Here is an 83,985-nt window from a genome sequence, read left to right on the forward strand (position 1 = left end):
GATGCATTGCAGGGGCCTGCTGCGCAGGCCAGCGGGAGCAAGCTCCCTCGCCACAGGGGGCTGTTTAGGCTTGGGTATTGGGTTGTTTGGGCCGCCGCCATCGCGAGCAAGCTTTGCTCCCACAGGTCAGTGAAGCTCCCACAGGTCAGTGAGTGATGTTCCTGGCGCCTCAGTGACTCATCGAGCTCATGCTCGCCTGACCCAGCAGCTTCTGGTCGATGTCTTCCAGGCGCAGCACCCGGCCGCCGGTGTCGGTGGCCAGTTTCTGCGCGGCCTGGGCGTCGGAGAATGAGGCCAGGACGACGCCCATGGCGCCCTTGAGGCCGGTACCGATGACGAAGTACGCGGTGCGGGCGTCGATCAGGTGCGCATCGTCCGGTTTTTCCCACTGGCCGCGCCCCATGTCATGGACATACAGCTTGACGTCATCGCGATGGTTCTCCGGCTGCAGCCACCACCCGATCATTTCCGCCGGCGAGCAGAATTTCTTCACGCCGCCAGCGGCAACCGCTGCGCCCTTGGGTCCCGGAAAGTCGGTGATCACCATGCCGCACACATGGCATTCGTCACTGGGGTGAAACGCCAGCGTCGCCTCGCTGGGTGGCGTTGACCCGGCCTTGTCGCAGGCCGCCAGCGCCAGGCAGATCAACACACCGGCCAGCGCCCGGCCAGCCTTGGAATAAACCCTGTTCATCGTTGCATGCTCCCTTCATCAAGATCAGAAACTTCATGGGCACCGGCGATTGAACAACCGGTAGGCCAGCCACAACGGCACGACCATCCAGGCCACCAGGCACAGCCACAGCCAGGGCCCCGCTACCGGCAAGTCACTGCCCAGCGTCAGCACTGCGGCGCCGCTTGCGGCAGAATCGAACCCGGATAGGTTGATCAATCGATACACGTCGGTGGGGTTGAACAACAGCAGCCACGGCAACAGATCCGGGCTGAACCGCCCTTCACTGAGCACCAGCAGCGCCAGCAGCGCCAGGTCGAACACCAGCACGAAGAAGAACCACACCCCCAGCGCCAGGCCGGCCGCCGTGGACTTTTCCGCCGACAGGCAGCTCAGCACATAGGCCAGCCCGAGGAACACCCAGCCCAGCAGCGTGCTGGAGACCATGAAGCGACCGAAGGCCCAGAGCAGCAGGCTCAATTGCACATCGTCCACCAGGATGGCGATGGCCAGCATCGCGCAGCCGAAGCCGATCAACGTCGCCAGGCTCAGGATCAGGCCGTGGCCGACGAACTTGCCCAGCAGCAATTGGCCGCGTCCCAACGGATAAGTCAGCAGGAGCAGCAAGGTGCCGCTTTCGTCTTCACCGACAATCGCGTCATAGGCCAGCAACAAGGCGATCAAGGGCATCAGGAAAGTCGCCAGGCTGGACAGGCTCGCCACGGTGGCTGGCACCGAGGTGAAACCCAGCTGACCGGACGCCGCGGCGCCCAGCCAGGCAATGCCAATGGCCAATACCGCAAACAACAGGCTGATCGCCAACAACCAGCGGTTGCGCAGGCCGTCGCTCAGTTCCTTGCGGGCCATGTTCCATATCGGGTTCATGAACGGGTCTCCTCGGCGGCCGCGCGGACCATGTAATGGCGGTACAGGTCCTCCAGGGACGGCGGTTTGATCTCGACGTCCGAGGGGTCGTCCTGGGCCAGCAACTGGCGCAACAGCACGAGCTTGCTGCCGTCCGGCGCAGACACCTGCAAACCTTCATTGCCCCAGCCCTGGGTCGCATGCCCTTCGCTGCGCCAGTGCTGTTGCAGGTGCCCGGCGCGACTCAGGCCCGAAGCGCGGATCAGCGTCGGCAGCCCGGCGTCCTTGCGCAGCCGGTCCAGGCTGCCCAGGGCCAACAGGCGCCCACGGGTCAGGATCGCGGCGCGGTTGATGTGCGCCTCAACGCCCGGCAACACATGGGAGCACAGGATGATGCTGGTGCCCTGCCAACGCAGGCGATCGAGCAACTGGTAGAGGTCCTGGGTGGCGATGGGGTCCAGGCCCACGGTCGGTTCGTCCAGCAGCAACAGCCGTGGCTGGCCGAGCAAGGCCTGGGCCAGCCCCAAGCGTTGGCGCATGCCCTTGGAATAGGTGCGCACCCGCCGCTGTGCGGCCTGGGCAAGTCCCACTTCCTCCAGCAAACGCTCGACCTGTTCCGGGGCGGCGCCTTTGAGCCGGGCGAAGTGTTGCAGGGTTTCCCGCCCGCTCAACTGCGGATAGAACATGACGTTTTCCGGCAAGTAGCCCAGCATTCGTCGCACGCTGGGGTCACTGGGCTGGCGGCCAAACACGCGCACCTCGCCTTCGCTGGCGCGCAGCAGGCCGAGTATCAGCTTCATGGTGGTGGTCTTGCCCGCACCGTTGTGCCCGAACAGGCCGAGCACTTCGCCCTGGGCCAGGTTCAGGTTCAGCTCGCGCAGCACGGCGACATCGCCGTAGCGCTGGCTGACACCTTCGATCTCGACGACGTTCACGACGCGTCCTCCTGAGCACTGTTGCGTAAGGGGGCAAGGACCGGCGCCTCCATCAAGGGATGGCTGTCCATGACCCCGGGGGATTTCATCACCGGGAAGGCACGCTGCACCCAACGCAGCATTTCGATGCCCGGGCTGTTCATCAGCAGGCGGACTTGGGGGTACAGCCACAGCAGGCGGTCGACGTTGTCATTGGGCTCATAGGCCACGTCGCCCAGGCCGTCGCCGTTACGGTCCCAGCCCAGGTAGTCGCTCCAGTAATTGCCGCGACCGTCCGCCGACCATTCCTGCAAGCGCGTGGCGACGTATTTGACCTGGCGCTGGTTATGCACGAAGGCGTTGGCGGCAATGCGGTTGTCTTCCGAGCCGGCCGTCAGGTGGATGCCCACGGCGCTGCGCTCGAAATGATTGCCTTCGATGCGGTTGAACAATGAGTTGTAGATGAACAGGGCCTTGCCCTCGGCGCCGGCGATCATGGTGTCGCCGGTGGTCCCGTCGCGCACATCGGTGACGAAGTTGTCGCGCAGGGTGGAATAGGTGATGTAGTTCATCAGGATCCCGTAGTTCTGATCCTGTTCGGAGCGATTGCCGATCACCGTCAACTGGCGGCTCTGCATCAAGGCATAGCCCGTGCGGGTACGTCGGGTGATGTTGCCCAGCAGGCGGTTATCGTTGGCGAACATGTAGTGCACGCCGTAGCGAAGATCTTCCAGGGTATTGCCTTGCAGCAGGTTGCCGCTGGAAGTGTCGATGTAGATGCCGTCGCGGGTTTCGTGCACCTGGTTGCCGATGACACGCGCGCCATGCACCGCATACAGATGGATACCGTTGCCACGGTCCTGGGAGCGCAGGCCGGGATCGCCCTGGATGTGGTTGTCGATCAGGCTCACGTCCCGCGTGCCATCGACCCAGATGCCGAAGCCCTGGCCCTGCATCCGGTTCGAACGAATCTGCGCGCGCTGCGCGATGGGCTGGATGAACACCGCAGCGTTCATGGCCGTCAGGTCGTGCCCCCAGTCCAGGAAGGTGCAGCCCTGGACCTGGACGTCCGGCGCCCGGATGATCAGCCCGTTGCCCTCGCCCTGCGCCTGGAATACCGCCCCAGGCTCGCAGGTGAGGGTCATCGGTTGATCGATGCTGAACGAGCCCTGGTATTGCCCGGCGGGCAGGCGCCATTGCTGTTCGCCTGCGGCCTGCAAAGGCAGGTCGGTGATCGGTTGCGGTGCGGCCAGCGTGCTGCTCGACAATCCGAGCAGCATCAGCGCAATGGCCGGTTTACGGGCGCGACCCGCAGATCGTTGCGTGTTCCCGGCCATTGGACCTTTCTCCTCGATCCGCCGACTCAGGCCCGCTCGACCAGCATGCGTCCGACCATTTCCATGTGCAGCGCGTGGCAGAACCAGCTGCAGTAATACCAATGCAGGCCTGGCTTGTCGGCCATGAACGTAATGGACGAGGTCTGTTGCGGACTGATCTCCATGCTGGCGCCATGGTTGGTCATGACAAAGCCGTGGGTAACGTCCTCGATCTGGTCGATGTTGGTGATCGTCACCGTCACTTCGTTGCCCTGCTTGACGGTGAACTCCGTCAGGCCATAGGCCGGCGCCATGGACGTCATGTAGACGCGCACCTTGTTGCCGTCGCGAATGACCTTGTTGTCGGTCTCCAGGTTGATACCGTCCTTCTTGGCCAGGGCCACGGTTTCGGCGAAGAACGGGTCGTTGCGGTTCCAGATTTTCTGGGTCTTGATCTGGTCGCGCCGCGCCAGGATGCAGTCATGGGGCTCGGCGAACGTCGGGCCATCGTGCACCAGCTTCATTTCGTCGCCGGAGATGTCGATCAGCTGGTCGTTTTCCGGGTGCAGCGGGCCGGTCGGCAGGAAGCGGTCCTTGGAGAACTTGCACAGCACCACCAGCCACTTGCCGTCCGCCTCGCTGGTTTCGGTCAGCGAAGCGTGGTTGTGACCGGGTTGGTACTGCACATCGAGTTTCTGCTTGATGTAGTTGACCTTCTCGCCCTTGTAGGCACGGATGGCCTCGTCCATGTTCCACTTCACCACCTGGCTGTCGATGAACAGCGTGGTGTAGGCGTTGCCGCGTCCGTCGAACGTGGTGTGCAGCGGGCCCAGGCCCAGCTCCGGCTCGGCGACGATCACGTCCCGTGGGTCTTTGTAGCGGTCGTTGAACAGGTCGTCCAGGCGGTCGATGGCGATCATCGAGACGGTGGGCGACAGCTTGCCATTGGCGATGAAGTATTTGCCGTCGGACGAGGTGTTGCAGCCGTGGGGGTTCTTCGGCACCGGAATGTAGCGGGTGAACTCGGAGTCCTTGCCGTCGGTTTTACGACCGTCGACCACCGGCACCTTGGAGCCGTCCAGGGTGATGAACTTGCCCGCCTTGACCGCCGCCTCGATGCGCGGAATGTTGAACACCACCACCCAGTCGCGCTCGTTGCGCATCATGCCGCCCAGGTCATAGGCCTTCTCGGAGTTGTAGCAGGTGCTGGCGGCGTACTTACCGGTGTAGTCGGCGTCGGAGTTGTCCAGGTTGCCGTCGACGATGACCTGGAAGGCCATTTCCATTTTCTCGGCGTCGATGACGTTGAACATGGTGAAGCTGTTCTTGTCCTGCAGGTCGAACGTGCGCCCGTCATTGGGATGCGGGATCACGAACTCGCCGTTGGCGAACACGTATTTGGTGTACGGCACCTTTTGCAGGCGCAGGCCATGGATCGCCTGCACGTTGGGCACCGTGAGGATCTTGTCGCACTTCATGATGTCCAGGCGAATGCGCGCGACCCGGGAGTTGGCCTTGTCGTTGATGAACAGGTATTTACCGTCGTACTTGCCGTCGGTCATGGAGATGTGCGGGTGGTGGCAGTCGCCGTTCTGGTACTTGGCGCTCTCCCCCAGGATGCGCTTGCTCTCGTTGGTCAGGCCCCAGCCGGTGGCCGAGTCGACGTTGAACACCGGGATGCGCATCAGCTCGCGCATCGACGGCACACCCAGTACCCGCACTTCGCCCTGGTGGCCACCGCTCCAGAAACCGTAGTACTCGTCCAGTTCGCCAGGCGCGACGTGGATCTTGGACTTGGCCTCCTTGGCCGCTGCGGCCCAGGTTTCACGGGTGAACGTGCCGGCACCCAGCGCCGTCGCGCCGGCCAGGACGGCGCCCGTTACCGCACCGGTGCCCAGGAAACTGCGGCGGCTGACACCCCTGGGTTCTTCCACCGCGCCAGGGGTTTGGTTTTTTTTGTCGCTCATGCTGTGTGCTCCATGAAGAATGAAACGGTCAAGGGACAGGCCATTTGGGTGTGCCTCAAGGCGCCGGGGTCACCTGCACCACGGGAATCAGTTGCGGATCGCTCGCGGTCGCCTTGCCGCGCTTCTTGCGCTTGTTGATCAGCGGCGGGCATTTGTTTTCGTTGTGCCAGGTCATCTGGCAGTCGAGGCAGTAATGGCATTCGTTGGCATTGATCCGGCCATCGGGATGGATCGCCTGGATCTCGCATTCCTTGGCGCACAACTGGCAAGGGTTGCCGCATTCCTTGCGCCGCTTGAGCCAGTCGAACAGCCGCATCCGGGTCGGCATCGCCAGGGCGGCGCCCAGTGGGCAGATGTAGCGGCAATAGACTTTGCGGGTGAACAGGTTGATCACCAACAAACCCGCCGCGTACGCGACGAACCACCACTGGCGGTCGAACTTGAGGGTGATGGCGGTCTTGAAGGGTTCAATTTCGGCCAGGCGTTCGGCGGTGGCCATCGATTCCAGGGACACGCCGAACAGCACCAGCAGGATGATGTACTTGATGGCCCACAGCCGCTCATGCACGGCGAACGGCAGCTCGTACTGAGGCACCTTGAACTTGCGCGCCAGCTCGTTGATCAGCTCCTGCAACGCGCCGAACGGACACAGCCAGCCGCAGAATACCCCGCGGCCCCACAGCAGGATGCTGGCGGCGGTGAAGACCCAGAGGATGAAGATCAGCGGATCGGTGAGGAACAGCTCCCAGCGGAAACCTTCGAACAACGCATGGACGAAGGTCAGCACATTGACCACCGACAGCTGCGCCAACGCGTAGCCACCCAGGAACACCACGGTGAACACCAGATAACCCCGGCGTACCCAATGCAGCAGTTTCGGCCGTCGGGCCAGCGCGTCCTGGAGGAACAGGATGGTCGTCAGCACCAGCAGGGCCGCACCCAGCACGCTGATCTCGACGCTCTTCTGGTACCACAGCGTCAGCCACATCGGCCGGCTGGCTTCTTCGGCCGCCGCCAGTTGTTCGGGGGTGGGCAGTGGTCGTTCCAGGTAGGGCTCGGGCAGTTGATAAGCCAGCTCGAAGTTGCTGAAGATCCCGCTGACCGGGCCGGTCTGGCGGCGCACCAGCAGTTCCAGGCTCCAGGGCGAACCCGGGTCGAAACGGTGCGAGGCGCGAATGATGAAAATGGCCATTTCATCGAAGTCCGGCATGTCGTCGGCGGCCACGTCGTCCAGGCGTTGGAAGTCCATGTCACGGAAGCTGATGGTGTCGCCGAACTGGCGCAGCACCACCCGATCGAAAATGCCGCCGCGCACGTAACCCGAGCCTTTGAAGGAGTAGCGTCCGCTGCCCATCACGGCGATGGCCTGTTCGCCCGGCTTGAGCGTTTTCATCAGCTCGCGGTATTGCGTCTCGCCCAGCAGGTTACGGCCGATGGTCGGCGGGTTGAGGTGCGTGACGTACAAGTCGATGAAGGTGTCGTCGGCCTGTTCGGCGCTGGCGACTTCAACTTGTTCGGCGTCGGTCCCCTTGAAGGAAGCGTCCACCTGACCCCGTGTCAGATGCAGGCGACGCACCGCACCGTTACCGGTCAGGGTGTTCCAGTCCGCCGGGGTGTAAAGATCCTCACGCACACGCGCCGGGGCCACGGCCAACCCTGCATCGCCCTTGACCAGGCCCAGGGACACCGCGACATCGTGGGCGGCGCGCATGATGACTTCGTTGACCACCATCGCCGTGACGGTGGCGCCGGCAATCGCATCCACGGTCACCGCGTTCGGGTCGCTGGAGTGCCCCACCACCACCCGTTGATTGACCTTGATGCCGCTGTAGCGCGCACTGAATGCGTGGAGTTTTTCCTCGGCGATACCGATCAGCAGGATCGGTTCGTGGTGCTCCAGCACATAGGCGTCGAGGATCACACCGGCGGGATCGAGGATCACCTGGACATTGATCGGCTTGCCTGAATAAGCAGGAATGTCCACCGCGTCCAGGCTCTGGAACACGTAGCCGATGACCTTGCCGGCGGCGGACAACGTGCGCACCTTGAACCGCCCTTCAGGCGCGGAGATCGAATCGGTCTGGTTAAGGACATGATGGATGCGCTGTTGCTCGATGTCGCCATAGTCCTTGGCGTGGGCCAGGCCCGCGACCAGCATCAGGAAAACGAACAACCCACGGAGCCAGAAACGCAAAGGGTGAAGCATCAGTGAGGAAGGGATCATGGACGCCAAGGCTTAAAGACAGGATCTTGGCGGTCATGGTAGGACTCCCCCCCTCCCCCGGCCCTTGATTGAAATCAACTCGCAAAGACTTATGTGGAACAAGGTTATGTGGGAGCAAGGCTTGCCCGCGACAGCGATCTTACTTTCACCCCAACACCCAAACCTTGAACAGTCCTGTGGCGAGGGAGCTTGCTCCCGCTGGGCTGCGAAGCAGCCCCAAAGAAGCCGGCCGCGATCGACCTGAAGCACCGCGACAGCAGGTTTGGGGGCTGCTGTGCAGCCCAGCGGGGGCAAGCTCCCTCGCCACAGGTTTTGAGTTGTTTGGGCTGGTGTCAGCGCAAACCATAGGAATAAATGCCGCCGTCATTATTGTCGTACCAATTGCCCTTGGCCCAGATCACCCGATCCTGCGCCGGCAAGAAACCGACAATGCCCAGGTAACCCTCGATGGCGAGGCGTTGCCAGGAGCGGCCCCAATCCTTGGAATAGAACACCCCATCGGCGGAAATGCTCGCGTCCGACCACCCGTAGAGCCAACGCGGAGGACGGTGTTCGCTGGAAGTATTGATCAGCAGGGTGTCCTGCCCCACCCAGAAATGGCCCTCGCGCAACTGGCTGTCCGAGGCCAATGGCGAGAACACACTGGGCAGCTCACTCAACGCATGCCAGGTCAATGCGGTCGTGTCCAGTTCGGCCACAACCTCCCGACCGCGGTCGCCCTGGTCGATCAGGCCGATCGCCCGCCCCGCAGCGTTCTGCACCAGCTTGCCGATGAACAGGTTGTCCTCGCGCAGGACATCCACCACCTGCCACTGCCCGGCCTTGGCCTGCAACCGGGCTCGCGTCGTGACGTTGAACGCGACGTTGTCGCCGACACCGTCCGGATTGCTGCCCCAGAAGCGTTGGGAGACCCAGATATAGGCCCGCTGTGCATCCAACTGCAGGACATGGCTGCGGATCTCCCCGTGCTCGCCGTCCGTTGTGTGCCAATCGGTGATCTCGGGGCGCTTGTCGCGCAGGTATTCAGTGGACACCAACAACGATTCGGGCGCCGTTATCGGGGTGCTGCTCGCGCCGCGATCGGCCGAGTAGGACACGCCCGTGGACACGACACCTGGCGTCGCTTCACCGCTGCCGTCGTCCGCAGCGCCCGGCCGGCCCAAGGCCCACACCTCGTTCGCGCCATGGAAATAGAGGTTCAGGTTCCAAGCCAATTGATCGGCCTCGGCAAACCAACCTTTGCTCAACCAGGTCCAGCGCCGGCCCTGATCGTCACTGCGCAGCACCACGGTCTGGCGCAGCTCATCGGTGCTCGCCGTTTCAGGCCGGTCAAGGCCCGTGAGCAGGAACACGCTGGCCCCGTCGGCAGTGGCGACCAGGCAGGCAGCGCCGCTGACATGCGCCACCAGCTGGAATTGTCCCTGGGCGTCCAGGCGGGAAATGAACGAGGTTTCGTTGTCGTTGCGCGAGAGCAAACGGGCAAAGGCACCCGGTTCTTCCGACGCCTTGTTCTCCTCCGGCTTGCCATAGACCACCGCATCCAAGTCCACGACGTCGGCCGACGGCTCCAACTCCCGGGCCTCGCTCTCCAGGCGCGCCACCAGCCAGGTGCCCTGCGCAGTCACGGTCACGCCCGTGCAGTACTGGGTCATCGCGCGCAAGCGGGTGTCCTTCACGGTGCCCAGTAACTGCTGATCAGGACTGCTCCCGCCCCATTGCAGCTTGGCACTGGCAATCATCCACACGTACCACAGCGCCGCACCGGCCAGCAGTGCGACAAACAGTGTAGTGAGCAGTTTTGAACGAGGCATGGGGAGGTCCGTATCCGTGAGAAAACTGCATAGCTTTTCTCATCTCTTCTGCACGGAGTAAATTTTTATTGCACGAGAGCGGACGAACCTGGCTGCCTGACGATCAACGTTGTGACCCAGGTTACATTCTCTGGAGGAGTGGCATGGACCATCGATATGGACTTGGGGTTCGACACCGCTCTAGCTAACTAAACAAATCATCTGTGGCGAGGGGATTTACCCCCTCGCCACAGATGTGCGGGTCAAACTGTACGCGAATACTGAACCTGCTGGTCCGCGCCCAGGTACGCATCGAACGCCATCGCCACGTTGCGCATCATCAATTGCCCCTGGGGCAACAGCACCAGCTCTGCGTCGCGAATCTCCAACAGGCCGTCGCCCACCAGTTCCTGGAGTCGCGCCAGCGCATCGGCAAAGTACTCGGTGAACCGAATGCCGTGTTCGGCTTCGATCCGAGCGAAATCGATGCGCCCATGGCACATCAATTCGCTGATGACTTCGCGCCGCAAGCGATCATCGTCACTCAGTCGATAGCCCCGCTGCACGGGCAACATGCCTTGGTTCAGGCGAGCGTAATACTGGGAAAGCTCCTTGACGTTCTGGTTGTAGCTGTCGCCGACCTTGCCGATCGACGACACGCCCAGGCCAATCAAGTCACAGTCGGCATGGGTGGAATAGCCCTGGAAATTGCGCTGCAAGGTGCCCTGGGCGCGAGCGCGCACCAGTTCGTCGTCCGGCAAGGCAAAATGGTCCATGCCGATGTAGACGTAGCCGGCCTCGGTGAGGCGGTTGATGGTCAGTTCGAGCAATTCCATCTTGCGTTCCGGTGGCGGCATGTCTTCGGGGCGGATCATTCGTTGCGCCCGCACCCGTTGCGGCAGGTGCGCGTAACTGTAGGCCGCGATCCGGTCCGGCCGCAGGGCAATGATCTTGCTCAGGGTGACATCGAAACTGGCAATGGTTTGCAGCGGCAGGCCATAGATCAGATCCACGCTGACCGACTTGAAGCGAGCCTCGCGGGCCGCCTCCACCAAGGCACCGACCTGGGCTTCGCTTTGCACCCGATTGACGGCAGCTTGCACCTGGGGATCGAAATCCTGGATGCCGAAGCTCAGCCGATTGAACCCCAGCTCACGCAACCCACGGAGCTGTTCGGCGCCGATCGTGCGCGGGTCGACCTCGATGGAGAATTCGTGGGCGTCACTGTCGTCCATGTCGAAGGCTTCATGCAGGCACGCCATCAGCTCGGCCAGTTGCGCCTGGGTCAGGTAGGTCGGAGTTCCGCCGCCCAGGTGCAGCTGGGTCAGTTTGCGCGAGCGGTCGAACAGACTCGCCTGCAGGGCGATTTCTCGCTTGAGATACGTCAGGTACTCCACCGCACGGTGGGTCTTGCGGGTGATGATCTTGTTGCAGGCGCAGTAGTAGCAAAGGCTCTGGCAGAACGGGATATGGATGTACACCGACAGCGGCTTGGGCACCGCGGCCTCATTGCTGCGCTGGGCCGCCTGGCGGTACTCGTCCATGGCGAAGGCCTGGTGAAACTGCGGCGCCGTGGGATAAGAGGTGTAGCGCGGCCCTGGACGGTCGTATTTTTCCACCAAGGCACGATTGAAACCGGATGCAGCTTTCATGAGGCGTTCAACTTTTCAAAGGAGTAAGGGCCCGCATCATCCGGACCGGGGTCGAACAGGTTGCAGATCGCATCCACATTCAGGCGTCCCGCCGGCAGAATGCCGATGAAGCGGTGCGACAATTCGATCAGTCCCTTGTCTTGCAGAGCCTCCAGCAGCGGCCAGATGGAGGCGAAATGCTCATGGAACACCAGGCCGAAACGCGCTTCGATAGCCGGAATGTCCAGTTCCAGGTCGCAGGACAGCTGCTCGGTCACGGCCGCCCTGACCTGATCCTGCTGCTCACAGCGCCAGCCGCGAGACACTGGCAATTGCCCGGCGTCCAGCTGTTGACAATATTGAAGCAGGTCCTCGGTGTTCTGCACGTACAAGTGCTCGATCTGGGTGATGGCCGCCAGGCCGAAGCCCACATGGTCGCAGCAGCCATGACGGGTGAACCCCTGGCAATTACGGTGCAGGCGCCCGTGTTCCTGGGCGACCGCCAGGTCGTCGTCGGCCCGTACAAACTGCCCCAGGCCAATGTAATGATACCCCGCGCCGATCAACTGTTCGCAGCAGATCCTGCGCATGGCGTCCTTGTCGGCCTGGCTGCAAAACGCGCCGGCCACGCCAGCGTTTTTCGAACGATAACGATAAGGCGCCCGCGAGTAATCGAAAACGTGCAACCGATCCGGCTCCAGCTCGATCAACGTCGCCAGTTTCAAGGCGAAACTCTGGGGCGTCTGCCAGGCATGGCCATAGCCCAGGTCGATGTTGATGGAGCGGAAACCGAAAGTGCGCGCCGCGTCGATCAGCGAATGAATCGGCGCCGGGTTCTGGTAGCAGTCTACGGACAGGTCGCTGTCCACGCCAATGTCGGGAACACCGATGCTGACATGGGTAAAGCCCTGGTCGCGGATCAGCCCCATGGTGGACCAGTCCGTGTGGTGCAAGTCCACCTCGATGCTGTGGTCACCGCTGTCGTATTCACAAAAATCGAAGCGTTTGCGCAGATCACCCATCAGCCGTTGCAAATGCGCGATCACCGGCGTGCCACCGGTCAGGCAAAACTGCTCGACCCGCCGCCCGGTGCCGAGGTGGCAACCGACCAGCCCCATTTCATAGGTCAGGCGTTGCAGGTAGCCCTCGATCTCGCCGCACTGGCAGACGCTGGCAAGGGGTGAACAGGAGGCCAGTCGCAACCGCGACGGCAGGTGCACTGCCAGTGACAGCGGCCGGCGTTTCTGACGGCTGTTGCGCAAGCCCCGCAGCAGGTCGAGCGAACCGACGCCGCCGTGGAACTTGCCCGTGCCGACCGGACAGTCCAGGTCCGTCACCACGGGAGCTCGTCCGCAGGGACGCTCACCGAGGGTATGAAACAGGTCGAACATGACGATCTCCGAGTAGCTGCACGCGGACATTGTCCAATGTAACCGGAACAGCCACCTTGACCTGTATCAAGCGCCTTGAAGCCCGCGGCCTGCGCCTACCAGGCGACGTAGAACATGGCCTTGGCCAGCAACACGATCGCCACCATGTGCAGGAACACACTGGTGTGGATGATATGGACGTAACGGGCGTTCATGCGCCCACTGCGAAACAGCCACATGGCCCAGAGGAAATGCCCCAGGACACTGCATGCCAGCAGGATCTTCAACCCCAGCAGCAAGCCGAACGAGGACTGCCACGGCGCCACCAACAGCGGCCAGTACCGCAGCCAGACCATCCCGGCCCCGGCACCGAACAGTGCCAGCAAGACCCAAGGCATCAACTGCCGGGCACGCCGGCTGATGCCCTGCTCCAGCAGCACCATGACCTTGGCGGGCAGTTGTTTGCGGATGCTTTCGAGAAACAGGACCTCGAAGAAAACCGTGCCGATGAACACCAGCGCGGCGAACAGGTGCAGGGTCAGAAACAGCGGATAGATCATGGGGTGCCTCGACCACCTGAACGTTTATTGGAGGCTACCGCGCGGGCCTCGGGTTGGGGTTGATGCCAATCAAGTAAAGCCCATGTCCGCTCCACCTGCCCCCCACCCCGTGGCGAGGGAGCTTGCTCCCGCTCGGCTGCGCAGCAGTCGCAAGAGCGGGCAATGTGATTTACCTGAAATATGCAGGGGCCTGCTGTACAGGCCAGCGGGAGCAAGCTCCCTCGCCACGGGTTTTGCGGGTTGGCGGAAAGCGTCAATGAACCGTTACTTTTTTGAAACACCTCACAACCGTTGATCCGTAAGTCCGATTTTTTGACACCGGTGCCGATATGCGGTCAAAACTTTTGCGCTCCGTTGGGTCATAACACCGTGGCCGCCGATGGAATATTGGCAAGCACCGAGGTTTCCAGCCTGATACGGAGATAAGCTCATGATTTTCAACGTACAAGATTTTGGCGCCAAAGGGGACGGCATCACTGACGACACGGCAGCGATCCAAAGTGCGATTGATGCAGCGGCGGCCGCAGGTGGGGGCCAGGTGTACATGCCCGGGGGGACGTACATCGTTTCTGGTGGCGCGGAGCCATCCGACGGCTGCCTGATGCTCAAGAGCAATGTGCACCTGTACGGCGACGGCATGGGCGCCACCACGGTCAAGGTGGCTGATGGGTCCGATACCAAGATCACCGGCGTCATCCGCTCGGCATACGGCGAGGAAACCCATGATTTCGGCATCAGCAACCTGACCATCGACGGCAACCGCGACCACACCACCGGCAAGATCGATGGCTGGTTCAATGGCTACATTCCAGGCCAGGAAGGCTACGACTCCAACGTCACTATCGACAGCGTCGAGATCAAGGACTGCTCCGGGTACGGCTTCGACCCCCACGAGCAGACCGTCAACATGGTCATCAAGAACAGCGTCTCCCACGGCAACGGCCTGGACGGTTTCGTCGCCGACTTCCTCAGCGACAGCACCTTTGAAAACAACGTCGCCTACGACAACGATCGCCACGGCTTCAACATCGTCACCAGCACTCACGACTTCACCATGACCAATAACGTTGCCTACGACAACGGCGGCAACGGCATCGTCGTGCAGCGTGGCAGCGAGAACATCCCATCGCCCACCCAGATCACCATCACCGGCGGCGAGGTGTACGGCAACGGCGCCGAAGGGGTGCTGGTCAAGCTCTCCAGCGAGGTCACCGTCAGCGGCATCGACATTCACGACAACGCCAGCGCCGGGATTCGCATCTACGGCAGCAACCACGTCGAGATCATCGACAACACCCTCAACAACAACGCCCTGGGCGGCGCCGTACCGGAAATCATCATCCAGTCCTACGACGACACCCTGGGCGTGTCCGGCAAGTACTTCAACGGCAGCGACAACACCATCCAGGGCAACATCATCAGCGGCAGCGACCTGTCGACCTACGGCGTCGCCGAGCGCAACGAAGACGGCACCGACCGCAACGCCATCCTCGCCAACACCATCAGCCACACCAGCAAGGGCGCCACGCTGGTCTATGGCGATGGCAGCTACGTCAGCGCCACGGTGCCGATGACCACGGTGCAGGGCACGGCGGGCAACGACACCCTGCTGGGCACCAGCGCCAGCGAGATTTTCTACGGCGGCGCGGGCAATGACACCATCAACGGCGCCGCCGGGGCCGATGTCCTGGTGGGCGGCGCCGGCATCGACAAGCTCACCGGCGGCACGGGCGCCGACACGTTCCGCTTCGCCGTCCAGAGCGACAGCTACCGCAACGCAACAGCCAGCTTCGATGACACCATTACCGACTTCGACGTCACCCAGGACAAGATCGACCTCGCCGGCCTCGGCTTCACCGGCCTGGGCAATGGCCGTGGCGGCACCTTGCAGGTCAGCTACAGCGCCAGCAGCGACCGCACCTACATCAAGGACTACGATGCCGATGCCAGCGGCAACCGCTTCGAGCTGATCCTGGCGGGCAACCTGGCCAGCACCCTGACCGCCAACAACTTCATCTTCAACCGCGTGATCACCGGCACCAGCGGCAGTGACTCGTTGCTGGGCAGCGACGCGGCCGACACCCTGCTCGGCCTGGCCGGCAACGACAGCATCGGCGGCGGTGCCGGCGACGACAAGCTCGACGGTGGCGCCGGCATGGACACCCTCACCGGCGGCGCCGGGGCGGACACCTTTGTGTTTTCCAACCGCCTGGACAGCTACCGCAACTACAACACCGGCGGGGCCAACCTGGGCGACCTGATCACCGACTTCGACATCAGCGCCGACAAGATCGATCTGTCCGCCCTGGGCTTCACCGGCCTGGGTGACGGCAAGAACAACACCGTGTACCTGGTGCTCAACAGTGCCGGCACCAAGACCTACATCAAATCCCTGGAGGCCGACGCCGCCGGCAACCGCTTCGAAGTGGCGCTGGACGGCAACTACCTCAATACCTTGACCAGCGCCAACTTCGTCTTCGCCACGTCCTCGCCGACCAACCAGGCACCGGTATTGGCCACGCCCTTGCCGGACCAGAACGCGACCGAAAACACCCCGTTCAGCTACGTGGTGCCGGCCACCAGCTTCACCGATCCGGACAACGACAGCCTGAGCTACACCGCCAAGTTGGCCAATGGCAGCGCCCTGCCCACCTGGCTGACGTTCGACGCCGCCACCCGCACCTTCAGCGGCACGCCGCCCGACACCGCGTCGGGCACCTACGCCATCCAGGTCATCGCGACCGACGGCCACAACGCCAGCGTCAGCGACAGCTTCAACCTCGCCGTGCAGGACGTGCCCGCCCCCATCGTGATCAACGGCACGCCGAACAACGACACCTTGACCGGCACCGCAGCCAACGAGCAACTGTTCGGCGGCGCGGGTAACGACACCCTCAACGGTGGCGCCGGCAATGACATCCTGGTCGGCGGCACGGGCGTGGACAAGCTCACCGGTGGCGCCGGAGCGGATGTGTTCCGCTACACCTCCAAGCTCGACAGCTACCGCACCGGCTCCACCAGCGCCAGTGACCAGATCCTCGACTTCGACGTGGCCGCCGACAAGATCGATGTCTCGGCGCTCGGCTACACCGGCCTGGGCAATGGCCTCGACGGCACGCTGCAAGTGACCTACAGCGCGACAAGCAACCGTACCTACCTCAAGGACCTCACCGTCGACGCCAATGGCAATCGCTTCGAAGTGTCCCTGGCGGGCAACCTGGTCAGCAGCCTGACGGCCAGCCATTTTGTCTTCGCTGATCAGAACACCCCCACCAACGTGGCGCCCGTCGTGGCGATCCCGCTCCTGGACCAGAACGCCAGCGAAAGCACGCCGTTCACCTACACCGTGAACCACGCCAGCTTCACCGACGCCAACCAGGATGTGCTGACCTACACCGCGACCCTCGCCAACGGCAGCGCCCTGCCCGCCTGGCTGAGTTTCAACGCCACCAGCCTGACCTTCAGCGGTACGCCCACCAGCACGGCGGCGGGCAACTATGACGTGCTGGTCAAGGCTACGGACCCCTCCGGCGCATCGGTCAGTGACAGTTTCGCGCTGGCGGTGGCCGATGCGCCCGCCAACACCATCACCGGTACCAGCAACGCCGAAACCCTCAATGGCACGACGGGCGCGGACCTGATCCTCGGCCTCGGCGGCAACGACACGATCAAGGCCGGCAGTGGTGCGGACATCGTCGACGGCGGCACCGGACGCGACTCACTGTACGGCGGCGACGGTGCCGACAGTTTCCGCTACAGCAACGTGCTCGACAGCTACCGCGACTACGACACTGGCGGCGTCACGGCCACCGACACGATCTACGATTTCACCGCGGGCGTGGACAAGATCGACGTCTCGGGGCTGGGCTTTACCGGCCTCGGCGATGGCAGCAACGGCACGCTGTACATGACCCTCAATGCCGCTGGCGACAAGACCTACATCAAGTCCGCCAATGCCGACGCCGATGGCAATCGCTTCGAGATCGCCCTCAACGGCAACTACCTCAACACCCTCACCGCCAGCGACTTCGTGTTCGGCGAGCGCGCCCAGCAAGACATCCTGTACCTGCCGACCCTGGGTCAATCCAATGCGCGGCTGCTGCGCATGACCGAGGACGACAACCAGTCCGGCACCTCGATGCTGGTCGACGACCTGGACCGCTACACCACCTATGACGTGCGCAGCCAGTTCACCGACGCCGATGGCAACGGCATCGACATCGCGGTGGGGGGCAGCACGGTCAACGGCCTGTCGACCCTCAGCCCCGAAGAGCTCCAACTGTGCTGGTGGCTGACCGACACTAACCAGCCCGGGGCCGCGTTGCTGCGCGCCGTGACGCTACTGCGCGATCAGCTCACCGAGCTCAAGGCCATCGACAACGTCACCATGGGCATCATCTGGGGCCAGGGCGAGGAAGCCGCCCAGGAAATCGCCCGCGCCACCGACAAGACCGCCGCAGCCGCCGCCTACAAGGCCGCGACCCTGAAGGTGTTCGATTACCTGCATGCCCAGTTCGGCGATTTCAGCGTGTATCTGATGGAGACCGGTCACTACGAGCAAGACGCGGCCCGGGCCCGTGGTTACTCGGAAGAGAAAATCGCGTCGATTGTCGAAGGCGTCGGCTATGTCCGCGCCGCCCAGGAAGCCATGGCCGCCGAGCGCGCCGACGTGAAGCTGGCGGTGGACTACACCGACCTGCCCTTGCGCTACGAGGTCGATCCGCTGGTGTATCCCGACGACGTCTGGCACCTGCACGAGGAATCGGCGGAAATCGTCGGCCAGCGCCTGGCCGACTACATCGCCGGCGACCTGGGCTTTCAAGGCAATCCCAACGACAACAACAGCGTGCAGGACATTTTCGACAACGCGCAGAACCAGGGCGGGCATATCTCCGGTACCGACCAGGCCGACACCCTGGTGGGCAGCTCGGGCAACGACATACTGGACGGCGACCTCGGTGCCGATACCATGACCGGCGGCGACGGCAATGACATCTACGTGGTCGACAATGCGCTCGATAGCGTGGTGGAAACCAATACGTCGACTTCACAGATCGATACCGTGCAGGCCTCGGTCAGTTGGACCCTGGGCGCCAACCTCGAAAACCTGGTGCTCACCGGCGTGTCGGAGATCGACGGCACCGGCAACGAGCGGCGCAACTTCATCACCGGCAACGCGGCCCACAACGTGCTCGACGGTGCCGCCGGCGCCGACAGCCTGAGCGGTGGCGACGGCAACGACAGCTACTTCGTCGACAACGTCGACGACAGCGTGATCGAGACCAACAGCAACCCGCTGACGGGTGGAATCGACAGCGTGCACAGCAGCCTGGCGACCTACACCCTGGGCAACAACGTCGAGAACCTGTACATCGACAGCACGGGCGCCGCCAACGGCACGGGCAATGCCTTGGACAACACACTGTTCGCCGGCACCGGCAACAATGTGCTGGACGGACGAGACGGCAACGACACCGTGTCCTTCGAACGCTCCCTGGCGGCGGTGACCGTCAACCTCTCGACCTCAGCCCAACAGAACACCGTGGGCTCCGGGCTCGACACCTTGAAGTTCATCGAGAACGTCACGGGCAGTGCCTACGCCGACACCCTCTCGGGCAACAGCGCGGCGAACGTGCTGAACGGCGGCGCCGGCAACGACACGTTGGTGGGCGGCTCCGGCGATGATCGCCTGATCGGCGGCGCCGGCACCGACAACCTCACCGGCGGCACGGGCGCGGACACCTACGCGTTCACCGCCCTGTCGGACATGGGCGTCGGGGCCCAGCGCGACGTGATCAACGGCTTCAAGACCACCGAGGGCGATCACCTGGACCTGACGGCACTGGACGCCAACCCGTTGACTGTCGTGGTCGACAGTTTCACGTTCATCGGCAGCAATGCCTTCGACCCCACCAACGCCACCGGCCAACTGCGCTTTGCCGATGGCATCGTCTATGGCAGCACCGACGCCGACGCCACCGCCGAATTCGAGTTCGAACTGGTGGGCGTCAAGGACCTGCACGCCAGCGACTTCAACGCCTGACGCAAGGCCTGGGGGTGAAACAGTATTTCTGTGGGAGCGGACTCGGTGGTGGACACGGATATCGACCCCCTGTGGCGAGGGAGCTTGCTCCCGCTGGGTTGCGCAGCAACCCCAAACCAGTCGAAAACAATCTGCCTGATGTACCGAGGTGCCGGGATGGGGACTGCTGCGCAGTCCAGCGGGAGCAAGCTCCCTCGCCACAGGATCGCTTCGGGAGTTGTGCAAGTCGATCAACCCGCCGGGCTCTGGCGAAAACTCACTGCCAGGCGGTTCCAGCTGTTGATGGTGCTGATGGCCAGGGTCAGGTCCACCAGCTCCTCTTCGCTGAAACTGGTGCAGGCCAGCCCATAGACATCGTCGGGCACCTGGCTTTGGGCCAATAGCGTCACCGCCTCGGTCCAGGCCAGGGCGGCGCGTTCGCGCAGGCTGAAGAACCCGCTGTCACGCCAGACCGCCACGGCATAGAGACGCCGTTCGGTCTCGCCCTGGCGTCGTGCGTCCACCGAGTGCAGGTCGGTGCAGAACGCACAGCCATTGAGTTGCGAGGCGCGAATCTTCACCAGGTGCAGCAGCGCCGGCTCGATGCTCAGGCGGCTGGTCAGCGCTTCCAGGCCAATCATGGCCTTCATCGCGCCGGGGGACGCGTTGTAATAGTCCAGGCGCGGGCTCATGGCAGACTCCGTGGTCACTGGTCCATGCACGGTAGAACCTGGAGCCGGTCGGTAACAGCTCCAATTGTGCGAAAAACCTCGGGACCGCCGTGCAGGCCAATGGGCGGTTTTTTCGCCACGCAACTTCTATGCACTTGCACAATGCGGTTAACCTTTGGCCCTTGACGCTGACCGCCAATCGTTTGCCCAGGAGCGCGGGTATGGAACTTCATGTTGTCATCAACGGCCGCAAGGACCTGGCGGGCCAGCTGTACCAGCAATTGCGCAGCGCCATCGAAAGCGGTCGCCTGGTCGCCGGCACCCAGCTGCCGCCCAGCCGCCTGCTCGCCGGACAACTGGGCATCTCGCGCAAGACCGTTTCCGACACCTACGCGCAATTGACCTACGAAAACCTGCTCACCGGCATCATTGGCAAGGGCACCTACGTCAATGCGCGGCCGGCCAGGGCCGTCAGCAAACAAAGCCATCGGGCGCTGGCCGGTGCCGACGTGGTCGAGGCCTGGCGCAGCATGCCGGACCTGATGCGACACCCGACACTGGAAGGCGCATTGCGCTACGACTTCATCGGCGGCGCCACCGGCAAAGGGCAGTTTCCGGTAGACGATTGGCGACGCTGCACCGCCCACGCGCTGCGACAAATCGCCAGCGCCAAGGGATTCTACAGCCAGCCCGAAGGCTTGCCGGCGCTGCGCAATGCCATTGCCCGGCACATCGCCTTTTCCCGGGGGGTCAATTGCCAGGACGAAGACGTGGTGGTGTGCAACGGCGCGCAACAGGCCCTGGACCTGATCTCCCGCGTGTTGACCCGCCCCGGCAGCCTGGTGGCGATGGAAGACCCGGGCTACCCGCCCGCGCGGCTGCTGTTCGGCTCCCATGGCGCGACGGTGGCCGGGATACCGGTGGACGAGCAAGGCATGCGCGTCGAGCTGATTCCCGACAGCACGCGATTGATCTACGTAACGCCCTCCCACCAGTTTCCCCTGGGAATGCCCATGAGCCAGGCCCGTCGCGAGGCCTTGCTGGCACGGGCGTATGAGCTGGGGGCGATCATCATCGAAGACGACTACGACAGCGAATTCCGCTACGAGGGCCGGCCTGCCGACTCGCTGCAAAGCATGGACGAGCGCGGGATCGTGGCGTACGTCGGGACGTTCTCCAAGACCTTGCTGCCGGAGTTGCGGCTGGGTTATGCGATCCTGCCACCGGCGATCCTGGAAGCGGTGATCCTGGCCAAGCGCCTCACCGACCAGCACACGTCCACCCTGCCCCAGTGGGCGCTGGCCAAGTTCATCGCCGAAGGCTGCCTGCTCAAGCACATTCGCCGCTGCCATGCCCTGTATGCCGGTCGACGCGAGCGGATCCTGGCGCGCATGGCCGGGGATTTGTCCCCCTGGTTCGAGGCCGTGCCCACCACGGCCGGCTTCCACATGGCGGTGCTGTGCAAGGCGCCGATCGACCTGGCGCTGGTGATCGAACTGGCCAGGAAAGTCGAAATCGGGCTATACAGCCTCGACGGTTTCTTCACCGACGCCCCAGTGCGGGCAGGCCTGTTTTTCGGCTTCGGGGCCATTGAAACCCTGGACATCGACATCGCCCTGGACCGCTTGCGCGATATCTTGCAGCAGGTGGCCTGACGGATTGGTCTGGGCATTTATCTGCCCATTGGCTGTTTGAGCATGGCGCGGGCAGGCCTATCCTGCTCAGATGCCGTCGATGTTGAGCAAGCCTCGTTTGACTGGATTCAGGAGCCTGGACAATGTCTCGCCAAGTGATCAATACCGTTCAAGTGCAAGCCGCTCCCGGCCGCTCGGAGGAGCTTGGCCGCCAGCTGCAGCAAATCGTCGAGACGCTGCGCGCGCTGCCGGGCTGCGACGACTACATGGTCGACCGTTGCCCGGAGGACGGCGACCGCTGGAGCGTCAGCGCCCGCTGGCAATCGGAAGCGGCCATGCAAGCCCATTTCAACTGCCCCGAAGTGCAGGGCTTCATCGGCCTGATCGACAGCCGCCTGGCCCGCAGTGTGGATTTCAACAGTTTTCCGATTGTCTGAAACCCACTGCACTTGTGGGCGCCCTGGTACCCCAGTGGGGGCGGGCTGTGTTGCGTCCGACTAATGCACTCGCTCTTACTGCATGTCGAATACCTGCCAAAAAACCATAAAAAAAGCCCCGCATCTTTCAATGCGGGGCTTTTTCATTCAACGCAGGAATCAGTTGGCCGTCACGACCGCTTGACCGCTCAACGCCAGGTCCAACAGTTCGCGGTTGGCAACCGCGTACATGGCGTAGTCGGTGCCGCTGGCGGCACGGATGTCCACCAGCATTGCGCGCCAGCGCTCGACCATGCTGCGGTGCTGTTCCAGCCACAGCGCCAGACGCGTTTCCACGTCCTGGCTACCGTCACCTTCCTGCAGGACCGAGATGGTGATCGCCCGTTGCTGCCAGTCGATGTCATCGCGGAACGCTTCGCGGGCCAGGGCCTGCCAGTTGTTTTCAACCGGCAATGCACTGATCTGCTGCAGGTACCAGGTGATGTCCAGGGCGCTGCCCACCGCGAAGTAGGCCTTGGCCACGTCGGCGGCGTTCTGGCCGGTCACGTCGGAGGCCTCGATGATCGGCAGCAAGGTGTACAGGTGTGTGGTGCCTGCAACCATGCGGGCCAGCAACTCTGGCACGCCAGCGGCCACATAGGCCTGGTAGCGGGTCTGCCAGCCTTCGCGGGTCGGGCCTTCCAGCAACTCGTCGAGCTTGAGGCCCAACGCCGCCAGGTGCGGACCGAAGTGAGCGACGTCGCGAGCAGCGTTCTGCTCGTTGCGGCGGCTGCGCAGGAACCAGCGCGTTGCACGACGACCCAGGCGCATCAGCTCGTCCATCAGCTCCAGCTGTACATCCGCCGGTACCTGGTGGTCCAACGCTTCGATCTGGCGGAACCAGTGCGGGAGATGGAAGATGTCCCGCACGATCACATAGGCGCCGGCCACGTTGGCAGGGCTCATGCCAGTCGACTCTTTCAAGCGCTGGACGAACGTGATGCCCATGTGGTTGACCAGGTCGTTGGCGATCTGGGTGCTGACGATCTCGCGCTTGAGGCGATGGCGACGCATGGCCTCGGAGAACTTGCTCACCAGTGTCGGTGGGAACGCCGTCTCCATGTCGCGGGTCAGGTATTCGTCGTCCGGCACCTGGGAATTGAGCAGCGCTTCCTTGAGGTCGATCTTGCTGTAGGAGATCAGCACCGACAGTTCGGCACGGGTCAGGCCATGGCCCGCCGTGACACGTTCGCTCAGCTGTTCTTCGGTCGGCAGGAACTCGATGGCGCGGTCCAGCTTGCCCCGTGCTTCAAGGTCGTTCATCAGGCGCTTGTATTCGGCGATCCGCACGAATGCACGGCGTGCCGCCAGGGACAAGGCCTGGGTCTGCTTGTAGTTGTTGCCCAACACCAGGCCACCGACTTCGTCGGTCATGCTCGCCAGCAACTGGTTGCGTTGCTTGTCGGTCATGTCGCCGGCCTGCACCACTTCGTTGAGCAGGATCTTGATGTTCACTTCGTGGTCGGAGCAGTCCACGCCACCGGCGTTGTCGATGAAGTCGGTGTTGGAACCGCCGCCATTGAGGCCGAACTCGACGCGACCCAGTTGGGTCATGCCCAGGTTACCGCCCTCGCCCACGACCTTGCAGCGCAACTCGTTGCCGTTCACGCGCAACGCGTCGTTGGCCTTGTCGCCCACGTCGGCATGGCTTTCGCTGCTGGCCTTGACGTAAGTACCGATACCGCCGTTCCACAACAGGTCTACCGGCGCCTTGAGCAAGGCGTTCAGCAGTTCGGTCGGGGTCAGCTTGTCGGCCTTGATATCGAACCGTTCCTGCATCTGCGGCGTGATGGCAATGCTCTTCGCGCTGCGCGAGAAGATACCGCCGCCTTCGGACATGATGCTGGTGTCGTAGTCGGTCCAGGCCGAACGCGGCAGATTGAACAGGCGCTGGCGCTCGGCGAAGCTGCTGGCCGGTTCCGGGTTCGGGTCGATGAAGATGTGCAGGTGGTTGAACGCCGCGACCAGCTTGAGCTTGTCGGACATCAACAAGCCGTTGCCGAACACGTCGCCGGCCATGTCGCCCACGCCCACCACGGTGACGCTGTCTTCCTGGACGTTGATGCCGCGCTCACGGAAATGGCGCTGCACGCCAACCCAGGCGCCCTTGGCGGTGATGCCCATTTTCTTATGGTCATAACCGGCCGAGCCGCCGGAAGCGAACGCATCGCCCAGCCAGAAGCCGTAGTCGATGGCGATGCCGTTGGCGATGTCGGAGAAGGTTGCAGTGCCCTTGTCCGCTGCCACCACCAGGTACGGGTCATCGTCGTCATGACGCACGACATTGGCCGGAGGTACCAGTGCGCCGTCCTTGAGGTTGTCGGTGATGTCCAACAGGCCCGAGATGAAGATGCGGTAGCAGGCGATGCCTTCGGCCGCGATCTCGTCCCGGCTGCCGCCCAGCGGCAGGCGACGTGGCAGGAAACCACCCTTGGCACCCACCGGTACGATCACCGAGTTCTTCACTTGCTGGGCCTTCACCAGGCCGAGCACTTCGGTACGGTAGTCTTCTTCACGGTCGGACCAGCGCAGGCCGCCACGGGCCACGTTGCCAAAGCGCAGGTGCACGCCTTCAACCCGTGGCGAGTAGACGAAGATCTCGAACTTGGGCACCGGTTTCGGCAGCTCAGGGATCAGGTGCGGGTTGAACTTGAAGCTGAAGTAGGACTTGTTATGGCCGTTGGCATCGGTCTGGTAGAAGTTGGTCCGCAGGGTGGCCTTGATCAGGTCCAGGTAGCGACGCAGGATGCGGTCTTCGTTGAGCACCTGAACGTCGTCCAGGGCCGAGAGGATCGCCTGCTCCAGGCGCAACTGCTTGTCTTCCAGGTCGTCGCCGCTGAGTTTGCGGGCCAGATAGAAGCGGGTCTTGAACAACCGGGTCAGTTCGCGAGCGATGTCGGTGTGGTTGTTCAGGGTGCTGGCGATGTAACCCAGGTCGAAGCCCAGGCGGATCTGCTTGAGGTAACGGGCATAGGCACGCAGCAGCGCCACGTCGCGCCATGGCAGGCCGGCAGTCAGCACCAGGCGGTTGAACGCATCGTTCTCGGCGTCGCCGCGCACGATGTGGACGAACGCGTCCTGCAGGGTGTCGTTGAGCTGCTGGATGTCCAGGTCCAGGCCTTCGGCTGCGGTGAAGGCAAAGTCATGGATCCAGAACTCGCGACCATTGGTGTGGCGCAGGCGATACGGGAACTCACCCAGCACGCGCAGGCCGAGGTTTTCCAGGATCGGCAACACGTCGGACAACGCCAGTGGCGCATCGGCGTGATACAGCTTGCAGTGCAGCTCACGCTGGCCGGACACCTGGCCCAGCGGCTGATAGAAGCTCATCACCAACGGATTGGTTTCGCTCAGGCTCAACAGGTGTTGCATGTCGACCACCGCCGAGTGGGCGGCGAAACGCTCGCGGTAGCCGGCCGGGAAGCCTTTCGGGAAGTCGGCCAGGACGTTGGTGCCCTGGGCTTCGCCGAAGCTCTCGACCACCAGGCTGTCGTAGTCGTCTTTCCAGCTGCGGCAAGCCTGGATGACTTCTTTTTCCAGCAGCAGCGGATCGATGTCGAGACGGTTTTTCGGGTCCACGCGCAGGATCAATTGAACGCGGGCCAGCACGGACTCGGAGAAGAACGTCCAGAACTCGCAGTCCGAGGCCTTCAGGCGATCCATCAGGACCTGCTGGATCTTCTGGCGCACTTCGGTGGAGTAGATGTCACGTGGCACGTAGGCCAGGCAGTAGCAGAAACGACCGTACGGGTCCTTGCGCAGGAACAGGCGGATCTTGTTGCGTTCCTGGATCTGCACGATGGACATGACGGTGCTGAACAGCTCGTCCACCGGGGTCTGGAACAGGTCGTCACGCGGCAGTACCTCGAGCACCTGGGCCAGTTCCTTGCCCAGGTGAGCCTTGGCCTGGAAGCCCGAGCGACGTTCGATCTCCTCGACCTTGCGGCGGATGTACGGAATCACCCGCACGCTCTCACCGTACACCGTGGAGGTGTACAGGCCCATGAAGCGGCATTCCTTGACAACCTTGCCGTCGGCGTCGATTTCACGGATCGACACATAGTCCGGGTAGGCCGGACGGTGCACGCGGCTCGGGTGCGCGGCCTTGGCGAACGACAGCGGCGTCGGTTCGCGCAGGTAATTGACGGCGTAGTCTTCGATGCGCAGGTCTTCGGCGGTCAGGCCGGCGCGCAGCAGCTTGGCCAGGCCGAGGAACGAGTCAGGGTTGTACTCGATATGGCCGCCTTCGGCTTCATCACGAACCACGAACTCTTCGTAGCCGAGGAACGTGAAGTGGTTGCCCACCAGCCATTCCAGGAAGCTCTTGATCTCGCTTTTTTCATCAGCGGCGATGGCGTAGGCGCTGTTGTCCAGGCTGGTCAGGATTTCCTGGACCTTGGCTTTCATCGGCTCGAAATCGGCCACGGCCACGCGCACTTCGCCCAGCACCTGCTCCAGTTCCTTGCCCAGGACACTGAGCTCGGCCGCGTTGGCGCAGCGATCGATCTCCAGGTACATCAACGACTCTTGCAGGATGCCGTCGCCCTGGGTGCCCTTGGGCAGGATTTCCAGCAACTCGCCCTTGCTGCCGCGACGCACGCTCAGGACGGTGGTTTGCAGGGTATGGATGCTGTAGCCGCGGCGGTTCAGTTCGGTCCGGACCGAATCCACCAGGAACGGCAAGTCATGGTGCAGCACTTCGACCGCGGTATGGGTCGACTGCCAGCCATGACGTTCGTAATCGGGGTTGTAGACGCGTACCTGGGGCTGCGCGTGGTCGAAGCGCTCAAGCAGGCGCCACGCAGACAAGGTGCAACCGGCGAGGTCGGACAACCGGCGTTGGGTGAGCTCATCGAGGGAAATAATGCCGAAGAATTGTTCAGCGAACAGCGCCACTTGTGGCAGTGCCTGTTCACTGATGTGCTGCGCCAGTGCCGCTTGCAGTTGATGCTGGAAGTCGGCTTTGCTGGCTGCGGTGAAGAACGCCATCTGTGGTACTCCGCTTGGGCTTGTTATTGATGAAAGCGTCGCGCGCAACCCCTTGAAGGGTTGCCGGTCATCCTGTTCCTGATTCTCGGGCAGAGGAAACAGGATGACAGGTGGGTGAAGCTGGACAAGACCCGCAGGTCACATTCCTTTTCCAAGTAATTTCCATGTAATGAACACCTGAAAAATGCACTGTTCAGTGCACTTTGCAGGAGCACATTAGTTGCGCAGCTTAACGAGTGCAGCAAGCCACCTGCTTGCAGCGCTGCGACATATTCGGTCAACGGCTCGCTATGCGTCTAAAACGCCCCGGCTAACCCTACCAGCCTTGAGGGCCAAATAGGGTAATCCAGCAGAAAATCGTGCGGGCTGGCAGAATTCATTTTTTTGTATCCAGCTGTGCACTCGAACCAGGAGCCCCCACCATGCAAATGACCACCGCCCTTCTGATCGCCAACCCGTGCGACGACGAAGAAGACAACATGGCCATGTTGTGCTGCCACAGCTCCCAGGGTGAGATGTTCTTGATGACCCGCTACCCCGACGAAGACGAACTGGAAATCGCCCTCGACGGCGAGCCTTCGACCCTGGATGGCGTCAAAGTCACCCTCAGCCCTACCCGCCTGCTGATCGAAATCGCGGCGGCCGATGCCGATGCGTTGAACGGCGACGATGTGCTGGAAATCATCCATGACACCGACGCGGCAGACCTGGCGGAAGTGGAACTGACGTTACAGAACATTCTCAAGGGAACGGGCACCTACATAAGCCAGCTCTGACTCCAACGGCGCCGGCGCCCCAGAGGCATCAGCCACCCCTGATCCCAACGCCCCCTTTTTGTGGCGAGGGAGCTTGCTCCCGCTGGGCTGCGCAGCAGCCCCAGACAAGCAGAATGCGGCCAACCCGAAAGACCTCGGTGACAGATCTCAGGGCTGCTGCCCAGCCCAGCGGGAACAAGCTCCCTCACCACAGGTTGTGCGGTGTCTGGGCTGGCCTCATCGCGAGCAGGCTCGCTTGTATGGTAGGACTTGAAGGGAGGAGGAGGGACAAGGCCTTTGCTTGCCGCAGGCCCTGTGTGGGAGCGAGCTTGCTCGCGATTGCGGTGGCGCAGCCGATGAAAATATTGCCTGACACTGCATGTTCGCGAGCACGCCCGCTCCCGTGCAGAACCCAAGCCGATCACAAATCCGCACGCCAAACAAAATCCCGTTAGTCGCCACCCCCCGCCATGCATTAAAGTAACGCCCCCAGCCCCGGCATTATCCGAACGCCCTGGGCCACCTTTTGCAGGAACAGTCACCGATGGAACATCGTGAAGCGCTGCTGGCGCTGCGAACCTTTCTTTCCACGCAGATTCTTGGCCAGGAAAAACTCATCGAGCGCCTGCTCATTGCGTTGCTCGCCGACGGCCACATGCTGGTGGAAGGCGCGCCGGGGCTGGCCAAGACCAAGGCCATCAAAGAGTTGGCCGAAGGCGTCGAAGCACAATTCCATCGTATCCAGTTCACCCCCGACCTGCTGCCTGCCGACATCACCGGCACGGAAATCTATCGTCCGGAAACCGGCAGTTTCGTGTTCCAGCAAGGGCCGATCTTTCACAACCTGGTGCTGGCGGACGAGATCAACCGTGCCCCGGCCAAGGTCCAGTCGGCGTTGCTCGAAGCCATGGCCGAGCGGCAAGTCAGCGTCGGGCGCAGCACCTATGAGCTGTCGCCGCTGTTCCTGGTGATGGCCACGCAGAACCCGATCGAACAGGAAGGCACCTACCCGCTGCCAGAGGCCCAGCTCGACCGGTTCCTGATGCACGTCAAGATCGGTTTTCCCGACGCGGCCGTCGAACGTCGCATCCTGCAACAGGCCCGGGGCGAGGCGCTGAACGGCGAAGCCATGCCCGAGCGCCGGGTGAGCCAGCAGGCGATTTTCGCAGCGCGCAAGGAAATCCTCGGGCTGTACATGGCCGATGCCGTGGAGGAGTATCTGGTTCAACTGATCATGGCCACCCGCAACCCGGCCAAGTTCGACCCGGAACTGGCCGAGTGGATCGCCTATGGCGCCAGCCCACGGGGCTCGATTGCCCTGGACCGCTGCGCCCGTGCCCACGCCTGGCTGGCCGGTCGCGACTTCGTGAGCCCGGAGGACATCCAGGCCGTGCTGTTCGATGTGCTGCGCCACCGCATCATTCTGTCGTTCGAGGCCGAAGCGGCCGGCATCGATCAGGACCGGGTCGTGCAGCGGATCCTCGACGTCGTCGCTGTTGCTTGAGTCATGACTCATGAATAACCCGCTGGCGCCCGCGCCGGGCATCCGCGTCAGCCTTTCGGACCTGATCGAGATGCGCCATCGCGTGCGCGAAGTGCAGTTGTTTTCCACGCCGGGCCAGCGCAGCCCGCTGATCGGCCTGCACCATTCCAAACTGCGCGGGCGCGGGGTGGATTTCGATCAGGTACGGGTCTATCAGGCCGGCGATGACGTGCGCACCATCGATTGGCGCGTCACCGCCCGCACCCAGGAACCGCACACCAAGCTGTTCCATGAAGAACGGGAGCGGCCGATCTTCATCATGATCGAGCAAAGCCATCGCCTGTTTTTCGGTTCCGGGCTGATGTTCAAGTCGGTGCTCGCCGCCCAGGCCGCCAGCCTGATCGGCTGGGCGGCCCTGGGGCACAATGACCGAGTCGGCGGACTGGTGTTCGGCAACAACACCCATTACGAGGTCAAGCCCAGGCGCAGCAAGCAGAGCCTGTTGCAACTGCTCAACCGCCTGGTACGGGTCAATCAATCGCTGCACAGCGAAGGCGAGCCAGACCGCGACTCGTTCGGCGTCGCCCTGCGCCGGGCACGGGAAGTGCTGCGCCCGGGCAGCCTGGTGATCGTGATCTGCGACGAGCGCGCGCTGTCCGACAGCGCCGAGCAACAGTTGAGCCTGCTGTCGCGCCATTGCGACCTGTTGCTGCTGCCATTGTCGGATCCGCTGGACCACGCCTTGCCCGCCGCCGGCCTGTTGCGCTTCGCCCAGCACGGCGCACAGCTGGAACTCGACACCCTGAATTTCGAACTGCGCCAGGCCTATCGCGCCCAGGCCGAAGCGCGCCAGGAACGCTGGGAGCTGCTGGCGCAGAAACTGCGAATCCTGATGATGCCCCTGAGTACCCAGGGCGACATGGTCGAGCAACTGCGCGAGTACCTGAACCCCAAGCGCGTGGGGGCAAGTCGATGAGCAGCCTCGATCAATTGCAACCCTTGATGGCACCGCCCCCCATTGGTTTCTGGCCACCCGCGTCGGGCTGGTGGTTGCTGCTGGTGCTGCTGCCGCTACTGGCGCTGGGCCTGTGGCAGTTGCGACGGTTCATTCCCGCACCGCGCAGCACTCCTCGCGCCGAGCAACCGCTGGACCCATTGCGCCTGGCCGCCCTGGCCGAACTCGCCAGGCTGCCCAAGCCCTACGACGGCGCACCGGCCGGGGCCTGGCTGCAGCAGCTCAACGGGCTGCTCAAGCGCCTGTGCCGCAACCATTACCCCTACAGCCAGAGCCACACCCTCAACGGGCGCAAATGGCTGGCGTTCCTGGATAACCGCTGCCCGGCGGCCGGCCTGACGCGCTGGATGGTGTTGGTGGAAGGCGCCTACAAGCCCGAATGCAAGCTCGACGACAAAGCCATCGCCGGCCTGACCCAGGCCGTCGAAATCTGGATTCGCAAACATGTTTGAATTCGCCTGGCCCTGGGTGTTCGCCCTGCTGCCGCTGCCTTGGCTGATGCGCCTGGTGCTGCCAGCGGCCGACAGTGGCGAACCGGCGCTCAAGGTCAGCTTCCTCGGCGACCTCGAAGGCCTGGTGGGACGCCGCGCCCGAGCCAACTTGCCCACCTGGCGCCAACAGGCCCCCTACATCCTGCTTTGGCTATTGCTGTTGATCGCCGCCGCTCGCCCGCAATGGCTGGGCGAGCCCTTGCCCATTGCCGCCAGCGGCCGCGACCTGCTGGTGGCCGTGGATGTTTCCGGGTCCATGGACTTTCCCGACATGCAATGGCAGGACGAAGAGGTCAGTCGCCTGGCACTGGTCCAGCATATGTTGGGGGATTTCCTCGAAAGCCGCGAAGGTGATCGGGTCGGCCTGATCCTGTTTGGCAGCCAGGCCTACCTGCAAGCGCCGCTGACCTTCGACCGTCGTACCGTGCGGCATTGGCTCGACGAGGCACGCGTCGGCATCGCCGGTAAGAACACCGCCATCGGCGACGCCATCGGCCTGGCCCTCAAGCGGCTGCGCCAGCGTCCGGCCCATAGCCGCGTGCTGATCCTGGTCACCGACGGCGCCAACAACGGTGGCGAGATCGATCCACTGACCGCCGCCCGCCTGGCCGCCGACGAGGGCGTGAAGATCTACCCGATCGGCATCGGTGCCGACCCGGAGCAAAGTGGCACGGCGGGTTTCCTGGGCGTCAACCCGAGCCTGGACCTCGACGAAGCGACGCTCAGGGAAATCGCCCAGGTCAGTGCGGGCCGGTATTTCCGCGCCCAGGATGGCGAGCAGTTGCTGGCCATCAAGGCCACGCTCGACCAGCTCGAACCGGTCACCCAGCAACCGACCCAGGCGCGCCCTGCCCTGGCGCTGTATGCGTGGCCCTTGGCCGTTGCGCTGCTGTTGAGCGTATTGCTGGTGGCACGGGTCCGTTGGCCGGACAACCCGCTGCAACGCCTGTTCACCCAGCCGCTGTTCCAGCCGACCCAACACGCCGACTGGCGTCAGCGGCTCAAGCGCCTGCGCTTGCGGAGGCGTCGATGATCGCTCTCTGGCCGCACTGGTTGCGCCCCTGGTCTGTGTTGCTGGTACCTGTGCTGGGCTGGTTGCTCTGGCAGCTGTGGCACCGACAGAAACGGGTGGGCCGGTGGCAGATGATTCTGCCGCCGGCGTTTCATTCCGCGCTGCTCAGCGGCGGCAGCGGCCGTGAAAGCCGGCTGCCATGGATCGCCCTGGGCCTGGGCTGGCTGTTGATGGTGCTGGCACTGCTCGGGCCGAGCTGGGCACGCGTCGAACAGACCAGCCAGAAACCCGCCGACCCGCTGGTGGTGGTGCTGGAGCTGACCCCGGAAATGCTTGCCACCGACGCACCACCCACCCGCCTGGAGCAGGCCCGGCGCAAGGTGCTGGACCTGCTGCATAACCGCAGCGACGCGCAGACCGCGATCATTGTCTATGCCGGCAGCGCCCACACCCTGGTGCCGCTGTCCGACGACCTGTCCACCAGCGCCAACCTGCTTGAAGCCCTCGCGCCCTCGATCATGCCGCAAGGCGGACACCGCGCCGACCTGGCGATCAACAAGGCCATGGCCCTGCTGGACCAGGGCGAACTGGGCCATGGCCGGATCCTGCTGATCGGTTCCTCGCTGAACGAGCAGGAACGCCAAGGCATTCACCAGGCCCTGGAGGGTGCTGCCACACAGTTCCTGATGCTGGGCATTGGCACCCGCGAAGGTGCACCGGTGGCCCAGGATGACGGCAGCTACCTCAAGGATGCCCAGGGCGCGATTCTCGTGCCGCGCCTGGACAGCCCGAGCCTCAAGTCCTTCGTCAACCAGCTGGACGGCCGCTACCGTCCGGCGCGCCTGGACGACAGCGACCTGCGCGGCCTCGGCCTGCTGAGCGGCCCACGTCACCTGCGCAGCACTGGCCAGACCTTGCGCCTGGACACCTGGGCCGACCAAGGCTACTGGTTGCTCCTGCCCCTGTTGCTGCTGGCCGCCTGCGCCGGACGTCGGGGCTGGCTGTTCTGTCTGCCGCTGCTGTTGATGGTGCCGCAGACCGGCCATGCTTTCGAATTCCAGGACCTGTGGTTGCGTCCCGATCAACAGGGCCAGCATTTGCTCAAGCAGAAACGTCCGGCCGAGGCCGCGACCCATTTCGAGGACAGCCAATGGCAGGGCGTCGCCCTCTACGAGGCCGGCAACTACAGCGAAGCCGCCCAGCGCTTTGCCGAGGGCAACGACGCCCGCGCCCATTACAATCGCGGCAACGCCCTGGCCAGGAGCGGTGAACTGGAAGCCGCGCTGGACGCCTATGAGCAGGCCCTGGAGCTGCAACCCGACTTGCGCCCGGCCCAAACCAACAAGGCCCTGGTCGAAAGCCTGTTGAAAGAACAGGCTGCGCCAGCGCAAGCGCCGGAACCTGCCGAGAACGAACCGCCGCCCACCGCCGAGCCGTCGCCGCAGGCCGAGGCGTCCTCCCAATCCTCCGAGCCGGGGCAACCCGCTTCCGAGGCTACCGCGACGCCGGAGCAGAGCCAGGCGACCCAGACCCAGACCGCGCAGGCCCACCCGCCCACGGCCCAGGACGTACCCGGCAGTGAGCTGGCCGACGAGCAGACCACCACCCCGCCGCTGCGCCCCGGCGCCGGCCAGCGCAATGAAGAAGAACAACGCCAGGCACTGGAGCAATGGCTGCGCCAGATCCCGGACAACCCGGGCGAACTGCTCAGGCGTAAATTCTGGTATGAACAGCAAAGCCATCAGGCCCAGGGAAAAACCCAATGACCCGCTTCACCCCCTACCTCCTCGTCTGGCTGCTCTGGGCCTCTGCAATCCAGGCGGCACAGCTGACTGCCAGCGTGGATCGCGGCCGCTTGAGCTCCGGGGAAACGGTGGAACTGACCCTGCAATCCAATGACGCCACGCTGTTCGGCAAACCCGACCTGGGCCCGCTCCAGGCCTCGTTCGATGTGCGGGGTACCCGCCAGGTCAACCAGCTGACCACCCTGGATGGCGAGAACCGAGCCACCACCCGCTGGATCATCACCCTGTTGCCGCGCCAGAGCGGCACCGTGGTCATTCCGCCGTTGCAGCTGGGAGAGGCGAGCAGCCAGCCGATTACCCTGCAAGTGGTCGAAAGCGAGACCCGCAACGCCTCCGGCACCCTGGCGCCGGTGTTCATCGAGGCCAGCCTCGACCAGGCCCATGTGTACGTGCAGGCCCAGGCGATCCTGACCCTTCGCATCTACCATTCGGTGTCGCTGTACGACGACAGCAGCCTGACGCCGTTGCACATCCCCGACGCCCGCACCGAACAACTGGGCGAATCACGCACCTACGAAAAAGTCATCAACGACGTCCGCCATGGCGTGATCGAACTGCGCTATGGCATCTATCCGCAGCGCAGCGGCGAACTGACAATTCCGGCCCAGACCTTCAGCGCCACCCTGGTCGAACCGGTGGCCCAGGACACCGCGCCCTCGGGGCCCAAGCCCGGTCAGCTGATGCATGTCAGCTCGCCGCAACTGCGCCTGACCGTCAACCCCAAGCCTGCCAGCTACCCGGCCGATGTGCCCTGGCTGCCGGCACGCAGCCTTTCCCTGAGCGAGAGCTGGAGCCCGGAACCGACCCACAGCCAGGTCGGCGATTCCCTGACCCGCAGCCTGACCCTGGAAGCCGAAGGGCTGGCCAGCGCCCAATTGCCGCCCCTGCCAGCCACCGAGATCAATGGCCTGCGGCGATACCCGGACCAACCGGTGCTCAGCAGCCGCAACGGCGAACGTGGCCTGGTGGGCAGCCGCGAGGACCGCGAGGCTTTGGTACCCAACCGCAGTGGCACCATCGAGCTGCCGCCGGTGGAAGTGGTCTGGTGGAACACCCTGGAAGATCACCTGGACCGCACCAGCCTTCCGGCGCGGACCCTGCAAGTGGCGAACAACCCAAGCCTGATGGTGGACACCCCCACGGGCACGGCGCAGATCGTGACGACCGTCGACAGCGACAGCGTGTGGTATTGGCAGTTGAGCACCCTGTTGCTGACCTGCACCACACTGCTGGGCTTCGGCCTGTGGTGGCGGGCCCGCTCGCAACCGGCCGTACTGCGTGCGACCCAGGCCGGACCGAGCCCGCGCACCCTGCTGGACGACCTCAAGCGCGCCTGCCTGGCCAACGACCCCCACGCCACTCGCCAGGCGCTCGACGCCTGGGCCCGCCAGCAACCGGAGACCCTGGCCGACATGGCGGCCCGCTTCGTGCCCCTGTCCGACGCCCTGGACGGCCTCAACGGCGCCCTCTACAGCGAGAGCGGCCAGCACTGGCAAGGCGAGGATTTGTGGCGGGCCATCCGCACCATTCCGCCCACCGAAGGGGCGTTGGAGGCCGGTGGCGAGGCGGGGTTGCCGCCGCTGTATCCCAAGTAGCCGACGCGTTGTTTTGCAGCCTTTATAAAGACAATATTTGTGTGCAAGCAAAATGGGCGGGAGCAAGGCTTGCCCGCGATGAAGGCCACGCGGTCTTTCAGGAATCGAGTCGCCTTTATCGCGGGCAAGCCTTGCTCCCACATTATCCCTCTCGCCACAGGGTCGTGCTGAAGCAGATCCAGCAAACTTGAACAAGTCCTCTCCCCCATTTCCCAGTAAACTCCGCTTCTTTTAGCCGCCTCTCTCGTCACAGCGGCCACCCTCTGTTTTCTGGAGTTTGCCTTGCGTCTGTTTCACACCTCCGACTGGCACCTGGGGCAAAACCTGCACGGCCAGGAACGTGACTTCGAGCACGCCTGCTTCCTCGAATGGCTGCTGCGCCAGCTGGCGGGCGAGAAGCCCGATGTGCTGCTGATCGCCGGCGATGTCTTCGACACCGTGAACCCGCCGGTCAAGGCCCAGGAGCGGCTGTACGACTTCATCGTCAGCGCCCACGAACAAAACCCCAACCTGACCATCGTGATGATCGCCGGCAACCACGACTCCGGCTCGCGGATCGAATTGCCGGCGCCACTGATGCGGCGTTTGCGCACCCATGCCCTGGGCCGCGTGCTGTGGCTGGACGACGGCCAGCTGGATGTCGAGCGCCTGCTGCTGCCGCTGCCCGACGCCAAGGGCAAGGTCAAGGCCTGGTGCCTGGCCTTGCCGTTCCTGCGGCCCGCCGAAGTCACCGGCGCGCAACTGGGTGACGACTACCTGCGCGGCATCGGCCAGGTGCATGAATGGCTGATCGCCGCCGCCGACGGCAAACGCAAGAAAGGCCAGGCGCTGGTCGCCGTCAGCCATGCGCACATGGCCGGCGGCTCGGTGTCCGAGGACTCCGAGCGCAGCCTGATCATCGGTAACGCCGAGGCCCTGCCCGCCAGTCTGTTCGGTCCAAGCATCAGCTACGTCGCCCTCGGTCATTTGCACAAGCCGCAGAAGGTCAACGGTGAAGAACGCATCCGCTACAGCGGCTCGCCGATCCCGCTGTCGTTCTCGGAAATCGGCTACCAGCACCAGATCCTCGACATCACCCTGGACGGCGAAACCCTGGTCAAGGTCGAACCACGCCTGATCCCCCGCGCCGTCAACCTGCAACGCCTGGGCCCTGCGCCGCTGGCCGAGGTGCTGGTGCAACTCAAGGACCTGCCCGACATCGACCTGCTGGCCGACACCCAGCGCCAACCGTGGCTGGAAGTGCGGGTGCGTCTCGACGAACCGCAGCCAGACCTGCGCAACCAGGTCGAAAGCGCATTGCAAGGCAAGGCCGTGCGGCTGGTGCGGATCGCCGCCGAGTATGCCGGCAACGGCGCGGCCGCGGGCGATGACAGCGGCGCACTGATCGAGCTTGACCAACTGAGCCCACAGGAACTGTTCAGTCGCGCCTGGCAGGACACCTACGGCAACGACGTGGACGAACAGACCCTGAAGGATTTTGCCGTGCTCTTGCAAGATGTGCAGATGGAGGGCGAGCAGCCATGAAGATCCTCGCGATCCGCCTCAAGAACCTCGCCTCCCTCGCCGGCCCCTTCGAAATCGATTTCACCGCCGAGCCCCTGGCCAGTGCCGGCCTGTTCGCCATCACCGGTCCCACGGGGGCTGGCAAGAGCACCCTGCTCGACGCCTTGTGCCTGGCGTTGTTCGGCGCCGTGCCGCGCCTCAACAACACTGGGCGGGACGCCAAGGTGCCGGACGCCGACGGTGAAATCGCCACCGGCGATCCACGCACGCTGTTGCGTCGGGGAACCGGGGACGGTTACGCCGAGGTGGATTTTCGCGGCATCGACGGTCGTCGCTATCGGGCCCGCTGGGAAGCCAACCGCGCGCGGGAAAAGGCCGGCGGCAAGCTGCAGGCCAGCCGCCAGAGCCTGCGGGACCTGGACAACGATCAATTGCTGGCGAGCCAGAAAAGCGAATACAAAGTCCAGCTCGAAGCGGCCCTGGGTTTGAACTTCGAGCAGTTCACCCGCGCCGTGCTGCTGGCCCAGAGCGAGTTCAGTGCGTTCCTCAAGGCCGACGACAACGACCGCAGCGAACTGCTGGAAAAACTCACCGACACGGCCTTGTACACCCGCCTCGGTCGCCGGGCCTTCGACAAGGCCAAGCAGGCCAAGGAAGCCCACAAGCAGTTGCAGGACCAGGCCACCGGCATCACACCGCTGGCCCCCGAGGCCCGCGCCGAGCTGGACCAGCGTTTCAATGAAGCGCAACAGCAGCTCAAGACTCAACAGGCCCAGCTCAAGCAACTGGAGCAACAACACACCTGGCTCAAGGACCTGCACCAGTTGCAGGACGAACGGGCCAGTGCCGCCGAGCAGCTGCAACGGGCCCAGGCCGAGGGGGACACCCTGGCGCAGGAACGGCTGAAACTGGTGCGCCTGGAACAACTGGCGCCTCAGCGGCATCAGTTCATTCGCCAGGCCGAACTGGCTCGTCAACTCCAACCCCTGGCCGCGCAGATCCAGCAACTCGGCCAGCAGCAGATCGAACTGCACGCGCAACAGGCCGAACGGGAAAAGGACCTGGAAGCGGCACAACAGGCACTGGCGGCAGCCCGGCAACAGAGCAGCGACAGCGCCCCCCTGCTACGCCAGGCCTTCGAAGAACAAAGCACCCTCGCCCGCCTTGCCAAGGACGCCAGCCAGGGCGCCGAACGCCAGGAACAGGCACAACAGGCCTGCCTCGAAGGGCAGCGCACGATCGATACCCTGCTCGATCAGCAGAAGCAGGTGGCCGAACGCTTGCAGCGAATCGCCGGCGCCCTTGAACAAAGCACCGATCTCGCGCCGTTGAGCGACGCCTGGAACGCCTATCGCGATCGTCTCCAGCAATTGATGCTGATCGGCAATCGCCTGAACCAGGGCCAGGCCGAACTTGCCACGCTGGAGCACAGCGCCGCCCACGCCGCCGAGGCGCTGGCCGCGCGCCGGCAAGAGCTGGAGGTGCTCTACAAGGAAGCCGGCGCCGAGCCCGAGGCCGTGGCCGAACAGATCCAGTTGCTGGGCACCCTGTTGCAAGACAACCGCAAGCAGTTGCGCGCATTCGAAGACCTGGCACGGCTGTGGGCCAGCCAGCAGGCACTGGACAAGCGCAACGCCGAGCTGGGCCAGCGCCAGCACCAGGCGTTGCAGGAGCGCGATCGCCTGGTCCGCGAAGGCGGCGAAGCCAAGGCCGAGCTGGTGATCGCCGAACAGACCCTGAGCGTCACCCGCGAGCTGTTGCAGCGCCAGCGCCTGGCCCGTAGCGAAAGCGTCGAACAACTGCGTGCGCAATTGCTCGACCATCAGCCCTGCCCGGTGTGCGGCAGCGCCGAACACCCTTACCACCAACCTGAAGCACTGCTGCAAAGCCTCGGGCAACACGATGAGACGGAAGAGGCCAGCGCGCGCAAAGCCGTCGACCTGCTCAACGAAAAAGTCATCGACCTGCGCACCCAGTACAGCGCGGTCATCGCCCAACTCAAAGAGCTGAAACAGCAACAGGAACAGCTGGCGGAGCAGCAACAAAGCCTGGCCCCCAGCCTGGAGGCGCATCCCCTGGCGGCGCAACTGCTGGCCCAGGACGCGAACCGGCGCGACGCCTGGCTGACCCAGCAGAACGATCAGTTGAACCTGCGCATCAGCCAGGACGAGCAACGACAAGCCGCGCTGCTGACCTTGCAACAGGACGCCGCACGCCTGGGGCAACAACTGCGCCAGGCCGAAACAGCGAGCCAGCAGGCGTCACAGCACCTGGACCAGCAGCAACAGGCGCTGGCGCGGGATCGCCAGCGCTTGGACGAGGAACTCGAACACTTCAATGCCCTGTTGCCGGCAGATACCCTGAAGGCCCTGCGTACCGAGCCCGCCGCGACCTTCCTGCAACTCGACCAACAGATCGCCCTGCGCCTGGAACAACTGGAACAGCAGCGCGATGAACTGGGCGAACAGCTGCAGCGCCAACAGAACCTGGAGAAAGAACAGGACCGTCAACAGACACGCCTGGAGCAACAGGCGTCGGCGCAACAGCAACTGCAAGCGCTGCTCGAACAGCAGCAGGCTTGCCAGCAAAAACTCTCGCAATTGTTGGGCGAACACGCCAGCGCCGAACAATGGCAGCAACAACTCGACCAGGCCTTGGAACAGGCCCGCAGCGCCGAAGCGACGGCCAACCAGCAGTTGCAGCAATTGCGTCACGACCTGGTGCAGCGGGCAGCAGAACTCAAGGCGCGACAGGAACAGAGCCAGGCCCTGGAGGCCGAACATCAAGCGCTGGCGGCCGGTATCGGCCAATGGCGGGCGTTGCACCCGGAGCTGGACGACGCCGCGCTCGACACTTTGCTCGGCCTCGACGAACAACAGGTCGGCCAACTGCGCCAGCGCTTGCTCAACAGCGAAAAAGCCATCGAGCAGGCCCGCGTGTTGCTGACCGAGCGCGAGCAGCGCCTGCGCAACCATGAGGCCCAGCACAACGGCAACCTGACCCCCGAACAACTCGCCGAAGCCCTCACCGGGCTGCAAGCGCAATTCGCCGCCAGCGAACAACGTTGCGCCGAACTGCGCGCCGAACAGGCCGAGGACCAGCGTCGACAGAACGCCAACCAGGCCCTGGCCCAGCAGATCGAACAGGCCTATCTCGAATACCAACGCTGGGCCCGCCTGGATGCGCTGATCGGCTCGGCCACTGGCGACCGCTTCCGCAAACTGGCCCAGGCCTACAACCTCGATCTGCTGGTGCACCACGCCAACGCCCAGTTGCGGCAACTGGTGCGCCGCTACCGGCTCAAGCGCGGTGGCAGCATGCTGGGGCTGTTGGTGCTGGACACGGAAATGGGCGACGAGCTGCGCTCGGTGCATTCCCTGTCGGGCGGCGAGACGTTCCTGGTGTCCCTGGCCCTGGCGCTGGGCCTGGCCTCGATGGCGTCCAGTACGCTGAGCATCGAATCGCTGTTCATCGACGAAGGCTTCGGCAGTCTCGACCCCGAGTCCCTGCAACTGGCGATGGACGCCCTCGACGGGCTACAGGCCCAGGGGCGCAAGGTCGCGGTCATCTCCCACGTGCAGGAAATGCACGAGCGGATCCCGGTGCAGATCCAGGTCCAGCGCCAGGGCAATGGGTTGAGTACGGTGCAGGTGAAGTGAGGGGGGGCAGGCCCCAATAACTACCTGCACACAGCCCTGTGGCGAGGGGATTTCTGTGGGAGCAAGGCTTGCCCGCGATGGGAGCAACACGGTCCTTCAGAAATCGAGTTGCCTTCATCGCGGGCAAGCCTTGCTCCCACAAAGTTTCGCATTGCCCCTTGATGTCCGACCTGGTCGATCAGTCGCTCAAGAGGCTCAACAACCGCTCACGCGCCACATCAGGCTCGCCGGGAACCGGTTGGGCAGCAGAAACAATCGGGGTGGAATAGAGGAAAAGCAGCAGCATCGCCAGACGCATCGCCATGGTCTCGGTCCTTATGGGAACATGAGTCAATTAAATAGCGTCAAATTTAAACACATGGCCATGTGATATTACAGCGTGTTTTTCGCAAGCACTGGCCAAGCCTGCGATCTTTTCTCTCGCACCGGGGGAACAGTGAAGATGAAAAGATCGCAGGCTTCAGCCGTCTGGATGGTGTTCAGTGTTGGCTCTTGTGGTCCAGCGCCGCATAGAAGTTGGCGCTTTGTTGCAGGTATTTCTCGGTGTAGCTCTGGGTGCGGATTTTCTTGTCGCTGATCTCGATGCTGGCACTGGCTGGCAACGCCACCGTGGCAGAGATAGCGGAAGCGGCGATCACAGAGAAGAGATTCAGGTTCATGGCGGTAGACCTCGGATTCAGTTGGCTGATTTGCCCGGTTGGGCCGTGAAGCAAACTTACGCGCCGAGGCGTCCCGCCTTGAAATGCTTTGCACTGCTAGCGAATATCAGTCTCGTTGATACAACGGCGCAGCCCTCGAAAAACGGGGGCTGCGGTCTATTGACGCAGCATGAACTTCAAATCGCTGGGCGCGTCCATCGCCACTTTCTGCACGGTTTTACCCAGCAGGCCGGTCTTGGGATCACGGGCAATCACCACGATCTGGTTGCTCTTCTGGTTGGCAACCAGCAAGAATTTTTCGCTCGGGTCGAGGCTGAATTCCCGCGGATGGTCGCCGTCGACGGAACGTCGCTGGAGCTCCTTGAGGGTGCCTGCCGCCGGGTCGATGGCAAACACCAGCATTTCATTGGTGCCGCCCGGGTCTTCCACCACCGAACATGCGCATTTTCATTGTTCGTCATCCTCATCGTCGTGGCCGCTGGTCGCCGCCACGCATTCCAAGTGGTGGCTGCCCGAATCGCTGGCAATCACCCAGTGGTGCAGGGCCGTGTCGAACGTCGCGGCCTGCATTTGCGCGGGGGTAAAACGCCAATGCTCGAGGGTACGGCCGTTCATGCACTCGACGTGCAACTGGTCCTGCTCGTCGAGGGAAAAATCGAAGGCGTGCAAGCCGTCGATGATCAGCATGTCGCAGGTTTCCAGGGCGTGCAGCAAGGTGTCGGTGGTCATGGCGATCAGTCGCTCGTTGGAAAAGAGGGAATGATAGCCCAATGCGCTTCTTCGCAAGCTGCACCACCGCTATCGTCGGATCGCCTCGCGCCCCGGCACCCCATCCACCAGTCGCAGGATCCCCAGCGGGTTGGCGTTTTTCAGGGGTTCGGGCAGCAGGTTGTCGGGGTAGTTCTGGAAGCACACCGGGCGCAGGAAACGGTCGATGGCCAACGTGCCCACCGAGGTGCCACGGGCGTCGGACGTCGCCGGGTACGGCCCGCCGTGAACCATCGAATCACACACCTCGACACCGGTCGGATAACCGTTGAGCAGGATGCGGCCGACCTTCTGTTCCAGCAGCGGCGTCAATTCGCCGAAGCGCTCGAAATCCTCCGACTCGCCGATCATCGTCGCGGTCAACTGGCCGTGCAGGCCGTTCAGCGCGGCGGTCAATTGCGCCTGGTCCGCCACTTCGACAAACACCGTGGTCGGGCCAAACACTTCTTCCTGCAACGCCTCGTCGCCCTCGATCAGCAGGCTGGCGTCGGCCTTGAACAGCTGCGGCTGGGCCTGGTTGCCCTGCTGCTCGCGCCCGGACAGGTGCTCGATGCCCGGGTGCGCCAGCAACTTGCTCAAACCCTTGCCATAGCTTTGCAGCGTACCGGCGTTGAGCATGGTTTGCGGCGCCTGGTCACCGATCAGCGCCGCGACCCGTTGGGTGAAGGCGGTGAACTGCGGCGAGCGGATACCGATCACCAAGCCGGGGTTGGTGCAGAACTGGCCGCAACCCTGCACCACCGAGGCGGTCAGGTCGCGAGCGACGCTGTCAGCGCGCTTTTCCAACGCGTGCGGCAACACGATCACCGGGTTGATGCTCGACATCTCGGCAAACACCGGGATCGGCTGGGGCCGTGCGGCGGCCATGTCGCACAAGGCGCGCCCGCCCCGCAGGGAACCGGTGAAACCCACCGCCTGGATCGCCGGATGCTTGACCAGCCATTCGCCGACGCCACCGCCGTAGATCATGTTGAACACACCGGCCGGCATCGCGGTTTTCTCGGCCGCACGGATGATCGCATCGGCCACGTGCTCGGCGGTCGCCATGTGGCCGCTGTGGGCCTTGAACACCACCGGGCAGCCGGCAGCCAGGGCCGAAGCGGTATCGCCGCCGGCAGTAGAAAACGCCAGGGGGAAGTTGCTGGCGCCGAAGACGGCCACCGGGCCGACACCGATGCGGTATTGGCGCAGGTCCGGACGCGGCAGCGGCGTGCGCTCCGGCAACGCCCGGTCGATGCGTGCGCCGTAGAAATCACCGCGCCGCAAGACCTTGGCGAACAAGCGCATCTGGCCGCTGGTGCGACCGCGCTCGCCCTGGATCCGCGCAGCCGGCAATGCGGTTTCCCGGCAGACCAAGGCCACGAACTCATCACCCAGTGCGTCCAACTCGTCGGCAATGGCCTCAAGGAACTCGGCCCGGCGCACGGCGCTCAGGCTGCGGTAGGCCGGGTAAGCCGTCGCGGCTGCCTGGGCAGCGGCATCGACTTCTTCCGCCGTGGCCTGAATGAACGCGTGGGGCAAGGCTTCGCCGGTGCTGGCGTCGACGCTTTGCAGGCGTGTCTGGCCGGCTGCGCTGCGGGCGCCGCCGATGTAGTTGTGGCCAAGGATCTGGTTCATCGCAAGTCTCCTTTTAGAGTGTGCCGATAGTACCCGGGTTGAACACCGCGTCCACCGGGGCAATGCCGTTGACCAGCGGCGCGCCGAACTCAGCCTGGCTGATTTCGAACACGTCCCCGGGCTGCGTGCGGATGCCGTCGGCGAACGACAGCGTGGCGGTGCCGAAGAAATGCACGTGCACATCCCCCGGACGCAGGAACTGACTGTACTTGAAATGGTGGAATTCCAGGTTGTCGAGACTGTGGCACATGTTCGCCTCGCCGCTGAGGAATTCGTTCTGCCACAGCACTTCACCGTTGCGCAGGATACGACTGGTCCCGGACAAATGTGGAGGCAGTTCACCCAGGCGAAGTTCCGGGCCAAAACTGCAACTGCGCAGTTTCGAATGGGCCAGGTACAGGTAATTCTTGCGCTCCATCACGTGATCGGAGAATTCGTTGCCTACCGCAAAGCCCAGGCGATACGGCTTGCCGTCGTGGCCGATGACATACAGGCCACTGATTTCCGGCTCTTCACCGGCGTCTTCGGCGAACGGTGGCAGCGGGAACGGATGGCCCGGACGCACCACGATGCTGCCGTCGCCCTTGTAGAACCATTCCGGTTGCACACCGGCCTGCCCGGCCTGGGGTTTACCGCCCTCCACGCCCCACTTGAAGATGCGCATGGTGTCGGTCATGGCCGCTTCGTCGCCGGCCTGCTGGTGCATCTTGTCCCGCGCCGAGGCGCTGCCCAGGTGAGTCAGCCCGGTGCCACTGACCAGCAGGTGCGCCGGGTCCGGATGATCCAGCGGCGGCAGGATGCGCAACTCGCCGAGCAATTGCGGGTAGTCATGACTCGCCCCCAGGCCCAGGCCATTGACCTGCTGCTCAAGCTTCACGCCCGCTTCGATGGCGGCCAACGCCAGGTCCCGCACGGTACGAGCGCCCTGCACTTCGCGCACCTGGTCGCCGTCGACCACGCCAACGCGACGCTCGCCGTTTTGCAATTCGAATTGAACTAGACGCATGGGTTTCTCCCTGTAAACAAAACTTGAATATGAACTCTTCGCAGACTTCTTTGTGGCGAGGGGATTTATCCCCTCGCCACAAAAGCTCGCTCCCACAGGGTTCATGGTCAGGTACGCGTCGCCCCCCGGGCACTGGCCGCGAACTGATCCGCCGGCAGCACATGCTTGCGCTCCAGCAGGCGATAGACCACGCCGGTCAACACCAGGCCGAACACCATCACACAGGACAGGAAATACAGCCCCGAGGCCAGGTTGCCGGTGTACTCCTTCAGCGCGCCGATCACGAACGGGCCGATGTAGCCCCCAAGGTTGCCCACCGAGTTGATCAGCGCAATGCCCGCCGCCGCACTGGCACCGGCAAAGAACCGCCCCGGCAAGGTCCAGAACACGGCCGTGCAGGAAAACAGCGCAAACGCCACCAGGCACAGCGCCGCCAACTGCAACGCCGGTATCGACAGCCAGGCGCTGAAAAACAGGCCCAAGGCACCCAGCACATACAACACGGCCAGGTGGCCGTAGCGATCGTTCAAACGGTCGGAACTGCGGGGGATGATCAGCAAGCCGACGATGCCGAAGATGTACGGTACCGACGACACGAACCCGGTCACTAGGTCACTGCCGCCGAATTGCTTGATCAGCGTCGGCAGCCACAAGCCCAGCCCGTAGATGCTCAGGGTCACCGGCAGGTAGAACAGCGCCAGCAACAGGACGCGCTTGTCTTTCAAGGCATGCAGCGGGTTGCCGTGACGGGTCTGGCCGTACTCCTGCAAATCTTTCTTCAGTTCACCGGTCAGCCAGTCCTTTTCGGCCTGGTCCATCCATTTCACCTGTTGCGGGCCGTCGGGCAGGTAGCGCAGCACCGGCCAGGTCAACAGCACCGCTGGCAGGCCGATGACGATGAACAGCCACTGCCAGCCATGCAGGCCGAGCACGCCGTCCATGCCCAGCAAACCGCCGGACACGGGACCGGTGATCATCATCGCGATGGGCTGGGAAAGGATGAACAGGCCGAGGATCTTGCCGCGATGGCGCACCGGGAACCATTGGGTGATGTAGTACAGCACGCCCGGGAAGAACCCGGCTTCGGCCGCACCGAGCAAGAAGCGCATTACATAGAAGCTGAGGGGGCCTTGCACGAATGCCATGCCGATGGTGATGGCGCCCCAGGTGATCATGATCCGGGCGAACCAGCGTCGGGCGCCGAAGCGTTCGAGCATCAGGTTGCTGGGGATCTCCAGCAGGAAATAACCGATGAAGAACAGCCCGGCACCCAAGCCGTAGGCTGCGTCACCAATGCCGAGGTCGGCGCCCATGTGCAGCTTGGCGAAGCCCACGGCGGAACGGTCCACGTAGGCGATCAGGTACAGCAGGATCAGGAAGGGAATCAGTTTCAGCGTGATGCGACGAATCAGCCGCAATTCCTGGCTCATGGGACCGGTCTCCGATTGTTGTTGTTATGGAACCTCGGGGGATTTCTCTCGCAAATGCACGCCAGGACAATCCCTCCTTTGCACCGGACTATATAGTAATACTATTTAAGCAACAACACTTCCAAACCGGACAAATTGCGCTTATGTTAAGCTCAGCTCAGCACAATATAGTCATACAATAAGAGAATCGATCATGTCTGATAAGAAACCCTCCCTGCGCTCGGCCCAATGGTTTGGCACCGCCGACAAGAATGGCTTCATGTACCGCAGCTGGATGAAAAATCAGGGCATCGCCGACCATCAGTTCCATGGCAAGCCGATCATCGGCATCTGCAACACCTGGTCGGAGCTGACCCCGTGCAACGCGCACTTCCGGCAGATCGCCGAGCACGTCAAGCGCGGTGTGATCGAAGCCGGCGGCTTCCCGGTGGAGTTCCCGGTGTTCTCCAACGGTGAATCGAACCTGCGCCCCACCGCCATGCTGACCCGCAACCTGGCGAGTATGGACGTGGAGGAAGCGATTCGCGGCAACCCGATCGATGGCGTGGTGCTGCTCACCGGTTGCGACAAGACCACTCCCGCCCTGTTGATGGGCGCGGCCAGTTGCGACGTGCCGGCCATCGTCGTCACCGGCGGGCCGATGCTCAACGGCAAGCACAAGGGCCAGGACATCGGTTCGGGGACCGTGGTCTGGCAACTGAGCGAGCAGGTCAAGGCCGGCACCATCTCCCTCGACGATTTCCTCGCGGCCGAGGGCGGCATGTCCCGCTCGGCCGGTACCTGCAACACCATGGGCACGGCCTCGACCATGGCCTGCATGGCCGAAGCCCTCGGCACCTCCCTGCCCCACAACGCCGCGATCCCGGCGGTGGATGCTCGGCGCTACGTCCTGGCTCATATGTCCGGCATGCGCGCCGTGGAAATGGTCCGTGAAGACCTCAAGCTGTCGAAGATCCTGACCAAGGAAGCCTTCGAAAACGCCATTCGCGTCAACGCGGCCATCGGCGGCTCGACCAACGCGGTGATCCACCTCAAGGCGATTGCCGGCCGCATCGGCGTGCAGCTGGAGCTGGACGACTGGACCCGCATCGGTCGCGGCATGCCGACCATCGTCGACCTGCAGCCGTCCGGGCGTTTCCTGATGGAAGAGTTCTACTACGCCGGCGGCCTGCCTGCCGTGTTGCGCCGTCTCGGTGAAGCCAACCTGATCCCCCATCCGAACGCCTTGACCGTCAACGGCAAGAGCCTCGGCGAGAACACCAAGGACGCCCCGATCTACGGCCAGGACGAAGTCATCCGCACCCTCGACAACCCGATCCGCGCCGACGGCGGCATTTGCGTGTTGCGCGGTAACCTGGCGCCGCTGGGCGCGGTGCTCAAGCCGTCCGCCGCGACGCCTGAATTAATGCAGCATCGCGGTCGCGCGGTGGTGTTCGAGAACTTCGACGAGTACAAGGCGCGAATCAACGATCCGGAACTGGACGTGGACGCCGACTCGATCCTGGTGATGAAGAACTGCGGGCCCAAGGGTTACCCGGGCATGGCCGAAGTCGGCAACATGGGCTTGCCGGCCAAGCTACTGGCCCAGGGCGTGACGGACATGGTGCGGATTTCCGACGCGCGCATGAGCGGCACCGCGTATGGCACCGTGGTCTTGCACGTGGCGCCGGAAGCGGCGGCCGGCGGGCCCCTGGCTGCGGTGAAAGAAGGCGACTGGATCGAGCTGGACTGCGCCAGCGGCCGCCTGCACCTGGACATCCCCGACGCCGAACTCGCCGCCCGCCTGGCCGACCTCGCACCGCCGCAGCAACTGCTGGTGGGCGGCTATCGCCAGTTGTACATCGACCATGTGCTGCAAGCGGACCAGGGCTGTGACTTCGATTTCCTGGTGGGCTGTCGCGGCGCGGAGGTACCGCGGCACTCCCACTGACGCCACTGAGCCCGGGATGAATGGAGAACCCCCTTGTGGGAGCTGGCTCGCAATTGCGGCCGAACATTCAACATCCAGGTTGACTGTCACACCAACTGTGGCGAGGGAGCTTGCTCCCGCTGGACTGCGAAGCAGACCCCTGGACGGTCGCTGCGCAACCGAGCGGGCGCAAGCTCCCTCGCCACAAGGTCACTCAGATCCAAGGGGTCGATCTGATGAATATCCGCCGCGCCTGCTATCATGCGCATCATTCCCCCCGTACAGGATCGCGCCGCGCCCCATGGATTACCGTAAACCTTCCGACCGCAAGAGCATGCATGCGCGCATCGTCCAGGAACTGGGCATGCAGATCGTCTCAGGTCGGTTTCAGCCCGACGATAAGCTCCCTGCCGAAGCCTTGCTGTGCGAAGAATACGCGGTCAGCCGCCCGGTGCTGCGCGAGGCCACGCGGGTGCTGGTCGCCAAGGGCCTGGTGTATTCGCGCCCGCGCGTGGGCACGGTGGTCAAGGCCCGCCGGGAATGGCACATGCTCGACCCTGACGTGCTGCACTGGCTGATGCAGAGCAGCCCGCAGAATGAGTTCTTTGGTTTGCTCACCAGCGTGCGCAGCATCATCGAACCGGCGGCCGCCGCCCTCGCTGCGCAATTCGCGACCGACAGCGACATCGCCGCCATCCGCGAAGCCTACCAGCGCATGGAGGCGGCACCGACCCCCGAGGCCCTGCTGCAACCGGACCTGGACTTCCACAGCCGCATCGCCGACGCCACCCACAACGACCTGCTCGCCAACCTGTGCAACATGTTGTCGGTGGCCATCGCCGAAGCGCTCAAGCACTCCAACCAGCGGCCCAACCTGCATGAGCTGGCGATGCCGCGGCACAAGGCGATCCTCACCGCCATCGAGAACCGCGACGCCCTCGGCGCCCGCCATGCCACGCTGGTGCAACTGGACGATGCCCGCAGTGCATTGAACGTGGTACTGGGTTCCGACCCCACCTGACACAAACGCCATGCGCCGCGGTGGTATCTATGTACCACCCGCGCGCAACCCAGAGGTCGATACTTTTCCGGGCGTCATTTTCAACGCCCCATGAAAAGGATTTCCCATGACCTCGCCCTCTCCGGCTGACAGCCCTTGCGCGCTGGCACACAGCGTCAGCCTGCAATTTGCCGATCGCCCGACCTTCGAGCAATTCGTATCACGCACGCTCGAGCAAGCGATCAAGAGCAAATACCCCACGCTCACCTTCGACCTCGCCAAAACCCGGCTGGCAACGCCCGATGAGGCGTCCAGCGGCTACCAGCTCGAACCGTTCCTGTCGCGAGTCCTCGAGTACCTGGCGCTCGGCATTGCGGTGGCGTTCAAGGATCGCAACGGGCGGCGCAGCTTCCTGTCCGACGCGCCACCGCGCCTGCTGTCGCCGGACAACGGAAAGCTGGACATGCAAGTCATCGAAAAACTGTTGCTGGAACTGCCCTGGAGCGTACCGATCGGGCTGGAGGACGCCCTGGCCCGTTATTGGAACGCCAACATCGACGCCGACCCGCCAACCGACAGGCAGCCCGGCACCAGCCGTTGGCAGTGGCTCAGCGATGTACTCCAGAACCTGTTGCAGATCCGCAGCCTGCAGCAAGACCTCTCCGAACAGGCCCGGGAAGCCCTCGACCAGATTGTGCAGTGGCCCGACCGCTCGCAACGCTTTCGACGCCATGGCCCGTCTGGCGTCTACGCCTACAGCCTGCAGACCCGGCTCACTCGGGCCGGCGCGAGCAGCGTGTTGAGCGGCAGCGAGATCCTGCTGACCCAGTGCAAGAACAACACGACAGTGTTGCTGCTGTGCAGTCCTGCGGGCGTTGTCCAGGCCTTCGAATCCATGGAGGCCTTCACTCGGCACTGGGGCGCCCGGATCGCCCACCGATACGTCGTCGACAGCCTGACATGCCAGCGCCACGAGATCGAAGGCCATGCCTTCGAGACCCAGGCGGCCATGATCCTGGAACAACAGTTGAGCGACCTCGACGCGGTGCAGTTGCCCTCGCGCATCGGCCTGCCAGGCCTCAGGGCACTCTACGACGAGTTGAGCGACCCCGCCCGCTACCTGCTCGACGCCCCGCGCGCGATCCCGGCCGCCGCGGCACGGATCGCCCCGCTGATTCCCGACTGGCTGAAACAGGCCTCCGTGGTCGACAGGACGAAGATCCAGCAGTACACCCTGGCGTTGGCCAGTGCCAAGCAACGCAATCGAGGTCGCACCTTTCTCAGCGACATCCAGGACATCAAGGCGTTTGCCGCCGACGCACTGCTCAGGGTGATGCAGCGCGCCAACGACGGCAGCCCGGCCAAGGCCCGAGCCAACCAATACCAGCCCGACGATGTGGAGCTGACCTTCAGTGTGGCGGCGGGCTACCCCGGCACCGTCGGGCTCATCGAAAAAAGAACGATGAGCCTGACCGAACTGGCGATCAATAATCTCGTCGGCCGACCCGGCGCCGGCCCGGTGCTCAGTCACCGCCTGGGCCTGGCGCTTCCGGCGTGGCTGACGCCAGACTTCATCGTTCGCAAAGGCGGGCTGATCGAGCAGGTGGACATCGGCAAGGCCTACCCGCGCTACCTGCAACGAGCACTGCTGGACGATGCGTCGCAAGCCCCTGAACGCCAGCGAATGTTCGCCGAAGAGCTCCCCGCGCAGCTGCCGCTCGAAGCCCTCCAGCAAGTGCTCAACCATGAGAACGGCATGAGCCGCCAGGGCCTGGCCCTGATCGAAGCCCTCCTCAAGCCCGACGCCGACGAGCAACGGGTCGCGGGCCGCCCGGTGGTCATGCGCCATCTGGCGTGGCTGCGCACGCCCCAAGCCCACCCCGATACCGTGACGAACATGTTCATCATCGAACCGGAGGACGTCGCGACGGGGCCGCATGTGCTGTATCGCCCGCTCTACACGCCTTCGTTGCAGGAATATCCGACCCGCGAGGCACTGTTGCAGGCCATCGTCGCGCCGGGGGACTTGCAGAACAGTGTCCTGACCTGGATGGCCGACGCCGCCCGCCCGGTCTACGCCAATGGCGGCTTCCAGGAGCCTCATGTCGTGCGTTTCTACCAGGGCGATGAGTTCAGCCTGCCCGCGAAACCGGCGCCGGCCACCCTGGCGGTCGACAGCGTCAACGACGAGCTGCGGCAATTCCTGCACAACGGCGAACTGATGCAGTATCTCTACGGCAGCAACGCGCGCGCCCTGGTGACCCAGGCAGACCGGGACTCGGTGTCCAACAGCGAAAGCCGCTGGGCCGTCTTGCTCCATGGCGGCAGCCTGCTATTCAACACGCTGCTGTTGCCTTTGCTGCGTGGCCCGGCCATGGCCACGGCCTGGCTGTGGAACCTGGTGGCCAGCGCCAACCAGGACATCCCGGCCCTGGGCAGCGAAGACCCGGTGACACGGGAGCTGGCCGCCGTCGATCTGTTGCTCAACCTCAGCCTGCTGCTGATCCAGTTCCCCTCCGTCAACGCACCACCCCGTACCCCTTTGCCCGAAACACTCAAGGAACAGGCGATGCGTCCTCCCGCACCGCGGATCATCCCCGAGCAATGGCCCGCGCCCGCGTCACCGGCCATTCATGAAAGCCCCGTGACCTTGCCGGGGGAACGCTTCAAGAACACCGGCAACCGCCTGGACCTGAGCTTCGCCAGCGCCCGCCGTCGCTTGACAGCGCAACAGCTCGCCCGCCTGCGACGCTTGCAGGTAGCCCGGCCGGCAACCCTGCCCGCGCCGATCGACTACGGTCCCTACACCGGCCTGTACGTCATCAGGAACACCTGGCACGCCCTGGTTGACGGGGCGATGTACCAGGTGAGCCCGGAACCGGACGGCACCGCGACGATCGTCGACCCGCTCGCTCCGAGAGATCCGGCCCGCAACGGCCCGGTGCTGCAAGCAGATACCCAAGGCCAGTGGTCCGTCGACCTGCGCCTTCGCCTGCGCGGGGGCATGCCGCCCAAACGCCTGGCCGAGATGCGCCGCCTCAAGGCCCAGCGCGCGGCCGAACTGAGCCAGCAGTTGAACGATTACCGTGCACAGGAAGCCGACAAGCAACGCGCCCTGGACATTGCCCTGGAAGTGATGACCAAAGCCCAGGAAGGAAAATTTACCGAAGAGCAACGCGCGGACAAGCGGGCGCGTTACTACACACTGCTCCAGGAGCAGACTGACGGCTACCTGAAGCTGCTGGACAACGCGGCTGAATACGCCGGCCTCGACATGCAGTTTCCCCCGAACATCGTTCATGCCTTGATGGAGAACGTGGTCAATAACGCCCGTAAGGCTTTCGTCATCACCGAGTACGAATTGGCTGCCCTGGATGACGCCAATAGCCAGTTCACGCAAAACAAGCCGACCTTGCAGGTGAACGTGGTCAAAAACATCCTCGACTACTTTCATTACCTCGATGCCCTGAGCGACATCAATGATCGTTCGATCCATTGGCTGGAACTCAGGGATCGCTACCTGGACGCGCTGTTGAACCTGGACGCCGCTGGCGCGCAGGCGTTCGAGCGGCTGACCAGGGACCGTCCGCTGGGTGAACGAACGGCATTGGCCATCAAGGCCCTGCAATTGCCGACACTGGCAGCGCTGATATTCAAGGACCCGAACTCCGACCTTCCCGCGAACCTGCACGACATCACCCAGCTATTGATGGAGCAGGCGCGCTCCCAATCCGACCTGAGCACCTATGACCTGACCTCGGCGGAGCAGCTTGAGGTGCTGGAAAGCCTGACCGAGCACTATGGCGCGGCCCTCGATGCCATGCAGGGCATGAAAGCCCTCAATGCCGATGACATGGACACGTCCTATTTCGGCCGGTTGTTCAGGCTGGTCGAGGGGCTGTACGAGGATGCGTCCGCGAAGCTGGCCGCCGAGATCAAGCCCGAATCGCAACCGCGCAAGCGCCCGCCCAAACGCAGCAAGACACCCGCCGGACGTCCGCAGAAAAAGGTGATCAAGACCCGCAAGAGTGGCGTGCTGATCGGCGACCTGAAACCGGCCGGCACCACGCTGCCGATTGACGTCGTCGAGCTGCGCTCCGAACTCGACGACAAGCTGCTCGCCACGTATTCCCAACACGACGACGTCTGGGACCTGGTGGAAGTGCAACGCCCTGCCCCGGCACCGCGCACAAGGTCGCTAAAAGCGATCAAGGGCGACGCGCGAAAACTGCTTGGGCAACTGGAAAACAGCTTGTTGAATGCCGAGCGCTATAAACCGCAATGTCGCTTTCCCCAGGAAATCGAGGAGATCCTGAGCAGCGAGGCGAGTCGCTACCGCCGGCTCGGCGAAGAACTCGAGAGAGCTTTCACGGCATCGAAAACCCCACGCACCGTCGCCGACCAGACACTGAGCGAGCAACTGGCAAACGCGGTGTCGCGCCTGACCACCCGGGGCAGTGAGCTGCGCATCGAATTGAGCCTGAAACTGCCCCCCACCGACAGCAACCTGCGCTACCTGTTCGAGAAAAACCTGATCCAAGTCGCCCGACTCGGCGAACGCAAAGCCTTGAAAGGCGAGCGCAAGGACTTCCTACAGGAATACGCCGTCAATGACCGCGACGGCTGGCCGCTCTGGTATGCGCATTTTCACTACGAAACGGCCGACACGCCGAAAGCCGATTTCAGCGTCGCGCATCTGAAAACCAAGGAGCAACGGCGGGAGCACTACTACTCCCTGCTGGCCAAGGCGAAAAGCCCTTACGCGGTGGTGGATGTGCACCGTGGGCAGATCGGCAGGCCGTTGGCGCAAAGCCGGTTCTTGCCATTGGCGCCCTGATTGCCACACAGCATCCCGTGGCGAGGGAGCTTGCTCCCGCTGGGCTGCGCAGCAGCCCCCAAACCAGCCGCCGCGGGGTACCAGGTTGACCGTGTTCAACTGCATTGGGGCCGCTGCGCGGCCCAGCGGGAGCAAGCTCCCTCGCCACAAGGTTCGGTGATGCTTCACTCGATCAATGAGCAAACAACGAATTCCCCTTCTGCCCCGCCAGCTTCTCAGGCTTGATCAGGAACCGTGCCAGCGCCGGCAGCAGCCAGAGTGCGCCGAACATGTTCCACAGCAACATGAACGTCAGCATCAGCCCCATGTCCGCCTGGAACTTGATGGCCGAGAAGATCCAGGTGCACACCCCGATGGCCAGGCACAGGCCGGTGAACAGCACGGCCTTGCCGGTGGATTTCAGCGTCTGGTAGTACGCCTCCTGCAACGGCAGACCAGCCCGCAGGAAACTTTCCAGGCGGCTGTAGATGTAGATGCCGTAGTCCACGCCGATCCCCACCCCCAGCGCCACCACCGGCAGGGTCGCGACCTTCACGCCGATGCCCATGAAGGCCATCAGGGCGTTGCCCAACACCGAGGTCAGCACCAGCGGCAGCACGATGCACAGCGTCGCGGCCCAGGAACGGAAGGTGATCATGCACATGGTCGCCACGCAGATGTACACCAGGATCAGGATCGTCAGTTCCGACGCCTTGATCACCTCGTTGGTGGCCGCTTCGATGCCGGCGTTACCGGCGGCCAGGATGAATTCCAGGCCGTCGCGGTTGTTTTCCTGGGCAAACGCCTGCACCGCCTTCACGGCCCGGTCCAGGGTCTCGGCCTTGTGGTCGTTGAGGAACACCAGCACCGGCGCCAGCGAACAGCTGTTGTTGTACAGGCCGTCGGCCCGGGCGATGGAGTTGTTCAGCACGTCGGGGTTGCGCGACAAGGTTTCCCACTTCAGGTTGCCCTCGTTCATGCCCTTGATCATCTGCTTGGACACGGTCACCAGGGAGATGGCCGACTGCACGCCCTCGGTGTTCTGCATCTTCCACATCAGCTCGTCGATGGGCGCCATGGCTTCATAACGCGAACAGCCTTCGGCCTTGGTCTTGACCATCACCACCAGCACATCGGAGCTGGTGGAATAGTTGCTGATGATGAAATTGTTGTCCTGGTTGTAGCGCGAGTCCGGACGCAACTCCGGCGCGCCCTGGTCCAGGTCGCCGATCTTCAGGTTCTGGCTGTACCAGAGGCCACCGCCGAAGGCGATCACCGCCAGGGCAATGGACACCGGCGCGACCTTGGCGCTGGCAAAATTCGACAGCCCGCGCCAGAAAGGATGCTCGCGGGTCGCGTCTTTCTTGCTGCGCTCGATGGCGCGTCGGCTGATGCCAACGTAGGAAATCGCCACCGGCAGCAGGATCAGGTTGGTGAACACGATCACCGCCACACCGATGGAGGCGCCGATGGCCAGTTCGCGAATCACACCGATGTCGATGATCAGCAAGGTGATGAAGCCGACGGCGTCCGCCAGGATTGCGATCATCCCCGGCAGGAACAACTGGCGGAAGGTGCGCCGCGCTGCGGTCAGGGCGTTGTCCGCCTCGCTGGACTGCAAGGCGATGCCGTTGATCTTCTGTACGCCATGGGAAATACCGATGGCGAAGATCAGAAACGGCACCAGCATCGAGTACGGGTCCAGGCCGAAACCGGCCGCGTGCATCAGCCCCAGCTGCCAGACCACCGCCACCAGCGTGGTGCTCAGCACCGCGATGGTGCTGCGCATGCAGTGGGTGAACCAATACAGCAGCACCAGCGTGATGACAAAAGCAACGCCGAAGAACAGCACCACCATGATCAGCCCGTCGATCAGGTCACCGACCTTCTTGGCAAAGCCGACGATATGGATCTGCACGTTGGGGTTCTGGGCTTCGAACTTGTGGCGGATCTTGTCTTCGAGCTCGTGGGAGAACTTCTGATAATCCAGGGCGAGCAATTTGCCCTGGTCCTGCGGGTCGGGATAGGACTCCAGCAATGGGATGTCGACAATGCTCGACTTGAAATCGTTGGCCACCAGGCGCCCGACCTGGCCAGACTTGAGTACGTTGTTGCGCAACAGCTCCAGGCTGTCGGCCGAGCCGTTGTAGCTCTGGGGAATTACCTCGCCGCCGGCAAAGCCCTCTTCGGTGACTTCGGTCCAGCGCACACTCGGGCTCCACAGCGACTTGAGCCCGGAGCGGTCGACCCCGGAGATATAGAACACCTCATCGTGGATCTGGCGCAGGGTCTCCATGTAGTCCCGGGAGAAGATGTCGCCGTTGGTGGCTTCCACGGAAATGCGCACGGTGTTGCCCAGGTTCGTCAGGTCGTTGCGGTGCTCGAGCATCTTCTCGATGAAGGGATGCTTGAGGGGAATCATTTTTTCGAAACTGGTGGACGGCCGGATCAGCGTTGCCTGCCAGAACAGGAACAGGCTGACCAGCAGGCAAATGACGATCACTGCCGGGCGGTTGTTGAAAATCAGGCGTTCGAGGAACGTCGCCTTGTCTTGGTGATGACTGCTCATGGGGGTCCGCCTTCTTGTTATTGTGCCCGGCTCACTGGCTCAGTTCGGCGCCGGTGGGCGTCGTGGCGCGCACGCCGCCCTGCCCGGCCAGGATCAGGTTGCCGTTACCCGCCGCCGTGACGGCCGACACGGAAATACGATCCGGGCGGTTGAACACGCTGAAGGTCTGGCCGTCGTCGGTGCTGCGTATGACGCTGCCGCCGTTACCCACGATCACGATGGAACCGTCCGGCAACAGCGTGGCGCCGGACAGGCCGAATTCCAGGGTGCCCCGGGCGGCCTTGAGCTCGACCGGCGCCCATGTGTCGCCAAAATCGGTGGAGCGATAAAGGTTGCCGCGCAGGCCGTAGGCCAGCAGGGTCGAAGGCTCGGCAGTGCCGATGACGCCGAACAGCGAGCCTTCGTAAGGGCCTTCGAGTTTTTCCCAGGTCTGGCCCCAGTCGCCGGAGCGGAACATGCTGCCGGCCTCGCCGACGATGAACAGCCCGGCGTCCTTCACGGCGGCAATCGCGTTGAGGTGGAACTGGTCTTCGTTGTCGAGTCGGTCGCTGGCGTCTTCCCAGTGCTTGCCGCCGTCGGTGGTTTGCAACAACGCGCCATAGGCACCCACTGCAAAGCCGTTGCTGGCGTCCTTGAACCAGACGTCCAACAGCGGTGCCTCACGGTTGAGTGCTTCGAATTGCTTGGTCCAGGTGCGGCCGCCGTCGTCGCTGGCAAGGATCTGCGCGTCATGCCCTACGGCCCAGCCGTGCTGGTCGTCGACGAAAAAGACGGCGGTCAGCAGTTGGCGGGTCGGCACCTTGGCCTGGGTCCAGGAGCGGCCCTGGTCGTCCGAATAGACAATATGCCCGCGATCACCGACCGCCACCAGGCGCTGGCCGGCATGGACCACATCCAGCATCAGGGTCTTGCTGGCCTTGGCCGATTCGACCGCGTAGATGACATCGGACGTCGACGCCGCAACGGCCATTGCCGGCGCCGACAACACCGCAGAGCCCAGCAGCAGCGAAAGCGCCGAGGCCAGCAACGCCGCCCTGCGCAGCATGGGCGGGCGACAGCGGCCCACCGCCATGACCGGCTCATTCATAGACCATTCCCCCATTATTATTGTCAGGTCATTCAACCCTTAAGGGCACCGCAAGCAGACTCCTGCAACTTGCCGGTGATCGAGCATAGCCCGCGAACATGGCTCGCAAACATAGCCCGCAAACCTGCAATCTAGAGCCCCTAGCAAGCGAACCTATCCTATCGGGCTTTCGAAAGGTCTGACAATCGACGCCACGTTATCTTTTGTTAACCATTGGGGGGATCGGCCAAGGGTGAATCGCAAGACATTCGCGATAATGATAAATGTGGCGAGGGAGCTTGCTCCCGCTGGAGGCCGAAGGACTCCCGGTACCGGTTCACCTGCCCTACCCAGGCAAAGTGAATCAAGGCCGGGCCTGCTTCATCGCAGGCCAGCGGGAGCAAGCTCCCTCGCCACAAAAGGCAACGCGCAGCGCACTTACGCCAAGCTTTTGCTCACCACCTCGAACACATCGCTGGACAGCCCGCCCGACGCGAGGATGCGTTCCAGCTCAGCCTTCATCAGCACCTGGCGGGCGCTGTCGTATTTGCGCCAGCGGGTCAGTGGCGCCAGTTGCCGCGAAGCGATCTGCGGGTTGAAGCCGTTGAGCTGGATCACCAGATCCGCCAGGAAGCGATAGCCCGAACCGTCCGCCGCATGGAAGTTGATCAGGTTCTGCCCGGCGAATGCACCGATCAGCGCCCGCACCTTGTTCGGGTTCTTGATATTGAACGCCGGATGCTCCATCAGCGCCTTGACCCGCGCCAGGCCGCCCGGCAAGGGGCTGCCGGCCTGCACGCTGAACCATTGGTCCATGACCAGCGGATTGCTCTTGAAGTGTTCGGCGAACACTGCCAGGGCCTTGGCCTTCTCGGTTTCGAACGGCGAGTTGACCAGCACCGCCAGCGCCGTGAGGCGCTCGGTCATGTTGTCGGCGCTGTCGAACTGCTCCAGGGTCGCGCTCAGCACTTCAGGCTTGTCGGTGAGCATGAGGTACGACAGCGCAATGTTCTGCAACGCACGGCGAGCGAAATGCTCGGCCTCGGCCACATACGGCGTGCGCTTGGACAGGTCGCGGTTGGCCTCGTAGCGCAGCCACAGGGCTTCGAACAGGTTATCGGCCAGTTGCTGGCGAGCGAACTCGCGGGCGGCGTGGATCGCCTCGACGTCCGCCACTTCGCTGATCTCGGTCAGATAGGCTTCGCTTGGCAGCGACAGCATTTCCGCGACCATGGCCTGGTCCAGGGATTCGTCCGACAGCACGGTGCGCAGCGCGCTGACCAGGCGCGGGTCCAGCACCAGCGTCTCGCCCTGCTGATGCTGGGCGATCAACTCTTGCAGCACCTGCACCGACAACTGCTGGCCGGCATCCCAACGGTTGAAGCCGTCGCTGTCGTGCTGCATCAGGAACATCAACTGGTCGCGGTTGTACGGGAAGCTCAGTTTCACCGGTGCCGAGAAACCGCGCAGCAACGATGGCAACGGCTTTTCAGCGACGTCGACAAAGGTGAAGGTCTGCTCGGCCTCGGTCACCGAGATCACGCGCGACGTGCCGCTTGCCGCCGCTTCGCCGGCCAGGCGCAACGGGATCTCCGCGCCTTTGCCATCCAGCAGCCCCAGCTCCACGGGAATCACGAACGGCAGCTTTGGCATCTTGTCCGGGGTCGCCGGGCAACTCTGGTTGAAGGTCAGGCTGTAGGTCTTGGCCGCGGCGTCATAGGATTCGCTGACCACCAGCCGTGGCGTGCCGGCCTGGCTGTACCAGCGCTTGAACTGTGACAGGTCGACACCGTTGGCGTCTTCCATGGCCTTGACGAAGTCGTCGCAGGTCACGGCCTGGCCGTCATGGCGCTGGAAGTACAGATCGCTGCCCTTGCGGAAGCCTTCAGGCCCCAGCAGCGTGTGGATCATGCCGACCACTTCCGAACCCTTTTCGTACACGGTCAGGGTGTAGAAGTTGGAGATCTCGATGAAGCTGTCCGGACGCACCGGGTGCGCCATGGGACCTGCGTCTTCGGCGAATTGATGGGTGCGCAGGTACGCCATATCCTGGATGCGCTTGACGGTGGCGGAGTTCATGTCGGCGGAGAACCCGGCGTCACGGAACACCGTGAAACCTTCCTTGAGCGACAGCTGGAACCAGTCGCGGCAGGTCACGCGGTTGCCCGACCAGTTGTGGAAGTATTCGTGGGCGACGATGGCCTCGACCCGCTGGTGCGCAGCGTCGGTGGCGGTCTCGGCGCGGGCCAGCACGGCGCTGGAGTTGAAGATGTTGAGCCCCTTGTTCTCCATGGCACCCATGTTGAAGTCATTGACCGCGACGATCATGAAGATGTCCAGGTCGTACTCGCGCCCGTACACCTCTTCGTCCCAGCGCATCGATTTCTTCAGGCTGGTCATGGCGTGCTGGCACTTGTCGATGTTTTCCGGCTCGACGTAGATGCGCAGCGCCACGCTGCGCTCGGTCATGGTGGTGAAGGTGTCTTCGACGCACCACAAGTCACCAGCCACCAGGGCGAACAGGTAGGCGGGCTTCTTGAACGGGTCTTCCCAGGTTGCCCAGTGCCGGCCATCTTCGCCGGGACCGCTGGCAATCGGGTTGCCGTTGGACAGCAGCACCGGGTAGCTGTGCTGTTCGGCCACCACGGTGGTGGTGAACTTGCTCATCACATCCGGACGGTCGAGGTAATAGGTGATCTTGCGAAAGCCTTCGGCCTCGCACTGGGTGCAGAACATGCTGCCGGACTTGTACAGGCCTTCCAGGGCGGTGTTGGTTTCCGGGTGGATCCTGACGCTGGTGTCGACGGTGAAGGCCTGGGCCTTGGGCTGCAAGGTCAGGTGGTTGTCGTCCAGCAGATAATCGCCCGGCGCCAGGTCGGCGTCGTCGAGCTTGACCGACATCAGCTCCAGGTGCTGGCCGTCGAGCACCAGCGGCGGCAGCCCGGCACCGCGCTCGGGGTTGCGACGCATCACCAGTTGCGCATGGACCAGGCTGTGGTCCTCGAACAACTCGAAGGTCAGGTGCGTCTCGTCGATCAGGTACTCGGGCGCCTGATAGTCCTTGAGGTAAATCATCTTCGGTTGTTCGGTACGCATGAGTCGAATCCTTCTACTGATGCACGGCGAGCTGGTAGGCCGTGTATTTACGAATGTTGATCACACCGGTGTCGAAGATCAGGTACTGGCCCTTGATCCCCAGCAGCGTGCCTTCGGCGATCGGGTTCTTGTCCAGGTTGAAGCTGACGATCTTGGTCGGGTATTGCTCCACCGGATAACGGATCTCGATGGGCTCGACGTCCGCTATGGTCTGGATCGCTTGCAGGCCGAATCGTTCCTGCAAGCCCTGCAAACCCTCGGCGCAGCTGTCGAACAGGGCGTCGCGGATCGCGGGCAGGTCCACCGCCGCAGCGTCGCCCTTGAGCAAGGCACGCCAGTTGGTCTTGTCCGCCACCTGGCTGCGAAACAGGTCTTCGACGAACCCCGACTGCTGGCGCGTGGCGACCCGCAGGATCGGCAGCGCCTGGCTGGCGCCCTGGTCCAACCAGCGGGTGGGCAGTTGCGTGGCACGGGTGATGCCGACTTTCACGCCCGAGGAGTTGGCCAGGTAGACCACATGATCGGTCATGCAAAACTGCTCGCCCCACGCCGGCTCACGGCACGTGCCTGCATCGTAATGGCAACGCTCGGGGCTCATGATGCACAGATCGCACTGGGCCAGCTGGGTCATACACGGGTAGCAATACCCCTGGCTGAAACTGGTCTTGGTCCGCCGCCCGCAATGGGTGCAGTGGATCGCGCCGAGAAACTCCAGGCGCACCGTGCTGCCGATCAATGGGTTGACCGGCACCTCGACATCATCCAGGCGAAACGCGTATTGAACCGTCGGCCCGTCCAGGCGCGCCGACATCTTGCTGATTGCACCGCGACCAATCTCGATCAATGGACAGCATCCGACTTGAACAGTACGTTCGGCACTTCAGTCGACTTCGAATGGCATTCCTGGGTGCCCATGTAGCCGGTGTGCTGGTCTTCGGGCAGGTTCTGGATCTCCCAGGCGATCATCGCTTGCAGCGACAATTCGCGCTGTTCGGCGGTGAGCTTGTTGCCATCGGCCCATTTACCGATTTCCACCGCCAGCTTCAGGTTGCGGTAGATGTCAGGGGTGATGTTGTTGATCATTTCGTTGAACGAGGACATGGATTCTCCGCGCGATCGCGCATTTCAAGAGGCACAGGCGCCCATCAAGGGGCCATTCTACGGCGAGCGAACAGCCCGCCCAACAAGCCCGTGAAGCAGCCGACGAGCAACCCGCCGACGTGGGCCGCATTGGCAATTTCACCAAAGCCGATCATCGAGACCAGCCCGGACAGACACAGCAGCAGCCACACCAGCATCATCACCAGCACCCCTCGGGGCAAGTGATAGGCCGGGTTCGGCGCCAACAGTTGATAGATCCAGCAATGCCCCAGCAGGCCGTACAGCACGCCGGACAAGCCGCCGAACAGGGTCGCGCCGCTGAAGACATACTGGGCGAAGTTCGACACGAGGCTGAACAACAAGGTCAGCCCCAGCAGGTTGATGCCGCCCTGGCGCGCTTCGATCCGCCGCCCCAGCTCCCAATACCACATGCCATTCATGGCGATGTGCAGGAAGCCGAAGTGAATCAGCATCGGCGTCACCAGGCGCCACCACTGGCCGGCCGCCAGGCTGTCGCCCAGGGGCGTGAACTGGATGTAGTCGCCGACGACGTGAAACTCCAGGAAAGTCAGCCAGCGCAGCGTCTCCAGGTTTTCCCCCAGCAGGGTCACGGCGCCAACGATAACGCTGAGCAACAACACCAGCGCAGTGACCGGGCTGCGTCGCAACTGCTCGACGAAACCCGCGCGTCGGGGCGTGCTGCCGGTCGCCGACAATTGCAGTTGCTGCTCGGGATCGCCGTCCGGAAAGCGGGCGTACAGGGCGCGCACGTCTTCGCTGATTTCGTCCGGGACCCAAAGCACCTGTTCGCCCGCCTCTTCGCTGACCCGATGAGGCACCTGCATGCGCTGCAACAGCTTGACGAAACCACTCAGGTCCGCCGCCAGGGGCAGGCGCAAGACCGCGACGGCGCTCATCGCACCACCTCCGGCCGCTCGACATCGACCCAGACGAACTTGTGCGGGTCCAAGCGGGTTTCCTGGTCCAGGCGATAGGCCACCAGCTTGCCGTAGAGCACCGCGCTGTAGTCCAGGCAGGCCAGGTTCGAGCGGATCGGGGCAGGCTTGCCGTTGCGCCAATAGTGGCCGACGAACAACATCGGCTCATGTTCGCCGTAGCGCAGCAGGTTGTTCTTCTCGTCCGGCGACAGCGGCGTACGCGCCACCGGCTCCGGCAAGGCATCGGGCTGGAACACGATGTCGCCGTAGGTCTGCGGGTCGTCTTCCCAGAACTTGGTGCGGAAGAACGAACGGGTCAGGCCGTCGCCACCGGTCAGCGTCATGCCGTGGGGCAAGCGCATGTCCGTGCCGCGCAGCAAGCGGTCGAACACCGTGCAGGCGAAACTGCCCGCCTGCGCCGAGGCCTGGAGAAAGTGTTCGTCGACGCAGCCATTCGGGAACAGGCCCCGCAACGGTTCGATCAGGCCGGCGTCCCAACAGGCATGCACCACACGGAAACGGCCGGCATCGACAAACAGCGGCAGTTCGTAGAACCACTCGAGGAAGTCGTGCCAGTCGCCCGGGTGCTGCTCGAATTGGGTCAGGGTTTCGTGAAGCAGGCGGGCATGGCGCGGCGTGTGTTCGCGCACGTAGCGCTGGCCACTGCCTGGCAAGGCCGGCGTGCTCCAGCCCAGGGCATTGAACTCGTGATTACCCATGATGCACAGCGCCTGGCCGGCCACGACCATGTCGTGGACGATGTGCAGCGCCTCGCGGATGCGCGGGCCACGGTCGATGATGTCTCCCAGGAACACGGCCATGCGCGACGGATGCCGCCAGACCCCGCCCTGCTTGTGGTAACCGAGCCGGTCCAGCAGGTGTTCCAGGGTCAGGGCGCATCCGTGCACATCGCCGATCAGGTCGTAACTGCGCGCAGGATCGAGCATCAGTCGCCTCCACCCCCCAGCCGGCTGCCCCAACCGAGCTTGGTCCGGCAGACTTCATAGTAATTGTGATCCAGCGGATGGATCAGGCGCAGCTTCTGCGCTTTCTTGCTGACGGTGATGGTGTCACCCGGCGCGCAGGTGAAATGGTTCTGGCCGTCACAGGACACTTGCGGGTAGATCTGCATATCCTTGGACACGACGATTTTCAGCTCACTGTTGCCATCGACCACGATGGGTCGCCCAGACAAGGTATGGGGGTACATGGGCACAACTACAATAGCGTCGAGCTTGGGATGCATGATCGGGCCACCGGCAGAGAGCGCGTAGGCGGTGGAACCGGTGGGCGTGGCGACGATCAGGCCGTCGGCCTTCTGGCTGCAAACGAACTGGCCGTCGATGTACAGCTCGAATTCGATCATGCGCGTGGACTTGCCAGGGTGCAGCACCACGTCGTTCAGCGCGTCGCCCTGGCCGATAGCCTCGGCGTGACGGCGTACTTCGGCTTGCAGCAGGAAGCGGTTTTCCACCAGGTAGTGGCCGTCCAGTACTTCGGCGACCTTGGTTTCCAGCTCGTCAGGGCGGATATCGGTCAAAAAGCCCAGGCTGCCACGGTTGATCCCCAGCACCGGAATGTTGTGCCGCGCCAGGGCCCGCGCGGCGCCCAGGAGGCTGCCGTCGCCGCCGACCACGATCACCATGTCGCAGACTTCGCCGAGCATCTTGCGCGACGAGGTTTGCAAGCCATGGCCCGGCAACACTTCGGCGATGGTATCTTCGAGGATCACATGCAGGTGCCGCTCCAGGAGGAAACGTTTGAGACGGCGAACGGTCTCCAGCACCTGTGAACTGCCCAGGCGACCGATGATGCCGATATTGCGAAATTGCTCCATGAGGCTCCTGCGAAGGTCTGCGGCGGGCGAAAAGCACGATTATGGGCGAAAGCGCTCCATAGACAAAATTCTTTAAGCCTTGCGCGCAACAGCTATGCTCGCCACATGATCCTGTTCCCTGATTTGCTGGACCTGCCCCGCCGCCTGCGCCCTCCTGAAGTGCGCGACCTGGCGTGGGCGATACTGGCCCCGCCGATGCTCATCGACACGCCCTGGCCCCAGCGCCATCCCCTGAGCGGCAGCAGCTGGGTGCGCGAGCCGGATCGCCTGGAACACTGGCTGCGACAATTGGACCGCGACAGCTACCCGCTCCTGCGTTGGCTGGCCCAGGGGCGGACGCGGCGCCTGGGCCTGTATTACGAAAAGTTGTGGCAGTTTGCCGTGCAGCACGCACCGGGCATCGAACTGATCGCCGCGAACCTGCCGATCCGACACCAGGGCCATACCCTGGGCGAACTCGACCTGCTGCTGCGCGACGACGAAGGCCTCCACCACCTGGAACTGGCGATCAAGTTGTACCTCGGCCCCCAGGCCGGTAACGGACGGGACGCCGCGCAATGGCTCGGACCCGGTTGCCATGACCGGCTCGACCGCAAGCTGGCGCACCTGCGCGAGCACCAACTGCCGATCTCGGCTCGCCCGGAGAGCCGCGAAGTCCTCGCAACGCTGGGCATCGCGCCCGAGGACATCGAACAGCTGCGCTCCGAACTCTGGCTCGGCGGGTATTTGCTGTACCCCTGGCCTGGCCTGGCCGAACCGCCGGCCGGCGCGCACCCGAGGCACCTGCGCGGCAGTTGGCTGCATCAACGTGATTGGCCGGCGTTCATCGCCCAGCGCCCGCCCGGTCGCTGGCAACCCCTGCCCCGCGCCGCCTGGCTGGCACCGGCGCATTACCCGGCAGAACAGACCTGGAGCGCCGTGCAACTGGACGCCTGGCGAGCGGCCCTCGACCCGTTGGCGCCCGCGCAATTGATGGTGCGCCTGACGGAAAATGCCGGGGGTGAGTGGGAAGAGGCCGAGCGGGTGTTCCTGGTGGCGGATCGCTGGCCGGATGTGCCGGGCAACGCCTGAGTTCTCCAGTGTTTGCCAGGGCCTGCTCGCGATGAATTCACCTCGGTCTAGAAGGACAACCGCAAAGCCAACGCCGCCAGCGTCACCAACAACACCGGCACTGTCAGCACAATCCCGACCTTGAAGTAATACCCCCAGCCGATCCGGATGTTCTTGCGTTCCAGTACATGCAGCCAGAGCAAGGTTGCGAGGCTGCCGACCGGGGTGATTTTCGGGCCCAGGTCGCTGCCGATGACGTTGGCATAGACCATCGCCTCCTTCACCACGCCGGTGGCCTGGCTGGCATCGATGGACAAGGCGCCGACCAGCACCGTCGGCAGGTTGTTCATGGCCGACGACAGCAACGCCGTCAGCACCCCGGTGCCCATGGCCGCACCCCACACGCCATATTCGGCGAAATGGTCGAGCCAGTGGGCCAGGTAGCCCGTGAGCCCGGCGTTGCGCAGGCCGTAGACCACCAGGTACATGCCCAGGGAGAAAATCACGATCTGCCACGGCGCTTCCTTCATCGCCTTGCGGGTGGATATCTTGTGCCCGCGGGCCGCGACGGCCAGCAGCAATGCCGCGCAGACCGCCGAAATCGCACTGATGGGAATGCCCAGCGGCTCGAGGGCAAAGCACCCCAGCAACAAAATCACCAGCACCACCCAGCCGGCGTAGAAAGTGGCCGTGTCATGGATAGCACTGGCCGGATCGTCCAGTTGATGCGGGTCGTAGTCACGCGGGATGTCACGCCGGAAGAACCACAACAGGATGGCCAGGCTGGCGGCCACGGCCACCAGGTTCACCGGCACCATGACCGCGGCGTAGCGGTTGAAGCCAATGCCGAAGAAATCCGCCGAGACAATGTTCACCAGGTTCGAGACCACCAGCGGCAGGCTCGCGGTGTCGGCGATGAAACCGGCGCCCATGACGAACGCCAGGGTGGCCGCGGGGGAAAAGCGCAAGGCCAGCAGCATCGAAATCACGATGGGCGTCAGGATCAGCGCCGCCCCGTCGTTGGCGAACAGCGCCGACACCAGGGCGCCCAACAGCACCATGAAGGCGAACAACTTGTGCCCACTGCCCTTGCCCCAGCGAGCCACGTGCAGTGCGGCCCAGGCGAAGAACCCTGCCTCATCCAGCAACAGGCTGATGATGATCAACGCGACAAAGGTACCGGTGGCATTCCAGATGATGTGCCACACCAGGGCAATGTCGCTGACCTGTACCACCCCGCTCAGCAGGGCCAGCAGCGCGCCCAACGTCGCACTCCAGCCCACGCCCAGCCCCTTGGGCTGCCAGATCACCAGGGTCATGGTCAGCAGGAAAATCAATGAAGCGATCAGCATTTACGCAAGCCTTGAAGACAGCGACGCGCTATCAAGGCGTCGAAGATGGAGAACGGAGGTAGGGTCAAGCGCAGGGAAGATAGGGATTTTCGAGTGCCGGGTAAAGCCCAGGCCCAGCGGCCGGCGCGGGGGCGGGTTATGGCGAGCGCGCCGCGCCCTTTCGCCATAACCGTTGCCCAAGGCTCCGAGACCTCAAGCCTTCTTGTGTTGCTCGACCCACTTGGCATAGGCATTGATGAAGGTCTGCAAGAACGGTTTCACCGTCTCTGACGGATTGCCGGCTTCGTCGAACGCTGCTCCGGCATTGCTGAGGTAGGCTTCCGGCTGCTGCATGCAGGGCACGTCCAGGAACACCAGCGATTGGCGCAGATGATGGTTGGCGCCAAAGCCGCCGATGGCGCCCGGAGAGGCACTGAACACCGCGCCCGGCTTGCCGCTCAGGCAACTCTTGCCGTAGGGACGCGAACCGACGTCTATGGCGTTTTTCAACGGCGCCGGCACCGAACGGTTGTATTCGGGAGTGACGAACAACAGCGCATCCGCCGCGCCGACACGCTGGCGAAACGCGCTATAGGCCGGCGGTGGCGTGACATCGATGTCTTCGTTGTAGAGCGGCAACTCGCCGATCTCGACAATTTCCAGCTTCAAGCCAGGCGGCGCCAGCGCAGCCAGCGCCAACGCTGCCTTGCGGTTGATCGAGGCCTTGCGCAGGCTTCCCACCAAAACGGCCACCGTATAGACATTACTCATGGACTGCATCTCGACTTTGGGTTCAAGGGAGCCTGTAGTTATAGATGATCGGGCGCACTATTGGACCAGCGGAAAGCCGAAAACCGGTCAGCTGGACTATTTTTTTCTTGTAGGAAAACTTACCGCGCTTGGACAGGGTCTACAGAACCGCAAATCGAGTGATCTATTTCCAGAGGTTCTAAGCAATGGCAGCAGTACTTGTCGGACAATTTCATGCGCGAGACGCCGAGGGTCGCGTCTATTCGGTGCATGAATTCCAGGAATCGACACTGGACGAACACGGCAAGGAGCCTGTCACCACCTATCGGCTGGCCATTGGCGATCGAGTCAACAAACTCGACGAAGACCGCTTCTTGCTGGTGCAATCAGGAGTTGAATTGATCCGCGAACCCGAAACGCAAATCGCCTTATAACGATAAACAGAAGTCAAGCCCGGACTTGGGTTAGGATTCGGCCACTCAATGGCTCATCCGCCGAACATGGACTTCTCGCATGCGTTTACGCCACATCGAAGTGATCCAGGCGCTGCTGCAGACCGGGCACCTCGGCACCGCGGCCGAATGGCTGCAATTGCCAGTGGCGGAGGTCGAGGCGATCCTGCGCGATGCCGAGACTCAACTGGGCTTCATGCTGTTTGCCAGTGTGCGCGGACGCTTGCAGGCCACTCGGGAAACCCTCGAACTGCGCGACGCCATGACACGGGTGTATGACGCCCTCGAACCGGTGCAACGACTCGCCAGCAGCCTCAGGCACTACCAGGCACCGCCCTTGCGCATCATCTGCGCCCCGCCCCTTGCCCAGCAATTGCTTCCCCGGACCATCACGGCCCTGCGCCGACGCTATCCGGATGTGCCTTGCACCCTGCTCAGCGAACCGACCCGCCAGATCGTCCAGAGCCTGCTGTTGCGAGAAAGTGACCTGGGACTGAGCCTGCACGACCCCGAGCATCCCGACATCCATTGCCAGGTCATCGCCCAGGGCAAGCTGCAATTGCTGGCGCCCCACGGCTGGCTGCAACCCCGACAGAAATACATTTCGCTTCAAGACCTGGCCGGACAATCGCTGCTGGGCCTCGACGGCCATGACCCGCTGAGTCCCGCGTTCGATCACAAACTGGCGGCCCTGCGGCCGGCGCCCGTGGTCCAGATCCGCGTGCAGACCCATCAGATGATGCGCGCCATGGTCGAGGCCGGCGAAGGCCTGGCCATCGTCGACCCGTTCACCGCCTCGGGCGCCAAGGGTGGCGGGCTGGACGTTTGCCCGGTGTCACCCGCCGTGCCCATCAACCTCTACGCCTTGAGCCTGAATGGCACGCCTGCGGCGCCGGCCATCCAGTCGCTGCTGGAATTGGCTACGGAACAAGCCGAGGCGTTGCTGAGCCACTGATCGACATCCCCAGCGGATCGTCGAACAACCGGTACCAGAACAACGCCACTTCGGCGGTGTGCCGGTCTATGGCGCGATAACGCAGGTGATCGATACCTCCCAGCACATAGCCGCAGCGCTCATAGAGCCGGCACGCCCCCAAGTTGTTGTTCTGGGTTTCGAGCATGATCCCCGGCAGCTTTTTCTTGCGGCTCCAGAATTGGGCAACATCGAGCAGGGCCTTGGCCACCCCATGACGACGGGCCGGGGCGTGCACTGCCAGTTCGTCGATGTGGGCGAAACCGTTCCAGTTGGTGCTGACCACCAGGTGCCCGACGGGCAGGTCGTCGAGGTAGGCCATGAAGATCTCGCTGTCGGGCGCACCGTGGAAGCTGCTGAACTCCTCGGGATCGATGCCGTAGCACTTGCTGTACGGGACAATGGGCGTGACGGGCCATTGGCTCACGGGCTTGCCGATCTGCGCCGTGCCATAGGCGCTGACCTCGAAACTGAAATCACTGCCCCAGATGTAATCAGCGAAGCCTTCATCGACAACGCGCACCGACAACCCGGGGTGCTTGGGATTCATGAGCGGCTGCATACTGGAAAATGTCCTCACTCCTTGAGGCAACCAACGGCAGGTTGCCCTCCATTGCCCTTCTCTTGGCACATCAAGCGGCCTCCTGTGTGGCCTGCCTGCCATCTCAGGTTAGAAGGTCATGGCGATTGTGGCGAGAAATGAACGGCAGCGTGGTGACATCCTTGTGGGAGCGAGCAAGTCAGCTCCCACAGAGGGTCAGTTCGCCGCAGCCTGCGCCTCAGCCAGTTGCGTCCACAATGCCGGGGCGCCGGCGGACTTGGCAATGGCCTCCAGACGCGCGACGTGTTCGGCCAGCTCGCTTTCGCTGGCGCGGATGATCCGCGAAGGCTGGCGTTCGGCGGGCAGCCGGCGGATTTCCGAGGCCTGGCTGCCCGAACCCTCGCCCGCACCGTCCGAAGCATTGCCAGCCAGGGACAGGCTGGTCTGGCCACCGGTCATGGCCAGGTAGACGTCTGCCAGGATCTCGGAGTCGAGCAACGCGCCGTGCAGTTCGCGGCCGGAGTTGTCGACGCCGTAGCGCTTGCACAGGGCATCGAGGCTGTTGCGCTGCCCCGGATGCCGTTCCCGGGCCATCATCAGGGTGTCGAGGATGCTGCAATGCTCGGTGATGTCGGCCCGGTGGTGCTGGCCCATCAAGGCGAATTCGTTGTTGATGAAACCAACGTCGAACGCCGCGTTATGGATGATTAGCTGCGCGCCCTGGATGAACTCGAAGAACTCATCGGCGACTTCGGCGAAACGCGGCTTGCCCACCAGAAATTCATTGGTGATGCCGTGGACGCCAATCGCGCCCTCATCGCTTTCGCGATCCGGTTGCAGGTAGACGTGGAAATGGCGGCCGGTCAGGCGCCGACCGATCAGCTCGACACAGCCGATTTCGATAATCCGGTGACCATCGGTCACCGGCATGCCGGTGGTTTCGGTGTCGAGTACGACAGATCTGTTGGCCATCAGTGTTCAGCTCTCAACGGGCAGTCATGCAAAGGCGCGGATCTTAACACGCCCACGAAGCGCGGTGCCGCACACCGCTCTTGTGGCGAGGGAGCTTGCTCCCGCTCGGTTGCGCAGCAACCGCAAAACCTGGGGCCGCTTCGCGACCCCGCGGGAGCAAGCTCCCTCGCCACAAAAAGCGCTCTCGCCCCAGGTGTGAACCTTTCCACTGGCCTAGGAGTACATCCAGCCAGATCAAGCCTGCTTGAACCCACGCACCTCGTCCACCCCACGGTTGGCCAACTGGTCGGCCCGTTCGTTGCCGTGATGGCCGATGTGGCCACGTACCCATTTCCAAGTGACGTTATGGCGATTGACCTGCTCATCCAGCAGCATCCACAGATCGGCATTCTTCACCGGTTCTTTCGCGGCGGTCTTCCAGCCACGCTTCTTCCAGTTGGCCATCCATTCATTGATGCCCTTCATCACGTACTGCGAGTCGGTCACCAGCAGCACGTCGCAAGGTCGCTTGAGTTCCTCCAGGCCACGAATGGCGCCCATCAACTCCATGCGGTTGTTGGTGGTGTTGGTTTCGCCGCCCCAAAGCTCCTTCTCCACCCCCTTGCAGACCAGCAACGCACCCCAGCCACCTGGGCCAGGGTTGCCCTTGCAGGCGCCGTCGGTGAAGAGTTCTACGCTATCGCTCATGCCAGTCCATCCAGAAAAAAATGCACAAGCCTGCCGGTCGGGACCGACAAGCCCGAAGCCGAAATGCCGGCCAGATTCAGAAAAGGGTTACGGCTCGATGTGGCGACGATTGACCTTGGCCATCGGCAAGGGAATCAGCTTGCCCATCGGCTCGCGTCGCACCTGACGCACCGGGCGCAGGCCGACCGCGATCTTGCGCGCCACCAACAGGTAGAAGCCACCACCGGACAGTTGCCAGGCGCCGGCCCTGCGCTCCCAGCCAGCCAGACGGGCCTGCCACTTGGGTGATGCAAGCGGCGGACGATAGCACCCGAAGCGGCGTTTCTCCAGCGCGAAACCCAGCAGGTTGAGCCAGTCGCCCACCCGGGAGGCCGAGATACAACGGGCCTGGCGCAAGGCATCGTGGGCGAATACCCGCCGCAACCCCCAACTGCTCCAGGGGTTGATGCCGATGATCAGCAGATGCCCGCCGGGGCGCACGCTGCTGGCGGCCTCACGCAACAGGCCGTGGGGAGACAGGCAGAAATCCAGGCCATGCTGCAGCACCACCACGTCGGCAGCATGCTCGCTCAAGGGCCAGGCCTGCTCCTCGCAGACGATCTCCACCCCAGGCAGCGGCGCCCCCAGGCGCACGTTGCGCTGGACCTGCGGGGCCGACGGCGGCGTCTGCGCCGAAGGCCCGTAATGCACCAGGTAGCCGCCGAAGAACCGACCCAGCTCGTCCTCGAGCATGCGCCGTTCTTCCTCCAGCAAAAATTGCCCGACGGGGCCGGCCAGCCACTCGCGGGCGGCGCTGATCAACGCCAGCCAGTCAGGATCAGCCTGAGCGAACGCTTCATCGGTCATTTGCATTCTCCAACGCGCCAGGAAGTTCTAAGATGCGCCTTTGTTTTGAGCTTGGCGAATTTAGCGATGATACAGATCAGTGCCCTGCCCGCGTTCACCGATAACTACATCTGGTTGTTGCAGGACCATTCGAGCCGGCGCTGTGCCGTGGTCGACCCGGGTGACGCCGCCCCGGTGCAGGCATGGCTCGCCGCCCATCCAGGCTGGGTCCTGAGCGACATCCTGGTCACCCACCATCACCCTGATCACGTGGGCGGCGTCCAGGCGTTGAAAAACGCGACCAACGCCACCGTCTACGGCCCGGCCAGCGAAAATATCCCGGCGCGGGACAAGGCGCTCGGTGACCACGACCAGATCAGTGTGCTGGGCCTGGACTTCGATGTCCACGCCGTGCCCGGCCACACCCTGGGGCATATCGCCTACTACCATCATGGCCTGCTGTTCTGTGGCGATACCCTGTTCGCCGCCGGGTGCGGCCGCCTGTTCGAAGGCACGCCCGAGCAAATGCACCGTTCGCTGAGTCGACTCGCTGCCCTGCCGGAAGACACCCTGGTCTACTGCACCCATGAGTACACCCTCAGCAACCTCAAGTTCGCCGCAGCGGTGGAACCGGATAACCGGGACATTGCCGCCCGTCTGGAAAAAGTCAGCCATCAACGCAACGAGGGGGTCATCACCCTGCCGTCGACCCTGGCCCTGGAAAAGCTCACCAACCCTTTCCTGCGCACCGCTGAAACATCCGTTAAACAAAAAGCAGACGAACGGAGCGGCCAGCGTAACCAGACGCCGAGTAAGGTTTTTGCGGCCTTGAGGGCTTGGAAAGATAAATTCTAAGGGCGCTATCGGTCGGTACAAAAATTCTGAATGGTTGACCTGTTGGGGTGCGCTTTCTAGAATCGCCCGACATTTTTGCCCGGAACTTACTTCCAGCCAATGTCGTCCTCTATACGCAGGTCCGCCCAGTCAGACACATTGACCCGCTTGGCTCAAGCCATTGCGGTGGCTGTGTCCGCCACGCTGGCGGGTTGCCAAGGCACGAGCCAGGTGGCGCCCGACGCGGCCCACACGCCCAATATCGCCGCTCGCGCCAAGCAGAAACCTGTGTGGCTCAGCCAGAAGCCCAGCCCCCAGGTGCCCCAGGATATCTGGGAGCGCATGCGCCAGGGCTTCCAGCTCCAGGAAACCGCCGGCGTCAACCCACGCATCGAGCAACAGCGCCTGTGGTTCGCCAGCAACCCATCCTTCCTGGAAAACGCCGGCGAGCGTGGCAGCCTGTATATCCACTACATCGTCGAACGCCTTGAAGAACGCAACATGCCGCTGGAGCTGGCCCTGCTGCCGGTGATCGAAAGCGCCTACAACCCCATGGCCTATTCCCGCGCCAACGCCGTGGGCCTTTGGCAGTTCATCCCGTCCACGGGGCGCTACTTCAACCTGCGCCAGACCCGCTTCTACGACGGACGTCGTGACATCACTGCTTCCACCACGGCCGCCATGGATTACCTGACGCGCCTGCACGACATGTTCAACGGCGACTGGCTGCTGGCCCTGGCGGCGTACAACGCCGGCGAAGGCACGGTCAGCCGGGCCATCGAGCGCAACGAGAAGCTCGGCCTGCCTACCGACTACTGGAACCTGCCGCTGCCCGCCGAGACCCAGGCCTACGTGCCCAAGCTGCTGGCGCTGTCCCAGGTGGTGCTCGCCCCCGATGCCTATGGCGTGAACCTCAACCCGATCGCCAACGAACCGTACTTCCAGGTCGTCGAGATCAACCAGCGCATGGACCTCTCCAAGGTCGCAGCGGTGGCCAACATCGACGAGGACGAGCTGTTCCAGCTCAACCCGGCCTTCAAGCAGCGCACCACCATCGACGGCCCGCAGCACCTGCTGGTGCCCACCTCCAAGGCCCAGTTGCTGACCGCCAGCCTGTCGACCATGCGTCCGGAAGAACTGATCAGCCCCCGCTCGCTCAAGCCGGTTTTCGAAACAGCCGACGACAGCGAACCGGAAGGCGTCAAGCGCACCTACCGCGTCAAGCGCGGCGAAAGCCTGGCCCAGATCGCCAAGGCCAACAAGGTCGAAACCAAGGACCTGCAACGCTGGAACAAGCTCAGCGGCAACAAACTCAAGGTCGGCCAGACCCTGGTCATGCAAGACACCCGGGCGCCAAAGGCCACCGGCAAGCGCATCAACACCGTCGTGGCCGCCAACAGCAAGGGCGACAAATCCAAGCAAACCCAATACAAGGTCCAGCAAGGTGACTCGCTGTACGTCGTGGCCAAGCGCTTCAACGTGGAAATGCAGCACCTCAAGCGCTGGAACCCACGGATGGGCAAGGCGCTCAAGCCTGGGCAGATGCTGACGGTCTATTCCCCGCATTGATCGCAGGGGCTCCCTGTGGCGAGGGATTTATCTGTGGGAGCAAGGCTTGCCCGCGATGGCCGCGCCGCGGTTTAACCGTCGAACCGCGTTATCGTTCATCGCGGGCAAGCCTTGCTCCCACAGATAACCTCCCTCGCCTGACTGGATCCACCACCCCCCCCGCCTTTTTCCTGCCGATACAAGCTGTTACTGTACAGGCCATAAAGCCCAAGCCGCCTGGATCGGATCCCAGATTTGATACGTCCCCTCCTCCTGCTCCTGATCAGCCTGGCCTTGAGCTCTCCCGCCAGCGCAACCATCAGCGAAAGCCATGGCTATGCGCAATTCGGCACGCTCAAGTACCCGGCCCGATTCACCCACTTCGACTGGGTCAACCCGCAAGCGCCCAAGGGCGGTGTCCTGCGGGTCATGGCATTTGGCACCTTCGATACGCTCAACCCCTATACCTTCAAGGGCAGCAGCCCGGTTTCCACGCCGAACTTCCTGCAATACGGCATCAACGAACTGAACGAGCCGTTGATGGTCGGCACCGGCCAGTACGCACCGTCCGGCGATGAGCCGACGTCCAGCTATGGCTTGATCGCCCAGTCGGTGGAGTACAGCGAGGACCGCAGCTGGGTGGTGTTCAACCTGCGGCCCGAAGCGCGGTTTCATGACGGTGTGCCCATCACCGCCTATGACGTGGCCTTTTCCTACCGGACACTGCTCAAGGACGGCCACCCGCAATACCGCACCAGCCTGCAGGAAGTGCTGCGGGTCGACATCCTCAATCCACTGAGAATCCGCTTCGTCTTCAAGCGCGCGGGCAATCCGCTGTTGATCCTGCGCCTGGGCGAGTTGCCGGTGTTGCCCCAACATTACTGGAAGGACCGCGACTTCAAGGCGACCACTTTCGAGCCACCCCTGGGCAGCGGCCCCTACCGCATCACCAAAGTGCAGCCGGGTCGCCAACTGGTGTTCGAACGGGTCAAGGACTACTGGGGCAAGGACCTGCCGGTCAATCGCGGCAAATACAACTTCGACCGCATGGAGGTGGAGTTCTACCGCGACAGCGACGTCGCCTTCGAAGCCTTCAAGGCCGGTGAGTTCGACATCTATATCGAACACCAGGCCAAGAACTGGGCCAATGGCTACGATTTCCCGGCAGTCACCCGTGGCGATGTGATCAAGGCGCAGATCCCCCACCAGATCCCGACCCAGACCCAGGGCCTGTTCATGAACACCCGGCGCAGCACCTTTGCCGACGTGAAGGTGCGTGAAGCCCTGGGGCTGATGTTCGATTTCGAGTGGACCAACCGTACCCTGTTCAGCAGCGCCTACAAGCGCACGCTCAGCTACTACCCCAACAGTGAATTCTCCGCCAGTGGCGTGCCGGTGGGACACGAATGGTTGCTGCTCAAGCCGTACCGTGACCAATTGCCGCCCCGGTTGCTCACCGAACCCTTCAGCCTGCCCGCCACCGACGGTCGCGGCATTCCCCGGGAAACCTTGCGCAAGGCCCTGGGCTTGTTGAAAGAAGCCGGCTGGACCCTCAACGGCCAGCGCCTGTTCAACGCTGACAGCAAGCCCCTGAGCTTCGAGATCCTGCTGGTGAATCCCAACCTGGAGCGCATCCTGCAACCCTACGTGGAGAACCTCGCCAGCATCGGCATCCAGGCCCGGCTGCGCACGGTGGATCGCGCCCAGTACAAGCAGCGGCTGGACCAGTTCGACTTCGACATGATCCTGCTGACCTTGAACCAGACCCTCAGCCCGGGCCTGGAGCAATGGCAGTACTTTCACTCCAGCCAGGTCGCCGTCGAGGGCAGCAAGAACTACGCAGGCATCGCCAATCCGGTGGTCGATTACTTGCTGGACAAACTGCTGGCCGCCCAGACCCGCGACGAGCAGGTGGCGGCTGGCAAAGCCCTGGACCGCGTGCTGCTCTGGCAGCATTACTGCATTCCCAACTGGTACCTCAATTATCATCGCCTGGCGTACCGCAACCGGTTCGCCTTCGTCACCACGCCGCCCTACACCCTGGGCTTGAGCGCATGGTGGCTGAAATCTTCGGAGAAAGATCAATGACGCCTTTTCGCGCCCTGCTCCTGCAGGCCAGCGGCCTGCTATTCGCCGGGCTGGCCTGTGCCGCGCCGCAGCACGCGGTGACGTTGTACAACGAACAGCCCAAATACCCGGCCGACTTCAAGCACTTCGACTATGTAAACCCTGACGCCCCCAAAGGCGGGATGTTCCGCAAGGGTGGGTTTGGTGGCTTCGACAGCCTCAACCCGTTCATCAGCAAAGGCGTACCGGCCGACGACATCGACCTGATCTATGACACCCTGACCGCGCGGGGCCTGGATGAGCCCTTCACCGTGTACGGGCTGATCGCCGAAAAAATCGAAGAGGCCCCGGACAACAGCTGGGTGCGCTTCTACCTGCGACCCCAGGCCCGCTTCAACGACGGCCACCCGGTGCGCGCTGAAGACGTGGTCTTCAGCTTCCAGACCTTGATCAAGGACGGCGCTCCGATGTTCCGTGGCTACTACAACGACGTCGCCGAAGTCGTTGCCGAAGACCCGCTCAAAGTCCTGTTCAAGTTCAAGCACACCAGTAACCGTGAATTGCCGTTGATCCTCGGCCAGATCCCCGTCCTGCCCAAGCACTGGTGGGCCACCCGCGATTTCAGCAAAGGCAACCTCGAAATCCCCCTGGGCAGCGGTCCCTACAAGGTCGCCGAAGTGAAAGCCGGACGCTCGATCCGCTATGAACGGGTGAAGGACTATTGGGGCAAGGACCTGCCGGTCAATCGCGGTTTATATAACTTCGACGTATTGACCACCGACTACTACCGCGACAACACCGTGGCGGTGGAAGCGCTCAAGGCCGGGCAGTTCGACTACTGGCTGGAAATGAGCGCCAAGAACTGGGCCAACGCCTACAACATCCCGGCGGTGACCGAAGGCCGCTTGATCAAGGAACAGATCCCCAACGGCAACCCCACCGGCATGCAGGGTTTTGTCTACAACCTGCGCCGCCCGGTCTTCCAGGATGTACGGGTGCGCAAAGCCCTGAGCCTGCTTTTTGACTTCGAATGGACCAACAAGCAACTGTTCAACGGCGCCTACGCCCGCACCCGCAGCTATTTCGAGAATTCGGAAATGGCCGCCACCGGCCTGCCGGGCGAAGACGAACTGAAGATCCTCGAACCCTTGCGCGGCAAGATCCCCGAACAAGTCTTCAGCGAAGCGTTCCAACCCTCGATGTGCGATGGCAGCGGCATGATTCGCGACCAGCAGCGCAAGGCCTACCAACTGTTGCAGGAGGCCGGCTGGCGCATCGTCGACGACAAGATGGTCGATGCCCAGGGCAAACCGGTGGTGCTGGAGTTCCTGCTGGCCCAGACCGAGTTCGAGCGGGTGCTGCTGCCGTTCAAGCGCAACCTGAGCGACCTGGGTATCGACCTGGTGATCCGCCGCGTCGACGTATCCCAGTACGTCAACCGCGTGCGCTCGCGGGATTTCGACCTGGTGGTCGGCAGCTTCCCGCAGTCCAGCTCGCCGGGGAACGAGCAGCGCGAGTTCTGGATGTCGGCCGCCGCCGACAAGCCCGGCAGTCGCAACACCATGGGCCTGAAGGACCCGGCCGTCGATCAACTGGTGGAAGAACTGATCAACGCCGATTCGCGCAAGAGCCTGGTGGCCCACGCCCGAGCACTGGACCGGGTGCTGCAATGGGGTTATTACGTGATCCCCAACTGGCACATCAAGACGTGGCGGGTGGCGTACTGGAACCACATCGGCCATCCGAAGGTGACGCCGACCTATGACCTCGGCACCACCACCTGGTGGGTCAAGCCCGACACCAAGCCTGCCATCGAGGTGGAAAAACAAGTGATGGAACAACAGATCAACCCCGCCCCTGCGAGCGTGGAGTAACCCGATGCTGGCTTATATCTTCCGGCGGTTGCTGCTGATCGTCCCGACCCTGTTCGGCATCCTGCTGATCAACTTCGTCATCATCCAGGCGGCGCCCGGCGGGCCGGTGGAGCAGATGATCGCCAAGCTCGAAGGCTTCGAAGGTGCCACCAGCCGCATTGCCGGCGGTGGCACCGAGGTCTCGGTCGCCGGCTCCTCCTATCGCGGCGCCCAAGGCCTGGACCCGGCGCTGGTCAAGGAAATCGAGCGCATGTACGGCTTCGACAAGTCGGCGCCCGAACGCCTGTGGATCATGATCAAGAACTACGCCCACCTGGATTTCGGTGACAGCTTTTTCCGCGACGCCAAGGTCATCGACCTGATCAAGGAAAAGATGCCGGTGTCCATTTCCCTCGGGCTCTGGAGCACGCTGATCATGTACCTGGTGTCGATCCCGCTGGGGATCGCCAAGGCCACCCGGCACGGCAGCCACTTCGACGTGTGGACCAGCTCGGCGATCATCGTCGGCTATGCCATCCCATCGTTCCTGTTCGCCATCCTGCTGATCGTGGTGTTTGCCGGTGGCAGTTATTTCGACTGGTTCCCGTTGCGCGGGCTGACCTCCAACAACTTTGACGAGCTGCCCCTGGGCGGCAAGATCCTCGATTATTTCTGGCACCTGGCCCTGCCCGTGACTGCCCTGGTGATCGGCAACTTCGCCACCATGACCCTGCTGACCAAGAACAGCTTCCTCGACGAAATCAACAAGCAGTACGTGGTCACCGCCAAGGCCAAGGGCCTGGCCCGCAACCGCGTGCTCTACGGCCACGTGTTCCGCAACGCCATGTTGCTGGTGATCGCCGGTTTTCCTTCGGCGTTCATCGGGATTTTCTTCACCGGTTCGTTGCTGGTGGAGGTGATCTTCTCCCTCGACGGCCTCGGGCTGATGAGTTTCGAGGCGGCCATCAACCGTGACTATCCGGTGGTGTTTGGCACCTTGTTCATTTTCACGTTGCTGGGGTTGGTGGTGAAGCTGATCGGCGACCTGACCTACACCTTTGTCGATCCGCGCATCGATTTCGAAAGCCGGGAGCATTGAGATGAACCTGTCCCCGCTCAATCGCCGCCGCTTCGAACTGTTCAAGGCCAACAAGCGTGGCTGGTGGTCACTGTGGCTATTCCTGGTCCTGTTCATACTGAGCCTGGGCGCCGAGCTGATCGCCAACGACAAGCCACTGGTGGTGCATTACGACGGAGGCTGGTACTTCCCGGCCCTCAAGCGCTACCCGGAAACTACCTTCGGCGGCGAATTCCCCCTGGAAGCCAACTACAAGAGCCCGTACATCCGTGAGCTGCTGGCGGCCAAGGACGCCTGGGTGGTGTGGGCTCCGATTCCGTTCAGCTACCAGAGCATCAACTACGACCTGAAAGTCCCGGCCCCCGCCCCGCCCTCGTCGGTGAACTGGCTGGGCACCGACGACCAGGGCCGCGATGTCCTCGCGCGGGTGATCTACGGCTTCCGGATTTCGGTGCTGTTCGCCCTGACGCTGACCCTGCTCAGTTCGATCATCGGCGTGATCGCCGGCGCCTTGCAGGGCTTCTACGGCGGCTGGGTCGACCTCGCCGGGCAACGCTTCCTGGAGATCTGGTCCGGCCTGCCGGTGCTGTACCTGCTGATCATCCTGGCCAGCTTCGTCCAACCCAACTTCTGGTGGCTGCTGGGCATCATGCTGCTGTTCTCCTGGATGAGTCTGGTGGACGTGGTCCGTGCCGAGTTCCTGCGCGGGCGCAACCTGGAATACGTGCGCGCCGCCCGGGCCCTGGGCATGCAGGACGGGGCGATCATGTTCCGCCACATCCTGCCCAACGCCATGGTCTCGACCATGACCTTCATGCCGTTCATCCTCACCGGCGCCATTGGCACCCTCACCGCGCTGGATTTTCTCGGCTTCGGCTTGCCACCGGGCGCACCGTCCCTGGGCGAGCTGGTGGCCCAAGGCAAATCCAACCTCCAGGCCCCGTGGCTGGGCATCAGCGCCTTCGCCGTGCTGGCCCTGATGCTGAGCCTGCTGGTGTTCATCGGCGAGTCCGCTCGCGATGCCTTCGATCCGAGGAAGTGAAATGAACCAGGACAATCTGATCGAAGTACGCGACCTGTCGGTGGAGTTCATCGTTGGCGAACGCCGCCAACGGGTGGTCGAAGGCGTCAGTTTCGACATCAAGCGCGGCGAAACCCTGGCCCTGGTCGGTGAAAGCGGCTCGGGGAAATCGGTGACCGCCCACTCGATCCTGCGACTGTTGCCCTATCCCCTGGCCCATCACCCCAGCGGGAGCATCCAGTACGCCGGGCAGGATTTGCTGGGCCTGAAGGAAAAAACCATCCGGCATATCCGCGGCAACCGGATCGCGATGATCTTCCAGGAGCCGATGACCTCCCTCAATCCACTGCACTCCATCGAAAAGCAGATCAATGAAGTACTGGGCATCCACAAGGGCCTGAGCGGCAAGGTCGCGACCCGTCGCACCCTCGAATTGCTGGAGCTGGTGGGCATTCCCGAACCGCACAAGCGCCTGAAAGCCTTGCCCCATGAGCTGTCCGGCGGCCAGCGCCAGCGGGTGATGATCGCCATGGCCCTGGCCAACGAGCCGGAACTGCTGATCGCCGACGAACCGACCACGGCCCTGGACGTCACCGTCCAGCTGAAAATCCTCCAATTGCTCAAGGAGTTGCAGGCCCGATTGGGCATGTCGCTGCTGCTGATCAGCCACGATTTGAACCTGGTGCGAAGAATTGCGCATCGGGTATGTGTCATGCAGCGCGGTTGCATCGTCGAACAGGCATCATGCGCAGAGCTGTTCCGCGCGCCGCAGCATCCGTACACTCGTGAACTGCTGGGCGCCGAGCCCAGTGGCAGTCCGGCGAGCAACGTTGCCGGCCCGCCGCTGTTGCAGGTCGAGGACCTGAAAGTCTGGTTCCCGATCAAGAAAGGCCTGTTCAAGCGCACGGTGGATTACGTCAAGGCGGTGGACGGTATCCGCTTCAGCCTGCCCCAGGGCCAGACCCTGGGCATCGTCGGCGAAAGCGGTTCCGGCAAGTCCACGCTGGGGTTGGCGATCCTGCGGTTGATCGGCAGCCAGGGCGGGATCCGCTTCGAAGGCAAACCGTTGGACAGCCTGTCGCAGCAGCAGGTCCGGCCGCTGCGCCGGGAGATGCAAGTGGTGTTTCAGGACCCGTTCGGCAGCCTGAGCCCACGGATGTGTGTGAGCCAGATTGTCGGCGAAGGCCTGCGGATCCATAAGATCGGCACCGCAGCCGAGCAGGAACAAGCGATAATCGCGGCATTGAAGGAGGTAGGCCTGGACCCGGAAACCCGGCACCGCTACCCCCATGAATTTTCCGGAGGGCAACGGCAGCGTATCGCCATTGCCCGGGCCCTGGTGCTCAAGCCGGCGTTGATTCTGCTGGATGAACCAACGTCGGCCCTGGACCGTACCGTGCAACGCCAGGTGGTGGAGCTGTTGCGGTCATTGCAAACCAAGTACAACCTGACGTACCTGTTTATCAGCCATGACCTGGCTGTCGTCAAAGCGCTGAGCCACCAGTTGATGGTGGTCAAGCATGGCCAAGTGGTCGAACAAGGTGATGCCCGCGGTATATTCGCCGCGCCGCAACACCCCTATACACAGCAGTTGCTGGAGGCCGCCTTCCTGGCCCCAACAACTGCCGAATAACCTGAAAGAGGAGCAACACATGGGTTTTCTCGCCGGTAAGCGCGTACTGATCGTCGGTGTCGCCAGCAAGCTGTCCATCGCATCCGGCATCGCCGCCGCCATGCATCGCGAGGGCGCTGAGCTTGCCTTCACTTATCAGAACGACAAACTCAAGGGTCGTGTCGAAGAGTTCGCACAAAGCTGGGGCTCCAGCCCTGAGCTGTGCTTCCCATGCGACGTGGCCAGCGACGAAGAGATCGTCAAGGTCTTCGAAGAACTGAGCAAGAAGTGGGACGGCCTGGACTGCATCGTGCACTCCGTGGGCTACGCTCCGGGCGACCAACTGGACGGCGACTTCACCGAAGCCACCACCCGCGATGGTTTCCGCATTGCCCACGACATCAGCGCCTACAGCTTCGTGGCCCTGGCCAAGGCCGGTCGCGAAATGATGAAAGGCCGCAACGGCAGCCTGCTGACCCTGTCGTACCTGGGCGCCGAGCGCACCATGCCGAACTACAACGTCATGGGCATGGCCAAGGCCTCCCTGGAAGCTGGCGTGCGTTACCTGGCCGGCTCCCTGGGCCCGGACGGCACCCGCGTCAACTGTGTATCGGCAGGTCCGATCCGCACCCTCGCCGCTTCCGGCATCAAGAACTTCCGCAAGATGCTGGCGGCCAACGAAGCGCAGACCCCACTGCGTCGCAACGTCACCATCGAAGAAGTCGGCAACGCCGGCGCCTTCCTGTGCTCGGACCTGGCGTCGGGCATCAGCGGTGAAATCATGTACGTGGACGGCGGCTTCAACACCACCGCCATGGGCAGCCTCGAAGAGTAATCTTCACCCGCGCTCCGCGTACAAAAACGCCGCTTGCCCTGCAAAGGACAAGCGGCGTTTTTTTGTGCCCATTGTTCAGCACTAAACAATTGTGGGAGCAAAGCTTGCTCGCGATGGCGGTGGGTCTGCTGGCATCGATGCTGGATGGCGACTGGAGGCCTTACCAGAACCGCTGCTGGGTCAGACGGCTCCACCAACTGAGCAGCACGCGGTCCACCGAGCCGCTGGCCGCCATGCCGATGCGTTCTTGCAGGCTTTTGCGTTCTGCGTAATGCAGATGGTACAGCTCGGCCCCTTTGGCCCGCTCGGCCAGGTATTCGTCGCTGGTCTTGAGCTCGTCCACCAGCCCTTTGCCCAACGCCGCGACACCCAGCCAGACTTCCCCGGTGGCCACTTCATCGATAGCCAGTTGCGGGCGGTAGCTGGAGACGAAGTTCTTGAACAGCTCATGGGTGATGTCCAGGTCTTCCTGGAACTTTTCCCGGCCTTTCTCGGTATTTTCGCCAAACACCGTCAGCGTGCGCTTGTATTCACCGGCCGTCAGCACTTCGAAATCGATGTCGTGTTTCTTCAGCAGCCGGTTGACGTTGGGCAACTGCGCGACGACGCCGATCGAGCCAAGAATGGCAAAAGGAGCGCTGATGATCTTCTCGCCGATGCACGCCATCATGTAGCCGCCGCTGGCCGCGACCTTGTCGATGCAAACCGTCAACGGCACGCCGGCCTGACGGATCCGCGCCAGTTGCGAAGAGGCCAGGCCATAGCTGTGGACCATGCCGCCACCGCTTTCCAGGCGCAGCACGACTTCGTCCTTGGGTGTCGCCAGGGTCAGCAGCGCCGTGATCTCATGGCGCAGGCTCTCGGTGGCGGAGGCCTTGATGTCGCCGTCGAAGTCCAGCACGAACACGCGGGACTTGGCCGTCGGCTTGGCCTTTTGTTTCTTTTCGGATTTTTCAGCCTTGCCTTGGGTCTTGCGCAGGGCCTTGAGCTGGTCCTTGTCCAGCAGCGTCTGCTCCAGGCGCTCACGCAGCCCTTTGTAGAAATCGTTGAGTTTGCTCACCTGCAACTGGCCGGTCGACTTGCGCCGTCCCTTGCTGCGCAGCGCAGCAAAACTGGCCAGGACCACCAGGATGGCGATCACCAGCGTCACGGTCTTGGCCAGAAAACTGGCGTATTCGATGAAGAACTCCACGATGACTCCTAATCAATTCAAAAAACGCCGCTCAAAGGCCTAATGCTTTCACTCAAGGCTGTCGAACCCGTGGCGAGGGAGCTTGCTCCCGCTGGGTCGCGAAGCGGCCCCTTTTTTGTGAGCGCTTCGCACT

The 83,985-nt window shown here is 63.2% G+C and carries 59 protein-coding genes and 1 pseudogene; 26 read left to right on the forward strand and 34 right to left on the reverse strand.

Annotated features, from left to right (window positions below):
* Positions 1–169: 169 nt before the first annotated feature.
* The 10 genes from ACODSJ_RS18055 to ACODSJ_RS18100 form a co-directional block, all read right to left on the reverse strand.
* Positions 170–694, reverse strand: a complete 525-nt coding sequence (locus tag ACODSJ_RS18055) for a nitrous oxide reductase accessory protein NosL (RefSeq protein WP_489103025.1) — start codon at positions 692–694, stop codon at positions 170–172.
* A 33-nt stretch (positions 695–727) separates the two neighbouring features.
* Entirely contained in the window at positions 728–1,558 is an 831-nt protein-coding gene (locus tag ACODSJ_RS18060; protein WP_489103026.1) for an ABC transporter permease, read from the reverse strand.
* A complete protein-coding gene (locus ACODSJ_RS18065; RefSeq protein WP_489103027.1) occupies positions 1,555–2,472 on the reverse strand; it encodes an ABC transporter ATP-binding protein in 918 nt (305 codons plus the stop codon). Before ACODSJ_RS18065 ends, ACODSJ_RS18060 begins: the two co-directional genes overlap by 4 nt.
* Positions 2,469–3,788: a nitrous oxide reductase family maturation protein NosD gene (locus ACODSJ_RS18070; RefSeq protein ID WP_489103028.1), complete on the reverse strand. Its 1,320-nt coding sequence runs from the start codon at positions 3,786–3,788 to the stop codon at positions 2,469–2,471. The genes ACODSJ_RS18065 and ACODSJ_RS18070 overlap by 4 nt, the downstream gene beginning before the upstream one ends.
* 26 nt (positions 3,789–3,814) lie before the next feature.
* A complete protein-coding gene (gene nosZ / locus ACODSJ_RS18075) occupies positions 3,815–5,734 on the reverse strand; it encodes a TAT-dependent nitrous-oxide reductase (RefSeq protein WP_489103029.1) in 1,920 nt (639 codons plus the stop codon).
* A 55-nt stretch (positions 5,735–5,789) separates the two neighbouring features.
* Entirely contained in the window at positions 5,790–7,940 is a 2,151-nt protein-coding gene (gene nosR / locus ACODSJ_RS18080) for a transcriptional regulator NosR (protein ID WP_489103030.1), read from the reverse strand.
* Between the two features lie 350 nt (positions 7,941–8,290).
* Complete coding sequence (locus ACODSJ_RS18085; RefSeq protein WP_489103031.1) at positions 8,291–9,769, reverse strand: hypothetical protein; 1,479 nt, start codon at positions 9,767–9,769, stop codon at positions 8,291–8,293.
* A gap of 242 nt (positions 9,770–10,011) precedes the next feature.
* Complete coding sequence (gene hemN / locus ACODSJ_RS18090) at positions 10,012–11,400, reverse strand: oxygen-independent coproporphyrinogen III oxidase (RefSeq protein WP_489103032.1); 1,389 nt, start codon at positions 11,398–11,400, stop codon at positions 10,012–10,014.
* Positions 11,397–12,770 carry an oxygen-independent coproporphyrinogen III oxidase gene (locus tag ACODSJ_RS18095; RefSeq protein ID WP_489103033.1) on the reverse strand — a complete coding sequence of 458 codons (1,374 nt, stop codon included), beginning with the start codon at positions 12,768–12,770 and terminating at the stop codon, positions 11,397–11,399. Before ACODSJ_RS18095 ends, hemN begins: the two co-directional genes overlap by 4 nt.
* Before the next feature lie 95 nt (positions 12,771–12,865).
* Entirely contained in the window at positions 12,866–13,309 is a 444-nt protein-coding gene (locus tag ACODSJ_RS18100; RefSeq protein ID WP_489103034.1) for a CopD family copper resistance protein, read from the reverse strand.
* 430 nt (positions 13,310–13,739) lie between these two features.
* On the opposite strand from ACODSJ_RS18100, the gene ACODSJ_RS18105 reads away from it, so the two are divergent.
* On the forward strand, positions 13,740–19,352 hold the full coding sequence (locus ACODSJ_RS18105; protein WP_489103035.1) for a putative Ig domain-containing protein: 5,613 nt from the start codon (positions 13,740–13,742) through the stop codon (positions 19,350–19,352).
* 230 nt (positions 19,353–19,582) lie between these two features.
* Here ACODSJ_RS18105 and ACODSJ_RS18110 read toward each other — a convergent pair whose 3' ends face one another.
* Positions 19,583–20,023, reverse strand: coding sequence for a carboxymuconolactone decarboxylase family protein (locus ACODSJ_RS18110; protein ID WP_489103036.1), 441 nt, complete (start codon positions 20,021–20,023; stop codon positions 19,583–19,585).
* Positions 20,024–20,223: 200 nt separating this feature from the next.
* Between ACODSJ_RS18110 and pdxR the strand changes: the two genes are divergently transcribed.
* Together pdxR and ACODSJ_RS18120 are read left to right on the forward strand one after the other, a co-directional pair.
* Entirely contained in the window at positions 20,224–21,657 is a 1,434-nt protein-coding gene (gene pdxR, locus ACODSJ_RS18115; RefSeq protein ID WP_489103037.1) for a MocR-like pyridoxine biosynthesis transcription factor PdxR, read from the forward strand.
* Between the two features lie 122 nt (positions 21,658–21,779).
* A complete protein-coding gene (locus tag ACODSJ_RS18120) occupies positions 21,780–22,073 on the forward strand; it encodes an antibiotic biosynthesis monooxygenase family protein (protein WP_489103038.1) in 294 nt (97 codons plus the stop codon).
* Between the two features lie 159 nt (positions 22,074–22,232).
* On the opposite strand, the gene ACODSJ_RS18125 is transcribed toward ACODSJ_RS18120, so the two are convergent.
* Positions 22,233–27,101, reverse strand: a complete 4,869-nt coding sequence (locus tag ACODSJ_RS18125; protein WP_489103039.1) for an NAD-glutamate dehydrogenase — start codon at positions 27,099–27,101, stop codon at positions 22,233–22,235.
* Positions 27,102–27,523: 422 nt separating this feature from the next.
* Here ACODSJ_RS18125 and ACODSJ_RS18130 point away from each other — a divergent pair, with 422 nt between their 5' ends.
* From ACODSJ_RS18130 to ACODSJ_RS18170, 9 genes are all read left to right on the forward strand, one after another.
* Positions 27,524–27,877 carry a hypothetical protein gene (locus ACODSJ_RS18130; protein WP_489103040.1) on the forward strand — a complete coding sequence of 118 codons (354 nt, stop codon included), beginning with the start codon at positions 27,524–27,526 and terminating at the stop codon, positions 27,875–27,877.
* Positions 27,878–28,400: 523 nt separating this feature from the next.
* On the forward strand, positions 28,401–29,360 hold the full coding sequence (locus tag ACODSJ_RS18135; protein ID WP_489103041.1) for an AAA family ATPase: 960 nt from the start codon (positions 28,401–28,403) through the stop codon (positions 29,358–29,360).
* Between the two features lie 10 nt (positions 29,361–29,370).
* Positions 29,371–30,315: a DUF58 domain-containing protein gene (locus ACODSJ_RS18140; RefSeq protein WP_489103042.1), complete on the forward strand. Its 945-nt coding sequence runs from the start codon at positions 29,371–29,373 to the stop codon at positions 30,313–30,315.
* Positions 30,312–30,806, forward strand: a complete 495-nt coding sequence (locus tag ACODSJ_RS18145) for a DUF4381 domain-containing protein (protein ID WP_489103043.1) — start codon at positions 30,312–30,314, stop codon at positions 30,804–30,806. The genes ACODSJ_RS18140 and ACODSJ_RS18145 overlap by 4 nt, the downstream gene beginning before the upstream one ends.
* Entirely contained in the window at positions 30,799–31,878 is a 1,080-nt protein-coding gene (locus ACODSJ_RS18150; protein ID WP_489103044.1) for a vWA domain-containing protein, read from the forward strand. Before ACODSJ_RS18145 ends, ACODSJ_RS18150 begins: the two co-directional genes overlap by 8 nt.
* Positions 31,875–33,623 (forward strand): VWA domain-containing protein, encoded by a 1,749-nt coding sequence (locus ACODSJ_RS18155; RefSeq protein WP_489103045.1) that lies wholly within the window; start codon positions 31,875–31,877, stop codon positions 33,621–33,623. Before ACODSJ_RS18150 ends, ACODSJ_RS18155 begins: the two co-directional genes overlap by 4 nt.
* On the forward strand, positions 33,620–35,257 hold the full coding sequence (locus tag ACODSJ_RS18160; protein ID WP_489103046.1) for a BatD family protein: 1,638 nt from the start codon (positions 33,620–33,622) through the stop codon (positions 35,255–35,257). The genes ACODSJ_RS18155 and ACODSJ_RS18160 overlap by 4 nt, the downstream gene beginning before the upstream one ends.
* A 282-nt stretch (positions 35,258–35,539) precedes the next feature.
* Positions 35,540–36,781: an exonuclease SbcCD subunit D C-terminal domain-containing protein gene (locus tag ACODSJ_RS18165; RefSeq protein WP_489103047.1), complete on the forward strand. Its 1,242-nt coding sequence runs from the start codon at positions 35,540–35,542 to the stop codon at positions 36,779–36,781.
* The gene (locus ACODSJ_RS18170) at positions 36,778–40,419 is read left to right on the forward strand and encodes an AAA family ATPase (RefSeq protein ID WP_489103048.1); all 3,642 of its coding nucleotides are present in this window, start codon (positions 36,778–36,780) and stop codon (positions 40,417–40,419) included. The genes ACODSJ_RS18165 and ACODSJ_RS18170 overlap by 4 nt, the downstream gene beginning before the upstream one ends.
* Before the next feature lie 178 nt (positions 40,420–40,597).
* On the opposite strand, the gene ACODSJ_RS18175 is transcribed toward ACODSJ_RS18170, so the two are convergent.
* The 7 genes and pseudogenes from ACODSJ_RS18175 to ACODSJ_RS18205 all read right to left on the reverse strand — a co-directional run bounded on the left by ACODSJ_RS18175 (position 40,598) and on the right by ACODSJ_RS18205 (position 45,899).
* Positions 40,598–40,723: a hypothetical protein gene (locus ACODSJ_RS18175; protein ID WP_489103049.1), complete on the reverse strand. Its 126-nt coding sequence runs from the start codon at positions 40,721–40,723 to the stop codon at positions 40,598–40,600.
* 175 nt (positions 40,724–40,898) lie between these two features.
* Positions 40,899–41,078 carry a hypothetical protein gene (locus ACODSJ_RS18180; RefSeq protein WP_489103050.1) on the reverse strand — a complete coding sequence of 60 codons (180 nt, stop codon included), beginning with the start codon at positions 41,076–41,078 and terminating at the stop codon, positions 40,899–40,901.
* A gap of 156 nt (positions 41,079–41,234) precedes the next feature.
* Positions 41,235–41,507: pseudogene (locus ACODSJ_RS18185) on the reverse strand (lactonase family protein); the annotation flags it as partial.
* Positions 41,508–41,525: 18 nt separating this feature from the next.
* The gene (locus tag ACODSJ_RS18190; RefSeq protein ID WP_489103051.1) at positions 41,526–41,849 is read right to left on the reverse strand and encodes a DUF5629 family protein; all 324 of its coding nucleotides are present in this window, start codon (positions 41,847–41,849) and stop codon (positions 41,526–41,528) included.
* 27 nt (positions 41,850–41,876) lie between these two features.
* Positions 41,877–43,463 carry an aldehyde dehydrogenase (NADP(+)) gene (locus ACODSJ_RS18195; RefSeq protein WP_489103052.1) on the reverse strand — a complete coding sequence of 529 codons (1,587 nt, stop codon included), beginning with the start codon at positions 43,461–43,463 and terminating at the stop codon, positions 41,877–41,879.
* A 13-nt stretch (positions 43,464–43,476) separates the two neighbouring features.
* A complete protein-coding gene (araD1, locus tag ACODSJ_RS18200; protein ID WP_489103053.1) occupies positions 43,477–44,469 on the reverse strand; it encodes an AraD1 family protein in 993 nt (330 codons plus the stop codon).
* 107 nt (positions 44,470–44,576) lie between these two features.
* The gene (locus ACODSJ_RS18205; protein WP_489103054.1) at positions 44,577–45,899 is read right to left on the reverse strand and encodes an MFS transporter; all 1,323 of its coding nucleotides are present in this window, start codon (positions 45,897–45,899) and stop codon (positions 44,577–44,579) included.
* Positions 45,900–46,092: 193 nt separating this feature from the next.
* Here ACODSJ_RS18205 and ACODSJ_RS18210 point away from each other — a divergent pair, with 193 nt between their 5' ends.
* From ACODSJ_RS18210 to ACODSJ_RS18220, 3 genes are all read left to right on the forward strand, one after another.
* Positions 46,093–47,829, forward strand: coding sequence for an IlvD/Edd family dehydratase (locus tag ACODSJ_RS18210; RefSeq protein WP_489103055.1), 1,737 nt, complete (start codon positions 46,093–46,095; stop codon positions 47,827–47,829).
* Between the two features lie 280 nt (positions 47,830–48,109).
* Entirely contained in the window at positions 48,110–48,829 is a 720-nt protein-coding gene (locus ACODSJ_RS18215) for a FadR/GntR family transcriptional regulator (RefSeq protein WP_489103056.1), read from the forward strand.
* 106 nt (positions 48,830–48,935) lie between these two features.
* Complete coding sequence (locus ACODSJ_RS18220) at positions 48,936–53,645, forward strand: dermonecrotic toxin domain-containing protein (protein ID WP_489103057.1); 4,710 nt, start codon at positions 48,936–48,938, stop codon at positions 53,643–53,645.
* A gap of 172 nt (positions 53,646–53,817) precedes the next feature.
* On the opposite strand, the gene ACODSJ_RS18225 is transcribed toward ACODSJ_RS18220, so the two are convergent.
* The 8 genes from ACODSJ_RS18225 to ACODSJ_RS18260 form a co-directional block, all read right to left on the reverse strand.
* Positions 53,818–56,193 carry an efflux RND transporter permease subunit gene (locus ACODSJ_RS18225; protein ID WP_489103058.1) on the reverse strand — a complete coding sequence of 792 codons (2,376 nt, stop codon included), beginning with the start codon at positions 56,191–56,193 and terminating at the stop codon, positions 53,818–53,820.
* Positions 56,194–56,224: 31 nt separating this feature from the next.
* Entirely contained in the window at positions 56,225–57,280 is a 1,056-nt protein-coding gene (locus ACODSJ_RS18230) for a WD40/YVTN/BNR-like repeat-containing protein (RefSeq protein ID WP_489103059.1), read from the reverse strand.
* A gap of 417 nt (positions 57,281–57,697) precedes the next feature.
* Positions 57,698–60,355, reverse strand: coding sequence for an aminopeptidase N (gene pepN / locus ACODSJ_RS18235; protein WP_489103060.1), 2,658 nt, complete (start codon positions 60,353–60,355; stop codon positions 57,698–57,700).
* Between the two features lie 13 nt (positions 60,356–60,368).
* A complete protein-coding gene (locus ACODSJ_RS18240) occupies positions 60,369–61,199 on the reverse strand; it encodes a DUF2797 domain-containing protein (RefSeq protein ID WP_489103061.1) in 831 nt (276 codons plus the stop codon).
* Positions 61,196–61,456, reverse strand: coding sequence for a YeaC family protein (locus tag ACODSJ_RS18245; protein WP_489103062.1), 261 nt, complete (start codon positions 61,454–61,456; stop codon positions 61,196–61,198). Before ACODSJ_RS18245 ends, ACODSJ_RS18240 begins: the two co-directional genes overlap by 4 nt.
* A 44-nt stretch (positions 61,457–61,500) precedes the next feature.
* Positions 61,501–62,373: a rhomboid family intramembrane serine protease gene (locus ACODSJ_RS18250; protein WP_489103063.1), complete on the reverse strand. Its 873-nt coding sequence runs from the start codon at positions 62,371–62,373 to the stop codon at positions 61,501–61,503.
* Entirely contained in the window at positions 62,370–63,344 is a 975-nt protein-coding gene (locus tag ACODSJ_RS18255) for a metallophosphoesterase (protein ID WP_489103082.1), read from the reverse strand. The genes ACODSJ_RS18250 and ACODSJ_RS18255 overlap by 4 nt, the downstream gene beginning before the upstream one ends.
* The gene (locus ACODSJ_RS18260; protein WP_260961339.1) at positions 63,341–64,231 is read right to left on the reverse strand and encodes an NAD(+) kinase; all 891 of its coding nucleotides are present in this window, start codon (positions 64,229–64,231) and stop codon (positions 63,341–63,343) included. Before ACODSJ_RS18260 ends, ACODSJ_RS18255 begins: the two co-directional genes overlap by 4 nt.
* Before the next feature lie 105 nt (positions 64,232–64,336).
* Here ACODSJ_RS18260 and ACODSJ_RS18265 point away from each other — a divergent pair, with 105 nt between their 5' ends.
* A complete protein-coding gene (locus tag ACODSJ_RS18265) occupies positions 64,337–65,302 on the forward strand; it encodes a DUF1853 family protein (protein ID WP_489103064.1) in 966 nt (321 codons plus the stop codon).
* 47 nt (positions 65,303–65,349) lie between these two features.
* Here ACODSJ_RS18265 and ACODSJ_RS18270 read toward each other — a convergent pair whose 3' ends face one another.
* Positions 65,350–66,633: an arsenic transporter gene (locus ACODSJ_RS18270; RefSeq protein WP_489103065.1), complete on the reverse strand. Its 1,284-nt coding sequence runs from the start codon at positions 66,631–66,633 to the stop codon at positions 65,350–65,352.
* A gap of 192 nt (positions 66,634–66,825) precedes the next feature.
* Complete coding sequence (locus ACODSJ_RS18275) at positions 66,826–67,383, reverse strand: NADPH-dependent FMN reductase (protein ID WP_489103066.1); 558 nt, start codon at positions 67,381–67,383, stop codon at positions 66,826–66,828.
* A gap of 185 nt (positions 67,384–67,568) precedes the next feature.
* Between ACODSJ_RS18275 and ACODSJ_RS18280 the strand changes: the two genes are divergently transcribed.
* Positions 67,569–67,796 carry a hypothetical protein gene (locus ACODSJ_RS18280; protein WP_489103067.1) on the forward strand — a complete coding sequence of 76 codons (228 nt, stop codon included), beginning with the start codon at positions 67,569–67,571 and terminating at the stop codon, positions 67,794–67,796.
* A 79-nt stretch (positions 67,797–67,875) separates the two neighbouring features.
* Positions 67,876–68,769 (forward strand): LysR substrate-binding domain-containing protein, encoded by an 894-nt coding sequence (locus tag ACODSJ_RS18285; RefSeq protein ID WP_489103068.1) that lies wholly within the window; start codon positions 67,876–67,878, stop codon positions 68,767–68,769.
* Here ACODSJ_RS18285 and ACODSJ_RS18290 read toward each other — a convergent pair.
* The 4 genes from ACODSJ_RS18290 to ACODSJ_RS18305 all read right to left on the reverse strand — a co-directional run bounded on the left by ACODSJ_RS18290 (position 68,735) and on the right by ACODSJ_RS18305 (position 71,833).
* Entirely contained in the window at positions 68,735–69,349 is a 615-nt protein-coding gene (locus ACODSJ_RS18290) for a GNAT family N-acetyltransferase (RefSeq protein WP_489103069.1), read from the reverse strand. The genes ACODSJ_RS18285 and ACODSJ_RS18290 overlap by 35 nt on opposite strands.
* 195 nt (positions 69,350–69,544) lie before the next feature.
* Positions 69,545–70,300: a DNA polymerase III subunit epsilon gene (gene dnaQ / locus ACODSJ_RS18295; protein WP_489103070.1), complete on the reverse strand. Its 756-nt coding sequence runs from the start codon at positions 70,298–70,300 to the stop codon at positions 69,545–69,547.
* A 234-nt stretch (positions 70,301–70,534) separates the two neighbouring features.
* On the reverse strand, positions 70,535–70,987 hold the full coding sequence (gene rnhA / locus ACODSJ_RS18300) for a ribonuclease HI (protein ID WP_489103071.1): 453 nt from the start codon (positions 70,985–70,987) through the stop codon (positions 70,535–70,537).
* Between the two features lie 87 nt (positions 70,988–71,074).
* A complete protein-coding gene (locus ACODSJ_RS18305) occupies positions 71,075–71,833 on the reverse strand; it encodes a methyltransferase domain-containing protein (RefSeq protein WP_489103072.1) in 759 nt (252 codons plus the stop codon).
* A 66-nt stretch (positions 71,834–71,899) separates the two neighbouring features.
* Between ACODSJ_RS18305 and gloB the strand changes: the two genes are divergently transcribed.
* From gloB to fabI, 8 genes are all read left to right on the forward strand, one after another.
* Positions 71,900–72,667, forward strand: coding sequence for a hydroxyacylglutathione hydrolase (gene gloB / locus ACODSJ_RS18310; protein WP_489103073.1), 768 nt, complete (start codon positions 71,900–71,902; stop codon positions 72,665–72,667).
* A 99-nt stretch (positions 72,668–72,766) separates the two neighbouring features.
* Positions 72,767–74,215: a transglycosylase SLT domain-containing protein gene (locus tag ACODSJ_RS18315; RefSeq protein WP_489103074.1), complete on the forward strand. Its 1,449-nt coding sequence runs from the start codon at positions 72,767–72,769 to the stop codon at positions 74,213–74,215.
* Between the two features lie 234 nt (positions 74,216–74,449).
* Positions 74,450–76,282, forward strand: a complete 1,833-nt coding sequence (locus ACODSJ_RS18320; RefSeq protein WP_489103075.1) for an extracellular solute-binding protein — start codon at positions 74,450–74,452, stop codon at positions 76,280–76,282.
* Positions 76,279–78,135, forward strand: coding sequence for an extracellular solute-binding protein (locus ACODSJ_RS18325; RefSeq protein ID WP_489103076.1), 1,857 nt, complete (start codon positions 76,279–76,281; stop codon positions 78,133–78,135). The genes ACODSJ_RS18320 and ACODSJ_RS18325 overlap by 4 nt, the downstream gene beginning before the upstream one ends.
* Positions 78,136–78,139: 4 nt before the next feature.
* Positions 78,140–79,213 carry a microcin C ABC transporter permease YejB gene (locus ACODSJ_RS18330; RefSeq protein WP_489103077.1) on the forward strand — a complete coding sequence of 358 codons (1,074 nt, stop codon included), beginning with the start codon at positions 78,140–78,142 and terminating at the stop codon, positions 79,211–79,213.
* 1 nt (position 79,214) lies between these two features.
* Positions 79,215–80,234 carry an ABC transporter permease gene (locus tag ACODSJ_RS18335; RefSeq protein WP_489103078.1) on the forward strand — a complete coding sequence of 340 codons (1,020 nt, stop codon included), beginning with the start codon at positions 79,215–79,217 and terminating at the stop codon, positions 80,232–80,234.
* Position 80,235: 1 nt separating this feature from the next.
* Entirely contained in the window at positions 80,236–81,846 is a 1,611-nt protein-coding gene (locus tag ACODSJ_RS18340) for an ABC transporter ATP-binding protein (protein ID WP_489103079.1), read from the forward strand.
* Between the two features lie 19 nt (positions 81,847–81,865).
* The gene (fabI, locus tag ACODSJ_RS18345) at positions 81,866–82,660 is read left to right on the forward strand and encodes an enoyl-ACP reductase FabI (protein ID WP_489103080.1); all 795 of its coding nucleotides are present in this window, start codon (positions 81,866–81,868) and stop codon (positions 82,658–82,660) included.
* A gap of 160 nt (positions 82,661–82,820) precedes the next feature.
* On the opposite strand, the gene sohB is transcribed toward fabI, so the two are convergent.
* Positions 82,821–83,852 (reverse strand): protease SohB, encoded by a 1,032-nt coding sequence (gene sohB / locus ACODSJ_RS18350; RefSeq protein ID WP_489103081.1) that lies wholly within the window; start codon positions 83,850–83,852, stop codon positions 82,821–82,823.
* Positions 83,853–83,985 lie beyond the last annotated feature (133 nt).

It is taken from the genome of Pseudomonas sp. FG6 (assembly GCF_057809015.1).

Coding starts and splice junctions, on each gene's coding strand:
- ACODSJ_RS18140 (WP_489103042.1), top strand. CDS start 29,371: ATGAATAACCCGCTGGCGCCCGCGCCGGGCATCCGCGTCAGCCTTTCG.
- ACODSJ_RS18335 (WP_489103078.1), top strand. CDS start 79,215: ATGAACCTGTCCCCGCTCAATCGCCGCCGCTTCGAACTGTTCAAGGCC.
- ACODSJ_RS18105 (WP_489103035.1), top strand. CDS start 13,740: ATGATTTTCAACGTACAAGATTTTGGCGCCAAAGGGGACGGCATCACT.
- ACODSJ_RS18230 (WP_489103059.1), bottom strand. CDS start 57,280: ATGAATGAGCCGGTCATGGCGGTGGGCCGCTGTCGCCCGCCCATGCTG.
- ACODSJ_RS18085 (WP_489103031.1), bottom strand. CDS start 9,769: ATGCCTCGTTCAAAACTGCTCACTACACTGTTTGTCGCACTGCTGGCC.
- dnaQ (WP_489103070.1), bottom strand. CDS start 70,300: ATGGCCAACAGATCTGTCGTACTCGACACCGAAACCACCGGCATGCCG.
- ACODSJ_RS18330 (WP_489103077.1), top strand. CDS start 78,140: ATGCTGGCTTATATCTTCCGGCGGTTGCTGCTGATCGTCCCGACCCTG.
- ACODSJ_RS18100 (WP_489103034.1), bottom strand. CDS start 13,309: ATGATCTATCCGCTGTTTCTGACCCTGCACCTGTTCGCCGCGCTGGTG.
- ACODSJ_RS18285 (WP_489103068.1), top strand. CDS start 67,876: ATGCGTTTACGCCACATCGAAGTGATCCAGGCGCTGCTGCAGACCGGG.
- ACODSJ_RS18280 (WP_489103067.1), top strand. CDS start 67,569: ATGGCAGCAGTACTTGTCGGACAATTTCATGCGCGAGACGCCGAGGGT.
- ACODSJ_RS18175 (WP_489103049.1), bottom strand. CDS start 40,723: ATGGCGATGCGTCTGGCGATGCTGCTGCTTTTCCTCTATTCCACCCCG.
- hemN (WP_489103032.1), bottom strand. CDS start 11,400: ATGAAAGCTGCATCCGGTTTCAATCGTGCCTTGGTGGAAAAATACGAC.
- pdxR (WP_489103037.1), top strand. CDS start 20,224: ATGGAACTTCATGTTGTCATCAACGGCCGCAAGGACCTGGCGGGCCAG.
- ACODSJ_RS18060 (WP_489103026.1), bottom strand. CDS start 1,558: ATGAACCCGATATGGAACATGGCCCGCAAGGAACTGAGCGACGGCCTG.
- ACODSJ_RS18095 (WP_489103033.1), bottom strand. CDS start 12,770: ATGTTCGACCTGTTTCATACCCTCGGTGAGCGTCCCTGCGGACGAGCT.
- ACODSJ_RS18070 (WP_489103028.1), bottom strand. CDS start 3,788: ATGGCCGGGAACACGCAACGATCTGCGGGTCGCGCCCGTAAACCGGCC.
- ACODSJ_RS18055 (WP_489103025.1), bottom strand. CDS start 694: ATGAACAGGGTTTATTCCAAGGCTGGCCGGGCGCTGGCCGGTGTGTTG.
- ACODSJ_RS18275 (WP_489103066.1), bottom strand. CDS start 67,383: ATGAGTAATGTCTATACGGTGGCCGTTTTGGTGGGAAGCCTGCGCAAG.
- ACODSJ_RS18150 (WP_489103044.1), top strand. CDS start 30,799: ATGTTTGAATTCGCCTGGCCCTGGGTGTTCGCCCTGCTGCCGCTGCCT.
- ACODSJ_RS18135 (WP_489103041.1), top strand. CDS start 28,401: ATGGAACATCGTGAAGCGCTGCTGGCGCTGCGAACCTTTCTTTCCACG.
- rnhA (WP_489103071.1), bottom strand. CDS start 70,987: ATGAGCGATAGCGTAGAACTCTTCACCGACGGCGCCTGCAAGGGCAAC.
- ACODSJ_RS18160 (WP_489103046.1), top strand. CDS start 33,620: ATGACCCGCTTCACCCCCTACCTCCTCGTCTGGCTGCTCTGGGCCTCT.
- araD1 (WP_489103053.1), bottom strand. CDS start 44,469: ATGCGTCTAGTTCAATTCGAATTGCAAAACGGCGAGCGTCGCGTTGGC.
- ACODSJ_RS18130 (WP_489103040.1), top strand. CDS start 27,524: ATGCAAATGACCACCGCCCTTCTGATCGCCAACCCGTGCGACGACGAA.
- ACODSJ_RS18110 (WP_489103036.1), bottom strand. CDS start 20,023: ATGAGCCCGCGCCTGGACTATTACAACGCGTCCCCCGGCGCGATGAAG.
- ACODSJ_RS18210 (WP_489103055.1), top strand. CDS start 46,093: ATGTCTGATAAGAAACCCTCCCTGCGCTCGGCCCAATGGTTTGGCACC.
- ACODSJ_RS18145 (WP_489103043.1), top strand. CDS start 30,312: ATGAGCAGCCTCGATCAATTGCAACCCTTGATGGCACCGCCCCCCATT.
- ACODSJ_RS18340 (WP_489103079.1), top strand. CDS start 80,236: ATGAACCAGGACAATCTGATCGAAGTACGCGACCTGTCGGTGGAGTTC.
- ACODSJ_RS18250 (WP_489103063.1), bottom strand. CDS start 62,373: ATGAGCGCCGTCGCGGTCTTGCGCCTGCCCCTGGCGGCGGACCTGAGT.
- ACODSJ_RS18270 (WP_489103065.1), bottom strand. CDS start 66,633: ATGCTGATCGCTTCATTGATTTTCCTGCTGACCATGACCCTGGTGATC.
- fabI (WP_489103080.1), top strand. CDS start 81,866: ATGGGTTTTCTCGCCGGTAAGCGCGTACTGATCGTCGGTGTCGCCAGC.
- ACODSJ_RS18180 (WP_489103050.1), bottom strand. CDS start 41,078: ATGAACCTGAATCTCTTCTCTGTGATCGCCGCTTCCGCTATCTCTGCC.
- ACODSJ_RS18325 (WP_489103076.1), top strand. CDS start 76,279: ATGACGCCTTTTCGCGCCCTGCTCCTGCAGGCCAGCGGCCTGCTATTC.
- gloB (WP_489103073.1), top strand. CDS start 71,900: ATGATACAGATCAGTGCCCTGCCCGCGTTCACCGATAACTACATCTGG.
- ACODSJ_RS18290 (WP_489103069.1), bottom strand. CDS start 69,349: ATGCAGCCGCTCATGAATCCCAAGCACCCCGGGTTGTCGGTGCGCGTT.
- ACODSJ_RS18125 (WP_489103039.1), bottom strand. CDS start 27,101: ATGGCGTTCTTCACCGCAGCCAGCAAAGCCGACTTCCAGCATCAACTG.
- pepN (WP_489103060.1), bottom strand. CDS start 60,355: ATGCGTACCGAACAACCGAAGATGATTTACCTCAAGGACTATCAGGCG.
- ACODSJ_RS18315 (WP_489103074.1), top strand. CDS start 72,767: ATGTCGTCCTCTATACGCAGGTCCGCCCAGTCAGACACATTGACCCGC.
- ACODSJ_RS18205 (WP_489103054.1), bottom strand. CDS start 45,899: ATGAGCCAGGAATTGCGGCTGATTCGTCGCATCACGCTGAAACTGATT.
- ACODSJ_RS18120 (WP_489103038.1), top strand. CDS start 21,780: ATGTCTCGCCAAGTGATCAATACCGTTCAAGTGCAAGCCGCTCCCGGC.
- nosR (WP_489103030.1), bottom strand. CDS start 7,940: ATGCTTCACCCTTTGCGTTTCTGGCTCCGTGGGTTGTTCGTTTTCCTG.
- ACODSJ_RS18305 (WP_489103072.1), bottom strand. CDS start 71,833: ATGACCGATGAAGCGTTCGCTCAGGCTGATCCTGACTGGCTGGCGTTG.
- ACODSJ_RS18245 (WP_489103062.1), bottom strand. CDS start 61,456: ATGTCCTCGTTCAACGAAATGATCAACAACATCACCCCTGACATCTAC.
- ACODSJ_RS18225 (WP_489103058.1), bottom strand. CDS start 56,193: ATGAGCAGTCATCACCAAGACAAGGCGACGTTCCTCGAACGCCTGATT.
- ACODSJ_RS18195 (WP_489103052.1), bottom strand. CDS start 43,463: ATGAACCAGATCCTTGGCCACAACTACATCGGCGGCGCCCGCAGCGCA.
- ACODSJ_RS18170 (WP_489103048.1), top strand. CDS start 36,778: ATGAAGATCCTCGCGATCCGCCTCAAGAACCTCGCCTCCCTCGCCGGC.
- ACODSJ_RS18265 (WP_489103064.1), top strand. CDS start 64,337: ATGATCCTGTTCCCTGATTTGCTGGACCTGCCCCGCCGCCTGCGCCCT.
- nosZ (WP_489103029.1), bottom strand. CDS start 5,734: ATGAGCGACAAAAAAAACCAAACCCCTGGCGCGGTGGAAGAACCCAGG.
- ACODSJ_RS18215 (WP_489103056.1), top strand. CDS start 48,110: ATGGATTACCGTAAACCTTCCGACCGCAAGAGCATGCATGCGCGCATC.
- ACODSJ_RS18220 (WP_489103057.1), top strand. CDS start 48,936: ATGACCTCGCCCTCTCCGGCTGACAGCCCTTGCGCGCTGGCACACAGC.
- ACODSJ_RS18155 (WP_489103045.1), top strand. CDS start 31,875: ATGATCGCTCTCTGGCCGCACTGGTTGCGCCCCTGGTCTGTGTTGCTG.
- ACODSJ_RS18260 (WP_260961339.1), bottom strand. CDS start 64,231: ATGGAGCAATTTCGCAATATCGGCATCATCGGTCGCCTGGGCAGTTCA.